The sequence below is a fragment of the Pseudoalteromonas sp. DSM 26666 genome, from assembly GCF_900116475.1.
GTDB classification, from domain to species: Bacteria; Pseudomonadota; Gammaproteobacteria; order Enterobacterales; family Alteromonadaceae; genus Pseudoalteromonas; species Pseudoalteromonas tetraodonis.
In genome coordinates, this window is sequence record NZ_FPAR01000008.1 from 1 (window position 1) to 115,343 (window position 115,343).

A 115,343-nucleotide genomic window follows, 5' to 3' on the forward strand; every position below is an offset into this window, starting at 1 on the left:
CGTCACGCTAATATATTTATTAATTACTTTTTTAACAAATAACTTAACTCATTGCCAGCTAAAATTTTTTCTTGCTACTAAATATAATAAGAAAGAAGAAAGTGCGCTCAGCGCTCATTTTCTTGAATATATGAGCGACAGTAGTTTGAACACTTAGCTAGATACAGCGATAAATCTATTTCTTTCAATATTCTTTAGTATATTTCATGTGCACTTTGTAACCATTAAATGCTACGTTAGATGTAACTATATTGAAGGAATAAATTATGAAACTTGAGTCTTTAGCGTTGCACCATGGTTATGAATCTGAAGCCACCACTAAGTCGGCGGCGGTGCCGATTTATAACACCTCTTCGTACACTTTTGATAATACTCAGCATGGTGCTGATTTATTTGATTTAAAAGTGCCGGGCAATATTTATACCCGCATTATGAACCCGACCAATGCGGTACTTGAGCAGCGTATTGCCGCGATGGAAGGCGGCATTGGTGCGCTGGCTGTGGCCTCGGGTATGGCAGCAATTACTTATGCAATTCAATGTTTATGTGAGGTGGGCACTAATATTGTAAGCACCAGCCAAGTGTATGGCGGTACTTATAACTTATTTGCTCACAGCTTGCCGCGCCAAGGTATTGAAGCACGGATGATTAAAGCCGATGATTTCGACGGCTTTGAAAACGCGATTGATGAAAACACCCGTGCGGTTTTTTGCGAGTCAATTGGTAACCCTGCTGGGAATATTGTTGATATTGCTCGCCTTGCGAAAATTGCCCACAGTAAAGGGGTGCCTTTAATTGTAGATAACACCGTGGCTACGCCGTATCTGTGTCGTCCATTTGAGTTAGGTGCCGACATTGTGGTGCACTCACTCACTAAATACATTAACGGCCATGGAACCGCTATTGGCGGCATGATTGTTGATTCGGGCAAGTTTGACTGGAAAGCCAATGCCACCCGTTTTGCGATGATGAATGAGCCTGATCCGTCGTACCATAATGTAGTGTATACCGATGCGTTTGCTGAGGCGGCGTTTATAGGTCGTTGTCGCGTTGTACCACTTAGAAATACCGGTGCGGCGCTTGCGCCTAAAAACGCCTCTGATATTTTAATTGGCCTTGAAACGTTAGGGCTAAGAATGGATCGCCACTGCGAAAACGCGCAAAAAATTGCTGAATACCTAGAGAGCCACCCTAAGGTGCTGTGGGTTAATTACGCGGGATTAAAATCAAGCCCATATAACGAAATGAGCCAAAAAATTACCAATGGTAAAGCGTCAGGTATTTTAAGTTTTGGCATTGCCGGTGGCCTTGAAGCCGGTACGCGCTTTATTGATGCCCTCAATATGATTTTACGTTTGGTTAATATTGGCGATGCTAAATCGCTGGCGTGTCATCCAGCATCTACTACGCACCGCCAATTAAATGATGAAGAACTGGCCAATGCGGGCGTTAGCCGCGATTTAATTCGTTTATCGGTGGGTATTGAAAACATTGACGATATTATTGCCGATGTAAGCCAAGCGCTTGATAAGGCCTAAATCGTACGGTAAATACCTCAAACTTTTTTGAGGTATTTATTTTTGTAATCAAAAAGGAGTGCAGATACATGAAATTTTTAATTTTTCTCGGTTCGGTTAGAAAAAGTAGCCCACCTAAGCCTGCGCGTTTAGGGGAGAGAGTAGCAAAAGCATGTGAGCGTTGTTTGCTTGAGCACTACTCTGAACACGAAATAGAGCTTATTGATCCGCTCGATTATGATTTAGACCCTGTGTTTAAACCGCACTTTGCCTATACGCAGGCTGAGGTACCTAAACAACTTGATGATTTAGCAGCAAAAATTAAAGCCAGCGATGGCTTTGTTATGGTGAGCCCTGAATATAATCATTCGATGAGTCCGGCACTCGCTAATTTGCTAAACCACTTTGGTAGTTCTTTATTTGGCTATAAACCCAGCGCAATTGTTACCTATTCTGCAGGGCAGTGGGGCGGCGTGCGCGCTGCTGTTGGTATGCGCAGCTTTTTAAGTGAACTGGGCTGTTTGCCGGTATCAGCAATGATCCATGTACCAAAAGCGCAAGACGTGTTTATTGAAAGTGGTGACGCAAATAATGCGGCAGAGCAAACATCATGGGATAGCTATTTTTCGCGCACCTTTAATCAATTAATTTGGTGGGCAGAAGGTGCTAGCAAACAACGTGAAGCGTTAGACCCTAAGCAATTAATTAAAGATTTTAAACGCGACCCATCACAACGTAATGCGCCTTAATGGTTATAAATTTAAGCTAGTCTTTTTTGGCATCTTCACGAGGGGAGGCCAATATAGCTTGCTTTTGCTCATCGGTTAAAATAATCCAGTCGAATATTTCGTCACTTGTGCGCCCGCACCCAGTACAGTAGCCATTCATTCTATAACATTCACCGATACAGTCTGTTTTTAAATGAGTGGATTGTTTACTGGGTGTTTGGCGCATACATTCTCTCGTTATTATTTAGTGGCGACAGGCTTTCCTACTTCTAACGAGGTCGACCAGGTTTTAATTTTTGATAAGGTTTTGCTGGTATAAACAGAAATAACCGGTGATTTATCATCAAGTACAAAGGTGGTGCGCAGAGAGGTTTCCGACTCTTTTTGTGTTTCTAACCAGTTGCTATTTTTTGTTAAACATTGGCGAGTGAGCTCAACGGCTTGTTTATGCATGGCAACGGCTTGTTGTTGGTCTTTGTAGTTTTCTTGACAGCGATAGGTCACGGTTTGATTGTTAAAGCTGGTTACTTGGCAGTTATTGCCAAATACGTTGTACTTTGCGCTCCACACATCTAAATAAGGTGTTTTTACTTTGGTGTCTTTTAACGCTGCAAAGCGATTGTCATAGGCGGCAATCAGCCCATCCATTTTTTCGCAGGGGGTTAGGTTATCTAGTTTAGCTTTTTGCTCAGTGGTTAAACTGCTACAGCCAGATAAAATTAGGCCAGTTAATACCAGCGATATATAGGTTTTCATAATGCGCTATCCTTTTGTAATAGCTATTCCTTGAACATTAGGGTCTATTGACCTTTCAAGGTTGAATTTGCAGCAGTCTGTTTGGTATTTAGGCAAGGCAGAGCCTATGTAGTGTGGTTATTCCCCATAAATAGGTGATAACGCAGCATCAATGCCAAACAGGCGCTGCCCTTCGGGTTCTGCCTAGGGGCGATTTACTCTTTGTTGCTCGGTTTTGACTTAGCCCACTAGGTTGCAAACCTCGCGCCGCGATTAAACCGCCCCTAGTTTGAACAAATTTTAATCCGCAAAGGTCAACAGACCCTAGTTAAAGAATACCTAAGGGAGGGAGTAAATGCTATTCGCAAGGTGTAATTTAAAGTGAATTTATGGTTTTAACATACTGTGTGCGCCACAAAATGGCGCACACAGTAACAGGCTGTTTTACTTATGACGCCCTTGTAGGCAAGCAACTACATCGGTGAGCTCTAAGCCTTGACGCTGTAGTAACACAGTTAAGTGATACAACAAGTCAGCCGATTCGTTAGTAAGCTCATTGTTGTCGTGTTTCATTGCCGCAAGCGCCACTTCAACGCCTTCTTCACCTACTTTTTGGCAGCTGCGGCTTAAGTCTTCAGCAAATAAAGACGCGGTGTAGCTTTTAGCTGGATCGTCGTTTTTACGTGCAACAATCACATCTTCAAGTTGCGCTAAAAAGCTTAAGCTTGGTTTTGCAGCATCGCCAAAACAGCTTTGCGTGCCTAAATGGCACGTTGGCCCTTCTGGGTTTGCCAATACTAAAATTGAATCGTAGTCGCAATCTGTATGCACAGAGACCACGTTTAAGTAGTTTTCTGATGACTCGCCTTTGGTCCATAAACGCGATTTAGAACGCGAATAAAAAGTCACCTTATTACTTTCAAGCGTAACAGCAAGCGCTTCGCTATTCATAAAACCTTGCATTAAAATAACGCCAGAGCGTGCATCTTGAACAATGGCAGGGATCATCTCGCTTTTAGCGAAATCAACTTGAGTTAGGTTTTCTTGCGTTACTAGCATAATCTGGCTGCCACTTGGTTATCTATTAAAAATTGTTTTAGTTCGCCAATGTTAATCACGTTTTTATGAAAAACGCTGGCTGCGAGTGCACCATCTACTTTGCTTTGTTTAAATACATCAACAAAATCTTGCATTGTGCCTGCGCCCCCTGAGGCGATTAAAGGAATGTCGCATAGCTCGCGTATTTTGCTTAGTTGCTCGTTGTCGTAACCATTACGAACGCCATCTTGGTTCATACAGTTTAAAACAATTTCGCCAGCGCCTAAGTCTTGTACCCGCTGAACCCACTCTTGGGTTTTATAACGAGTACGGCTTGAGGCATTAGGATCGCCTGTAAGCTGATACACTAAGTATTCACCGGTTGTTTCATCGTAAAAGCTATCAATACCGACAACCACACACTGCTTGCCAAACTCATCGTGTAACTCTTTTATAAGCTCAGGACGAGCAATGGCAGGGCTATTAATGCTGATTTTGTCAGCGCCGCGTTCAAGTACGCGCGCTGCATCGGCTACCGATTTAATGCCACCCGCTACACAAAATGGAATATCGATATGGCGGGCAATATTTTCTACCCAATTTACATCGAGTAATCGTTTTTCAACGCTTGCACTGATCTCGTAAAATACCAGTTCGTCGGCACCGGCTTCACTGTAGGCTTTAGCAAGTGTTAAAACATCGCCGACTACCTCATGGCCCTTAAATTTAACGCCTTTAACGACTTGGCCGTCTTTTACGTCTAAACAAGGAATTATGCGTTTTGATAACATGCGCTTACCTCGTTTTTAAAATTCTGAATTGTAATATGGTTATTATTACGTTTGTTATTGGTATAACTCATTAGAAGACACATAGACTGCACTTGATATGTTATATTTTTAATAAAAATGAATAGTTAATTTAATGAATGAATCTAAATGCATTACTATGCAATGAATTCTTGGCTCCACTATATAATAAAACTTGCGCTATGTTAATGGTAAAAGCTAGAACTAAAAGTGATAATTCATTCCGGAAAAACGCGCAATCTTGAAACCGTAGACTAAATACATAAAATACTAAAAATTAGCGTGTTTCTTTAGAAAACCGATAGCAGTTTCGACCAGAATTTTTAGCCTCGTAAAGTGCTTGGTCTGCGTGTGTTTTTACTTCTAAGCTAGTATGAGCTTGTCCGTTTGTGATGGTAATTCCTATACTTATTCCGAGCGTGCGTTTTTGGTCAAATAAAATAAATGGTTTGCTAATATTTGTAATGATTCTTTGTGCTATCTCAGAGATCACGTCTTTATCATTTAACTGTGGCAAAATTGCTGCAAATTCATCTCCACCTATTCGAGCAATAATATCGTGCTTACGTAAACAGCTTTTTATGCGCGTTGCAACTTCTTTAAGTGCTTCATCGCCTGCACCATGGCCTAACTCATCATTTATTGGCTTGAAGTAATCTAAATCTAAATACATGAGGACTAATGGTGACTCATTGAACTGGGCTTTATTTAGTTCTTTATCAAGCTTATCTAAAAATATCCTACGGTTATAAAGTCCTGTTAAGCTATCTACAAACGCATAACTTTCTACTTTGGCCTCGTATTCTCGTCTGGCGATAGTGTGATTAGCAAAGGTGTAAATAACAAATATCATTAATAACATTACACCTAGATAGAGCAAAACAATCAATTTTTTTAAACTACTAAATTCGTTTTCAATCAGTGATAGAGGGACCTTATTTACTAACTTCCATTTGGGCCATTTCCCGTTGCTATTTCTCTGATTATCAAGTGTTGGTACTTGATCTAGTAAGGTCATGTGTTCAAAAATATAAATGTTGTTATCCTTTTCAATGATCCCATTTGTTTTAGTTTCCATCGCTTGCCATATATCTGGATGGATATCTTGAAAACGTTGCTGGGGTTTATTGGCAAACATAAAAGCCCATTGTTTTTGTACATCACCAAATAACCAGTAACTTTCTTCATTAAAGAGCATAATGTCACCTAGTGAGCTTTTAGAAATATTTTCTAATTGACTAAGTAAATGCACACCTCCGAGATTTATTATAAGTAAGCCAATCTTTTCATTGTTTTTGTCAACTAGCACTGAGCCTAAACGGATCATTGGTTTTAATGGCCTTTCAATTTGACCATTTTCAATATTTAAATCTAATGGAGATATAAAAATATCATCAGGGCTGAGCTTTATCCCGCGTTTATAGTAGTATCGATCGCTTTTATCTTGAAGCTTGTCTGGAGGTACGATAACGGTACTGTTATTTTCTCTTTGCACCCTTATTAACTCTTGGCCTTTTAAGCTAAGAATTCTTATTTGGGTGTAATAATTTTTTATGGTGATAAAATTAAAATAGTCATGTTCTAATAGTGTTTTGTTTTCATTACTAAAAAAACGCTGTTCCTTAAAGTGGTGATTATTTTTAAGAATTAACAGATCACGAGATGCATGATTAAGTTGTTGTAAAAACGAATATTTAGCTTGTTTTAACTCATTTTTCTCTTTTTGAATAACAGAACCTATACGCGTTTGTATTTGGTTTTCGTAAAACATATACAAGGCAATATATAAAATAATTGCAGAGCAAAAATAGGTCAGTAGGCTAGTAAATATGGTTGTGTTTAGCTTTTGCGAATTTTGCTCTTGTAAGGGCAAGAAGGCAGGTTTAATAATGGAAAAGTAAATTATAGGCACACTCAGACTACTGAGTATTAAGCTATCAATTGCTATGACTTGCCATTGCTGTAAAACAAATTCGTCAAAATTAAAGGCAAACATAACTAAAGCCTCAATCGTAAAAACGATCATAGCTATTTTAAATGTTAGGAATTCGGTTCTCGATTGTTGGTTTTTTACAAAGTCACTATCATTAAATAAGTAGTGAATAGTAATAATAGCAATGAATGAGATAAGGCTGGCATCTAATATTACAGAAAACCAGATGCCTGTATATTTCGTAACAAATGATGCCAATAACATCATAATAGTGGCTTCACTTAACGCCAGTGATATAAAAAGAATAAGTAAGCGTTGTAATGGCATATAAAGTTTCCGAGCCAATTATTATTGAATAACAAAAGCGACTAAATTTAATATGGGGCGGACAGTAGAATTGTTATCGTTAATTTAAAAATACTGCTGTTTGATATTAATATAATAATTAGAAAGTGCGTTTATTGCCATTATGGTTGTGCGTTTATTCTGTAATTTTTGACTAAAGTAGGGTGAATCTTGATCAAAGTGTTCATAACATTTGACCAAGATTCAGTGTGATCAACAATTAACTATGTATATGTTCATCTGTTTTTACGTTCATAAATATCGCGTAGAGTACGGGGATCACAATTAAAGTCAGTAGGGTGGCAAACAGTAACCCAAACACCAGTACCACTGACATCGATTGGAAAAACGCATCAAAATACAGTGGAATAACCCCTAGTACAGTGGTGAGTGTGCCCATCATTACTGGTCTTACCCGACTATTTGCCGAATCGATAATGGCATTATAAGCAGGTTTTCCTTGGCGAATTTCCATATCCATCTGATCCACTAATACAATGGCATTTTTAATCAATAAACCAGAGAGCGACAGTAATCCTAATATACCCATAAACTCTAATGGGATTTGTGTAGTAACCAGCCCAAAAACAACACCAATTAAGGCTAATGGCACCACAAGCCAAATAATAATAGGTTGTTTTAATGCGTTAAATAACACAATAACAATGAGTACCATGGCTAAAAAACCCAGTGGAATAGTTGAGGCCAGCATTTCGTTAGACTCTTTCGATTGACCATATTCGCCATCCCATTCTAGGCGGTAGCCTTGTGGTAGTTCAATGGCGTCTATTTTAGGTTTTACTCTATTAAATAACTCAGAAGCAAGCTCACCTGGCAGTGGATCGGCTTGGGCTTTTATGGTCCATTCACGGTCTTCACGTTTTAATATGCCGTCGCGCCATACGGTTTTAAAGCCATTGGTGACTTGAGCAAGAGGCAGTGTTTCACCGGTGATATTGCTTTGCACTTGAATGTTACCAATGTCGTTTATGTCTACGCGTTCTTTTTGTGGCGCTCTGACGATAATAGGAATGAGCTCTTCGCCTTCACGATACTGCCCAACCACTTGCCCTGAAAAGTTTTGTTGCAGTGCTTCAGCAACAGCTTTGCGCGTTACACCCGCGCGCTGTGCATTAATGGCTGAGTACTGTGGCTCAATAACACTAATGCGTTGTCGCCAGGTGTCTTTAATTGATAACGCACCGCCATCATCAATTAATATGGCTTTTGCTTTTGCTGCCAGCTCTCTTAATACACTCGGATCGGGGCCTTTAAATGTGGCTTCTATTTTAGAGCCACCACCTGGGCCCATTACAAAGCGCCATACTTTGCCTTGCGCATCCACAAAGTTATTATCGATGTAGTTTTGTACCCTAGGTAAGAGTTGATCTAGTTTTTTATAGTCATCGACTTTAGCTAAAATTTGCCCGTAAGAACTGTTGGGTGATTCGCTGCCATAAATAAGCATGTAACGTAATCCGCCACCGCCAATAAGAGTTTGTATGCCTTCAACGCCGTTTTGTTGTTTTACAAACGCTTCAAGTTTGAGCATGTCTTTTTTGGTTTTTTCAATATCGGTGCCTTGTGGTAACCAAAAATCAACCACCATTTGCGGCGTGGTGGAAGCTGGGAAAAACCCTGATTTTACAAATTGAAAACCCCACATAGACACACTAAACATGGCAACCACAACAGTAACCGTTAACCAGCGATGATGAAGTGCCGACACCACAACCGATTGATACAACGCCATGAGCTTATTAGGTTTTGCTGAACCGGAGGTATCGCCATCTTGTTCTTTAAACAAGCAATAACAAAACAGGGGAGTTAGGGTAATGGCAAATAACCAGCTGTATAACAAAGAGATTAAAATAACCCAAAATAAATGGCCGGTAAATTCAGCTGTATCGCCCGGTGCGAGGCCAATAGGTGCAAAGGCAACAATGCCGACTAATGTACCGCCAAGTAGTGGCCATTTAGTTTGTTTTACAACTTCACTGGCAATGTCTAACTTTTTACGCCCTTGTTGTGTACCTACTAAAATTCCTTCTGTCACCACAATCGCATTATCAACCATCATACCGAGGGCAATAATAAGCGCACCTAAGGAAATACGGTGCATGGGTATACCGCTAAAGTCCATGGTAGCAAGGGTTGCAAAAATAGTTAGCAGTAACACGGCACCAATAATAACCCCAGAGCGTAACCCCATAAATAGCAGTAGCGTGACCATGACAATCACCAGCGCCACTAATACATTAACCACAAAGTTATCGACTGAGTCTTGTACCACTTTTCCTTGGTGGTAAAACTCATGCACGCTGATGCCAAGCGGTCTGAGGTTTTCAGTTTGCTTTACTTTATCATCAACGCGGTCAAACACTTTTACCACATTAGCGCCTAATACACTGGCAACCCCCAGTGATATGGCAGGCTTAGAGTTGTAGCGCACTAACTTGGTTGCTGGGCTTTGAAAACCGCGGTATACATTGGCAATATCTTTTAGGTAAATTGTTTTACCTTTAGCGCTGGCACTTACCAGTAGGTTTTTAATGGTATCAACGGAGTTTAATTCGCCGGTGGGATCAATAAAAATACGTTGATCGCCAATTTGGGTATTACCTGCACTCAATACGGCGTTTTGTTCATCCAAAATACCGTAAATGTTATTGATAGATACACCTAAAGAGGCTAACTCTTCTCGAGCAATTTCTACAAATATCCCCTCTTGTTGTACGCCCGTCATGGCAACTTTCGCTACACCGTCTACTTGTAAAATGTCACTTTGTAGCGTTTTAGCATAGGCATGCAGTTCATCGGGGGAGTAACCTTCGGCAGTAATTAAATAACTTAAGCCATATACATCGCCATAATCATCAAACACTTTGGGGGTCCCTGTACCAGGAGGAAGTGTTGGGCGAGTATCGTTAATTTTGTTTCTGAGTTTAGTCCAAATAACTTGTAGCTCAGATTTGGTTGGCGAAAATTCTGATTTAATTTCTACTTTAATTTCAGATAACCCTGTAGATGAGGTCGACGATATAGTATCGACTTCTTGTAACTCTTGAATGGCACGCTCAAGCGGCTCGGTTACTTCTTTAGCAACCTCAAGCGGGCTCGCGCCTGAATAAGAAACAAATACTTGCGCGGTGCGAATTATAAATTCGGGGTCTTCAAACCGAGCCATGTTTTTGTATGACGAAAAACCAAAGCCAAGCGTTAAAATGATGAGTATAGTGCTAATTAATTTATTATTTATTGTCCACTTTGCTAAATCCATGATTGCGCTCCTATGCTTTAGTCCAAGGACGTACTTTCATACCCTCAGTCACATAGTTTGCACCTGCACCTACAATCACATCACCTGCTTTTAAGCCCTCAGTAATAATCAGTTGTTCGCCAATACCTTGCTCAATAGCAACGAGTGTTTTTGATACTTGCATTGTTTGTTGGTCAACAGTCCATACGAAATGCTGGCCGTTTTCTTCAAAAATAGCAAAGGTAGGGACAGCCAGTCGTGTTGCGTTTGAACTTGTTTGACGTTCTATTTTTAGGCTGGCATTCATGCCAGGTAATATATTAAGGTTATTGGGTACAGCAAACGAAAAGCGTACTTCATAGGTTTGACTGGCTGAGTCGGCTTCTAAATTCGCACGTCTAAATGTGGCAGGGATAGGCGCAGCCGATACATCTTGTAAAATAACAGTCGCTACATTGTTTTGTTTAGAATCTACCGTGGCCACAATAGACGCGGGAATATTTACAACCGCTTCCATTTCACCTTTACCAAATAGGGTAACTACATGTTGCCCAGCACTGATGTTTTCAAGCTGCTTTACCGGAACTTCTGCAACAATGGCATCGTAAGGCGCTATGATTTTACTGTCAGATAATGCCTTTTGCGCTGAGTCATACTGTGATTCGGCCACTTCTTTTTTAGATTTTAGTTGCTCTATATCTCGCTGTGAAATAACACCGTCTTTTGCAAGCTTTAAACCACGTTGATAATCATTGTTGGCCGTTTCAAACTGTATTTTGCTCGACTTAACCTCATTAACAAAGTTTCGTTGCTCTAATGCGGCTATTACGTCTCCTTTTTTTACATTTTGCGCAGCAATTACGTTGAGCTTTTCAAGTTTACCACTGACCTGAAAGGCCAGTTTTGAGCTGTTTATTGTATCTATAGTGGCAGGATAGGTGAGTGTTTTTGATTGAGAGCCATCATCAATGGTTATTAACTTAACAGGGCGTGGCTTGTTTTGCTTTTGAGTGCTGACTTCGCTATCTGAACAACCGGCTAACAACAACAGTAGCGCAATACTAATAAAATTAAATTTAGTAAAACATGGTTTATTGATCATCTTGCTTACCTTAAATAAAAAGTGCGGTGTTAATCGTTGGCATTTTTGTGTGGTTCAAAATTATAAAATGCGTAAATGTGTTTATTTTCGAATTTACCTGTAATGCTGTTTATTAAGCTATAACTACTTACTACTTGAAAAAAGCAGTAGATAACGAGTGAGTAATAAATAATATTTTAATTTCAACAGTTTATTATTGCTGTACGGTTTTGTTTTAATTTGTGTGATTTTGTAGAACGTAATAAATCAGCACCCCAATGCTTGCTTTGTATCAACATTAGTATAATTAACAATCGGCTTTTTTAAAGCGCAGCTCATAAAGATTATATTTTTGGAATTTAAAATACTTAAAGTGCGGTTTTTATTAATTGAATTGAAATATTAATTGCTTGGGGTCGGTCTTGTGAGTGTCGTGTCGGTATAACTAAATAAAAGCTATCCGATCTAAAGTATATCTCAGTAATGGTTAGCCATTAATTTAAAGACGTAATTAAAACTATGAAAAATTCCAAACATAATCATCATGAAAATATTCATACGAGGTCTAATCCTACCATGAGTAAAAAAATCACCTTAATTGCAATAATCACTTTATTTGCACTGACGATTTTATATTTTACCGGCGCTTTTAACAGCGATGCGGTTACTGCGCAGCGTTTTGTTAATTTACAACAAGGTGAGCAAGCCCATGCGGGGTTTCGTCGTGCTCACGCTAAAGGTATTTGTTTAGCAGGGTCGTTTGAGTCTACCGGTGAGCTTGCTAAATATTCGCAAGCCAAGGTATTTGATTTAGGCGCCACTCCTTTTATTGGCCGTTTTTCTATTGCGGGCAATAATCCAACCGCACCTGATTTAAAAGCACCGGTGCGTAGTTTAGCGTTTTCTATAACTACCGATGATAACCAAGAATGGCGCGTAGCAATGAACACGCCTCCAGTTATGGCTGTAGCGACGCCAGATGCGTTCTTTAAACAGTTACAAGCGCTATCCCCTGATCCGGTAACTAAAAAACGCAGTCCTGAAAAAATTAAAGCCTTTTTTGCCGCACACCCTGAAAGTGCCGCATTTAATAACTGGAAAGCAAGTTATAAACCAACTAGCAGTTTTGCCACTGAGCAATACCATAGTATTAATGCCTTTTATTTGGTTGATGAAAATAATGAAAAGCACGCCGTACGTTGGATAGCTAAACCACAATTAAGCGATGAAAACATTCAACCACTTAATAATGATTCAGCCGATGCATTGCAGCTACAACTTAAAGATCAAGTTGCTCAAGCCCCTGTTAAATTCGACATGCTGTTTAGCTTTGCAACCGCTGAAGATGATGAAAACAACCCAACTATTTTATGGCCTCAATCACGTAAAACCATAAATGCCGGTACGTTTGTTATCTCAAGCCTTCAGGCGCAAGAAGGAGGCGTGTGTGCTGATATGAACTTTGATCCCTTGGTACTTCCTACAGGGATAGAGCCAAGCGCCGATCCTATATTACGTGCCCGTGGCGCGGCTTATGCTGAGTCATTTCGTCGTCGTGCTAAAGAAGTACTTTTAAATAATTAATAACAGGAAATATCGAATGAAAACAATTAATAAATACTCAGCGTCGAGTATGCTTATTCACTGGGCGATGGCGTTAATCATACTTTCTATGTTATTTCTTGGTTTGTCGATGGTAGAAAGTTTAGCGGTTTGGCAAATAGAGGCCATTGCGCTGCATAAGTCATTTGGTATTTTAGCGTTGGTGTTAGTTGCTATTAGATTAATCAATAAAGTAGTCACCACCAGTCCTGCATTACCACCGAGTGTGCCTAAGGCTCAAGCATTAGCCGCGCATTTAACCCAAGTGGGTTTATATGCATCTATGATTTTAATGCCGATTTCTGGTTGGTTAATGCAAAGCGCTGATGGCCGTCATGTGAGCTTTTTTGGTTTACTTACTTTGCCTAGCCTAGTAAGTAAAGATATTGAAACGTATGCTTTTTTCCGTGAAGCACATGGTTTAATTGCTTATGCATTTTTATTGTTTATCTTTATGCATGTAAGCGCTGCGCTTTATCATGGTTTAATAAAGCAAGATGGCGTATTAGGCTCTATGTTACCTGGTAAGCATAAATAAACTAATAGTTTTATACAAAAAAGGCACAGATGCGCTCGCACCTGTGCCTTTTTTAGAGCTATATTTTTAGCTTAATTTAAGCGCGTCTTCTACGCTAAAAGCACCATCTAATAAAGACTTGCCTAAAATTACGCCGCCAACACCAAGTTCATTTAGCTTTTTAATATCATCCAACGAACTTACCCCACCCGACGCTTGTACTTTAATATCTGCATTATGATTAATTAAATCTTCATAAAGCGCAAAAGAGGGGCCGGTCATGGTGCCGTCCTTACTGATGTCCGTGCATAAAAAATCAATAATGCCCAGCTCTACATAAAAATCAATAAGTTCAAATAGCCCAAACTCAGATTCATTTAACCAACCATGGGTTGCTGGTGCCCAGCCGGACTCTGTTTTATTAACATCAAGGGCAATCACAAAGTGCTCAGCGCCAAATTGTTCAATCCAAGCTTTAACCTGTTCACGCTTTTCAACTGCCATTGAACCAATAACCACTTGGTTTGCACCGGCTTTTAACCAATCGCTAACATCTTGCTCTGAACGAATACCGCCACCCACTTGGTAGGGCACATCCAGTGCTTTTGTGGCTGCTTGAATATGTTGCCACTGCTTTTTACTTGGATCGCGTGCGCCTTCTAAATCAACTAGGTGCAGTTTACCCGCGCCGCTGTCAGCGTATTCTTTTAGGCGAGCGCCAAGTTCAAAGGGGTAAAACTGTGCGGTATCATATTTACCTTGATACAAACGTACAATTTGATTTTGTAATACGTCTAATGCTGGAATAATCACTGTGTATCTCTTTTATTATTTATTAACAGTCGCTTATAACTGCCAATCTAGAAAGTTTTGTAATAAACGGGTGCCTACTTTAGCACTTCGCTCTGGGTGAAATTGCATACCGGCATAATTATCTTTAGCGACAATGGCTGAAAAAGTTTGCCCGTATTCACTACTGACTAAAGTGGCATCGTTAACGGTGTGCGCAAAGCTGTGCACATAATAAACCTGATCGTCTTTATGCAGCCCTTTAGTTAGTGGGTGTGCTTGTTGGATAGATAAGTTATTCCACCCCATATGCGGTGACGTTAAACTACCTACATCCAGTGCTTTTACTTGGCCTGGTATTTTACCTAAGCATTGCACGTTACCTTCTTCGGTGCTTTCACACAGCAGTTGCATCCCCAAGCAAATTCCCATTAGCGGGCGCTGATATTCGTTAATCGCTTGCTGCCAACCATTATCGACTAGGCGCTTCATAGCCACAGATGCATGGCCAACACCAGGTAAAATAGCGCGCTCATAGCCCGCTAATTGTTCTGGCGAGGTAATAACGGTAGGGGTTTTACCTAAACGCTCAAATGCAAAGCGTACCGAGTTAATATTGGCACAACCGGTATTAATTATCGCTATCATAAACACCCCTTAGAGCTGGCTGTTTGTTGACTTGTATCTTGTGCAATTGCCATACGCAGTGCCCGTGAAAACGCTTTAAATAAGCCCTCTACTTGGTGATGACAGTTACCGTCACTTACCGACAAAATAAGGCTAATTGCAGCGTTATCACTTAAGCTTTTGAAAAAATGCTCTACCATTTGTACGTCTAAATCACCGGCTTTTTCGCGGCTAAAGTTTGCGTTTAACACAAACGAAGCACGTCCAGATAAGTCAATTTGCGCTTCGGCTTTACATTCATCCATAGGCAATGCAAAACCATAACGCGCTATTTGTGATTTTGTGCCCAGCGCTTGTTTAAGAGCAACCCCTAAGGCAATACCAATGTCTTCAACAAGGTGATGCTCGTCTATGTGTAAATCGCCTTTGGCTTTAATGTTTAAGCCAATGTTTGCGTGGGTGCGTATTTGATCCAGCATGTGATCAAAAAAGCCTAGGCCGGTGTCTATGCTACCGTTTTTAGTTTGATCAAGATTAACCGCTACATCAATTTGTGTTTCTTTAGTGTTGCGTGTAACACGGCCTTCACGGTTGGCTGTGGTCAGCTTAGTAACAATAGCAGGCCAGCTACCATCATATAAAATACCTTCACAACATAAGTTTTGCGCAAGGCCAATATCTGTTTGGCGGTCGCCAATTACAAAAGAGCGCGCTAAATCTACGTTGCCAGAGCGCATAAGCTCGGTCAGTAAGCCTGTTTTTGGCTTACGGCAATCGCAGTTTTGTTCATCAAAGTGTGGGCAAATGAGTACATCTTCAAAGTTAATCCCTTGGCTGTTGAGTATGTCCATCATTTTGTCTTGGGCTATGTCAAAATCCGCAGTAGGGAAACTGTCAGTGCCTAAACCATCTTGATTAGATACCATAACTAGGCGATAACCAGCGGCTTGTAGTTGTAATAATGCCGGAATAACACCAGGTAAAAAAGCCAACTTTTCAAGGCTATCTACCTGTTTGTCGGTGATTGGCTCTTCAATAATGGTGCCGTCACGGTCTATAAATAAATAGGGATTACTCATGATACTTCCTGTTGTGATAGGGCTGTTGGGGTGGTTAAACCATCGAGCCAAATTTTTACTTGTTCTAATTCTTGTTCGCTACCAATTGAAATGCGTAGCCAGTCGTCTTCACCGTATAAGGTAAATGCTCGCATGACTAAGCCTTGTTCAAGGGCAACTTTAAAGCTGTTTTTATCGGCCAATTTTAAGGTAACAAAGTTGCCTTCACCAGTGAGAATTTTTAATATAGCAGGGGAGGCGTTTAACCACTCTATTAGCTTTAATTTTAAGCTGTTTAAAATGCTCACCTGGCGACGCATAGAGGTAATGGCATCAGGGGCAATGGCTTGCGCTGCAATACTCGCTACCACGCTCGATACCGGATACGGTGCAATGACTTTACGAATGGGCGCAAGTACACTGGCTTGAGCGAGGGTAAACCCGGTTCGCAGGCCTGCCAACGCAAACGCTTTTGACAGTGTACGTAGCACTACAATATTACTAAACTCGTTTATAAGTTGTGTTGCACTTTGCTCTGGGCAAAACTCAATATAGGCTTCATCAACAATCACCAATGCTTTACCTGCAAGCGCAGTGGCAATGGCTTTTACTTTATCTAGCGGCGTTAAACTACCTGTTGGGTTATTTGGATTACAAATAAACACCAGTTTTGAGCTACCGACCGCAGTGACAATATCATCAACATTGGCTGTTAATAATAACTCTTGAGTAAGCGCGTTAATAGCCACATTGTGCGTATCAGCAGTGACTTTATACATACCGTAGCTAGGCAAAAACAGCGCAATACTATCTTTAGCTGGCTGGCAATACGTGCGTACTAAAAGCTCAATGCCTTCATCTGCACCTCGCGTCATAAGGACATTGTCGCTTTTAAGCTCGGTATAAGCTGCATAGCGATCAATAACCAATTGTGGCTGAGGGTCGGGGTAGCGATTTAAATCTTCAATACTCAGCTCAAGGTTTTTAGCATATGGGCTTTCGTTGGCATTGAGCCACGTTGTGCCTGTTAACTTTTCACTTTTAGCCGAGCTGTAAGCAGCAAGCGCTTTAATATTATCGGGTAATAAGCTGGTTGCTTGGGCGCTCTCATTGCTCATTGTTTATTGCCTCTAAACGAATTGAAACCGCATTAGCGTGGGCATCAAGGCCTTCTGCGTCTGCCAGTGGTAAAATAGCTTTTGAAAGCTCTGTTAAGCCACTTTTGCTAATAGTTTGTACTGTGTATGTGCGGAAAAAATCAAGCAAGTTTAAGCTTGAGTATGTCGCGCTATAACCGTAAGTAGGTAATACGTGGTTAGTACCCGATGCATAATCGCCAGCTGATTCTGGTGTGTAGTCGCCAACAAATACTGAACCTGCATTTTTAACCGCATCAAGGTACGGGGTTGCATCTGCCAGCTGTAAAATTAAGTGCTCTGGCCCATATTGCGCTGATACATCAAATGCTTGCGCTATTGAATCAACTAAAATAAGTGACGAATTAGCCAATGCTTGTTCAGCGGTGTCTTTTCGGCTTAAGTTAGCTAATTGACGAGTAAGCGCGTCTTGCGTTTGTTTAATAATAGTTTCGCTGTTACACAATAAAATAACTTGCGAGTCGGCGCCATGCTCTGCTTGTGAGAGTAAATCGGCCGCGATAAACTCTGGATTTGCTCGTTCATCTGCTATCACTAATACTTCAGATGGACCTGCTGGCATATCAATCGCCATTCCTGGAATTGTTTGTGCAACTAACTGCTTTGCCATAGTCACAAAGCTATTACCTGGGCCAAAAATTTTATTCACTTTAGGTACTGATTCTGTGCCGTAGGCCATTGCAGCAATCGCGCCTGCACCACCGCTTTCAATAATAGTGGTGATACCACATAATTTAGCAGCATATAAAATAGCAGGATTTATTGCTTTATCGCCTTGTACGGGGGTAGTTAGTACCACGGTTTTTGCACCGCTTAACTGCGCCAATACACCTTGCATTATAACTGACGATGGCAATGGCGCACTGCCACCGGGTACATAAATACCGACCGCTTCGATGGCTTGATATTTCAGTTCACATTCAACGCCCGGTTGAGTCGATAACTTAATATCTTTAGGCAGTTGCGCTTGGTGAAAACATTTTACATTTGCATAAGCGGTGTCAATTGCATACTTAAGCTCAGGGCTTAGCATTTTCTCAGCGGCATTAATTTCATCAAGTGGAACACGTAAACGCGGCTCAGCTCGGTTATCAAACTCTTTTGCTAACGCCAGTAATGCAGCATCGCCTTGTGCATTTACTTTTGCCAAAATAGTTTGGCAAATACTTTCTACTTTTTCACTCGCTGATACAGCAGGGCGCATCAGCGCCGCTGCTTGAACCTGTGATGATTCTTCATTCCAACGAAGCATGGCTGTTACTCCATCATTTTTTCAATTGGCATAACTAAAATAGAATTCGCGCCGAGTGCTTTAAGTTGCTCCATGGTTTCCCAAAATAACGTTTCGCTACTTACCATGTGCAATGCTACATATTCGTCAGATCCTGCTAGTGCAAGTAATGTAGGTTGACCAGAACCAGGCAGGATTTCACAAATTTCATCCAGCTTGTCTTTTGGTGCGTGTAGCATGATGTATTTGCTTTCTTTGGCTTGCTTAACACCACGCAAACGCGGCATCAATTTATTGATAAGCGCGAGTTTGTCAGCATCTTGCAATTGAGTGTTTTGAATCAAACAGGCGTTTGACTCTAAAATCGTATCACCCTGCATTAAGCCATTGGCTTCAAGGGTTGCACCTGTTGAGACCAAATCACAAATGGCATCAGCAAGACCAGCACGCGGCGCCACTTCAACAGAGCCTGTGAGCATAACAGTGCTGGCGTTGATGCCTTCACGTTTTAAATATTGGCTTAAAATTTCAGGGTAGGTGGTTGCAATACGTTTGCCTTCAAACCAGCTTTTGTCTTGCTTACCTAGTTCTTGTGGCCATGCAAGTGCAAGACGACAGTAACCAAAATCTAATTTTGATAATTTAGTTACTTCGCTTGGAACGCCTTGGCGCTCTCTTTCTGCTTGTACTTCAACTAAAACGTTTTCGCCAACAATACCTAAGTCACATACACCGTCCATAACTAAACCTGGGATATCGTCATCGCGTACACGTAAAACGTCAATTGGCATGTTGGTTGAGTGTGCTATAAGGCGCTGCTCGCGAAGGTTGAGTTTTACACCCAGTTGCTTAAGCAGATCTTGACAATCTTTAGATAGGCGGCCGCCTTTTTGGATGGCGATACGAAGACGATTACTATTATTCATTACTCATTTTCCTTTAATTTAAAAACTAAAAACCCCGAGGGAAACCTCAGGGCGAAAATGAATCTTGGTATGTTGATTCGCCAGAGGTTTCCTTTTAGGAACAACCTCTCAGCGAAAGACCTGACAGGTTATTCCGATGAATGATGGTGGTGATGTACTGCTGTCAGAGTGTTGCGCATTTTTTATCCTGTTTAGCTATTCGTTATTATGTTAACGCTTAGCTGCTGTTTGTTTAATAAATTTCGCATTTATAAAAACACATAAACCAATAGCATGGCAAGAAAAATTTTCTTAAATTAAAGAATACCTTATAACTGTCGATAATAACTAAAGGTTTGCTTTATTTATCAACAGTTTTATAGTGATTAAATTACATTCAATTCAATGGAGGCACGCATGGATATAATGATCCCTTATTTAGGGCCTATTACGCGTTTAACGCTTGAATCTAAAGGGGCTTTTCATATTGCTGGGGTTCAACAAAGTGCCAGTGCCAAAAAAGTCGAGTTAGAAGAGCGTAAAAAAAGAGAAGTAGAAAAACAACATAAGCTGGCGTTTGACGAAAATAAATCGCGCAATAAAACCGCTGAAGAAGATGACGACAAACCCCATTTAGATACATGGGCTTAGTACAAGTGATTGGCGATACCGTTATTGCCTCAAGTTAAAATCGCCCTCAATAAAAGCAAATTTGTTTAAACATAGCAAATAGTGGTGCATGGCTATGAACTGCGTGTTTTTAAAACTACTCCCTACCCATTTAAAATAGATTACCCCTCTTTTAAAGCTCAACAGGTAAAGTATTTTCCTTTGCAACTACATGCTCATTGAGCAGTCGATTAGTGATTAACAATAAAGCGTGTGATTTTAAAATCTAATGCTTTTTGCTGGCTGTTTTATGTAAATATATGTATACGAAATGTTGTTTCTGCACTTCATTAGTTAAAACAGTAGTTTTTAAATCATTGTAAAATAATAGATTAATTTTCGAGCTAATACTTTAATTGTAAATTAAATGTTTAATTTTCGTTATTTAAGTTTGTGACCTACTCTGATCCCTAATCGGGTACAAGGTGTGCCGATTAATACAAATATATTAAAAACTTAAACTTTAACGGAGCGTAAACGTGAATTTATCTAAAATCACAATAGCAACTTTTGCTGCTTTAACTTTGGTTCAAGCAACAAATGCAGTAGCTGCGAATAAGAAATACCTAAATCAACAACCGACAATTAATAATATGGTGCAATCAAACTCTGCTTCCTTGTTATCAGTAAGTCCAAATCAGTTGATTGGGTTGAGTGTAGGGAACGAATTAGTTGTATTAAAAGAATTTACTAGCAATAACGGAGAAGTAACCCGCCGCTATCAACAAACGTATCAGGGCATTCCTGTCATTGGTGATACGGTCAGCTTAACATTTAATAATGGGATGCTTAAAAAAGCCCATGGTGCAGCTGTTTATAATATTGATGAAGATTTATCTGATGTATCGGCTAAATTGACAAAAAAAGATGCGATTTTAAAAGGGTCTAAAACGGGTATAGCTGCAAAATCAGTAGGCTTAAAAAAACATAATGAGCAATCCAGACTTGCTATCTGGGTTGACGATCAAAATAAGGCGCATTTAGTTTATGAAGTGTCTTATGTTACTTATGGCAAGTCACCATCAAGGCCATACCTGATCATTGATGCTAATACCGGTGAGGTCTTGCTTAGTTACGATAACCTGCAACATGCCAATGCAACAGGTCCTGGCGGTAATCTAAAAACAGGCAAGTATTTATATGGAACTGATTTTGACAGCCTAGATGTTAGCCAATCAGGTAATACTTGTAGCATGAATAACGCAAATGTTCGCACTATTAATTTAAATGGCGGAACAAGTGGCTCTTCTGCGTATTCATTTACATGTCCTGAAAATACATTCAAAGAAATAAACGGTGCTTATTCACCGCTAAACGATGCTCATTTTTTTGGTAACGTTATTTTTAATATGTATAACGATTGGTTAGGGACTGCGCCTTTGAGTTTTCAGTTACAAATGCGGGTTCATTACTCAAGTAACTATGAAAATGCGTTTTGGGATGGCAGCGCAATGACCTTTGGTGATGGGCAAAATACATTCTACCCGTTGGTCAGTTTAGATGTTTCTGCGCATGAAGTCAGCCATGGCTTTACTGAGCAAAATTCAGGCTTGATTTACAATGGTAAACCAGGCGGATTAAACGAAGCATTTTCGGATATGGCTGGTGAAGCCGCTGAATTTTATATGAAAGGTAGCAACGATTGGCTAGTCGGAAAGGATATTTTTAAAGGTAATGGTGCACTGCGTTACATGAATAACCCTACCCAAGATGGCCGCTCCATAGATAACCAAAGTAACTATTATTCAGGTATGGACGTGCATTATAGTTCAGGTGTTTATAACAAGGCATTTTATAATTTAGCAACCACGCCGGGTTGGGATACGCAAAAAGCCTTTATCGTAATGGCACGTGCTAACCAACTATATTGGAGTGCGGGTGTAGGCTGGGATTTAGCCGGTAACGGTGTGATGGATGCTGCGTGTGATTTAAATTATGACCCTAATGATGTAAAAGCCGCTTTGGCTGCGGTAGGTGTTAATTCAAATCTTAGTTCAGGTAGTGATTGTGCTACACCACCACCACCGACTGACGATGAAGTGTTAACCAATGGGGTAACCCGTACGGGTATTAGCGGCGCAGAAAAAGAGCAACTATTCTTTACTTTGGAAGTCCCTGACGGTGCAACAAATCTTCAATTTAATACAATGGGTGGCTCAGGTGATGCAGACCTATATGTTAAATTTGCTAGTAGACCAAGCTTAAATAACTATGATTGCAATAGCACAACATCTACCAGTACAGAAAGCTGCAACATAAGTAATGCACAAGCAGGAACTTACTATGTAATGGTTGAAGCATGGAGTGCGATATCTGGTGTATCGCTAACGGGAAGCTACTCTGATGGGAATGGTGGTGTGACGCCAATTAATAGAACTGAGTCTAATATTAATGTGACTACTAATAACTGGAGCCGCTTTACTCAAGATTTATCAGCAGGGTATAGCACTTTAAATATTAGCATTGCCGGTGGTAATGGTGATGCTGATCTTTATGTAAACTTTGGCTCGCCTTCAAGTACGTCTTCATACTTATGTAGACCCTACAAAAATGGTAATAATGAAGAATGTACATTTGATAACCCACAAGCAGGTACTTGGTACATTGATTTAAGAGGTTACAGCTTAGCAAGCGGCGTAACACTCAACGTAACGGCTAATTAGGCATACATATCAAAAGGGGCTTTGCCCCTTTTTTAATGCTTAAAATAAAAGTGACAAGATAAGGAATATTTATGAACTACTTTAAACAGTTAGCAGTTATTACTACTTTAACCTTAAGTTTTAACTGCTTAGCAAATGAAAATCCAGACAATATTTGGGTCACCATTGACTCAACTGCAGCCCAGCATTATCAACATGAACAAGGTACATTTTTGCAAAAAATGCCATTTTCGCATAGAAAATCAAGTATTTTACCTGACGTTGATTTACTCAGTGTACCGCGTGACGCAGTAAACAATTTAAGTAAGTTTATGCACCAGAACTATAACCGTTGTGGTGGGTTTGTTGCGCATAGTTCGTTCGAAGAAGCGAATGATTACGCAAAACAATTAGCTGTTGTTCAAAATAGCCAAGCTACATCAGCCTTTAATTATTCAATTGATAATGCGCAAACAGTACAAAGTTTAATTAGTGCACAAAGCCCAATTAATTTACAAAGCACTGTAAATTCACTCACCAGTTTTAATAATCGTTATTATACTTCGCAAACCGGCGTTGATGCTTCACAGTGGCTGCAAAGTTATTGGCAACAAATTGCCAGCGTTCGAAGTGATATAACCATTGAGAGTTATCAGCATAGCTGGGCGCAATCATCAGTGATTGTAACCATTGCAGGTGCTGAAAATGCAGATGAAATTGTTATTATTGGGGGGCATTTAGACTCAATTAATCAAGCAAATCCAGCACAAGGGCGCTCTCCTGGCGCGGATGATAATGCATCGGGTATTGCAGTGTTAACGGAAGCGTTAAGAGCAATTGTTGATACAAATTATAAACCGCAAAAAACTATTCAAATAATGGCGTTTGCAGCAGAGGAGGTGGGGTTAAAAGGGTCTAAAGCTATAGCCAGTAGCTATCGTTCGCTGGGTAAGAATGTAGTGGGCATGGTGCAATTTGATATGACTGGTAATAACGGCAGTATCGAAGATATTATTATGATGACGGATTACACCACCAATGCTCAAAACCAGTTTTTAGCCCAGCTGACAGACACCTACTTACCACAAATTAGTTATGGCTTTGATCAATGTGGGTATGGTTGCTCCGATCATGCTTCGTGGTATCAACAAGGGTTTGCGGCCTCTATGCCTTTCGAATCAAAAATGAATGACATTAACCCACTGATACATACACAAAACGACAGTAATTTTGACGCTGATCATGCAATTAAATTTGCTAACTTAGCCGTTAGCTTTGTTGCTGAATTGGCAAAAAATGCCGGTGATGTTACTCCGCCAAATAATAATGAGTTAGTCAATGGTGAACCAATTTCTGGTATCAATGCCACTGCTAAAGAGCAGCTTATCTATACATTGAATGTACCAAAAGGAGCGCAAAACTTAACGTTTGAAACCTCAGGTGATAATGGCGATGCCGATTTATACGTTAAATATAATCAGGCGCCCACGTTAACTGATTACGACTGTAAAAGTACCTCTGCCACAAGTAATGAGCGTTGCGACATTCCAACCAGCAATGAAGGCAATTACTATGTCATGGTTGAGGCATACAGCGCAATTAATAATGTTTCTTTGACAGGCAGTTTTGAGCCAGCAGGCGCTTTAGAGCCCATTAATCGCGTAGAAGATAACATTACCGTAAATACAGGTGATTGGCAGCGTTTTGAACAACGTTTAGCCGCGGGTTATGTCTCCCTGAACGTTGCTATTTCAGGCGGAAGCGGCGATGCTGATTTGTATTTAAATTTCGGTGCGCCATCTTCAAATACACAATTTGTGTGTAGGCCATATAAAAACGGCAACACAGAAAGTTGCACTATTTCTGCACCCCAGGCAGGCGTATGGCACATAGATGTTAAAGGCTATCGTAATGCAAGTGGTATTACGCTAACTATAAATGCACAATAATTAACAGGGGCATAAGCCCCTTTAAAGGCCAAATTCTCACGCTATTTGGCTTGCCCTTCATCAATAGCTTACGTAGAATCCCGCTATTATTTTTTATAAAGTGATTGGTATTATCAAACAGCTGTTTAGTGCAACCGGGCCTTTGGCTTTATCAATAGATGGATACTCACCACGCCAACCTCAAATTGATATGGCCGTGGCTGTTGAGGATGCATTAAAAACAAGCTCCCAGCTTGTTGTTGAGGCCGGTACTGGCACAGGTAAAACCTTTGCTTATTTAGCACCAGCCCTTAAATCTAAAGGCAAAACAATAATTTCAACCGGTTCTAAAGCACTGCAAGAACAGCTGTATCATCGTGATTTACCGGTGTTAGTAAAAGCCTTAGGCGCGGCTAAAAAAACGGCATTGTTAAAAGGGCGTGCCAATTATTTATGCACTTATCGGCTTACCCAACATGTTGCACACGTACCCACAGACGACCCTGATGTAATGCATCAGCTCGCTATGGTTGCTAAATTTGCCAGTGAAACGCATACGGGCGATTTAGCCGACTGTATTGGTATTGAAGAAGATGCCAAAGTGTTGCCGTATGTCAGCTCGACTGCAGATAACTGTTTAGGTAAAGAGTGCCCTGACTTTCAAGAGTGCTACATTCGTAAAGCGCGTTTAAAAGCAGGGGATGCCGACGTTGTCGTAATTAACCATCATCTATTTTTTGCCGATATGGCGGTTAAAGAGTCTGGCTTTGCAGAGCTAATGCCCAACGCAGATGCTTATATTTTTGATGAAGCCCACCAGTTAAGTGAAATTGCCAGCGACTATTTTGGCGAAACCATGAGTACTAAAAAGCTGGTGGATTTAATTAATGATTTACGCGCTATTTACCGCGCTGAAATTCCTGACATGCTGCAATTAGGAAAAAGTTTGAATAAATTGGAAACCAGTGTCGCCGATTTAAGATTGCAGTTTGGTGTGGACGGTAGCCGCGGGGATTGGCGTGAAAAGCTCAGTAATAAGCTTATTTGCTCTGCATTACATCGTGTTATTAGTGATTTAGAATTTGTGTATCAGGTTTTAAAACATTGCTTAGAACGAAGTGATAAAATTGAACACCCATTTGAGCGGGTGCTGGCATTTAAAGGTCAGTTAGAGCGTGTGTTCGACACCGCCCAAACAGGCTTTAGTTATTGGTACGAAACCACGCGTCGCTATTTAACCATAAATATAACGCCACTGAATGTATCGGCTAAATTTGCTTTGATGATGAAAGAGTCTGGTGCAGGGTTTGTGTTTACCTCAGCCACGTTATCGGTCGACAACGAACTCACTCACTTTAATGCCAGCCTTGGGTTAAAACCAAAGCAAAGTATGATGGTAGATAGCCCGTTTGATTATGAAAATCAGGCGCTATTGTGCTTACCGCGCTATTTACCTGAAACCCACGCAGATAATATGCCGCATGCGATTGTAAAGTTAACTCTCGAACTCATAAAATCAGCAAAAGGGCGTTGTTTTGTGCTATTTACTAGTTACCGAATGATGCATTTGGTGGCTGAGGGCTTAACCACACAAATGGACTATCCGGTTTACATGCAAGGGCAAATGTCTAAACGCATTATATTAGAAAAATTTACCCGTCATGGTAATGCCGTGTTGCTCGGTACAGCCTCCTTTTGGGAAGGGGTTGATGTAAGAGGCAGTACTTTAAGCTGTGTTATTATCGACAAACTGCCGTTTGCAGCGCCCGATGATCCGCTTTTGCAGGCTAGAATGCAAGATTGCCAAATGCAAGGAAAAGACCCGTTTGCGCATATTCAGTTACCACAAGCGGTTATTGCCTTAAAGCAGGGCGTAGGTCGCTTAATTCGTGATAACAAAGATAAAGGTGTGTTAGTAATTTGCGATAATCGTTTAGTTACACGCCAATATGGACAAGTATTTTTAAAGAGTTTACCGCCAATGCGCCGTACACGTAGCTTAGAAGATGCAAATACATTTTTAAAACATATTAATTGAGTACAAAAATGATCAAAAGTAACATTCTCGCCCTAGACGCTTCTACAGAGGCTTTATCGCTTGTTTTGCATTATCAGGGTAAAACATTTCATCATTTTGAAGAGTGTCCGCAGCAGCATAGCCAAAAAATTCTGCCACTTATTGATGAGCTGCTTAATAAAGCCAATTGTAAATTAAAAGATTTAGATGTTATTGGCTTTGGCCAAGGTCCAGGCAGCTTTACGGGTGTGCGTATTAGTGTGGCCATAGCACAAGGGCTTGGGTATTCAACGAATTTACCGCTAGTGGGGGTTTCTACCTTAGCGGTTATGGCGCAACAAGCGTTTGAACAATTTGGCGATGAAGTGGTTTATTCAAGCATTGATGCGCGTATGGGGGAAATATACTTTGCTCAATACCAAGTTAATAATAATTTGATGACACTTCAAGGTGAAGAACGTGTTTTTAAGCCTGAACTGCTTGATGCTTCATTGATAGACACAAACAAAACAGCAACCGGCGTGGGGACTGGATTTAAAAGTTATCCCGATGCATTAACTACATTTACAAATGTGAGTGTACACCCTGAAATTACGCTACCCGATGCACAATACATGTTAGCGTTAGTGGATGCACAGTACCTTGCAGGTAATGGCGTAAAAGCCAGTGATGCTCAGCCTAAGTATGTGCGTGACACAGTGACATGGAAAAAATTACCAGGCCGCGAGTAACGCTAAGTTGTATTGTTTGCATATTGAGCTATTTTAAATCATAATTTAAGCATGTTGTTGGTTGGAGAAGCGTAATGTCGCTGCCTATAAGCTCTGGTTTTTTTACTGGTGATATCCCTGCTAAGGTGCGTTCTACTGCTGTTGTTACGGCAAAGCCTGAACGACTATCAGAGCAGCCAATACCACAGAAAACCAATACAGATTATGTTAAGAGCAGTCCTGAAGGGCTTGAACTCGCAAAAGAGTTTGTAAAAGCGAACACCAAAGAGGCCCAATATAGCCAAACTATTTACGATCAACCGAGTGCGCAAGTCAGTAAGGCAATTTCTACTTACACTGAGTTTGCTAATTTAGAGCGAAGAGCTGAAGTTCAAAGCTTAATTGGTGTTGATATATACGCTTAATTATAAAATTAATAGCCAAATAAAAAGCCCGAATAAATTATTCGGGCTTTTTATTTTCATAACAGCGATTACTGTTCTATGTAACTAATCAGTTTTTTAGCTATGTCAGTATTGTTTTGTGAACCAATAAAGTCATCGCTATTTTTACCATAGGCAAATACTTGCACATCAGAAGCGGTATGTCCGCCCGTTGTCCAACCAGTGAAACTTAAATCATTGATAATGCTTTTAACCGCTAAATTAAGGGTTTTTTCACCCATGGCTTTAGCTTGCTTAAGTTTAATTTCGTTTTCAGTTGTAAACTCAATACGGGTATTGGCCTGCCATACCGTTTTAAGGTTATCTGATCCCATTAATAATTTGGTTAATGTACCCGCAGTGGCTTTAACACCTTTGATGATGTCGGTTTCCCATTTGTATTGGCCATGCGCGCCAATGGTTAAACCGCCTGTAGAGTGATCAGCCGTGATCACTAAAATAGTGTCTGGGTTTTTATCTACATAGGCTTTTGCCGTTTCGATTGATTTTGCAAAGTCGTCCATTTCAGCCATTGCGCAAGCAATGTCATTTGCGTGACCACACCAGTCAATTTGGCTGCCTTCAATCATCACAAAAAAGCCTCTATCGTTTTTCCCATCAAGCAAATCAAACGCTTTAGAGGTTAACTGTTTTAATCTCGTAGGGTTTTCATCTAGCGCAAAAGGTAATCCCTTAGGTGCGTATAGACCAATGGCAGGGATTTGTGTGATTTGACCTAAGTTTTTAATATCGTCGCCGTATTGATAACCTGCTTTTTTAAATTCGTCGACTAAGTTTCTGTCATCACGAATAAAATATTGAGTACCACCGCCTAACATTAAATCAACCGGTAATTTACCAGCAATTTTATTGTCAATGTAGTCGTTTGCGATATCATCATAATTTCTTCTTGATTCATTATGTGCGGCAAAGCTTGCAGGTGTTGCATGATTAATTTGTGAGGTAGCCACTAACGCTGTTGTCATTCCTTGCTCTTTTGCAATTTCTAGCATGGTTTTAACCGGTTTTTTGGCCGTATCGACAGCGATTGCGCCATTATAACTTTTATGGCCGCTGCTAAGTGCGGTTGCACCTGCGGCACTGTCTGTTACATAAGTATGGTCATCAGGATAAGTGTGCGCCATGCCTTTCAACATAGTGTCGAAAACGGTTGTTTCTATTTCTTTTGTTTTAGGGTCATCTTTGTAATATCGATAAGCGGTAGTGAAAGCGGGACCCATGCCATCACCAATCATATAAATAACATTTTTAGGCGCTGTTTGAGCGAATGCTCCTGTTGTACATAAAAGCGCTAATAAGCCGAACTGTTTTTTCATTGTGTGTACCCTTTAAGTGTACTTATTTTAATAGCGACTATTATTGTATACCGATAGCAAGATAAATAAATGAATATGTTATGAAATCTCGAAATTTAAGTGTGTGTTCTATTAGTTCAGTTCTATTATTTGTGTATTAACTCTTGTATGTTATGGCCATAACCAAATAAAAAAGTTGAGGTTTGCGTTGCAACCATTTTCGGTAAAAGCTAATGACCTAGATATACACGGTATTAAATTTGGAGACGGTGAAGACGTCGTTATCGCTTTGCATGGCTGGCTAGATAATAGTGCTAGCTTTGTGCCTATGCTGAGTCGAGCTGCAACTTCGCAAACATGGTATTGCATTGATTTTCCAGGGCATGGACTGTCATCTTGGCGAAGCCCTCAGGCACATTACTACTTTATTGATTATGTGGATGATGTGTATGCATTAATCACAGCGCTTAAGTTAAAGAAGGTACACTTAGTTGGTCATTCTATGGGGGCTATGGTTGCAGGACTATTTGCTAGTTGTTTTAGTGAGTATGTAAAATCTGTTTCTTTTATTGAAGGTTTAGGTTGTGTTACTACCGATAGCGATGAAGTGTGTTCTCAGCTAAGAAATGCCATACTAAACCGAGCAAGGCTTAGTACAAAAAAATCACGGGTATACACTTCAAAACAACAAATTTATCAAGCACGTGCAAAAACAACTGATTTAAATAATGAACAAATTGCATTGCTGATGGACAGAAACATAAAACAAATGCACAGTGGTTTTGAGCTAACTTGCGATCCTAAGCTTAAAAATCACTCAGGTTTTCGATTTGATGAAGCGCAATGTATTGGTGCAATAAAAGAATTAATTGCACCATGCCAATTAATATTAGGTGATAAAGGTTATCCATTTGTAAAACAAAATCTAGACAAGTATAGTAAATATTACAATAACTTGAGTGTAATAGATGTGCCTGGTGGGCATCATTGCCATATGCAAAGTAGTGGACTATGTTTTGAACACATTCACGCATTTATGGTGCAAAGTAGTGCATGTTAATTGTATATTACCGATAAATGTGGGATTATCTCTAGATTAGAGTATTTGCTCAATTGTGAAAGTGCCTTACTTAGATTAAGGTTAATAAAAATATAATTATAAACAGGGGCTAAGAGTGGAAAAAATCTGGCTTAAGCGCTACCCAGAAGGTATGCCTGAAACAATCGATCCTGAGCACTACAACTCGTTACTCGAAGTGTTTGAAAAAAGTTTTAATGATTACAAAGATTTACCTGCATTTACTAATATGGGTAAAACATTGTCATATAACGAAATTGACGCGGCAACAAAACGTGTTGCGGCTTATATTCAAAACGATTTAGGATTAAAAAAGGGCGATAAAGTCGCTGTTATGATGCCTAACTTGTTGCAAACCCCAATTGCTATATTAGGTATTTTACGCGCAGGGTGTGTGGTGGTTAACGTTAATCCGCTATATACCGTTCGTGAGCTAGAGCACCAATTAAAAGATTCTGAAACATCAGCAATATTTATTCTTGCTAACTTCGCTGTCACGCTTGAAAAAGCACTGCCTAATACTGACGTTAAACACATTGTGGTTACGCAGGTTGGTGACATGATGGGTGGTCTTAAAAAGCATTTAGTCAATTTTGTTGTTAAGCATTTCAAAAAAATGGTACCAAGCTATACGTTGCCTAACACGATTAACTTTTGTGATTTATTAAAAGCTGATCTGAATGGCTATAAGCGCCCAGAGGTTAACTTAAGCGATTTAGCATTTTTACAATACACCGGTGGTACAACCGGTGTGTCTAAAGGGGCAATGTTGAGCCACGGTAATTTGGTGGGTAACCTTGAGCAAGTATCTGGTTGTTTAGATAACGTGCTTGAGCGTGGTAGAGAAGTGGTTATTACCGCGCTACCGCTCTATCATATATTTGCATTAACAGCGAACTGTTTAGCATTTATGAAATACGGCGGCTTAAACGTTTTAATTACAAATCCACGTGATATGCCTGGATTTGTAAAAGAGCTTAGTCAGCATAAATTTACTGCTATTACAGGGGTGAACACTTTATTTAATGGCTTATTAAATACCCCTGGTTTCTCTGAGCTTGATTTTAGTCACCTTAAAATGTCATTAGGCGGCGGCATGGCAGTACAACGCCCTGTTGCAGAAAAATGGCAAAAGGTCACTAACAGCAAACTAATGGAAGGCTATGGCCTGACAGAATGTTCTCCTTTAGTCACAATTAGCCCGTATGATTTAGAAGCTTATAATGGCTCTATCGGTCTACCTGCGCCAAGTACTGACATTAAATTAATGCTCGATAACGGTGAAGAAGCTGCTAAAGGTGAGCCGGGTGAACTGTGGGTAAAAGGTCCGCAAGTGATGCTTGGTTATTATAATCGCCCTGATGCAACGGCTGAATGTTTAAAAGATGGCTGGTTTGCAACTGGTGATATTGCCACTTACGATGACGAAGGTTTTTTCTACATTGTTGATCGTAAAAAAGACATGATTATTGTTTCAGGCTTTAATGTTTTCCCAAATGAAATAGAAGAAGTGGTTGCCATGCACGAAGGCGTCCTTGAAGTGGCCGCGGTTGGTATCCCTCATGACATTAGTGGTGAACAAGTTAAAGTTTTTGTTGTGAAAAAAGACCCTTCTTTAACTGAAAAAGATATAATAAAACATTGTCGTGATAATTTAACTAATTACAAGGTTCCTAAACTCGTTGAGTTTAAGGATGAGTTACCCAAAACTAACGTGGGTAAAATTCTCAGAAGAGCCTTAAAAGATTAGCAACTATAAAAAAGCCGACATCAGTCGGCTTTTTTATTGTAGGAGACTCAGTGCACTACCAATTGATCCAAACCCAAAATGAGCTTAATACGTTTGTAGAACAAATTAAAAACAAACCCATTCTTGCTATTGATACCGAGTTTATGCGCCGCCGTACTTTGTATCCAGAAGTTGCACTTATTCAAGTTTATGATGGCGAACATTTAGCGCTTATTGACCCGCTTGCCGAGCTTTCCTTGTTCGATTTTTGGCAAATACTTAAAGATCCTAAAGTGCTAAAAGTACTCCATTCACCCTCAGAAGATATTGAAGTTTTTCAAAAGTACGCAGGATTTGTTCCTTATCCTTTATTCGATACCCAGTTTGCACTTCAGCTATTAGGTGAGGGAAACTGTATGGGCTTTGCCTTAATGGTGAAAACATTATTGAATATTGAGATTGATAAAAGCGAATCGCGCACTAATTGGTTACAACGCCCCCTTACCCAAAAGCAACTTGAATACGCTGCTGCTGATACGTATCACCTGCTGCCTTGTTTTGAGTTAATTATAGATAGCATTAAAGCCGCTGATTTATTTGATATTGTGATCAATGAAAGTGAATTAGTTGCCAATAAACGTGCTTTTCAAATTCCGGATGAGCTACTTTACAAAGAAATTAAAAATGCATGGCAACTTAAACCGCATGAACTAGCGGTACTTAAAGAGTTAGCAGTATGGCGTCGAAATAAAGCTATTCGTAAAAATCTAGCGCTTAATTTTGTGCTTAAAGAGCACAATATGACCGAAATTGCCAAACGAGGCCCTTCAAGTTTAAATGCTCTGAGACAAATTCCTGGGGTAGAACCCATTGAAGTGAATCGTTCTGGGGTTGAAATTTTAAAGTGTATTGAGCAGGCCAAAGCCATTCCAGCTGAGCAACACCCGCAAGTATTAAAGCGGTTAATTGATTTTCCTACCTATAAAAAAGTAGCGAAGGAGATCAAACAAAAAATTACTAAAGTTGCTAAAGAGCATAACATTCCAGAAGACGTTATGGCCTCTAAAAAGCAAATAAATCAGCTAATTAGTTGGAACTGGAAGTTAACTGCTCAGCAAAAAGAAAAACACATAAAACCAGATTTACTCAGCTCATGGCGATATGATTTTGTTAAAGATGCGCTAAAAGAGTGGGATAATTAGAGCATTAAATAGCTTGATGTAAAAAATAAAAAAGGCGCTTAGCGCCCTTTTTTATTATTTCTTTTCTTCGTCAGGTAATGTGACATTGAGCTCGAGTACCGCTAAATCGTCTTCATTTTGATCAAACTGAACTTGAACCGCATCGGCGCCTACATTAACGTACTTACGAATGACATCAAGAATATCTTGCTTTAATTGTGGCAAGTAATCTGGTGTTCCACGCTGAGAACGCTCGTGCGCGACAATGATCTGCAATCGCTCTTTTGCTAATGACGCACTGTTTTTCTTTTCTGAGCGGAAGTAGTCAAGTAAAGACACATTAACCTCCAAATATCCGTTTGAATAAACCCTTTTTCTCTACATCTAAAAATCTAAATTCAACCGTTTCGCCTAATAAACGACTGATCGCATCAGCATAAGCTTGACCTGCGTCTGATTCGCTATCAAGAATTACCGGCTGTCCAGAGTTTGATGCACTAAGCACTGCTTGAGATTCAGGAATGACACCTAGTAAGTCGATGGCTAGGATGTCCTGGATATCTTCAACAGATAGCATTTCACCTTTTGATACACGATCTGGATTATAGCGTGTTATTAGCAAATGCTCTTTAATGTTTTCTAATCCTTCTTCGGCACGTTTCGATTTACTATGTAAAATGCCTAGAATACGATCCGAATCTCGTACTGACGAGACTTCAGGGTTGGTTGTAACTATCGCTTCATCAGCGAAGTACATCGCCATCATAGCTCCGGCTTCAATACCTGCAGGAGAATCACAAACAATATAGTCAAAGTCTTCTTTTAACTCGTTCAATACGCGTTCAACACCATCACGGGTGAGTGCGTCTTTATCGCGAGTTTGTGAAGCAGGAAGTAAAAATAACTTTTCTACACGTTTGTCTTTTATGAGTGCTTGATTAAGGTTAGCTTCGCCATTGATCACATTAACAAAGTCATACACTACGCGACGTTCACAACCCATGATGAGGTCTAAATTACGTAAGCCGATATCAAAATCGATGATAACAGTTTTGTAGCCTTTTAATGCTAAGCCTGTACCAATTGCTGCGCTTGATGTTGTTTTACCAACACCCCCTTTACCCGAGGTAACGACAATTATTTTTGCCATGAGATTTATCCTTTAACCAAAGCTGAAATTTCTAAAGATTCATTTTTTTGTTGTATTTGAACTGCGTTACCCCAGTGTTCACCTTGCAGTGAGTCACTGATCCAGTAATTACCATTGATTGAAACGAGTTCTGCTTCTAATTTATTACAAAATATGTATGCGTTTTCTAGCCCTTTTGCGCCGGCAATTGCACGCCCTCGTAGGGTTCCGTAAATATGTACATTGCCATCGGCAATCACTTCTGCGCCATGGCTTACCGCGCCTAACACCACCAAGTCGCGGTCTTTGGCGTAAACTTGTTGGCCTGAGCGCACCGCACCATTAATAATTTGCGCTGGTAAATACACGGTTTTTTCTACAACCGAAGTATTTGGCTCTACTCTTGCGGGTTCACTCTTAACATCTTGTGAATAGTTTAAAACAGATAACCCTGCGGCTTTTGCCTGTTTATGCTGTTCATCCGAACCATTACATACACCTACAGCATTAAAGCTCATGCGTTCAATAAGCGATTTTAAGTGAACAAAGTCGATTGCGCTGTTTTTTACTTCAATTAAATTGACGACAATGGGGGCACCCTCAAAGAACTTTGGGGCTTGGGCAATTTTTACATACAGTTGTTCTGCTAAAAGGTTAATATCAGTACTATAAAGATGTAAAACTGATAACGTAAAAAGGTTGCCTTTTAGCTCAAAAATTTGGTCCGACATAGATGCTCAACTGGATTGTCTAGTTAGCATGTAACTTTATATAAACCTAGGCTGAACAAGGCTTTTATTACAGTTTCCACACTAATTTTTATAACTTATTATTATTGCCATGTTATAGTGTGTAGCACTGTTAAGCAAGATTTTATAGGGCCATAATGCTAACTGCGGTATATAAAAGTAAGAAAAAAGCAGATACTTTCTTATTTATTGAAAAAAGAGACGATTTTAGTAAAGTTCCGGAACCTTTAATGGCCATGTTTGGTCAACCTCAATACGTGATGATCATTAACTTAGCGAAGCGGACTCAATTAGGCGTAGCGGATTTAGACACTTTAAAACAGTCGCTTAGCGACCAAGGCTATTATTTACAAATTCCGCCACCAGAGGAAAACTTGCTAAGTCAATTAAGAAAACAAAATGGAGCAGATAGTGATTAAAAAATTAGCGGTTGTATTGTGTGGTGTGTGTTTAAGCTCATCGGTGATGGCAAAAACACAAGCTGAGTTTCAACAATATCTTACTAATTTAAAGCAAGAGGCAATAGCAAAAGGCTACGATACTCAGTTAATTGAGCAAGCATTTGCCACTGCATCTTATAAAGAAAAAGTCATTTCAGCAGACAAAAACCAGCCAGAAGTAAAAGAAACGCTGGAAACGTATTTACCAAAACGAGTACCGCAATGGAAAATAGATCGTGCGCGTAAATTGTATAAAGAAAACCAAGAAGTCTTAGAAAAAGTAGCAAAAGACTTTGGTGTTCAAGCGCGTTTTATTGTGGCTATTTGGGGTTTAGAAAGTAATTTTGGCGCTATTCAAGGCGGCCACAATGTTATTTCATCCTTAGTAACTTTAGCATTTGATGGACGTCGTGAAGCGTTATACAAACGCCAATTGTGGGCAGCACTGGATATATTAAAGTCGGGACATATCACGCTTGATAAATTTAAAGGCTCGTGGGCGGGTGCAATGGGGCAAACCCAGTTTATGCCAACCTCATTTAATGCTTACGCCGTTGATTACAATAACGATGGCCGCAAAGATATTTGGACAACCAAAGAAGACGCGTTTGCTTCAATTGCAAATTACTTAAAGCAAGAGGGTTGGAATGATAATTTAACCTGGGGTCGCCAGGTACAATTGCCCGCTGATTTTGATAAGCAGTATATATTAAAGCGCGGTACTAAAACCCGAAAGCAATGGCTAGAGTACTGGGATAAATCAGAGCGCTCTTTAGCAGATTGGCAAGCATTAGGTGTTCGTCGTGTTGATGGCAGTGATTTACCTACGGTTGCTGTAGATGCAGCATTAGTCATGCCGGATGATATAAATGGACGCATGTATTTAGCATACGATAACTACAAAGTATTTATGCACTGGAATCGTTCATACTACTTTGCAACCAGCGTAGGTTATTTGTCAGATAGAATTGCTTACCCAAAAATTTAAGCTAAGGCGAATAACTAAAAAGCCGCTCATTGCGGCTTTTTTTAATGGTTTATTGCTCTTTTTTGAATATTTTATCTTTAAGGTCAATGACTTTGCCAATGCCTGAACCTAGCTTCATTAGTTTGTTGAGCTGCTCTGGGGTTAAGCGCTGTAACTCTGACGACCATTTAGTCACCGTTTCAAGTAAGTTATGAATTTCGCCCATTTGTTTTTGTGCATAAATTTCATCGTCGTTACTTGCTTCATCTAATAAGTTATCTCTGAGTAAGCTAAGCGTAGGTTCTACTTCACGCTTTTTACGTTCTTCAAACACGCGATTAGCCATATCCCAAATATCGCCTGCAGGTGCATAGTATTCTTTTCTATCTCCTGGGATATGCATTACCTTGATCAGCTGCCAAGATTGTAATTCTTTAATTCCCATACTTACGTTACCGCGTGAAATACTCAGTGCATCTGCGATTTGGTTTGCCGTCATTGGATCTTTGGTGATAATAAGTAATCCGCACATTTGGCCGATTGTACGATTAAATCCCCAGCGGCTGCCCATCTCGCCACAATGCATTACAAAGGCAAAGTTTTTTTCTGATAATGTCATTGTTACAAGTTTCAAAAATAAATGAAATCTATGCTAGCACGCTGGTTAAGTATGGCAAGCGTTTAGCTTGGATAAAAAACCACGTTTTACGACTAATGATTGATATAGATTAATATTTAAGCATTTATAGTGGGTTATGTTGCGGGTATGCAACATGACATTGTTGTTTAACGCCTTTGTTAAATAGCATAAATTTTTTATAAACGATGGAATGACTATGAAAGCAGCAATAAATACAGAATATAAAGGCAAGTTAGCGATCACCGATTTACCAATCCCAGAGGTAGGTCCTAACGATGTGCTGGTTAAAATAGCCGCTTGTGGTGTATGTCACACCGATTTACATGCGTGTCATGGTGATTGGCCGGTAAAACCAAAAATGCCATTGGTACCAGGTCACGAAGGTGTGGGTGTAATAGAAAAACTAGGCAGTAACATTAAACATTTAGAAGTGGGCGACCGAGTGGGTGTGCCTTGGTTGTATAGCGCCTGTGGCCATTGTGAATTTTGTTTAGATGGACGTGAAACCCTGTGTTTATCGCAACATAATACCGGTTACTCAATTGATGGTGGTTATGCAGAATATTGTTTAGCACATGGTGATTACATCATCAAAATACCGGAAGGATTAGGCTTTGCTGAAGCTGCACCGTTATTCTGTGCCGGCGTAACAACGTATAAAGCATTAAAAGTATCAGATGCAAAACCGGGTCAATGGGTTGCTATTGTTGGTGTGGGCGGTTTAGGTCACTTAGCGGTGCAATATGCAAAAGCAATGGGCTTTAATGTTATTGCTGTAGATACAGGCAAAGAAAAAATGGCCCTAGCTAAAGAGTTAGGCGCTGATATTACGCTTGATTTTAAAGAAGTGGTGCCAAGTGAGGCTATTTTTGAGCAAGTAGGTGGGGCGCACGCTGTTGTTTGTACCGCAGTATCAAAACCTGGGTTTGAACAAGCGTATAAAAGTGTTCGCCGTGGGGGCAAATGCGTATTAGTTGGCTTACCACCAGAAGATATGCCATTGCCAATTTTTGATACTGTGCTAAATGGTGTTTCAGTAGTAGGTTCTATTGTAGGTACACGTAAAGACCTTCAAGAATGCCTTGAATTTGCCGCACAAGGTAAAGTAAAAGCTATCATTGAAGAGAAAAAACTCGAAGATATTAATGAAATTTTCGATGACATGCTCAAAGGCGAAATTAACGGCCGTATAGTTGTTACAATCTAACTATACCAAAATATAGTGCGCACAAACCAAACTGGCTTGTGCGCATTGTATGCTATAGCGTATAACTAAAGCTTAACTTTGCATTTCTTTCCTCACCTGGCATACCGCCTAAAAACATGGCTTTAGAATAGTATTTTTTATTAAACAGGTTTTTAATGTTTAATTGCATTTGCCAGTTGTCTGCTTTATAGCTAACTGCAGCATCATACACGGTATAAGCAGGGACGTAGCCGTTATCAATACCGAACGAGCTTGAGTTAGTACTGCGCTTATCAACAAACGTTAAGCCTGCGCTTAAATCTACTGCGTGAGGTAATTCAAATAACGCAGCAGAGTAAGTTACCCATGAGCTAGCAGTTACATAAGGCACGCCTTTTTGGCGAGTATCAAAGCTTGTGCTGTTTGGGTTAGTTTTATCTCTAGCATCTTGATAAACACCGTTGATGTTAACTTTCCATTGATCGTTCAAATACGCATTTAAGTCAATTTCTACGCCTTTGGTTTGTTCTTCACCATCAAAGAAACTTTCCACTACGTTTGGTGCAGACACGCCTGCTTCATAAAGTGGGTTGGCATATTCTAAATTAGTACGTGCACTTTCAAATACTACAATTGAAGCCAGTAATTGGTCATCAAACGCTTTAAAACGAAATCCTAAATCGTTACTAACAGATTCTGAGTCTTCTCTATCGGCTTCATTACCAGCAACAGAGCCAAGTACACTGTAGGCAGTACGACCTTTTGAGTGATTTAAAAATAAAGCCATGTCAGCGCTTAATTGATAAGTAGCCCCTAAATTGTACGTTAAACCGCTATCTGAGGTGTTTGCCTCTGGCGTTGGGTTTGCGCGGCTTTGACTATAACGTGGGTCAACACCAAAATGCTCGTAACTTTGTTTTATACGATTATGAGCAATCCCAATACGGGTGGTGATTTTATCGTTAATGTAGGCAACATGCTGAAGGCCTAAACCCCATGCCTGTACTTTTTTATTATAATCGCTGGTTTTAAGCGGATCGTAATCATTAAATTCACCCGTAGGCCAATTTGGCTGACGCATATCAAAAATATACGGTAGTGCGCCTTGGTAAATAACTTCACCGGCTTTGTTTTTAATGACTTTATCAGCATCGTAAATAGAATATTGTTTAAAACGAATATCACGATCTTCATAGTTGGCGTTAACCAGTAATTCGTTTTCTATGTTACCGAGCATAAAGTCATAACGTAAATCTAAAAAGTATTGCCATGATTTTTCATCGGCTTCTACTTGGCGGTACTCTTGGCGTCTGGCTGCAAAAGGGTATAACACGTCATCAACAACTAGCGGTGCGCGTGGGTCTTGATTGATCACGCCGTTACGTTTCCAGTAAACGTAGTTGTAAGCACCTGTTTGGCGGGCAAAACTTGAGGTGTAATTACGGTACTGTAGTTGTTGATTAACAAATAAATCATCACTAATGTAATAATTATGGGCTAATTTATAACGCAGCTCTTCACCTTCGTTATCCTTTGCCATCGGTGATATTATGCCATTGGTGCCAAAGTTAAAGGGTGTTAAACCATCATTGCTTGCCAAAGAGTTAGCTAGTTCATTTCGTTGTGCTTCACTCAATTGTAAGCCACTTGCTGTAGGGTCATTAACTAAATCGGCGCCTGATACTTCACCTGCAGTTAAACCGTTGACCGATTCACTGTTAAAAATACGAATAGGGTGGCCGATAGAATCCACAGCAATGGCGTCCTTGATATAGGCTCCCGATAACACAAACGCATGTTGATCATTTAGTACATATTTTAAAGACGAATAAATTTCATCACGTTGTTCTTTTAAATCACGAAAGCCATCGCTAGAGGCGGTTTTTGCCATGACTCGATAAGCTAAGTCGTCTGTTATTGCATTGGTGCTATCGAGTGCCAGTGAATAACTATCCCACTGACCAATATCCATTTCTAAGGTATGTTGTTCGTTAAACTGTGGCTTTTTTTCAATCAGGTTAATCACACCACCAGCACTGCCCATGCCGTATAAACCAGTTGCTGGGCCTTTTAATACTTCAATTGATTCAACATTGGTTAAAGACCGAGTAGGGTTAAAGGTATTGCCTAATCCTGCACCACCGTACATGCCATCATAGGTATAATTAGCACCTAAACCACGAATTACTAAATTATCACCAATGCCATAGTTGTTACCGGCTTGCGTTAAACCACTTACATTACGGATCACATCTTGTAAACTATCAATACCTTGCGATGCAATTAGCGCTTTATCAACAATGACCACGGGTGCAGGGGTTTCCATTAGTGACATATCAGATTTAGTGGCCAAACCTGAGCTCATTACCACTCGGTTTTGTTGCTCGTAAACACTAATACGTTCAATATCGGAATTAACTTGTGACCCGTTTGCCAATGCCAAGTGCGCGTTTAAGCACGCGAGTGTGAGTAGTGAGTAGTGAAACCTTTTCATAGAGTGATAACCATTCTCATTTGTTAATTTGCGTGAATGATAATGGTTATCATTTTAAAATAAAATAAAAAGTTCAAACTTTTTTACTTTAATGGGTGTGTTTGCTTGATAGTTATACAATATGATTTAAAAACAATCACATTTAAAAATATTAACGGGGTATTGCAGTCGCTAGTTGGCTTTACCAAGAGAGAATTTAAATAAAGTATTGATGATTAAGTGGGCAGTTTAGCTACATTAGCTAAAAAATTGTTAAGGTTGAGCTAAGCTCAACCTTATAAAGATGTTTTGGGTTTACTGCTTGTAAACGACACCGGCTTTCATTACAAAAGGAATACGCTCTAGTGTAGAAATATTTTTAAGTGGGTTAGCACTCACCGCTATAATATCAGCAGCAAAACCGGTTTTAATTTGCCCCAGTTGTGAATCTGCCTTTAATAATTTAGCACTATTAATGGTCGCGGCTTGAATAGCTTGTAATTCACTCATACCAAATTCAACCATTCGCGAGAACTGTTTCGCATTATCACCATGCGGATAAATAGCCGCATCTGTACCAAATACCATGTTAACCCCAGCTTTAACGGCGCGTTTAAAGCTGTCTCTTTGCTTTTTAGAAACAAGGCGTTCTTTATTTAGGTTCTCTTCATCTACCCCATTTTGCTCACCAAAGCTCAGTGTATACTCGGTATTATAAATATCCATAGAGAGCCAAGTACCGTGCTTTATAGCAAGCTCAATCGCTTCATCGTCTAAAAAGCTAGCATGCTCTACGCTGTCTACACCCGCTTTAATGGCTGTTTTAATGCCGTTAGTGCCGTGTGCGTGAGCTGCAACAGGTAATTCTCGCATGTGCGCTTCATCCACAATGGCTTTCATTTCTTCAAATGCGTATTGTTGTATGCCCACCTTTGTGCCTTTAGAAAATACCCCACCAGTTGCACATAATTTAATTGCATTAGCGCCATATTTAATATTTTCACGTACTTTAATGCGAACAGCCCATGGGCCATCAGCAACCCCCGAGGCGGTATACTTCATTTCTGGAGGCAAACGATTATTGTCACAGTGTCCGCCAGTAATCCCCAAAGAAGGGCCTGCAGCCCAGATGCGAGGACCAATAATATCACCTGCATTAATGCCGTCGCGAACCGCAATAACACTAAAGCCCTCTGCACCTAGGTTACGCACTGTGGTAAAGCCGGCTTCTAATGTTTTTTTAGCAAAGTAACTGGCTTTAATAGCCATACGCGGTACTGATTGGCCTATACGTTCACTGCGCGAAACGGTTGGATCGCTGGTTAAATGCACATGCATATCCATCAACCCCGGCATTAAGGTGAGTTCAGGTAGGTTAATCAGTTCATCATTACTGGTAAGCGTAGGCTTTTTATTAAATTGAATTTGGCTTATTACACCGTCGTCAATCGCGATTAACGGATTAGCTTTTAGCTCTCCAGTTTTTACATCAAGCAAAGTTTTGGCCGATATATAGGTGGTTGCCAGTGTACTTGCGCTGGTTAAGCTCAGTAATGCGATTGATGTAGTTAGTAAATGTTTTTTTATTTTGATCATTTTTATTATTTAATTATTTAAATTTACCTGAATGTAGCAATCATTAGCTATTGAGTAAATTATTTAGCGACGAATCCCACTCACCGTAATTGCTTTATTTAAGGCATTTAAAACCGCATAATTGGCGGGTAAAAACTAACAAGGATCTTTATGAAAGTTATTAAAATAGCACTGGTTGCCAGTAGCGTTATGTTTGCCTTAAGTGGTTGTATGAGCACCAGCTCACAATTAAACACAAATCAGCCGGTCGCGCCTGTAATAAGCGAGTTATCAGCCGAGCAACAGTTGGATGTGCTCGTTGCACAGTACTACGATGAGTCATTAACCTTTAATCCCTTAAGCGCCACTTATAACGGTCGCCATGAATTCGATGATCAATTCTTGCCGGTGATATCGCAGGCTAATCGTGATAAAAAAACTGCTTTTTATAAAAAATATCAACAACGTTTAACGCTAATCGATGAATCACAATTAACAGGGCAGGCGCTACTTAACTTTGAAGTATTATCGCGAGATTTAGCCCTGAGGCTTGAGGGCATGCAATATAAAGATTATTTGTTACCGATTAACCAAATGTCGGGAGCACATAATACCTTTGCCGGATTTGGTTCAGGGCAAAGTGCACAGCCCTTTAATACTGTTGCCGACTATGAGCAATTTATTAAACGTGCTGATGGTTTTGTGAAATGGTTAGCCAGTGTTGAACAATCAATGGCGCAAGGTGTTAAACAAGGCGTGGTATTGCCTATGCCATTGGCTAAAAAATTATTGCCTCAGTTTAAAGTGCACGTAGTAACTAACGCAGAAGATTCATTATTTTATTCACCAATAAAGGCCATGCCCGACTCATTTTCTAATGCACAAAAACAGCAACTCACTGAGCAGTATAAAACGCTTATTTTAGATAAATTAGTGCCCGCTTATCAGCGTATGAGTGAGTTTTTACTCAACGACTATATTCCTCATGCTCGCGATTCTGTTGGTTATGCTGATTTACCTAATGGTAAAGCGTGGTACGAATATCAAATCAAGAAAAACACCACGTTGAGTTTATCAGCAGATGAAATTCATGACATTGGCTTAAGTGAAGTGTCTCGAATTTTAAGTGAAATGAAAACGGTTAAAAATACCGTGGGATTTAAAGGTGATTTAGCATCGTTTTTTGATCATTTACGTGACTCAGATGAGTTTTATTATAAAACAGCCGATGAGTTAATTGCTGCCTATGAAGATATTAAACTAAAAATAGATGCGCGTTTACCGCGCTTGTTTAATATTGAGCCTAAAGCCCCTTACATTGTTAAAGCAGTAGAAGCGTATCGTGCGCAATCGGCAGCAGGGGCATCTTATGCTGGGCCTGCACCAGATGGTTCTCGTCCGGGTATTTTTTATATTAATGCTTACAACTTAAAAGCGCAGCCTAAGTTTTTACTTGAAACGCTGTCTATTCATGAGGCAGCACCAGGTCATCACTTTCAAATTGCACTGCAACAAGAAGTGGAAAGCCTGCCTGATTTTCGTAAATTTGGCGGCTACACGGTGTTTGCTGAGGGCTGGGCATTATACGCAGAGAGTCTTGGCAAAGAGCTTGGCTTATTTACCGACCCGTATATGTGGTATGGGCGTCTTAACGATGAGCAGCTAAGAGCTATGCGTTTAGTGCTTGATACAGGCTTTCATGCCAAAGGGTGGACACGTCAACAAGGCATTGACTACATGTTAGCAAACTCTTCAATGGCAAAAAGCGATGTTATTGCTGAGGTTGAGCGTTATATTGCATGGCCTGGGCAAGCATTATCGTACAAATTGGGTGAGTTTAAAATTAAAGAGCTCAGAGATTACGCCCACCAGCAGTTAGGTGAGCAATTTGATATTAAAGACTTTCATACGCAAATATTAATAGATGGCGCATTGCCTATGCCTATCTTAGAGCAAAAAATTAAACGTTGGGTTAAATCTCAGCAGTAACATAATCGCGCAAAGTCATTATTTGAACAGGGATTGGCTTTGCGCGTTTTGCTGCAATACGTTAGAATGCGCGCTCTTAAAAGGCGCGAGAACACCATGTTTGATCAACAATTAGCAAAAACCCAATTTTGGCTTAGCAAAAGTCTCAATGAAATGAACCAGCAAGAATGGGAAGCCATTTGTGACGGATGCGGAAAGTGTTGTTTAAACACCTTTATTGACAGCGAAGACGAAGATGACTTTACCGCCACTGATCAGCTAAGAGAAGGTGAGCAACTTATATTTACCAATATTGTTTGCCAATACCTTGATAACGCAACCTGTGGTTGTAGTGAATACGAAAACCGCCAAACCTTAGTGCCTTCTTGCGTTAAGCTTACCAAAGAAAACCTCAAAGACATTTTCTTTATGCCGCAAAGCTGCAGCTATCGCCGACTTCACGAAGGACGTGGATTAGCAACGTGGCATCCGTTACTTAATAACGGCGATAAAACTAAAATGCACGAGCTAAACATTTCTGTTAAAGATAAAACCGTAAAAGACTGTGAGGTAAAGCTAGAAGATTTTGATTTGTATATAGCTGAGTGGCCAACCAAGGATTGCAACTAATGAGTAAATTACAAGCAAGTATTGGTTTAATTAATCCTAAAAGCCCGACCAACGTGGGGGGCGTATTACGCGCCGCAGGCTGTTATGACGCACAGCAGGTTTTTTTTACTGGCAACCGTTATTTAAACGCACAGAAATTTCATACCGATACTAAAAATGTAGTGCAACGTATTCCATTAACCGCAACCGACGATTTAGCATCAAGTAAACCTGAAGGTGCTAAAGTGGTGGTGATAGAGCTAATAGAAGGGGCGACTCCCTTGCCTGAGTTTACCCACCCTGAGAACGCATTTTATGTTTTCGGCCCAGAGGATGGTTCAGTGCCAAAAGACGTTTTAAAGTGGTGTGATGAAGTTGTTTATATTCCAACCATAGGCTGTATGAATTTAGCAGCAACCTGTAATGTTGTTCTTTATGACCGGCTCGCCAAGCTTGGCGGTATTCAAAGTAGTGATGAAACCATTATCACTTCACGCGATACCAATAATAAAATGAAATGGCAAAAACAACCTTAAACATATTTGCTGTTTAAGGTTTATCCCTTGCTAAATGTAAAATAAAGTAACTAGTTAACTTAAAAAATAAGCAATTCGTCTTTTTTAAACACGATAAATGTAAAACTATGTAATTATATTAAAAAATTATAATTATAAGAGCTTATTATTTATGTTGTTCTTGCACCATGTTATTAGGTGTTACTTGGTTGTTACATTGATATATATACTCAGTGCCTGCACCAGCAAACCTGCAAAATTAGATCCCCTCGTTGCTAATACTGGTCAACCATTATCTAGCGTGGCTCAATCAACCGATGTTATTTTCTATGATCTTAAGTTAGCCGTTTTTCCAGAAGAAAAGCAGATAGCCGGCACAGGGAAAACAGTATTTCGGGTCGTTAAAGAAACTCAGCAAATTGAACTAAAACTCGATAGTCGCTTTAGTATAAACACAGTAACAGTGGCTGACAAGAAAGCCGACTTTATCCATTCTCGTGGTGTGATCACGATTAACTTATATGAAAAAAAATACCCGGGAGAAGTGGTTGAAGTTGCCATTAACTATTCAGGCAAGCCACATATTGCGCTTAACCCTCCATGGAGTGGTGGTTTTGTATTTAGTGAAACAAACGATGGTAAACCTTGGATAGCAACAGCGGTGCAAGGTGAGGGCTGTGATTTATTTTGGCCTTGTAAAGATCACTTTAGTGACAAAGCCGATAGTATGCGTATACGGGTAACGGTACCCACTGGATTGTATGTTGCCAGTAACGGGGTACTAAAAAATGTAACTGTATTACAAAACAAGACTACCGAGTTTGATTGGTTTTTATCTGAGCCTGCGAGTGATTACAACATTGCGCTGAATATTGGCCCATTTGAGCGCATTCAACAGCAATATACCAGTATAAATGGTACTGACATTCCTGTGGAATTTTGGGTGTTACCTGAAAATAGGCAAAAAGCCAGTAATTTGCTCACCAACGATGTTTATCAACAAATGGCATTTTTTGAATCTGTGTTAGGTCCATATCCATGGGGGCAACAAAAACTTGGCTTTGTAGAAACGCCTCATTTAGGCATGGAACATCAAACGATAAATGCTTATGGCAAAGGGTACACTCGCGACCCTAGTGGTTATGATTGGCTTATTCAGCATGAATTAGCGCATGAGTGGTTTGGTAATTTAATGACGCATGAGCAATTGAATGATGCGTGGTTACATGAAGGTTTTGGCTTTTACATGCAACCGACTTACAGTTTATATACCTTTGGTGAGGCCGCTTATAACCACGCAATGTATAAAGCCTATTTAGGGATAAAAAACTGCCAACCTATTGTTAAAGAAGGGGAGTTAAGCTCAAAAGAAGCTTTTAACTCAGATATTTATGGTAAAGGAGGCTGGACATTACACACTTTGCGTTGGTTAATTGGTGATGAGTTATTTTGGCAAGCAACACGCGAGTTAATCTACGGGAGTAGCGACACGCAAAGTCTCAGTTACCCAATTCAATCGCGATATCGCAACACACAGCAGTTCATTGATATTGTTAATCGCATTACAAAAAAAGACTATAACTGGCTATTTGATGTGTATTTAAAACAAGCTGCATTGCCAACACTAACCATGGAACGTCAAAATAATGTGGCCAATTTATATTGGAGCAAAAGTGAAAAAGATGCGACACCTTTTAAAATGCCAGTACCCATTTCAATCAATGGCCAGCTTCAAGTTTACACACCGATTGAAGGAGTCATTACTATCAAAGCTAAACCTGTTGATCATATTATTGTAGATCCACAGATGAAAGTGCTTCGGCAATTACCGATCACAAGCCAGTGCCAACAAGATGAATAATTTAGATAAAGCGTTACTATGGTGATAAAATTTATCCCCATAGTGCTTTTAAACACTTATTTATCTAGGCTCTGGCTAGTCTAAAAATTAAATGCGCTGTGGCAAAGTCATCCTTGAAAGAACTAGTTATTTATTATTATTTTTGTTCTTTAATTTCATTGAAGTCATATTTGCTAAGACATTCAGTTAAAAATTTGTTAAAAAGACACTGATAATAATGATTAATACTTAAGGTACTTATGTTTAGCTCGCTTAAATTCACCTCCAAAATCACCATTGCTGCATCATTAGTGTTAGTTTTAGTGTTAGGTGTTTTCACCATAAATAATTATTTTTCAATGCGGCATCAAACTCAAGAGCAGTTATCGCTGGTACTAGAGCAAAACTCTGAGTCTGTCTCTAAAAATATTGCAAGCTGGCTAAATAATAAATTAGCGATTGTGATCTCTATCGCAAAAACATACCAAGATGACGATGCCAAGTCTTTAACGCTTTCGCAATTAAATACCGCTGAGCTTGCGGGGGATTTTAAAAATACCTACATAGGTAAATCATCGGGTACATTTATTTTAAATGATCAAAGTGTTGTACTCCCCAGCGATTTTGATGCGACAAGTCGCCCTTGGTATAAATTAGTAGAAAATAAAACAACAACGGCTTTTACAACGCCTTATATCGATGTAACGACCAACGAACTGACAATTTCTGCGGTTGCCCCTATTAATAGTAATGGTCAATTTAAAGGGGTAGCGGGGGCAGATATTGATATGCAAACCATCGCTGAAATTATTGGAGATATTGATTTTTTAGGACTCGGTTATGGTTTTTTGCTTGATAATAAAGGGCAAATATTAAGTCACCCTGATAGTAAATTAAATTCAAAAACAGTCGCTGACTTAATTGGTAAAAATGCACCGTTAGCAAGAGAATTCACCGAGTATCAAGTAGCAGGTGAAACCTCGCTGGTATCCTTTACTAAAATTCGTGGTATTGAAAACGTTGATTGGTATTTAGGTGTAGTAGTCAATAAAGATAAAGCGTATTCAAGTGTTTCTTCGTTTGGGCAAAAGGCAATTGTATTTTTAATTATTGGTATTTTAGTGATTGTTGCGTCACTGGAATTTTTACTGCGTTATTTGATGCGCCCTATGTATCGTCTCAATGATGCCATTAGAGATATAGCGCAGGGTGAGGGCGATTTAACCTGTCGGTTAAGCGTAGAAAACGATGACGAATTTGGTCAATTGAGCAATTCGTTTAATATTTTTATAGAAAAAATCCAAAATTCAATAATTCAGGTTAAATCTTCAACGCAGTTACTGGAAACGGCAGTTGCTAAATTGGTTACGCAGACAGACTCAACATTAACTATGTATGATGACCAAAGTGAGCGCACCAACAGTGTGGCGTCGGCAATTAATCAGTTTTCAGCTACCTCAACAGAAATTTCAACCAGCGCCAGTAATGCCTCGACGCTTGCCAAAGATGCAGATCAATACTGTGCTAAAAATCAACAGACCCTCACAAACAACGTTTCAAGTATTCATCAACTGTCACAAAATATAGAGCAAGCGCAAGAAACCATAAATAGTTTAGACTCGCATACCGCTAATATAGGAAATGTATTAGCAGTAATAAAAGGGGTGAGTGAGCAAACCAATTTGCTGGCTTTAAATGCGGCGATAGAAGCGGCTCGTGCTGGCGAAGCAGGAAGAGGATTTGCGGTTGTTGCCGATGAAGTAAGGCAACTAGCACAGCGTACTCAGCAATCAACCCAAGAAATAGAAAACACCGTCATTGAATTACAAAAAGGTTCAAGATCTGCCGTTGAACTTATGAAAACCAGTTTAGAAGAAAGTGAAAAAAGTGTTCAGCAAGCGGATGCGGTTGGCGATGTAATGAAACAAATAATCAGCGCGATAAAGCAAATAACCGACGCCAATCATAGTGTCGCTAATGCTACGGATGAGCAAAACCAAGTGGTTAAGTCATTACATAGTGATATTCACGTTATCAGCGACTTATCGATTCAAGGCCAATTAAACCTAAATCTTACTTTGGAAGAGTGTACCAAACTTAAGCATCAATTTAGTGACTTAGAGCGCATGGTTAAAAAATTCAAAGTATGATCAGTAAAACAAAAATAAATAAGCCAAGCTGGCTCAATTTAATCAATATTGATAGCGTTTATAGCTTTGATAAACAACGCCAAGTATTTTCGTTATTTACCATGATAGCGATTGCCTTGGTGTTAATTACCTATTTAGTAATTGCCAATCATCACGTGTATGCACCAATCCTTACTATTGCGTTAATTGTGGTTAACGTAACGATTGTAGGGTGTATTATTTATTTTATGAAAACAAAGCAGATTGATGCAATCGCCCTCATCACTTTAGTGATTGTATTTGTGATGTGCTTAGCTTTGGTATACACCGGCGGTAAAGAAAACACTGCTTTATATTGGCTAATGTTTTATCCCGTTGCTGTATTTGCCATACTGGGTGTGAAGTTTGGCGCCTGGTTAAGCAGTGCCATGTTATTGAGCTGTATTGTTATGTTGTATGGCCCTGATATGGGGCAAGTTATTTATGGCGCGGTAGAAAAGACCCGTTTTGTTGCTGCATTTTCGCTGGTGTTGGTCTTTTCTTTTATCGGTGAGTATTTTCGTCACCGAAGCCACCTTGCCATTGCTGATATCACCTTAGAGCAAAAACAGCATGCTCATACCGATCAGCTTACCGGAGCGCCTAATCGTCGCTTTATTACCTCACATTTTTTAAAGCTCGCTGCTTCAAGGCCAGAACATTATTTGCCGCTGTCTATTTTACTCATTGATTTAGATAAGTTTAAACAATTAAACGACAGCTACGGACATGATTTTGGTGATACGGTTTTAATTGAATTTACTAAGTTATTAGAGTCTCAGTTTCCTGCAACAGCGCTTAAAGCACGTTATGGCGGCGAAGAGTTTGTGGTTATTTTACCGCAACAAACAACCCTTGAGGCCAGCATTTTGGCCAACCGTTTTAGAGAATGTGTGCAAAACCATGTGATGCTAACCGACAAACATCAGCGAGTATCATTAACGTGTAGTATGGGTATTGCTCAGGCTAACAGTGTAGATGATTATAATAATGCGTTAAAGCAAGCGGATCAGTATTTATACAGCGCTAAGGCGCAAGGTAGAAATAAGGTGGTATCTGTACATGATCAACACGCCTCAGAGTAAATTAATATATGTACACGACCCTATGTGTAGCTGGTGCTGGGGTTATAAACCTACATGGCAAAAGCTTGAGGCTGCCTTGGTAAACAAACTTCCCATTGAATACAGAGTGGGTGGCTTAGCTGTAGATACTGACTTGCCAATGAGTCAGGATATGCAGTTGCAACTACAAGCCATATGGCAAAAAATTAGCAGCCAGTTAGGCACAGAGTTTAATTTTGATTTTTGGCGAGACTGCCAACCTCGCCGTTCTACCTATCCCTCTTGCAGGGCCGCTTTAATTGCTCGCAGCTTCAACAAAGAACCACAGATGATAGCGGCAATACAGCAGGCATATTATTTACAGGCACAAAACCCATCGGATGAAGCGGTTTTAATTAAACTGAGCGAAATAATTGGTTTAGACGCCCGTTTATTTGCACAGTTACTTCACTCTAATGAGCTTAAGCGTCGCTTTGATGATGAGCTTAATTATGTTCGCAGTTTACCTATTCAAGGTTTTCCGTCGTTAGTATTAATACATAACAATCGCGCTTACCCTATTGCTATTAACTACACAGATTGGCGACAAACCCTGATTGAAATACAATCCTACCTGTAAACTTAATCCCACTATTTTCATCCCTGAATTGTAAAATAGGCCAATAAGGCTAATTTATTACCGTTGTCATAAAAGCGACTTTTTTACGCAACACGCTTGTCATTTTTAATCTATACACTTTCGCTCATTGAAACTATCTCGCTTTAAATTGTTTTTTATAAACGAGCTAAAGCGATTAATAAACACTAGCAAATCCGCTAATTAACGAGCAAAGGTGTATACGATGAAAGGCGTTAAACCATTAATTTTAGCTGGTATTGTAGCCGCAAGTGCAGCAGTCCACGCCAATGATTTAAACACGGTAATTGATAAAAGCAGCGAAATTAATAATTTAGCTGCGCAATCACAAACAAAAATAGACAAGATTGCAGATTCAATGCAAGGGCGTTTACAGCAATTTAAAACCCTAAATAAAGAAATAGATGGCCTAGCCGTTTATAACGCACAGCTTACCAAACAGTTAAATAATCAAATAGAAGAGATGGAGTCGATTAATTTATCGATGGATCAAGTATCGATAATTGAACGCCAAATAACCCCTTTAATGCTTCGTATGATCACCGGACTTGAACAGTTTGTTGCCTTAGATGTGCCGTTTTTAAAGCAAGAGCGTAAGCAGCGCCTTGAATCATTAAATGCAATGATGGCGCGTGCTGATATTTCATCAAGTGAAAAATTTCGTCGTGTTTTAGAAGCTTACCAAGTTGAGGTTGACTACGGACGCACTATTGAGGCGTATACCGCATTGCTTGATGTGGATAATAAAGAACGCGAAGTCGACTTTCTACGCATTGGTCGTTTAGAGCTTATTTACCTCACCCGCGATGGTAAACAAGCAGGTAGTTGGGATCAGCAGTCACAGTCGTTTGTTGCGCTACCAGATTCAACCATAAGCCAAATTAATAAAGGGCTTCGCATTGCTCGCAAACAACTTGCCCCCGATATGTTAACACTGCCAATTCACGCTGCAGAATAAGAGGTTTACCATGAAATTATTAACGAAAATGACAAAAATGGCCGTGTTTGCAGCCAGCTTAAGCTTTGTGGGCACCAGCATTGCTGCTGAGCCGATGAATTTAGATGCCTTATTAAAAACCTTAGAGCAGGGTAAATCAGCGCAATCAGAGCAAAATAAACAACGTGAACAAGAATTTGCAGCACGCCAAAATGAACAAGTGCAAATGCTTAAAAACACCCAAGCTAAACGTAACCAAATGCTTAGCGAGTCAGAGCGTTTAGAGACGCAATTTGAAGAAAACGAAATTAAATTGGCTAATCTAACTGATACCTTATCAAAGCGTATGGGTTCATTAAAAGAGCTATTTGGTGTGCTACAACAAGTCGCTGGCGATTCAAGTAACAAGTTTGCTACCTCTGTGGTATCGGCACAGTTACCTGGGCGTAGTACTTTTATGGACGAATTGGCGCAAAAAATGGGTTCAACTTCAAAGCTTGCGTCTATTGAAGATATAGAAAAGGTTTGGTTTGAGCTACAACGCGAAATGACCGAACAAGGAAAAGTAAGCCGCTTCATTACTGATGTAATTGTTGACGGTGGCAATAAAGTACAAAAAGAAGTGGTACGTGTGGGTGCATTTAACCTTATTAGTGACGGTCAGTACTTAGAGTATACACCGGCCACCAATACCATTAGCCAGCTTACTCGCCAACCAAGTAGCCGCTTTACTGCGACTGCGGCTAATTTGCAGCAAGCAAACACGGGTGTTGTACCGTTTGCGCTTGACCCAACAGGCGGCTCAATTTTAGGTTTGTTAGTACAAGCCCCTGATACCAGCGAGCAAGTTCATCAAGGTGGTGCGGTCGGTTACGTTATTTTAGGCGTTGGTTTATTAGCGTTATTAATTGCGCTAGAGCGTTTTGTATCGCTCATGCTGATGGGTGGAAAAATCCGTCGTCAATTAAAAGACGATACAGCCCGTGATGACAACCCGTTAGGGCGCGTCATGAAAGTGAAAGACCAATACCCAAATGTGGCGTACGACACGCTTGAACTTAAGTTAAGCGAAGCCATTTTACGCGAAATGCCAAAAATCACCCGTAATTTAACGCTTATTAAAATTATCTCTGTGGTAGCGCCATTGCTGGGCTTACTCGGTACGGTAACTGGGATGATTAATACCTTCCAAGCAATTACTTTATTTGGTACTGGCGACCCTAAACTAATGGCGGGCGGTATTTCGCAAGCCCTAGTTACTACGGTATTAGGTCTTGTTGTTGCCATTCCAACGGTGTTTTTATACACCTTATTGAATACTCGCTCAAAAGGTTTACTGCTTATTTTACAAGAACAAAGTGCAGGTATTATTGCCGAGCGAAGCGAGAAAGGAGCCTAAACCATGGTGCTATTGATTGATTCAATCAATGCTATCCGTGATTTTCTCGACACGGGTGGCCAAGTGCTCTTGGTCATTGCCGTGTTAATTTTCGCGATGTGGTTATTGATACTCGAGCGATTTATGTACTTTTTTAATGGCTATCGGCACTACAAAAAAGACGTTAAAAATACGTGGAAAACGCGCAGTGAACGCAACAGCTGGAACGCAGAGCAAATACGTCAAGCCATGGTGTCACGCGCTAGTATGCGATTAAACGCAAATTTACCGCTGATTAATGTAATGGTGGCGCTGTGTCCACTATTAGGATTGCTTGGCACAGTTACAGGGATGATAGAAGTCTTTGATGTAATGGCCATTACAGGTACAGGCAGCGCACGCTCTATGGCATCAGGTGTGTCAAAAGCAACCATACCGACAATGGCAGGAATGGTCGGTGCGTTATCTGGGGTGTTTGCCTCAACCTATTTACAACGAAAAGCAAAGCGTGAAGTTGAATTGTTGCAAGACACTATGGTGTTAGACCACTAAATAATTATTGAAAAGCGGTGAACATAATCACTGCTTATTCTAGGAGAAATAACATGAGAGCCCCATTAGGTAATTTATTCCAAGAAGACGAAGCAGAAGAAATAAACATGACCCCTATGCTGGATGTTGTATTTATTATGCTTATTTTCTTTATCGTGACAGCCTCGTTTGTTAAAGAAGCGGGTATTGATGTAAACCGTCCAGAAGCGGCAACCGCAGTTAAAAAAGAGCGGGCTAACATATTAGTGGCCATTTCAGATCAAGGCGAAATTTGGATCAATAAACGTCAAATTGATGTACGCGCTGTACAAGCCAACATTGAGCGCTTAAAAGCTGAAAATCCACAAGGCAGTGTAGTTATTCAGGCCGATAAAAAAGCCACCACAGAAACCTTGATAAAAGTCATGGATGCCTCGCGTGCAGCGGGTGTATTTGATGTTTCAATAGCGGCTCAAGAAGGGTAACGAGTGATGCGTTATGTACTTGCGTTAATTATAGCGGGTGTGGTGACCTTTATGCTGTTTTTAGGTATGCAGGCATTGATCACCGGTGGTAAAGGCGCCATGACGGAGCCTGCCAAAGGGAATGTGTTAGATTTTGTCCGTTTGAAAAAAGAAGAAACGGTACAAAAAAAGGAGCGTAAACCACAAAAGCCACCAACACCTAAAGAGCCACCACCGCCAATGGAATCGCCACAAATGCAAAGTAGCGATAACAACGCAGCCAGCAACAACTTTGATTTTGCTGCCAATGTCGATGCGGATGTAAATCTAGCGGGTGGATTAGCGTTAGAAACCAGTGATGGTGAGTATTTACCCATAGTAAAAGTAGCACCGGTATACCCAAGGCGTGCGTTATCGCGTGGTATTGAAGGGTATGTCATTGTTGAATTTACAGTGACAAAGCAAGGCACGGTTAAAGAGCCGCAAGTTATTAAAGCCGAGCCAGAGTCATTATTTGACAGAGCAGCGATGGATGCGGCCCTTAAATTTAAATATAAACCGCGCGTGGTTAATGGTGAAGCCGTTGAAGTAGCCGGTGTGCAAAATAAAATTTCTTTCCAAATTAATGGTTAATTCTGTTAAGTAAGCAAAGAGTGAACGTGAGGCAATTATGAAATTAAAACTAACAACCAAGCTATTAAAGCTGAGTATGCTGTGCACTGTTGCAATCAGTGCCAGTATTGTTACACCAAGTGCATTGAGTGTATTTCCGGGTGTAAATTTGGCGACAGTACAGGCCGCTGAACAGCAAAAAACAACACGAGTACCCGCACTGCGTGAAAAAGTATACAGCCAATTGGCTCGCGCCCAAAAACTAGCGGATGATGGCGACAGTAAAGCGGGCTTGGCTGCGCTTGACAGCATACAAGCGCGCTCATCAAGTATGAACTCTTATGAAATTGCGATGATGCATAACTTTTATGGGTTTATTTATTACAATGAGAACGACCTTGTAAAAGCGATTGCTTCATTTGAAAAAGTGATTGCCGAAGATGGCATTCCAGAAACACTACGCCTGAGCACAACATTCAGCCTTGCGCAGCTTGCTATGGCTAACAGTGACTATAAAAAGGTGATTGCATTTTTAGACAAATGGGACGCCATAAACACTAAGCCTAAAACCGACGCCTATTATTTATTAAGGGCGCAAACCTACTATCAATTAAAAGACTATGAGCAAGGCCTAAGTTACATTACCCAAGCCATTAACTTAAGTGATAGCGAAGGCAAAGTACCCAAAGAAAACTGGCTGGTACTGCAACGCGCTATGTATTACTCACTTAACCAAACCGATAAAGTAGTGAGCGTACTTGAGCGTATGGTAAAGCTTTACAATAAACCTGAGTATTGGGTCCAATTAGCCGGTATGTATGGTGAAACTGGGCAAGAAAAACAGCAGCTTAGTGTTTTAGAGGCTGCTTACCAGCAAGGATTTTTAACCTCTAAATCTGACCTAAGGCAGCTTGCGCAGGTGTATTTATACAATCAGCTTGCTTATAAAGCAGCCAGTGTAATGAGTAAAGCAATAGAGCAGGGCATTGCTGAACCAACAGCTAAAAATTATGCCTTTGTAGCCGAGGCCATGGTACAAGCTAAAGAAGATGCTAAGTCGATTAGTTACTTTACCAAAGCTGCAGAGCGTTCAGAGCATGGTAAATACGATCAGCGCTTGGCTGAAGTGTATGTAAACACAGAGCAGTATGACGAAGCTGCCGATGCAGCGCGAATGGCACTGGATAAAGGCGGCCTTGATTTTGAATCAAATGCGTTTGTTGCTTTAGGGATGGCGCAATACAATTTACAAAATTTTGATGCGTCTATCCTTGCGTTTGAACAAGCCGAAAAGCACAAAAAGTCGCAACGTTTAGCCCAGCAATGGATCAAATATGTAAAACGAGAAAAAGTGCATGCGCAAACATTAAAAACAGCACTGCTTTAATTTTTATAGTGCGATTATTAGTTCTTAATTGACGCACTAAAAACCATTTCATAATTGCACTACTCAAACCACACTAACATTCGGTTAGTGTGGTTTTTTTGCTTGCATTTTTAAAATAACTAATTGATTTTTAATTAATTAACATTGTCATTTTATGTTTATTAAAGTGTAACTTCATTGTCATATCACTCCCGTATTGTACTTCGTATTCGATAACTCAAGTGACCTTAATGCATGAGTATCGTGCCTTAAAGTGACTTAAGTTATTACTTAATGCGCTAACACAATAATTAAATACTTTTACGGAGTGAACAATGAAATTATCTGGCTTATTCAAAATCAGCTTAGTGGCTACAGCAATGACACTTGCTGGTTGTGGTGGTGATATAGAAATTACACCAACCGTTAATGATAACAGCACCAGTACAGACAACAGTGTTAATAATTCTAATAACAACACCGGTTCAACAACTGATGATGAGGCTGTATGTGCAAGCTATGAATCAGATGCAGGCACTGTAACAGGTGTGGTCAGTGGTATAGATTGCTTATACAACGATTCATTTTCAAGTAAAACTATTTCAATTACTAACAACATTACATTTAAAGAGTTACCTGGCGGTGGTGTACATGTATTTGCTGATGCCCTGCAAATTGGTGAAGATGGCAACACAGTTGATGGCTTTTCTATTCCAACTAATGGCCCAACTATGACTGTAGAGCCTGGCGCAACGCTTGCGTTTCAATCAGGTGAAGCGATTTTACGTATTGCACGTGGTGCAAAAATTCAAGCCGTGGGTACAGCAGAAAAGCCAGTAGTATTTACCTCAGCTAATGCCTTTGACCGTTTTGATACAGCTGGTGAAGGTGCACGTTATGCTGACTGGGGTGGCATTATCATTAATGGTCAAGGTATTACTGACCAATGTACAGATGCAGAGCGTGATGGCGGTACATGTAACGTAGCCTCTGAAGGTATAACAAGCTACTTTGGTGGTAACGATAATAGCGATTCAAGCGGTAATATTAAATGGGCTAAAGTATGGTATGCAGGCTCTGGCCCTCGCGTAGGTGGTGAAGGCGATGATTTAAATTCATTAACACTTAATGCTGTTGGTTCAGGCTCTGAGTTTGATTACATTCATATTCACCAAGGCTTTGATGACGGTATTGAAATCTTTGGTGGTGCAACCACGCTTAAGCATATTGCAGTAACAGATACTCAAGATGATTCGTTTGACTTTGATGCCGGTTGGCAAGGTAAGGCGCAGTACTTATTTGTTCAACACGGTACGGTAACGCTTAACGATGGTTCTGTGGTTAATATGGGTAATAATGGTTTTGAGTCTGACGGCGTTAAAGGTTCATCTTCTGCTCAAGTGTCACCTTCAAACCCGATGGTTGCTAATGTGACTGTGATTACTACTGATGGCAATTCAGTTCGTGATGATGACCCTTCACAAGCCTACAAGTTTGATGATCAATTTAATTCAAGCATTTATAACGCGTTAATTGTTAAGAAAAACGCAGTTAATACACAATGTATCGAATTCTCGGGTGATGGTGAAAAGCAAGCCGATAACATTTCTTTTACTAGCTCAGTAATGGCATGTTCAAATAATTTCGCTAATACCGATACCTTTGCTGGTGGCCCGCTTGCAGGACAAACTAAAACAGCATGGTTTGAAAATGGCGGTGCGAGTGAAATTTTAACAGATGATGTCTCTGTACTTGCAGCTAATGGTTTTGCTACTAATACGGCTTCTACAGATGTGAGCGTTACAGCCACTGATTTAAGTACAACAGATTCGTTCTTTGAATCGGTAAATTACATCGGTGCCGTATCGGACCAGGATACAACGTCAAATTGGTATAAATGGGTTGAAGCAGCAGTAGCCGCGGCTAACGCAGACTAATTTAACACTATTTATAAACTTTTGAAGGCGCCTTGGAGCTTGCATAATAAGCGTTTGGCGCCTCTTTTGTATAATCTGATCAGGATGTATCTTATGTCTAAAAAGCATAGACTTAATCAAATTACATGGGCGATTGGTTTAGGGCTGTGTGCCCAATCTGTAAGCCTATTTGCTGCGCAAAATGATGTTGATGTAGCCCAAGAAATAGAAGAAGTAGTGGCAGTAGGTACGCGCTTACAAGGCAGTGCTGCTGCTGTGGTTGAAGAGCGAAAAAATCAAGCCTTTGTAGCCGATATTTTAGGCTCAGAGCAATTAGCACGTACTGGCGATAGTGATGCTGCCTCTGCCCTTAGGCGTGTAACCGGTTTGACCCTCGTTGATGGCAAGTTCATTTATGTGCGTGGTTTAGGTGAACGTTATTCGAGCGCACGTTTAAATGGCGCGTACATACCCAGCCCCGATCTAACTCGCAATGTGATCCCGCTTGATATTTTTCCCGCTAGTATAATTTCAAGCATGGCAGTACAAAAAGCTTACTCACCAAATATGCCCGCCGCGTTTGGTGGCGGTAATATTGACATTAGAACCAAAACTGCACCGAGCGAGTTTACAGCGGGTGTAGAGGTGGGTGTTGGTTATAACACTGCTGCAAGTGACGGCTTTACTTACAACCGTAAAGAAAGCGGACTACCTGATGCGTTATCATCTGCAATAACACAATACCGAGGTGATTTTGGTATTGGCAACATAGTAGAACGCGATGGCTTAGTCGATGGTGACACAACGCGTGCAGAGCAAGCGACTGCGATTAATAACGAATTGCTTAAGTCGTTACCGCGTGGTTATGAGTTAAAAGAAGACTCTCTCGATCCACAATACAATATTAAAGCCCATTACGGTGATAGCTTTAGCGAATCTTACTTTGGCGGCAAGTTAGGCTTTATGCTTTCTGGCGCTTATAAAAATGAGTGGGATTTTGAAGACAGATTTAGCTCAGTGATAAGCCAAGATTTAAAAAATGAAGACGGTAAAATTGACTGTAAGACAGCGCTAAATACTGCAGATGATGTCGCAAATTCATGTTTTAATACTGTAAAAAATTCCCAAGTGACCACAGAAAACGAGCGTTATAATGCGTCATTTAGTTTAGGCTATACCTTAGGTACTCACAGTATATCAGCGCAGCAGCTATACATTATTGATAATGAAGATGAGTCTGAAATTGCTATTTCGCAAAGTCCAGCGGGTAGTTCAACATTTAGTATTGCAGGGGATGGCGTTGCGAATCGTAACCATACTTTTAACTACGAAGAGCGACAACTCAATATTACCCAGTTTATTGGTCAGCACACCTTTTTAGATTACATGGGGATTGGCGCTGATTGGCAGTATACCGAAGCGAAGGCAACAACGGATATTCCGACGAATGCTGATTTTGAATTTCGCGATGAGTACAACACCGACGGGTCGTATGTAGGTTCTCAAATCACGGGTGATGATAATCGTGTGATTATGTCATACACCAACATGGAAGAACGAGTTAAGTCTTACAGTGGTAATTTAAACTTACCGCTTAGCTTTGACAGCATGGATGTTGAATTTAAAGTAGGGTATGACTTTTCAGATAGAGCGCGTATTTTTAATACCTCAAGTTTTGCTATTAATAACAGTGGTGGTGCTGGTATCACTATAAATGATGGCAGTGATAATGCGCTAAATAATAGCGGGTATCTAAGCGATGAATTTATTAATAATAACGCGATACTGGTTGATTTTAACGAACCAACAGCTCCTGATGCGGATGATTACCTAGCAGGACAAAAAGTAGATGCGGGTTATGCCTCGTTTGATATGTTTTATGATCAATGGCTACGCATTAGCGGTGGTGTACGCTATGAACAATTTAAACAAACGTCTATTGGTACATCTAGCCTAATATTTGATCAAGATGACTTAAATACTTTCTACGACCCTGAAAAAATTCAAGCAGGCTCTATTGTTTCCGACGATTGGTACCCTGCGCTTTCTGTCACCTATGTAGGCGCTGATAACTACCAAATACGTGCAGGCTATGGTGAAACGGTAGTTCGTCCGGATTTTCGTGAAGTGGTACCGGTTACTTACTTTGACCCACTTACCGATATTAGAACATTTGGCCGTACAGGGCTTAAAAGTAGCCCAATTAAAAACTATGACCTACGTTATGAATATTACGGTGAAGCCGGTAATTCGTTTAGTGTGGCTGCCTTTTACAAAGATATTACTTCACCCATTGAAACGGTTCTAAATATTGGAGATGAAGACTATTCAGCCTCATTTATCAATGGTGAAACCGCTGAGGTCTACGGTATAGAAGCTGAATGGTTGCAAGATCTTACGTTTTTATCTGAAGGGTTATTTACCAGTGGTAATATAACTTTGAGTGATTCAGAAGCGTCTATCGATCCTGCGCTTGCGGGCACCTTAACTAACCCTAAAAAACGTATGACGGGTCACTCAGAGTACGTAGTTAATTTACAACTTAACTACGATTCACTCGACGGAATGCACAGTAGTTCTTTGGTTTATAACGTATTTGGTGAACGTATTTTAGCAGCAGGTGTTGCGAGTCGAGATGATGCTTATGAGCAGCCATTTCATTCACTTGATTTAGTTTATACCTTTTACCCTGACTTTAACTCTAAGGTGAAGTTTAAAGTTAAAAACCTACTTAATGAAGATCAGGAAGTATCGCAATCAGATATTATTGTTCGCTCTAAAGAAGTCGGTATGAACTTTGATATTAGTTATAGTTACGAGTTTTAAGTAAAAGCCCAAGGATAGGATTTATAACAACGCCTAACTACTCATTAGCCCTGTATTTTATACAGGGCTTTTTTATGTGTATGAAAAATATTTAAGTTACAGTTTATTGACTAGTTTTAGCGTGCTGGTGGTGTTAGCTTAGGACTGTAAAAATTAAATCTCACGCAATGAATTTTTAATTTTTAATGTATAGGCTCCTTTTATGAATCAAACAGTGGAACAAACAATGAAAAAAGTAGGATTAGTCGGATGGCGCGGCATGGTAGGCTCAGTGTTACTAGAGCGAATGGAACAACAACATGATTTTGCACATATCGACACCACCTTTTTCACCACCTCACAAGCAGGTCAGCTTGGCCCTGAGTTAGCGGGTGCAGCTAAACCGCTTTTAGATGCCAGCGATATTTCTGAGCTTGCAAAAATGGACATTATTGTTACCTGTCAGGGTGGCGATTATACCAATGCGGTGTATCCAAAATTACGTGAATCAGGTTGGGATGGCTATTGGATAGATGCAGCCTCTGCACTGCGTATGAGTGACGACAGTATTATCGTACTTGACCCTGTTAACAAAGATGTCATTGAACAAGGGCTAGAGCAAGGCGTTAAAACCTTTGTAGGTGGTAACTGCACGGTTTCACTTATGCTACTAGCGCTGGGTGGTTTATTTGAGCAAGACCTAATCGAATGGGTAAGCCCAATGACCTACCAAGCAGCATCGGGCGCCGGTGCACGCAATATGAAAGAACTCATAGCTCAAATGGGGGCTATTCATGCAAGTGTTGCACAGCAACTAGATAACCCAAGTTCAGCTATTTTAGAAATTGATAAAATAGTCAGCGAAAAAATGGCATCAAGCGATTTGCCACAAGACCAGTTTGGTGTGCCACTGGCGGGTAGCTTAATCCCATGGATTGATGTGCCTATGCCAAGCGGTCAATCAAAAGAAGAGTGGAAAGCGCAAGTAGAAGCCAACAAAATCTTAGGCTCATCTAAACAACCTGTGCCTATTGATGGTTTATGTGTACGCATTGGTGCAATGCGTTGTCATAGCCAAGCGATGACCATTAAATTACGTGAAGACCTTAGCGTAGAAAAAATAGAAGAAATTTTAGCCTCGCACAATGAGTGGGTTAAAGTAATTCCTAATGAGCGTGACATTACCAGTACCGACTTAACCCCAGTTAAAGTAACCGGTACGTTAAGTATACCTGTTGGCCGTATTCGCAAACTCGCCATGGGGCCAAAATATATCAGTGCCTTTACCGTAGGCGATCAGCTTTTATGGGGCGCAGCAGAGCCACTGCGTCGTATGTTACGTATTATTGTTGATAATAAATAATATTTACTTTGAGGGTTAGCATTGGCTAGCCCTTTTTATTTAATAATTAAATCGCTAATATCTTCATAGCCTTTACCAACGTTTATATTATTGCTTCCGGTCATTTTTATTAATTCAAGTGATGAGTTCAGACTTATTGGAGAATATTATGCACAGTAAATTTCATGTTCACGCATTTCTTGATGACGATAGCGAAACCTTTAGTTATGTTGTTTCTGATAGTAATTCTCAGCAAGCAATCTTGATTGATCCCGTTTTAAATTTTGATTATAAATCAGGTCGCAGCTGTGAATCAGGCGCCAAAAAAATCGGCGAGTACCTTCAAAGCCATTCTCTTTCATTAGAGTGGGTTCTCGAAACACATGCTCATGCCGATCATATCTCTGCAGCTCCTTATTTTAAAAAACACTTTGGTGCTAAAATCGCCATAGGTGAACATATCAAAACGGTACAACAAAGCTTTAAGGCGCTATTTAATCTTGAAAAAGAATTTTTACCCAATGGGGCTGATTTTGACCGACTATTAAAAGATGGAGATAGTTTTAATGTTGGCCAGTTATCAATACGAGTAATGCACACACCGGGGCATACACCCGCCGACTTAGTTTACATTATAAATGAAGAGGCCATTTTTGTTGGTGATACGATTTTTATGCCTGACGTAGGCACAGCAAGGTGTGACTTTCCAGGTGGTAGCTCTGAAACATTATACGATTCAATCCAGAAACTACTCTTGATGCCCGATGAGGCAACAATTTATGTATGCCATGATTATCCGACTGAAAAACGAAATCACCGTTTTGCGGTCACAGTAAAAGAACAAAAAGAAACAAATATTCATGTAAAGACTAAAATAAGCAAAGAGCAGTTTGTTGAAATGCGCGATAGCCGTGACGAAGAATTACCTATGCCTCGCTTAATTTTACCTGCTATTCAAATGAATATTAGAGCTGGCAACCCACCTCCCGCTGAAGATAACGGCATAAGCTACCTTAAAATTCCCTTAAACCAATTATAGTTCAATATCATAATGATTATTCGGATAGAGTAATAAGCACAAGTAAATTTATTGTATTTAGATGAGCGCTTAACCATCTCTCATACCTGAATATAGCATGGTTATTTTTATAAAATAGGCGTGATAATTTTACGTTGCAACATCGTATAACTACCTAATAATTATGATAAGTTGCTTAAATCCGTTTTAATGCCTACTATCAATGCTCAACTAAACACTCGTTTGACTCTGTATAATAATTTCATCGCAAAATGCTATTTAAATGTTGCATTTATTCGCCAGTTTTACGCATAAACCTGACTACAGGTTTTTTATGATATTTATATTCTTGGGAAGCATAAATGAATAGCATTGAGCAACTTCAGTCTGAATTAGCTATCGCACATTCTCGAATATCTGAGCTAGAAACAAGCTCAGCCCAAAGCCATATCTTTTTAAATATTTTTAATTCCTCGCCTTTGCCTTTTGCATTAAATGACGTATATGGAAATATTATTAATGTAAACCCCATGTTTACAAGGCTTTATGGTTATAAACTTAGCGATATTCCCACACTAAATGATTGGTGGCCCAAAGCCTACCCAAACCCTAAATACCGTGAATGGGTGATTAGTTCATGGGAAAAAAACACTGAGCGAGCAAAAAAAACAAATACCGACTTTGAACCTATAAAGTTAGATGTACATTGCAAAAATGGTGCACAACGAACCGTGCTTGCCAGCTGTGCGCCCTTAACCGATTTTGAGCAAATGTATTTGGTGATTTTTTACGATATTACTGATTTAACGCAGGCAAATAGTAAAATAAATATATTATCTGACTCATTGACGCAAATGACTCTTTCATTAGAGCAGCAACATAAAGAACTTATTCTCGAAAAAGAAAAAGCGCTAGCCAATGAAGAGCGTTTGAGTTTAGCTATGCAAGGCGCAAATGATGGCTTATGGGATTGGGATATAGCCAACGATAAAATGTATTACTCACCCCGCTGGAAATCAATGTTAGGTTATGCAGAGGACGAGCTGGTTGATCATTTCTCAACCTGGGAAGGCTTATTACACCCTGACGACCTAGAACAAACGCTTGCGCAGATCCAATCTTTTATAGATGCGAAAATAAAAAAATATGAAGTCGAATTTAGAATGCGCCATAAAGACGGCCATTATATCAATATTTTATCTCGTTCTTTCATGGTTGAAAGTGAAGAAGGGGAGATCACCCGTTTAGTCGGTACTCATATTGATATTACAGCACGAAAAAAATCAGAGGAAAAACTCAGTTATCAGTCTACTCATGACTCATTAACGGGGTTGCTAAATCGCAGAGAGTTTAAACGTCGAACAGAGCTACTACTTGCTGTTCCTGCTCATAATAGGCCTGTTCATGCTTTATGTTATATGGATCTCGATCAATTTAAAGTTGTAAACGATACTTGCGGTCACTCAGCGGGTGATGAATTACTTCGCCAACTTAGTTTTATTCTGGAAAAAGCTGTTCGGCAATCAGACATAGTGGCGCGCCTTGGCGGAGATGAATTTGCTATTTTAATGGAGGATTGCTCGTTTAGTGATGCGCACCGCATAACACTCTCTATTCAAAGCGCTATTGAGGACTTTCAATTTATATGGGAAGGGCGAAGTTTTCGTATTGGTGCCAGTATAGGGCTAATGCAAATTACAGAAAAAGCACTCGACTTTATCGAAGTGTTAAAAGTAGCCGATGTTGCCTGCTACATTGCAAAGGATAAAGGGCGAAATCGTATTCACGTACATTATGAAAACGATAAAGAATTGGTACAAAGGCAAAGTGAAATGCTGTGGGTAAACCGTATTCAATACGCGATTGATGAAGACAGCTTTCGCCTGTATGCGCAAGCAATTGAACCGCTGACCAGTGATTCAAATAAACATTACGAACTGTTACTAAGAATGATTGATGAGCATGATAATGTTATATCGCCTGGTGCATTTTTACCCGCAGCCGAGCGTTATCATTTAATTGTAAAAGTGGACAGATGGGTTGTTAAAAACGCCTTTAGTTTAATTGTTAGTAACGCTGCTTTTCTTAAAAATATTAATTTTGTTTCTATTAATCTTTCAGGGCAATCGCTGACTGATGAGAGTTTTCTTGATTTTATTATTGAGCAACTACAAACGCTAGGGGTAAACAGTCATAAAATTTGTTTTGAAATTACAGAGACGGCAGCTATTTCAAATTTAGAGCTTGCAGGAAAGTTTATTAATAAGCTGAAAAAGTTTGGATGTCGTTTCGCACTTGATGATTTTGGTAGTGGGTTATCATCGTTTGGGTACCTTAAAAATCTTAAAGTTGATTACCTAAAAATTGATGGCATTTTCGTTAAAGATATCGCAAGTGACCCAATAGATCATGCTATGGTTAAAGCTATTAATGAAATAGGTCAAATTATGGGGATGAAGACAATTGCTGAATTTGTTGAAACCGAGCAAATTAAGTCTATTTTAAAACAAATGGGAGTCGATTACGTTCAAGGTTATGCTATCCATAAACCACAGTCCTTGAGTGAACTATTTGAAAAGTAACCTCCCATCTTTATTAATTAAATGATATTCATGATTTATGGTGACCATACAAACAGTAAACAGGCGCTTAGCTGACATTGGTTGAAGACTAAATGAGTGATGTTTAAATAATTGCTAATTTCTTGCTCAATACATATTCCAAGGCTATATTTTATCTAGCTTCTTGGGATGTAACTACATGAATATATCAAAAAAATTAAAGCTGTCTTTTGCATCAGCTATCGCACTGCCTTTGTTTGTAATTGCTGCTATTGTTATATCGCAAACGAGGGAGCAAGCACTCGATAATTTTTCTCAATTGAGTGAGCGAGAAGCGCGCCAAGTAGACAACGCTATTACGATGTTTTTTGCCGAAATTGCCAAAAATGTTGATTATTTAGCATCCCACACCACCATTAAAAACGCACGCACCAATGTTAAAACCCATATGGATGCTCCCAACTCAGTGATGCTTAACCATCCTAATCAAAGCCCAATAGAGCAAGCTGCATATAGCTTGTTTGACCATTTTGGCCAAACACACCCAGGACTTGCTTATATTTACATGGGGAACGAACAAGGAGGGTATATTCAATGGCCCATGGGGAAAGTAAATGCCAATTATGATCCGCGCGAGCGCCCCTGGTATATGGCAGCAAAAGCGGCTAATGGTAAAACAACGCGAACTAATGCCTATTATTGGGCCGCTGATGATTTAGTTATTGTATCTACGGTTAAAGCGATTATTGATAACGGGCAATTAATTGGCGCCCAAGGAATGGATGTATCATTAGGCGGGCTTACCGATATTATTGCCGATATTAAATTAGGCGAAACCGGTTATTTAATGTTGATTGAAGATAGTGGCAGTGTGCTGGTGGATGTTAAACACCCAGATTACCGATTTAAAAACTTAGCAGATCTTGAGGGGGGAAAATACGCCGACTTAGCTAAAAATACCCAAGGGCTGTTTGATGTAGAGATAGATGGTAAACAATATATGGCTAATATTCATACCTCTGCTACCTTAGGTTGGAAGTTTATTGGGGTAGTAGAGAAAGCCGAAGTGATGAGCACGGCGAATACCATGGCTTATACCATATTGGTTATTAGTGCGATATTAATTGCCGTATTTGTTGCTATAGCGAGTTATATTTCTAAATTAATATCAGCCCCTATTGTTGAAGTGAGTGATGGCTTAACTGAAATATCGCAAGGTGGCGGTGATTTAACCCAACGCTTAACAATAAAAACCAAAGATGAAACCGCTAAACTGGCTAATAGCTTTAATTTATTTTTAAACTTGATCAGCGAGCTGGTAACTCAAATTAATGAGTGCGCGCAAAATGTAAGTAAAACCTCATCACAAACCTCATCGCAAGCGGCACAATTAACAAGCTCCACCAGCCAACAGCAACAAGCTTTAGAGATGGCAGCTACGGCTATTAATGAAATGGCTGCCACCGCAAACGAAGTGTCTAGCAGTTGTGCAAATGCAGCGGATTTGGCTGTTCAAACACAGCAAGCATCAGACTTGGGGCAATCGGTTATTACACAAACTGTGGAAAGTGTGGTTCAGCTATGTGAGGTAATAAACAATGCCTCAGCAGATATTACTCAGCTAGATACTGAAAGCGAAAACATTATGTCGATACTCAGTGTTATTCGCGGTATTTCAGAACAAACTAACTTATTGGCCTTAAATGCTGCAATAGAAGCTGCACGTGCCGGTGAGCACGGACGCGGCTTTGCTGTGGTGGCCGACGAAGTGCGCGCGTTATCGCAACGAACCGCTGAGTCTACCGAAGAAGTGGCTTCACAGCTTGATAAATTGCGCACTATGTCATCTAAGGTTTCTAAAGATATGCAACGCAGTATAGAAACCACTAATAAAACTGTCGAGCTTGCGCATTCGGCGCAGCAACAATTTAGTGAGATCACGTCATCTATCGTTCATATTAGTGATTTGAATACCCAAATAGCCACCGCTGCTGAAGAGCAACAACATGTAGCTGAAGATATAAACCGCAATGTTACTGAAATTAAAAATGCGGCTGATGAGGTGAGTGATATTGCGGTTAGCACCAGTGAAAACGGCAATGAAATGAATCGCCTTTCGTCAATTTTAACGGGGTTGGTGGGTAAATTTAAAGTGTAAGGGCAAGCAAATGCATGCCCTTTTTATCCCTGCTACTTATTTTTAAGTAGTTCTTTTAATTCTGCTAGTTGTGCTTTTAATTCGTTTACTTGGCCTTGGGTGGCAGGGAGTGAGTCTATATCGGCTTGCTCTTCTCGTGCATTGCGATGCTCTTCACTCATCACTTCTAAAATAGCGCCAACCATCATATTTAAAAACACAAATGCAGTTAAAAAGATAAAGGTTAGGTAAAAAATCCAACTTAATTTGTACACGGCCATGGTTTCGTACATGACGTCAGTCCAATCTTCAAAGGTGGCTATTCTAAACAGGGTTAGCATAGAAATAGACACATCGCCCCAAAGTACCGGATTTATATCAGCAAACAACATACTGCCAGTGGCGGCATAAATATAAAATATAACGAACATGAGTAGCGCAATGTAGCCCATTTGCGGTATTGCTTTAATTAGCGAATTTACTAATAAGCGCAGTTCTGGGATCATTGAGACTAATCGTAACACGCGGAAAATACGCAGCAGTCGAGCAATAAAAATAGTAGAGCCTGCCGCGGGGTATAAACTTCCGATCACGATAATGAAGTCAAAAATGTTCCAACCTTTGGAGAAAAAGTCCTTGATACCTTTGCTGGCAATATAGCGAATAATCAGTTCAATTAAGAAAAACACCGTTATGCCTATATCCATCCAATGTAGAACGAGTTCGGCGGTTGGGTGCAATGAATAGGTATGTGCGCCCACGGTCAATGCAGAAACAACAATAACTGCAATAACAAATGATTGAAATAGTTTACTTTTATCGATACGCTGGAACAGCTCTTGTAACTGCGACAACATCATAACGTGCCCTTAACGGTTATAAATACAAAACCAGTGCAATATACAGCAAAAATAACGAAAATCAGTAGTTTTCCCGTTAAAATAGTAGGAATTTTGAATGTTAAATAATAAGTTAAAATATCTATTTTCGTTATCCGCATTATTGGTGTTAGCGGGATGTAGCAGCGATAGCCGCTACCATGAAATTCAATCAGCGCGGTTGGGTGAATGCAGCTACATGGCAGATAAGGAATACCATGAGTGTGTTAAACAACAGCAAGACAGTTACAAAGAATTTAAAGAACAACAAGCTCGCGAGCAGCAATAAACGATGACCAAAACCCAAAAGCAGCTAGATAAACGTATTCGTCAGCAGTTAACGCTCGCTTGTGAGCAAATAAAAGATACTGTGGAGGACTTTAGCTTTCTTACCCATTCAGCAGACTTAAACAATTTACCTTCTAAGTTTAAAGTAAGTTGTTATTTTATTGATGATATTGCACTAGAGCAGGCTAAACAAAAAAATCAGTTTGATTACATTGAACAGCTTATTTGCAATGCGTTAGCCAGCTTGAACATACATATTAAAGCCAATGCCATTTCATTTTCTAAGCAGCCATAATGTGTACGATGGGTTTTGTTTATTCTTCACATTAGCTTGAATTAGGCATTTATAGGGCCTTTAAAAGCTTTAATATGGAGTGATTTTATTAAGCAGGCTATAATCCCCAAAAATAGCAAAAGAGATTATATATGGCTGTTCCAACACGTTCACAAATAACACCCGGCACTGAGGTTAATATTGTGCTTAAACAAGATCAACGCAGTGGTACTTTAACCAATGGTATTGTGTCGCGTTTATTAACCAAGTCACCTAATCATCCGCACGGTATTAAAGTACAGTTAGAAGATGGTCAAGTAGGTCGGGTAAAAGAGATCATTGCATGAGCGATTTAACCTTAACTGATTTTTGGCGATTGGTAACTGTAAACGACAGAACCGCAGAGCCTGAGTCTGTATGCCAATCCCTTAAGGCTGCATTGAGTGATTTATCCGACGAGCAGCTTATTGAATTTGATAAACAGTTTAGTATTTGTATGCGCCAAAGTTATACTTGGGATTTATTTGGTGCGGCGTTTGTAATGGCTGGTTGTAATGATGAATATGGTTTTTCTGAATTTCGTTGTTGGCTAATTTCTCGGGGTGAAGCGGTATTTAAAGCAGCGTTAGAAAACCCCGATAGCCTTGCACAGTGCACACCACTTTATTTTTTAAACGAGCAACCTTACCCGTATTTAGATGAGTATGACCTAATTGCAGGTTTGTTATATGAAGAACGTAATGACGATGAGTTACCCTTTATCCCCTCAGGGCTTGAACAACCTAAAGGTAAGCGCTTTAAAGACAAACCTAAGTTTTTAAAACAAAATTACCCGCAATTATTTGCAAAATATTGGCAGTAAGACGTTAATATTGCATAATTCTTAACAACTTTTTGAAACATAAAACTGCGTGGATATTTAATTTTTCTATGCAGTTTCTTTGTTCTTTTATCATTTATTTTTTGCATCCTTAAAATTCAAATCACGGTTTCAATTAATTATTTAGTTACCTCTTACATTAGTTAACAATTGTAACTGTTTATTTAGTTTTTTGAATGACTCTCCATTATCAAATATGTTACATTTAAACGTTTTTAAATGAATAAACACTGAATAATTATAATATACGACATAGGAATGTTATGTATAAAACACTTTCATCAGGATTGATAGCATTTTGCTTTTTGAACACGCTAAGTTCCCAAGCTGCTGTTTCACAGCGAATAAACAAATCATCCACCCAAGAAGTTAAGCAACTTTTAAATCAAAACCCTTCTATTGCTAATACATCTTCTGCAAGTTCTTATTTTGTAGAATTAGAGCAACCTCAATTGAGCCTTTCACAACGAGTTAATGCATCTTCTAAAAAGATGCAGCAATACTTTTCTGGGGTTCCAGTGTGGGGTCAGCAAATTAGAGTTCAGTCTAACTCTGAACATATTAGTGGTTTTTTTGCTAAAAACATTAACTTCGCATCTTTGAATAAAACAGCGACCGCTACTTTTGATGAGTTAAAAGCGGTTAAATCGTTGCTGACTAAGTCTAAATTAGATGATTCACTAGAGAGTGAAATAATAAATAATAAGCGCTACATTTATATTCATGATGGAAAAGCGTACTACGTTCGCTTAATTGAACTCAAAGTAACTGAGAATGGCATTGAAAAAATGCCAATAGGTTTAATAAGTGAATCGACTTATCAGATTTTTGAACTGTGGGATAATATTCAAAGTGTTGACGGTAAAGGACCTGGTGGTAATCAAAAGATTGGCCAATATGAATACGGTACAGATAAAGACGCATTTAATGTTACCCAAGTTGGCGATACTTGTTTTTTAGAAAATGACAAAGTAAAAACAGTCACTATGGAATCGGGCTCTGAGCCAAGTGAAGCCTTTTCATTCACATGTAATCGTAATACGCATAAGGAAATAAATGGTGCTTTTTCCCCATTAAATGACGCTCATGCATTTGGAACTGCAGTTTTTGATATGTATCAACAATGGTACAACACTGCACCGCTTACATTTCAATTGTTAATGCGAGTTCACAGTGGTGATAACTGGGAAAATGCCACTTGGAATGGCCAAGCAATGACCTTTGGTGATGGCGCTGATAGGTTTTATCCGCTGGTTTCTCTTGATATTGTATCTCATGAGGTTAGCCATGGCTTTACTAGTCAAAACTCCAATCTTATTTACTCTAATCAATCAGGCGGAATTAACGAGTCTTTCTCTGATATGGCAGGTGAAACTGCAGAGTATTTTTTACGTGGTGAAACCGACTGGTTATCAGGGGCGGATATTTCAAAAGTAGAGCCAGCTCTTCGTTACTTTGAAACGCCTTCATTAGATGGTGTTTCTATTGATAAAGCCAGCGATTTTTATCCGGGCATGGATGTTCACTTTAGTAGTGGTGTTTTTAACCGTGCTTTTTTCCTGCTTTCAAATACTGATGGTTGGGATCCTCAAAAAGCGTTTGAAATAATGCTAAAAGCAAATCAAAACTACTGGGTTAGCTCGAGTGGTTTTATCGATGGTGCATGTGGTGCAATCAACTCTGCAATTGACCTACGTTATAATGCATCTGATGTAATTTCAGCATTTAATGAAGTAGAAGTTATTTGCGATAATATTAAGTTTGTCGATACTGATTCAGATTTAATGGATGATAACTGGGAACTGTTATACGGACTAGACCCTTCAGATGCCGATGATGCCAACTTAGATTTGGACCAAGATGGTCTTTCTAACTTGGAAGAATACTTAGCAAATACTCTTCCAAACTCAGTTGATACTGATGCTGATAGTTTATCTGATTACGATGAATTAAACGTCTACATGACGTTGCCTAACAACGTGGATTCAGATTCCGATCGTATGCCAGATGGCTGGGAAGTCACTTTTTCATTTAATCCACTCGATGCAGCTGATGCAGAACTTGATTTTGATTCCGATAGCTGGGCTAACTTAATTGAGTACTATGGCAACAGCGACCCAACTGATCCAAACTCTGAACCTTCTATTTTTCCTGAAACTACTTATAATTTTGATGACGCAGTTGTCCCTGAATTTTTAGTTTCTTCAACCCCTCAAACGCCTTGGTTTATTACTGATTATGACGGCCACGATGGCTTAGTGTTAACTAACAGTGATATTACTGATTCGCAACAAACGAGTGTTGAATTTCAATTTATAAGTGACGAACAACGTTTTGTTAACTTTAACTACTTATTGGAAACTGAAGCAAATTATGACTTCTTTAAAGTTTATATTAACGACACACTAGTTCTTGATGAGTCAGGCCTAACTGATTGGAAGGTGGCTTCTTTTCCATTACCTACTGGGTTTAATACAGTTAAGTTTGTATACACTAAAGACGTTATAGTGTCTGAAGGTTTAGATGCTGTATTTATCGATAATTTATACATTGGGCCTAGTTTCCCTGACTCTGATGGTGATGGTATGTCAGATATGTGGGAATTATCGTATGGTTTGGATATAAATACTGACGACTCAGCGCTTGATTTAGATAACGATGGTTTATCTAACCTTCTTGAGTTTTTAAATAACGGTTTACCTAACAACTCAGATACTGATGGCGATTTAATGCCTGATGGGTGGGAGTATAACAACAGTCTAAATCTTACAGATGCCGCTGATGCGTCACAAGATGCTGACAATGATGGATTTACTAACTTCACAGAGTATCAAGCAAATACAGATCCTCAGTCAGATACTTCTTACCCTGTTGTTTTAAATATCACAACGTCATTCGAAGGCGATACACTTCCAACATGGATGACTGAGTCAGTAGACTCAAGTGCGCCGTTTTTTATCACAAACGACTTTGCCACACAGGGCTCACAAAGTATTCGCTCGGGAGACATCACTGATTCTCAGTTTAGCGGGTTTACCGTCACGGGTTTATTTGAAGAAGGGGTTTTAGCGTTCGATTATAAGATTGATTCTGAAGCGTGTTGTGACTTTTTTATCGTGACTATAGATGGTCAAGAAGTTATTGGTAATGCTGAACGTGGAAATTTGGACGCACCTGAACCAACTTCATTTTTAGTTAATATTAGTGAAGGGGTGCATAAGATTGAGTTCAAATATACCAAAGACGGATCAGTATCAACTGATGCTGATGCAGTATGGCTTGATAATTTTGCTATGCTTCCAGTCGGTGATCAAACCGATACTGATAACGATCAAATGCCAGACTATTGGGAACTACTAAATGGTTTAAATCGTTTTGATGCAAGTGATGCACTATCTGACAAAGACGCTGACAGCCTTTCAGCCCTTGATGAGTATAACCTAGGAACAAATCCAAATTCATCTGACACAGATTCTGATGAGTTAAGTGATGGCTATGAAGTTATTAATGGCTTGCTACCACTTGACCCTTCAGATGCGAGTTTAGATTCTGATGCTGATGGTTATACTAATATCCAAGAGTTCTATGGGCAAAGCCTTGCTAATGACGCAACATCAACTGTGCAGTCTTTTTCTCAGCTAAATGAAAGCTTTGAAGAAGGGCTTTTGCCAGCTATGTTTACTGAGCTTGCAGAGCACTCTACTCAATGGCAGCTTAATACCAACTGGTCTACGGATGGTACATCAAGCTTAAGCCTAAATGCTTCTCCAGCAGGTAGTATAAGCGGCTTTGCAATTGCAGGGTTATTTGAGGCGGGGTTCATTAATTTAGATTACTTTTCAAACAGTAACTCGTCATTTCAAATTAGTGTTAACGGTACTCAGTACAATATTAAGCATTATCGCTCTCGTTTGTTAATTCCTGTAAATGATGGTTTTAATATTGTGAAGGTAAAATACGAAAGCCCTTACTTAGCAGATATGCCTTTTTCAGTTGATAATATCTCATGGACTGCTGAGCTGGATGTAGTTAGTGACTTTGATGGCGACGGTATTCCAGACTATTGGGAAGCACAGAATGGACTAAATGCACTTGACTCTTATGATGCATCAAATGATCCAGACTACGACGGTTTATCTAACTTAAACGAGTATCAGATGTCGAGTAATCCGCTTTCTACAGATACAGATGGCGACGGTGTGCAAGATAGTGAAGATAGCCACCCAACTGATTCTAGTTTGGGTGAAAATATAGCCCCTGTTTTTGTATCAAGTTTAGAGCCTATTACTCTTGAAGCAACTTCTCAAAATACTAACCTTACAAATATTTTTGTTCCTGAGGCAACTGATAACGGACATTTAGAACCTTATGTTTATGCTGCTTCTGGGTCTTACTTGCCCCTTGGTGAACATCAAATTACATGGGTTGCTCGTGATTATGTTGGTAACGAAACTACGGCTATTCAAACGGTAACCTTGGTTGACACAACGCCACCTGTTATACAAAACTATTACTCAGTTAATGTTTATGGCAGCTCAATTGATGACATAAAAGCGGCATTATTTAACTCTAATGCTATCTACGATAGTGTATCGGATGTGGCCACTATCGATATTGATAGTAACTTTGTGTTCAGAACGGGGGATACTTTAATTCCTGTTTCTGCCGCTGATGGAGCGGGTAATACTTCTACAGGTGAAATAAATGCTCGTGTTTTTCCTAAGGTTAGTATCCAGCCTACTACCTATGTTTACCAAGATGGTAATGCGGTTATTGATGTATTCATAAGTGGTAAAAGCCCTTACGGTTCAGTAAGCTTTGATCTGATTGGAAATAATACTAGTAAATATATATCTACAAATCAGCATGGTCTTGTCAAGGTAGTGCTAGAACGTGAGTTCTTTGAAAATGCGTCGAATATTCGCATTAATACGAGAAGCAGCTCATTTACTGATAGAAATGATACTAGCCAGTTAGTATTTCTAAATGAAACTGCAAAACCTGAATTCATTACTAATTTATATCAGAATGGAAAAGTAATAAGCAAGATAGTTCAACGCGATTCGTCAGACTTTATTGTTGATGTTCATGCAGTTAATTTACCTAGTGCAGCAAGTGATAACTCAATAGAGCTCCAGCTATCTTCACAAGGTGATTACTTTGTAAATAAAATTGGTCCCTCAAAGTGGAATATTACATTTACGCCTCAATTACTTACAGATTCTGACAATCTAGACATTGCATTCACTATAAAACAAAATAGCGAAGCTGTTGCAACGGATCAAATTAGTTTACGTGTGATTGACGCAGTTACTTTCAATGATCCTGAGTTAGATACTGATGGTGATGGTATTTCTGATGCTGAAGAAGGTGTGAGTGATGGCGATAAAGACGGCATTGTTGATTACTTAGATAGCTCTTCTATTACGCACTCAGCTGTTTTAGATTCAGGCGATATGGTTCGTAGCATCGATGAGTTTAATCATTTGTCAGTAGGTGATATTAAACAGGCTACTGTAACGCAAATGATTGCTGATATGTCTATTTCAGAGCAAGACTTAAGTACTTACTTTGATAGCTTAGACATTGCAGAACCTCACTTTCAAGCTAAAAGTGATATTGTAAATATTCACATTACTCTTTCAAACTCATCGGGTACGTCTGAAATTGCGATACCAGAGTACGTTAACTCTATTTTAAGTTCAGAAATGCAAATTCGTTTGTTATCTAATACAGGCTGGCAGTCGGTTTCAATGCTAACTGGTAACGTCTACGAGCAAATTTGTTCAGGTTGCTTTACTTTTGCAGTAACAGACGGCAGTGAATTTGACTTAGACGGTCAAGTTAATGGTGAGATTGAATTAGTTGCTAAGTTAGCTGAAGAAAGCTTAAACCAAGCGCCAGTTTTAGATGTAACAATTCCAGCAACAATTGAAGAGCTTACAACTATTGAGCTTGATGCGTCAGGAACAACAGACCCTGATGGTGACCTACTAAGTTTTGAGTGGAGTATTGATCATCCTCAATTATCACTGACGCCTTCAGAGACAGACAGTAAAGCGACACTGACTGTAGGTGAAATAGAGCAAACGTTCACTACAGATATCACTTTATTAATCTCAGATGGTTACGAGCAATTTACAGAGATATATACAGTGACCTTTATGCACGTTAATCAATTACCAGCAGTTGAGTTGAGCTCATCTTCTTTATCGGTTGATGAGGGTAAAGAAGTTAGCGTTACAGCAACTGCGACAGACAAAGAGTCATCTGAACTTACTTACAGATGGGTTCAAACACAAGGTATAGAAGTCGCAATTGAAAATGTTAATTCAAGTACATTGTCGTTTATGGCGCCAAATGTATCTGTAACAAGTGAACTTGGCTTTAAACTTAGTGTTTCTGATGGTGAAGGGGAGACAGAGCAAAGTGTTATCGTTACTATTAATAATGTACCTGAAGCACTTGCAACACCTAAAGAAGGTGATAAAAGTGGAGGAGGTTCTTTCAGTTTCTTCTTATTACTTTTAGCCGCTTTGTTTGTTTATAGAAGAGTACAGTTGTTACACAAATAACAACAGTCTGCTTTATAACTATTAAATCCCTTGATTGTTATCAAGGGATTTTTTTTGCATAAATTTTAAAATAAGTAAGTAGGCTTAATGTGTTAAGCTAATTATATTGTGACTCGTTAGGTTTTTTTAATGAAGAATTATAAAGTTCTATTGTGTATTGGTTGTTTGTTTTTTGCTAATCAGTCTTTTGCTAAAACGATTTTACCTAGTAACAAAACTAAGTTTGTTAGCTTGTTTAATAGTAAAGTTGGCGATTATGAATTAATTTCAGGCGATGCTCGCTATTGTGATTCAGGTTCATTAATGTGGCTCGATAGAAATAATACCGATTTGGGTTTTAGACTTGGTAGTTTAATTTCTTTTATTGATTTACATAATGGAACACAAACTAATAAAGTCCCTGATTTTTGCCTAGTGACTACTAAGTTTAAATATACGAATATTGGTTTAACAATGGATTTGCGCCAAGACAGGTGTGACAATAATAGCGATACATTAGATGTTAGCCGCACGCTAAATTTTGTTTCTGACACACAGTTAGAATATTCGATTAAAAATGCTAATGTTCAATGTAAGTTTGAATTAAAGCGTCTATAAATCGCATTTTATTTTTGGAATATCACGCCAACGAGTCGTGTATTGCGGCGATAAAAAAGCCCTGTTCATATGCCAATGATCATTTAATTGGCTGCTCGCCACGCTAAGCATTCCTTTACCGTATCTATGATTTATCGCATCTAAGCAGCCCATTAACTGCGGGTTATCGGTTTGCTTATCAAATAAATGATGTTGTTGAAACTGCTGCGGGCTGAGCTCTAATGCGCCCACACCACATTTATAAAATCGAATTCCCGGTTGATATATTTGCTCAAAACTCTTTGATACCGCATTGGCCATAACGCGAGTATCGTTAGTAGGCGGATCAAATTGATGCATAACCGACTTTTTATAAAAGGCGTGTTCATGTGATGAGCTGGCAGCAAAAATATAAATACGATGAGTTAGCGACTGTTGCGCTCTTAATTTTTGTGCAACTACACTAGCATGATTTATTAGGGCGGTTTTAACTGCATCGGGGTCGCAAAGTCGCTGACCAAAACTACGAGTTGAAAAAATAGCTTGTTTATCTTGGCGTACATCATCCCAGTTTAAACAGGTAATGCCGTTGAGCTCGTTAATTGTGCGCTCAAGCACCACACTAAATTGGCGGCGAATTGTTTTTGGGCTTTGCTCAGCCAGTTGCCACGCGGTATGAATGTCCATGAGAGCCAGCTTTTTAGCTAAACGTTTGCCCACCCCCCAAACATCTTGGCAGTGCATTCGTTGCAAAATAGTGCGGCGACTTACTTCATCGTCAATCACTGCAACACCATTAAAGCTAGTTAGTTTTTTAGCTGCATGGTTAGCGGCTTTGGCTAAGGTCGGTGTTGGCCCAAAGCCAACCCCAACAGGGAGTTTGGTTTCGCGCCATACAGTACGCCTAATTAGTTGCCCATATGCTTGCCAATCGTTAATTAAAGGTTGATAACCATTAAAGTGTAAAAACGATTCATCGATACTGTAAACATGCTGGGTGTCACAAAAGCGGCCAATTACACTCATCATCCGGTCGCTTAAATTAGCGTATAGTTCATAGTTACTAGAGCGTACAACCACATTGTTTTGTTCTAGTAACTGCTTAACTTTAAAGTAAGGGCCAAATTTAGGAATATTAAGCTTACGCGCAATTGGGCAGACCGCACACACACAACCGTCGTTATTGGTAAGCACCACCACAGGTTTTGAGCGAATAGCCGGATCAAATACTTTTTCTGCACTGGCATAAAAAGCAACGGCATCAACTAAGGCATACATGAAAGTAACTCAGGGCTTTGGCGATGCAGCCTAATAGAGCGAGTTACCACACCTTCAAGCTGAAACTCATCTGACTCAGTCAATTGCACCGGCTTATAAGCAGAAGAGGCTGATAGCAAGCGTGCATTGGTCTTATCAAGCAGCTTACATACAAATAAACCATTTAAGTTAGCCACAATAACATCGCCATCTTTTGGTATTTCAGCGCGGTCAACCAACAGTAAGTCGCCCTCAAAAATACCAATTTCTTGCATAGAGCACCCAGACGCTATCCCAATAAACGTGGCATCAGGGTGCTTTATTAATAACTCATCAAGTGAAACGCCAAGCTCTGTATATTGTGCTGCAGGTGACTCAAATCCGCATACACCGGCCTCTATATAAATGGGAATAACAAACATAACACAACCTAAAACGCATATACTGTATAAGTGTACAGTATATGCGTTTTATATAAGTTATGCCAAGTAATGGATCTGCGATCAATCCATATTTTTGATCATTTGCTGAGCTGTATCTAAGAAGTCATTGATTTGCTGTGGGTTTAAGTTTTTACACATTTGCGCATTTACATGCTGCTCAGCGTTTAATAATTTGTCGTAAAGCGTGCACCCTTGTGCGGTAAACGACAGAATAAAACAACGCTTGTCATGCTCACTGGCATTTTTATGAATTAAGTTTAGCGCGAGCAGTTCTTTCACTAATCGTGCTATTTGGGCTTTGTCGCGTTGGGTTTGATTCACAATATCGTTAGCAGTGCACTGAGGTGTCGCTGCAATAATATGCAGACAACGCACATGCATCGCGTTTAATCCAAGCTCACCTGCATTAATGGCTTCGCGTATGGTAACGCGATAATTTTGCATTAAAGCAAATAATGTATTGGCCAATGAAGAGTTCATAATAAATCCATAATGGTTGACAAAGTCAATTAAATTGCTATAGTTGATTTTATCAACCAATGGGGCGTTGTGCAATTCATCATTTTAGTGAGGTAAATTTATATGGGTAAAAAAGTACGCAAAGCAACCGTATTAAGCACAAAGCAAATAACCCCACATTTACAACGCATTATTGTCGGCTCAGATGAGTTTAACGACCTGAGTGCCCAATACATTGGTAACTACGTTAAGGTGCTTATTCCACAAAATGGCCGCGTTGACTTTAATATTAAAACTACGTGTATGCGTTCATACACTATAAGACATGTTGATGAGCACACTGGTGCACTTACCCTCGACTTTGTGATAAATATGCACCAAGGCCCAGCCACTAATTGGGCTAAAGAAGCAAAAGTAGGCGAGGAAGTGGGTATAGCAGGGCCAGGCCCTAAAAAGTTGGATAACTATGATCATTCATATTATCTATTACTTGGCGATTTAACTTCGGTTAATGCAATTAAAGGCTACGTGCAACAATTGCCTATAAACGCAAAAATTGACGCGATTATTCATGCACCAACAAAAGATGATGTGATTAGCTTAGACTCCTCGCGTGATGTAACTTGGTTAATAACAAATAACCCCGATACAGATATGATAAACGCATTAAAATCGCTACCACTTAGTGAGCAACAACCTATTGTATTTATGGCACTTGAGGCTGGCTTAGTCCGTAAAGCAAAAACTATATTAACTGATGAATTAGCTATACCGCGCAGTCAAATTGTTGCATCGGGCTATTGGAAAAAAGGGCTTGATTCAGAAGCTTATAAACTAAAGCGTCAACACGCTGCGGCTAAAAATAGTTAACTTAATTGTTGTTCAATCACATCGCTATTTAGCTTTTAAAAGGCAAGGCGCCTTGAATTGACTGTCATACACACCCATCTCTTAGCGTAGACTCATTATTTATGGCTAGCGCTATAAATCGCTATTTAATTTGGAGGTGCTACTTTGTTATCAACCATTCCTTTTTCGTTATTAGAACTGGCGCCTATGCCTAAAGGTGCCACTGTGAGTGACACCTTAAATAAAAGTACAGCCTACGCACAAAAAGCCGAGGAACTCGGTTTTAACCGTTTTTGGTTAGCCGAGCATCATAATATGCCTGGGATTGTTTGTGCGGCTACTTCAATTTTGGTGGGGCATATAGCCGGAAACACTAAAAAAATACGCGTAGGATCGGGTGGAATTATGTTGCCTAATCATGCTCCTTTAGTTGTTGCTGAGCAATTTGGCACCTTAGAAAGTTTATACCCAGGTCGAATTGATTTAGGGTTAGGGCGCGCCCCAGGTAGCGATCCTGTGACAAGTCGTGCATTAAATAACGATATCAGTCGTGCTGAAAACTTTCCTAATGAAGTGAGCGAGTTACAAACATTATTGGGCCCTTATGAGGGAACTAAGCGCGTGCGAGCAATACCTGGTGAAAACACCAATGTTCCCATTTGGCTTTTAGGTTCAAGTTTATTTAGTGCGCAGTTAGCTGCACAAAAAGGATTACCCTATGTATTTGCGGGGCACTTTGCACCGCGTTTTGTACATGATGCAATAGCCTTGTATAAACGAGAATTTAAACCATCAAATGCATTAGCTAAGCCTTATGTCATGTTGGCATTACCTTTAGTGGCTGCCGATACAGATGAAGAAGCACAATATCTATCAACCACTTCAAAACAGCGGGTACTGTCGTTAATTAGAGGCGACGAGTTGTGGTTAAAACCCCCAGTAGAAACAATGGAAGGTTTGTGGAGCGAACAAGAGCGCGCTCATGTTGAGAGCTTTTTAGGGTTAAGTGTTACCGGTGGGCCAGCCAGTATTAAACACAAGTTAGAGATGATCGTAAATCAATTAGGGGTTGATGAGCTTATATTCACCAACGACTTATTTAATAATGAAAAACGCCATAAAGCGCTTGAAATTTTAATGCAAATAAAACATGGATAAGCAATTGGTTAAGCAAGCGTACACTCTACGCTTGTTATGGTATTAAACAGATTAAAGTTAATTGAGTCGTGGCCATTTTGTATTATTTTAAAAAGTGGCAATGAAAAAGCTTGTTCTATTTTTTCAATAGAACTGATTTAAACAATCAATTTTAATTATGGATATTGAACGATTATTATAAGGGTATGCAACACAATTCAGCTAAATAAATAGGAAGGTAAAGCGTGAAATCTCAAAATAGTACGACACCCCATTCATGCAATAACTCAGTGCAACCAAAAGTAGCGCTGATAGCAGAAGGTGGCGGACAACGAGGGATATTTACCGCGGGTGTACTCGATGCCTGGTTAGAGCAAGAGTATGATCCGTTTGACTTATTTATTGGCACATCTGCAGGCTCTCAAAACTTAACGAGCTATTTGGCGCGTCAAAAGGGCTATGCTAAACGCCTGATCAGAGGCCTTTCGCGTCATAAACGTTTTTTTCAATTAGGTCGCGGCTTAATGGGTAAACATATTGTTGACCTAGATTGGTACTTTGATAAAACTACCGAAGTGAACAGAGCGCTTGATTTTAAAACCGCAAAAGCCAGTTTAGGTGACCGTGAGCTATTAATTACGGCAACCAATGCCCGTGATCGCAAACCTTATTTTTTATCCCCAACAGGGGAAGGCCAACAATGGCGAGAGCTATTAAAAGCGTCAAGTGCACTGCCATTTTTATATAAGCAAGGTGTAAGACTTACGCCGTGGTTAAACGCATTAGCCGCAAATGAATTAGGTAAGACCGAGATACAGTCAGAGTCTGATTTTTACTTAGACGGTGGCCTTGCCGCACCGCTTCCTGTACGCGAAGCCTATAATCGTGGCGCACGCAAAATTGTGGTTATACGCACCGTTGATGAAGCCTTTCAGGCTCAATCAGCATGGATAAGTAAATTAAAATCATTTGTTGAAGTATCTGGCTATTGCCCAAAAACAATAGACTACTTATTACAGCATGAGCAAGCCTACGAAGATGAGTTAGCATTTATTGCTAACCCACCAAAAGATGTAGAAATAATTCAAATTTTTGCAAATCAAAAGCTTTATAGTAAGTTATTAGGCAGCTCAAATGATGACTTACGATTTGACTATAAACTTGGTTTAGCAGCAGGCCATAACTACTTAAAAAACCATCACCCAGATCAGGATGATTATAAACACAGCTACATAGCGTAGCTGTTTGTTTATCAGCAGCAAGATAATAAATCAGCATTTACTGTGTTCTCATGGCAGTCATTTAGCCGTGATAAATATTCGGTTTTTTACCTCGAAAATAATGCGCTAACGGTTATTAAAGCACGCGACAAATTCCTTTCTAAAACATTCTTTTTACATCAGCAATTACACTGTAATATAAGTTAGTTTGCTGAGTGAATTTATATTCACCAATAAAGAAAAATAATTCACATCTAATTGACTTTATTATAAAGTGGCTAAGTCTCTACTAAACTTAAACACTCACGTCGCTAAATTAATACCGTGGCAAATAATAATAAATAGGAAGCCTGATGTTCGACACGCTGATCAAAAGTGTAAATAGCCTTTTATGGGGCGAAGGCCAAGTACTCATTTACATTTTACTTTTTGCTGGCATATGGTTTTCTGTCCGCTTAAAAGCTATTCAACTCGTTAAATTTACACATATGTTTAGCTTGCTAAAAGGCAGCAGTAAGTGTGATAAAAATAACATTAGCTCCTTTCAGGCGTTATGTACGGGGCTTTGTGCGCGTGTAGGTACTGGTAATTTAGCGGGAGTGGCTGTTGCTATATCACTTGGTGGAAGTGGCGCCATATTTTGGATGTGGGTGATTGCCATACTGGGTATGGCGACCGGTTTTGCAGAAAGTATTCTTGGGCAAATTTATAAAATTCGTGATAGTAATGGCGATTTTAGAGGTGGCCCTGCGTATTATATTCAACAAGGCTTAGGCAGCCGTGCGTTTGCTATTGTGTTTGCCGCCTGTTTATTTTTAGGTTACGGCTTTACCTTTAGCGCCATGCAAACCAACACCATTACTGATGCACTAAATTACGCATTTGAAATACCCACTTTTTACTCAGGTGTTGTGATCACACTTTTAGCAGGCTCTATTATTTTAGGTGGCTTTAAAGCCATTGCCCGATTCGCCGAGCGAGTAGTGCCTGTTATGGGCATCGTGTTTGTGCTTGTTGCTGTAGTAATTACACTGATTAACTTCACCCAAGTACCTGCCATGCTTAAAGATATATTTTTATCAGCGTTTGGCTTACAAGAAGCTGGTGCAGGCGCCATGGGTGCAGCCATTAAAAATGGTATACAACGCGGTTTATATTCTAATGAGGCTGGCGCGGGAAGTGTGCCGCATGCATCGGCTAGTGCCAGTCCAATGCCAAACCACCCAGCGACACAAGGCTACATACAAATGTTAGGGGTGTTTTTCGATACCATCGTATTGTGCAGTTGTACCGCGGTTATTATTTTATTGGCCGATGTAGATATAAGCGGTGAAATGGAAGGCATACGCTTAACACAAAGCGCTATGACCTCACACTTAGCGCAAGGCGGCGTGTATTTTGTAGCCGCTGCCATTACTTTATTTGCTTTTACCTCGGTGGTTGCTAACTACGCCTACGCCGAAAGTAACCTCCACTTATTTAAGCTCGATAACAAAGTAGGGCGCGGTATTTATACTTTGCTTTATTTATCAATGATGTTGTGGGGTGCATCTGCCACATTAAAACAAGTATGGGATTTAGCCGATATTGCCCTAGGGTTAATGACAGTGGTGAACGTAATCGCTATTATACTGTTAACGCCAACTATTTTGTCTGTTACTAACGACTACCACGCACAAAGAGACAAAGGCATAGAGCCTGAATTTAAGGTAAAAAACGTAAAAGTGCAGGGCAAATGTGAAGACGGAATTTGGGATTAAGATTAAAGTTTAAAAGTTTTATATTGCATAAGTATTCATTTTTAAGTTTGGCTTTAACAACATTAAACTGCGACTCTACAGGTAGTATTTTTAGATGATCGACATTTTTGCAGGTAAAACTGCAGCAAAAATAATAAACGAACAAGGGTTTAAACCCGAGCTTTTTACCTCGTTTTTAGGGGCAAGTGGTGGCCCTAAATGGTTTACCTTATTTGGCTTAGACAAATATATATTTGGCGAATTTTTTAAACATCGCACCCAACCGCTTAATTTAATTGGCTCATCGGCAGGGGCTTTTCGTTCTGCGTGTTTTGCACAAAACGATCCAGTTAAAGCCATTGAACGTTTAGCAAAATCGTATTCGCAAACCCGATATTCTAGTAATAAACCCACCCCAACTGAAATTACCACTAAAGCCCGCGGATTACTTGAAGATGTGTTTGGTGATAACGGTGTCACTGAAATTATAAATAATCCGGTATTTAAAGCGCATTTTATTGTCGCAAAATCTAACGGGTTTATTGCCAGTGAGCATAAATTAATACAGCTTTTAGGTTTATCAAAAAGTTATATGCTTAACCGCATTAATCGAAAATTATTAGGCTCGCAATATGAGCGTTTTATTTTTGGCGCGCCCAATAGTAATTTAAGTATTACCGACAGTTACAATTTTAAAACGCAAAACATAGTCCTTAGCCAAACTAATTTAAAAGATGCCTTACTTGCATCGGGCTCTATACCACTAGTGATGCAAGGCATAAAAAATATTGCTGGTTCGCCACCAGGAATTTACCGCGATGGCGGCATTATTGATTACCACTTTGATTTAAAAATTAATAACCCAGGCTTAATTTTGTATCCGCATTTTAATTCAGATCCAAAAGCAGGGTGGTTTGATAAAAATTTAAAACGAAAAGTCGCACCACAAAATTATGATAACGTTGTGATGATCACCCCATCAAAAGAATTTGTCGCGGGTTTACCTTACGGAAAAATCCCAGATAGAAACGACTTTACCAATCTTGATACAGACACCCGGATTAAATATTGGAATACCGTGTTTAGTGAAACGGAGAAATTAGCTGAAGCGTTTGATAATAAATTAAACAACACTAGGTATGATATATTATCATATTAGTTATTAAATTTACGGTACATAAGAATTGGAAAAAGGGCGATAAGCACTTTTTATCAACGAGTTGAGCCCTTGTAAGGGTTAATTATTTATAATCCTGTAGAGATTCTCTTATTTTATTAAAATAATAAGATAAGACAGCAATTGAAATCGTATTATCGATTCCTTTAAAATGATTTAATAAAGTTTTATTTATCATTTCCAAAATAAGAACAGTACAATCTATTGGTGTTTCAAGTCCTATATGATTATTACCAATATTGAGAAATTGATCATTTCCCTTTGCTGATAAACTATAGAACATACTTTGTGAACTAGAGTGTAAATTTTGATTAGCTAATTTTGCATATGGCTGTAATTGGTCAATACCTACAGACTTTTCAATTGCTCTGAACCCAGGTGGCCGGCCTTTATAATCAATAAACCCAACTACCCAACCATAATCGGTAACAAAGTCTTTACTATATTTAAGTTTTAATTCGTCAACTCTTATCTCTAGTTCTTTAAAGTTATCCATGTCTATAGTGGTATTAGCCAATCTATTTGGATACTTATTTTTCATTTCTAAAAGGATTTTGCTAGAGTTAAATTTATCAACTATATTGTGGTCATAAAATTGAATTGCGCATTTTTCACCATTATCTTTTATAAACATTAATGTAGTAGATACTTCGTATAAAGTTCTCCACCTAGAAATCGCTGCGTCAGCAAAGCCATTATTTAATAGGGCTAAGATTTCTTTTGAAACTAAACATGCTCTTGCGTGAAGATTAAGTAAGACTGTAGTTAGAACAATTTCTTTTTCATAGTTTTTTTCTGGATTAAATGATGAAGCATTAACTTCACTCAACCAACAGGTAAATGATACATACCTTTCAAGCAAAGCAATTTGTAATTGCCAAATATCTTTATGTTTTTTATTGAAGTTAGAGAGCTGAGAAGAATTAAAGTTAACTAGAGAATCACCAACAAAAAAGAAATTAATTGCTTTTAACAAGTTTTGACTAGCTTGGGATGAAAAGTCATTTAATTCTGATTTTGTAAAAGAACTATCAGAGCCATTTTTTAATAGCTCTTTATATAAATCTTCAACAGCAGTTTCGACAATATCTTTTGAATGCATAGAGTTCCTAAAATTAAAATTTCAGAAGTAATTAAAAATTTAAGTAATTAGTTAGATCGACTTATAATTGAAAATTCAGTAATCAGTCTTATTGTAACACGTAATAATTAAATTATAATTGCAAAGCTTAACCACCCATAAATTACGTTATGTTAAATTGCGTAATTTAAATTAAAGTGGGCGTAATCATACAAACTAGCCCACTTATGAGAGGGTTTTGATAGCTTAGTTTAGCTCAGAATCTACCCAAAATTTAGTGCCTTTTAAAACAGCTTGCAGTGCAAGGCCACTTTCGGTTAAAGAGTAAACAGTAACTTGGTCAGCAATAGCTTCGGCAACTAAAGCACCACCTTTATCTTGGTATTTTGCAGCAGCATCGGCATTACCACCGAACGCCCAACCATGTTTAATAAATCTATTTAACGCAGCTTGATCGTGAAAAACCATCACAATATTGAAATCTTTAACACCTAAACCTAAGCCTAAACCAGCTTCGCCCATATTCATATAGGTAGATTTTCCGGTTAGGTTATTTTTTACTACACCGTACCCACCACCAAAACTGGCTAAAATAACGTTCACGTTGGCATTATCAAATACAGCATAACCGGCAGAGTTTGCAATTTGAGTTTTAACATCTGGTTTTTTTTCGTATAGAGCAGTTAATGTATTCGATTTCATACTTTGTACTAAAGCACGTTTTTCTCCAGGAGAAGCACTGCCTGTAGTAGCGCAACCGGTTAATAAAACGCTAATAACTAACATGCTCAACAGAAGTAATTTTTTCATGATTTTTCCTTTAATAAGGTATATGGTTAATAAATCTGCATTTAGCATAAATATCAAAATTTCGTTATGTCCAATACTAGACAGTATCGGACTTTAAGGTTAATCTATAAGTCTATTATTTTCTTATATATTTTACTATTATGCTTGTTGCTCTGGTCGATACATTAAAACAATTACGTTATCAAATAGCTCACCTTGAAGATAATACACTCCAATCAGAATATCCAGAACTAGCCTCTTTTATACAGCAAGTCAGCTTGACTGTAACTGAATCAAAGGCCGATCTTAACTTTTTATACCAGTTTTTATATGTTTATGGCCGAAAATCAGAAGCAACTTATAGTCGTTTTCGCAATGAATTAGAACGATTTTATTTGTGGTCATGGCTTATAGCTGAAAAATCAGTATTCGATTTAAAGCGTGAAGATATTGAGGCGTATGTTGATTTTATGGTCGAGCCGGATAAAAAGTGGGCATCAACTTCGGTGCAGTGGCGCTATAAAGATGAGCAAGGAGTACGTAGGTTAAACCAAAATTGGCGCCCTTTTATGCAAAAAGAATCTATTGCGAGTCAGCAAACATTATCCGCAATGTTTACTGCACTTAATGTATTTTATAAATTCGCTATTTTAGAAGAAAAAACCTTTGCTAATTTTGTACCTGTTGTTAAAAAAAATAGTCCCTACTTGGTTGTGCAATCGCAAATACAAATCCCTGATACATTAAGTGATATTCAATGGGAATATGTATTTGGCGTTACCCGAGATATATGCGAAAAAAAACCAGAGTATGAAAGAAACTTATTTACCCTCGCCTGTTTAAAAGGACTCTACCTTCGAATTTCAGAATTATCAGAGCGACCACAATGGTCACCTGTTATGTCTCATTTTTGGCAAGATAATGATGGCTTTTGGTTTTTACGAATAATGGGCAAAGGAAATAAATTACGCGATGTAACATTAAGTGATGATTTTCTTGAGTATTTAAAACGTTATCGCTTGTATCGAGGCTTGCCTGCTCTGCCCCGCGTTGATGAGTCAGACCCGCTAGTTCATAAAATTCGTGGTCAGGGTGGAATGACCGTAAGACAAATTCGCAGATTGGTACAACAAAGTTTCGATATTGCGCAACAATCTTTACTTGATGATGGATTTAAAGATGACGCGGAACAATTAGAAGCGGCCACTGCGCATTGGCTACGCCATACGGGGGCAACGCATGACGCGCAAACTCGCCCTTTAAAACATTTATCTGAAGATTTAGGCCATGCAAAAATTGCTACAACCGATCAAATTTATATTCAAACAAATATAAAAGAGCGGGCTAAATCTGGAATTAAAAGGAAAATTTAATGGAATACTTAGTGATCTCATTTATTGGCGTTTTATTTTTAGTTTATTCCTTAACATTTCGCCAACTAGAAAAAACCGAAGTAACGGGGCCAATGTTTTTTGTAATTGGTGGGATATTGCTTGCCACACTTTTACCTAACGAAAGTAGCAGAATAAAAACCGGCATAGATTTTTTACTGCCCTTTATAGAATTGACACTCAGTATTTTTTTATTTTCTGATGCGGCTAAGTCAAAATTAAGTGTTTTAAGACATAGCTTTCAGTATCCAAGTTTACTGTTATTTATCGCCCTCCCCTTAACGTTATTACTTGGGATTGCCGTTGGGTTATTTTTGTTTGCCGATTTATCTGTTATTCAAGCGGCGTTACTTGCAATAATATTAACGCCTACCGATGCGGCGTTGAGTAAAGGGTTATTGGCAAGTACGCAGGTACCTGAAAAAATTCGTGAAGGAATAAATACCGAAAGTGGTTTGAATGATGGTTTATGTGTTCCTATTTTTTTAATATTTATATTACTGGCAAAAAATCCTGAATCTGCAATCACAGCAACGCAAACATTAAGTGTGTTTGGCAGAGAACTTGGTTTAGCCTTATTAATTGCCTTTACAAGTACCGCTATTTTTATTCCGTGTTTAAATTTTGCAATGAAGCGCCATTACTTTGCGCAAAACACGAGTCCTTTTTTATTATTAGGTTTTGCTATGGCGGTGTTTTCGATTACGCAATATTTTCATGGCAGTGGATTTATTGCGGTGTTTGTTGCGGGTTTATTATTTGATAAATACGCCACTACTAAAATAAGCAAAGAGTTGATAGAAGACTCAGAGCATATTGCTGACTTTACTTCTTTAATGATCTGGTGTTTGTTTGGATTTGTATGTGCTTATTTAGTTTTACCTAAATTAAATTTAGCGATAATAACGTATGCATTATTAAGTACGACTTTAATTAGAATAATACCGGTTATGCTGTCATTGCAATTTACAGCACTAACAATTAAAGAGCGTTTTACATTTGCTTGGTTTGGGCCAAGAGGATTGGCCTCAATTGTTTTTACCTTAATGGTAATAGACACACAAATAGAAAACAAATTTCAAATTGCGACCATTGCCATGACAACAATTTTATTTAGTGTGTTTGTTCACGGTATTAGTACAAAACCTATAGCAGATAGTTTTGCTAAAAAAACTAAATAAATATACGCAAAATAAAAAGGCGTACTTAATAATAAGTTACGCCTTTTTATTTTCAGCTTACTTAATTAAATTATTAACTAAGTACATTTGCCAGTAACTCTATTGGATGCTTGGGTTTAAACTTTTCAAAACGTTTAACTTGGCTACGACATGAGAATCCCGTTGATAAAAGTTGCTCAGGTTTATATTTATCAACAATAGGTTTCCAACTCATATCGTAAAGCGATCGAGAGTTATCTTGGTTTTGTGCTTCGTGGCCATACGTACCTGCCATTCCACAACAACCCGTATTTGTAGTGTTTAATGTTAAACCAAGTTCATCAAAAATAGTTTTCCAAACACTTGCCGCTTTTGGTAAAGCGGTTGTTTCAGTGCAGTGGCTCAATAATGTAAATTCAGTATTTAAATTTTGTTTAGCCGTTAACTGTTTAAACGATTGTGTTTCTAGCCATTCATGGGCAAGTAGCACATGAAAATCACCACGGTTATTTTCTAAAATTGTATTATATTCATCGCGATAACACATCACTAAAGACGCATCTAAACCTACTAATGGCGCATTGATTTCGTTAAGTTGATTTAGAAATTCTGCAGCATTTTTAGCTGTCACTTTAAACTCATGTAAAAAACCTTTCACATGTTGAGGCTTACCATTGGGTTTAAATGGTAACAACATGGGTTTTTTTCCAAGCTGCGTGATCAGTGTAATAAAGCTCTCAACCAATTCTGCTTCGTAAAAGCTGGTAAATGGGTCTTGAACAATGAGTACATAATCATTTTGTTCATCGGCACTTAACTTTTTAAGTAAATCTAAATCGAATTTTTGCGCTTTGTTTAGACGTTTACCGAGTGCCGGAATACTTAGCTGCGGGGTATCAACATAACCGACCGTTTTTTTAATAATGCTACTAACCAATGATGTTTTTACAATTGGGTTAATAATCCTAGCAAACTTTGCCATTAACGGTGCGCTATTTTCGATATTACCCACTAAATAATCTTTCAGTGGGCGCGCATAATAACTATGGTAATAATTTAAAAAACGAGCACGAAAAGTTGGCACATCTACTTTAATTGGGCAAGCGGTAGTACAGGCTTTACACGCTAAACATTCGTCCATTGAGGCTTTAACTTCGTGAGAAAAATCGTAAACGCCTTTATTTTTTTCACGGCTATGAACAAAGCGTTCCCACCAGGTGATCACTTCACCTTTGTTTAGCTCTTTTTCTACTTCAAGCAAGTTAACATCTTTTGACTCTTGAAGACGTAACCATTCACGCATTAAACCCGCGCGACCTTTAGGTGAGTTACGACGATCGCCGGTCACTTTATAAGATGGGCACATTGGCGAGTTTTCATCATAATTAAAACACAAGCCATTACCATTACAGGTCATTGCATTGTTAAAACTGGTTTTAACATCAATAGAAATTTGCTTATCGAAGTAAGAACGTTTCTGCCCATCAACACTAACTAGTGAGTCTTTACTTTCAATAGGCGTACATATTTTACCGGGGTTTATTTTATTATTAGGGTCAAAAGCTGACTTTATTTTTCGTAATTGAGTAAATAAATGCTCACCAAAAAATTCAGGGCCGTATTCACTTCGGTATCCTTTGCCATGCTCGCCCCACATTAATCCACCGTATTTTGCGGTGAGTTTTACTACCTCATCTGAAATTGTACGTAGTAATTTTTCTTGTTCTGGGTCGCACATATCAAGCGCCGGTCTAACATGTAATACACCGGCATCAACATGGCCAAACATACCATATTGTAAATTATAGCTGTCGAGTAATGCTCTAAATTCGACAATATAATCGGCTAAATTTTCAGGCGGTACGGCGGTATCTTCGGCAAACGCGAGGGGCTTTTGGCTTCCTTTTACATTACCTAATAAACCCACTGACTTTTTACGCATTGCATAAATTTTTAGTATATCGCTTTTATCGCTGGTTAACTGATAGCCAATAACCCCATTAGTTTGATTTTCAACGCACTCATCTAATAATTTACATAACGTGTCTACTTTGTCTTTTATGTCTTGTGGTGATACAGCATTAAACTCAACCATGTTGAGTCCTTGCATATCTTTATTTGGTACATCGGTTATTAAGTCCGATACTGAATGCCAAATAATATCTTCACGCGCGAGATTTAATACTTTGCTGTCAACGGTTTCAACCGAGGTAGCACGGGCATCAACCAAAAATGGTGAATGGCGAAGTGCAGAATCAAAACTGTCATATTTTATATTTATGAGGGTTTTAAATTCTGCGATAGGTGTTAGGTTTAATTTTGCTTCAGTAACTATGCCTAAAGAGCCTTCTGATCCGGTTATTAAGCGGCTCATATCAAAAGTTTGTAAGTCTTCACTTAGCACATGCTCTAGGTCATAACCGGTTAAAAATCTATTTAACCGTGGAAATTTGGCTAATATAGCGTCGCGTTCATTAAGTGATATGTCTAATACTGTTTTGTAGAGTTTGCCAATTAAGGATTCCTGATCGGCAATTATTTTTGCTTTTTCAATGTCTATTGGACTGGTAGACATTGCAGTGCCATCAACTAAATAGGTGGTTAGCCCTAAAACATGGTCGCTGGTTTTGCCATAAACTAAGGAGCCTTGCCCCGATGCATCAGTACTGATCATGCCGCCAATAGTGGCGCGGTTACTAGTAGATAAATCGGGTGAAAAGAAAAATCCATACGGTTTTAAAAAGTCGTTAAGTTGATCTTTTATCACACCGGTTTGAACTCGTACCCAACCTTCTTCAACATTTATCTCGAGGATTTCACGCATATAACGTGATAAATCAACCACAATACCAGGCGTTAAAGATTGACCATTTGTTCCTGTGCCGCCACCGCGAGGACCAAAAGTTAACGATAAAAAAGGGTCTTGCGATGCTATTTGCAGAGCAACTTGAATGTCTTTTTCGCTTTTAGGAAAAATAACACCTTGCGGAAGCTGCTGGTAAATACTGTTATCAGTTGATGCTGTAAGTCTGGTTGCATAACTTGCGTCTGTATCTCCAGTAAACCCTTGATTTTTTATAGTATTTAAATAATTTGCGACAAGCTCGGTCGCGGCATCTTGTTGTGTAATAGTTGCTATCATGGCGGCGCTTATTAATGCATTTGTGTAATTATATCATGGCGATGGCTAATAGAAATTGAAGATTTTACAGTTTGTAACACTCTTTTTATCGATATATGAGCAGCTGCAATTATAATCAAGTTAGACGCCTACTATGAGGTTTATATGAAAAAACTACTAATGCAGATCAGCGGAACACTGTTTATTTTACTCGGATTATTGTTTGCTGTAGTGCCAGGGCCATCGTTAATATTTTTTATTGCAGGCTTATTCTGCTTTTCTATGTATTACCCTAAAGCAAGAGGGTATTTAACTTGGTGTCAAAAAGCACTGACTCGTTCATGTGCCTATTTAGATAAAAAATTAGCAAAAAATTAATTTTTAGTCATAAAAAATGCCAGCAGTTGCTGGCATTTTTTAACGAGGTAACTTACTTAGCAAGTTTGTCTGCTAAGTATAACCATGTTTCTAGTACTGTATCTGGGTTTAGCGAAACAGAGTCAATGCCCTGCTCTACTAACCATGCTGCAAAGTCTTCATGATCTGAAGGACCTTGACCACAAATACCTACATATTTACCTTTTTCTTTGGCTGTTTTAATAGCCATAGAAAGTAGCTTTTTGATTGCAGGATCACGCTCATCAAATAGGTGAGCAATTAAACCTGAGTCGCGATCAAGACCAAGCGTTAACTGTGTTAAATCGTTAGAACCGATAGAGAAACCATCGAAGTATTCTAAGAATTCTTCTGCCATTAATGCATTTGACGGAAGCTCACACATCATGATTACTTTAAGACCATTTTCGCCACGTTTAAGGCCATGTTCTTCAAGTAATTCAATAACGCGTTTACCTTCTTCAAGGGTACGTACGAATGGGATCATGATTTCGATGTTGGTCATATCCATGCTGTTTCTTACGCGTTTTATAGCTTCACACTCAAGTGCAAAACAATCACGGAAGTCTTCAGAGATATAACGTGCAGCGCCACGGAAACCAATCATTGGGTTTTCTTCTTCTGGCTCGTATTGCTGGCCGCCCACTAAGTTAGCATATTCGTTTGATTTAAAATCAGACATACGAACAATTACACGCTCTGGTGCAAACGCACAACCTAAGGTAGAAATACCTTCAACTAGTTTACCGATGTAGAATTCAACAGGTGATTCGTAACCGGCAATCATGTCTGTGATTTCTGCTTTTAATGCATCTGTTTGTGCATCAAAATTTAATAACGCTTTAGGGTGAACGCCAATCATACGGTTGATGATAAACTCAACGCGCGCAAGGCCAACACCTGAATGTGGTAAACGTGCAAAATCGAATGCGCGATCTGGGTTACCTACGTTCATCATCACTTTCATTGGAAGTTCAGGCATTTCGTCAACACGTGAAGTAAGTACTTCAAAGTCTAAAATACCTTCGTAGATGAAACCTGTATCGCCTTCGGCACATGATACAGTAACTTCTTGACCTGCTTTAATTAAGTCTGTTGCATTACCACAACCAACAACGGCTGGAATACCTAACTCACGTGCAATGATTGCAGCATGACATGTACGACCACCACGATTTGTAACAATCGCAGCCGCGCGTTTCATAATAGGTTCCCAGTCTGGGTCTGTCATGTCGGTAACTAAAATGTCACCTACTTGTACTTGGTCCATCTCTTTGATTGAATCAAGTACACGTACAACACCACTACCAATTTTATGACCAATTGCACGGCCTTCAACAACAACATTGCTGCTGCCATTTAGTTGGAAGCGTTCCATTACGTTTGTGTCTTCGTTTGAGCGAACAGTTTCTGGACGCGCTTGAACTATATATAGTTTGCCATCGTTACCATCTTTTGCCCATTCGATGTCCATTGGACGACCGTAATGCTTTTCAATGATTACAGCTTGTTTGGCAAGATCTTGCACTTCTTCATCTGTAATCGAAAATTTGTTTGAAAGTGCAGAGTCTACGTCAACAATTTCTACTTGTTTGCCATGAGCTTTGTCTTGAGAGTAAATCATTTGAATGGCTTTAGAGCCAATGTTACGACGTACTACAGCTGGCTTATTTTTAAGTAGCGTTGGTTTATGAACATAAAATTCATCAGGGTTTACTGCGCCCTGTACAACCATTTCACCCAAACCATAGCTTGATGTAATAAATACAACATCTTCAAAACCAGATTCAGTATCAATACTGAACATAACGCCTGATGATGATTTATCTGAGCGAACCATGCGTTGAATACCCGCTGATAACGCAACACCACGGTGATCGTAGCCTTGGTGAACACGATAAGAAATCGCACGGTCGTTAAATAACGAAGCAAATACGTGTTTGATGGCTGTCATTACAGAATCAATACCAACAACGTTTAAAAACGTTTCTTGTTGGCCTGCAAAAGAGGCATCTGGCATATCTTCAGCGGTTGCTGATGAACGAACAGCGAATGAAACATCTGCAGTTGTGTCGCCATGTAGCTGGCTGTATGCGTCGCGGATTGCTTTATCTAGACTAGGTTGGAATGGGGTGTCGATAATCCACTGGCGGATATCGGCGCCGACTTTGGCGAGTGTGTTTACATCATCAACATCGAGTGTATCTAAAATGTCATGAATTTTTGCGTTGAGTCCTGATTGTTCTAAAAACTCGTTAAAAGCGTCTGAGGTAGTAGCAAAACCACCTGGGACTTGCACACCTGCGTTAGCTAAGTTTGAAATCATTTCACCAAGTGAGGCATTTTTACCGCCAACTCGAGGAACATCTTGCATACCAAGCTCTTGATACCAGAGAACGTATTCTTGCACGGATCTTTCTCCAAAAAACAAATTGTAGTAGTAACTGTGAGAGTTAAGAAAGAAAACCTTTTATAAAGGTCGCCACCATTCTACACTGGCAAACGTCCCCACGTAAACCGTGATACACTGATTTTAAAATTAAATGTAATAAAAAAGAGGCTTTATGAGAACTGCATTTTATATTTCAGATGGCACAGCAATCACATCTGAAGTGTTTGGTCATGCGACTTTATCTTTATTTCCTGTCGAATTTAATCATAAAACAATCCCTTTTGTAGAAACTGAAGAAAAAGCGCATGAAATAAAAGCGCTTATTAACGCCACGTCATCTAAGCAAGGTGAAAAGCCTTTGGTGTTTTTTACTTTTGTGAACCATAAGTTGTCTGAGATTATTCGCTCAGCGGATGCAGTTTCATACGACTTTTTAAGTACCTATAGTGAAAAAATTGAAAAAGAATTAAATGTAGCGCCAGTACCAAAAGTACACAGAACACACTCTATTCATGAAAAAAGTTATGATTTTAGAATTGATGCTGTTAATTATGCGTTGATGAATGATGATGGTGGCAACATTAAAAACTTTGCGGAGGCTGACATTATTTTGGTTGGCGTTAGTCGAAGTGGTAAAACACCCACTAGTCTTTATTTAGCGTTGCAGTATGGCATTAAAGCAGCCAACTACCCGATAACCGAAGACGACTTAGAAAGCGAAGGTTTACCAAAATGCTTAGTGCCTTATAAGCATAAACTGTTTGGCTTAACCATTGATCCAGAGCGATTGGCTGCAATAAGAGACAGACGCATGGCTAACTCAAAATACGCATCAATTAGGCAGTGTCGTATTGAAGTAAGAGAAGTAGAAATGCTGTATAAAAAACATAAAATTGCACATTTAAATTCTACTCATCATTCTGTTGAAGAAATTTCAGCAAAAATCATTTCTGATACAGGGCTTGAGCGTCGTAAGTACTAACAAACTTACGCTTTATTTAAAGCTAATACATAAAAAAGCCGCTAAATTAAAGCGGCTTTTGTTATTTATGAGCGGGTATTATTTACGCGCATCTTTTAGCAAATCGGCTACTAAAAAGCCAAGCTCTAATACTTGATCAGCATTTAAGCGTGGGTCACATTGTGTTTTGTAGCGCTGAGCAAGGTCATCGTCAGATAAACCGTATGCACCGCCGGTACATTCTGTTACATGTTGGCCGGTCATTTCTAAATGAACACCGCCTGCGTAAGAACCTTCTGCTTTATGAACAGCAAAGAATTGGCTAATTTCGCGCATAATATTATCAAAGCTACGCGTTTTGTAACCTGAGCTGGCTTTTTCAGTATTGCCATGCATTGGATCTGAGCTCCAAATAACTTTGCGACCTTCTTGCTGTACTTTACGCACTAGCGCAGGCAGCTTCTCTGGTAATACATCCGCACCCATTCGCGTGATAAGTGTTAATCGGCCTGGGATATTATCCGGGTTAAGCGCATCGATTAAACGGATAAGTTCGTCTGGGTCCATACCCGGGCCAACTTTAACGCCAATTGGGTTTTTAATACCTTTAAAAAATTCAATATGGGCATGGTCTAACTGGCGAGTACGTTCACCAATCCAAACAAAGTGTGCAGAACAATCGTACCAGTCACCTGATAAATGGTCTCTACGTGTTAATGCTTCTTCGTAGCCTAGTAATAACGCTTCGTGTGACGTGTATAAATCCGTTTCTTTTAAGCTTGGCGCTATAGTTGAATTAATACCACACACTTCCATAAATTCTAGCGCGTCTTGAATTTTGTCTGCAAGTTGTTGGTATTTTGCTTTTTGCGGATTAGCAGCAACAAAGCCCATGTTCCAACGGTTAACTTGATGTAAGTCGGCAAGTCCACCTTGTGCAAAAGCACGAAGCAAATTTAGCGTTGCCGCACTGTGATGATATGCAGTCATTAAACGTTGAGGGTCTGGAATACGCGCTTCTTCAGTAAACTCAAAGTTATTTACTATATCACCACGATAAGATGGCAACGAAACGCCGTCTATTGTTTCTAAGTCGGCCGAACGTGGCTTAGCGTATTGACCTGCCATACGTGCAATTTTAACAACCGGGCACTTTCCACCATAGGTAAGTACTACAGCCATTTGTAAGATGGTTTTAAATGTATCGCGAATATTAGCGGCATTAAAGTCGCTAAACGATTCTGCGCAATCTCCACCTTGGAGTAAAAAGGCACGGCCTTCGCATACGTCTTCAAGTTGTTTAAATAAACTTCTTGTTTCTTCGGCAAATACTAAAGGCGGTGCACTTTTGAGTTGGCTTTCTACCGACTTTAATACGTCTTGATCTGGGTACTGTGGTTGCTGCAGTATTGGCAGTTCTCTCCAGCTATTTGGGTTCCACGATTGCATGTTCATTCCTCATTCCTATTACCTGATGTAATGAAATTAACGTATGCAGTGTGCTTTGTTCAAGGACTAAATACACTATTTACCAATTATTTAGTTATTAGTTAAATTTTAATAAGATTTAAGAGGCTATTTTGAGTTACTTTTGATGAGCAAGTTTATAAAGTAAAAACAAATAAACATTTAAAAACAATAATCTAAGTAGGTAGAGTGTGCATTATAATGGCTTGAGTAGAAGCTTAACAGCTAAGCGATGGTGATACACATAGCATTCAGAACACATCATACTTAATTTGCCCTAATGTAATCTTAACTTTACGGATGATTTTAAACAATAATGCTACTCAATTATGCGCTTTTAAATATATATGCTAGCGCTGCACACAAAGCTGTGTGATCTAACTTACCCCCTTCTATTACTTCCTTTAAAGTTCGTGATGGGAAGTACTTAAAGAACACATCATACTTAATTGAATCCTAAAAATAACTTAGCAAATGAGTATTATTTTAATAAAGGACTGTCAAAGGAAAAGGTTATTTGCGAAAATACTGGGTATGTATGATGTGTTCTAGTTGAATAGCTAATGGTTACAAAAGTACAAATAAGAAGTCAGTTTGATTTACTCAATGAATTAACACTTAGCTTAATTGATGAGCTTAAAGAGGTTGGCTTTGCTAAAGCAGAGTATTTTCAATTACCTGAGATTAGTAGTACTGAAGAAAATATAATCCCTGAGTCTATAAACGTTTCAAAAATAACAGGGGAATTGGCGCATAAGGCAATTTTAAATGCTTTCTCAGATATGTATAAAAAGCCAGGGCTAAGCAGCAGAGTATTAAAGCGACACCCTGGTTTGCTAGTAATACAAGAAGCGAATAAACAAGCCATTGTTGATCGCATAGCACAGGTAAATAGTGCAAAAGCAGCTTTTAAAAATTGTATTTTAGCGATAGATAATAACGACGCGCGATTTGAAGCGGTGCATAATGCAATGCCAAATTTAATAACGCTTGCGGCGTATCGTAAAATTCATAGTGAAATTGAATCCCCTTTTTCTGTTCGCTTTACTTGGATGCATAAACACGCAACCAAAACACTTACAAAAAAGATGGCGCTAGAAATGTTAGAAAAATCGGCAGGCTATAAAAACCCGCGGATGATTGATCAACAAAAATGGCAGTCACTGGTTGCACAAGAACAGGTTCGAGTAGCCAGTTTGGGTGAAAAAGAAAAATTGCGAATTAGGCGCCCTACTCGAGTTAGTCCTCAAGTTAATGTGAGGTACACTGCACAAAATCGCTATCATGTTAGTGCTGCTTTACCTTTTATACTAATTAACCCACAGCCCGATGTAAAATTTGGCGAACTACCAAGTTACCAAAAACCCTTATCGCATCCACGAAAACGCGAATATGATTTTCTAGTAGACCGATTATATTTAGAACAAGTAGCTAAATAAATTATGTTAAAAAGGCCACATAATGCGGCCTTTAATATACTTTGTTGGTAAAAATGAATAGAATTACTTTTCTACAATTTCTTCCAGCTTATCTTCATCAATCAAAACCGCATTTTCAACAATGCGTTTGCCGCCTTGTATTTCAATACGCTTATTGTGTTTATTTAATGCCAATATCTCATCACAAAATTGATCAGACGGATGCATTTCATAAGTGTAATCGACTATGTTGCCGGTTTTATCATCTTTAACATTGGTAATGCTGTATTCAGATATTGCTCCTTTTTCAATTAAATCTTTCATCGTGGTTGTCATATCACGACGCAGTGCTTTTAATTTATTTTCGGTAATATCATCCGTTGAGTAAATAGAGCCATATTTTTCCATAATAGAAAGTAATCTAAAATGGTAGGTTTTTCCTGGTGCTGCATAACGCCATAAATGATATAAACGTAGCATCATCCAACGCGATAATCCGCGTTTTAATTCTTGTGCACTATTAAAGTAATAACCTTTGTATTCAAGGTTATCAATCATGTTATGTACAAATGCATTTAAACACGCAACACATTTTACGTTTCCGCCTTGGCCTTTCTTACCACTAAAGTGCAAAGACGATAAAAAATTCATGTTCGACTCGTAAAACGAATCATCAATATCAGAATTTTTAGTATCCGTTGCAGAATATTTAAAAGAAAGTTTAGAACCTTGCAATGCTTCAAGCGACTCTTTAATTTGCGGATATGGCATAGATTGGCCAACCGCTTTAAGCTCTTGTGCTAATTCGTTCATAGAAAACACAACGGCATATTGAATACCGGACTTAAAATTAATTTTTACAATTTTACCTTTCGAAGCTAGGCGAATTAGTGCGCGCTCTACTTTTTCTTCTCTATCTGATGGCCACACCAAATATTCTACATCTTCGCCATCTTTACGAGTACTGACCACAGCCGGTGTTATTTTTATTTCGCCGTCATATAAAATACCATCTACTTTTTCAGATATCTTACGAGTAATGATGGTTTTTTTAGGGGCTTCTTCAAGTGGCAGTTTTTTGTGACCTGAGCGAACAAAACGTCCCCACAGATCATAATGGTTAAATGTGTTAGAGTAAGCACGTAACCCATGGGCTGCATTTTCTATCGAAATTCGCACATCTTTATTATCTGTAAATAGTGCTAGGCTTTCGTTATCGATTGCACTTTCCACCCCGTGAATTTGGCCCCTAAGTGTATCGGGCAAGTTATCTACCGAGATGTTGACCTTTCGGCTCATGGTTTTTATTTCCGTTTTTATTGTGACAGCTAATAACAACACATAAAGCCACAAAAGTTAAATGTTTAAGTTAGTATAAAAGTGATCTGACTTCAAATAAAATGCTCAGATCAGTATTTTACTAAGGAAAACTTAAAACAGCGGTTTTCAGATCACATTTTTACTAACTGAGTGTTGATAAGCCAAATTTTTACTAACTAAATAATAATTTTGTCCATTACAAAGTGTTTTTTTTTATATTTTACACGACAAATTAGATAAAAATTTTAAACCCCTGTGGATAAGCTTAGTTCGAGTTAGCATAGATCTGATCTGTACTTACTACAGATCAGATCTATACTAATTAAACCCTTCATTATCGCTAATGGCTAGTGCATAACTTTATAATTTACTTAGTAAAAATATGATCTGCAGGGGTGTATTTGTGAGTAACTCAGTGCTTAACCTGTGCGTAACTCAGGTTGTAAATTCTCGCTTAGTAAAAAGCTGATCTGCAAGTAGATAAGGATCTGATCTTAACCACGTACAATGCTGATCCACTATTTTTAATATTATTTATATAAATCATAATGTTATATATGTATTTTACCCCCTTAGCCTTTAATACCTTATATATTTAACCATACTTAAACTTCTTTATTTATACTAAGCAATATTAAAGGTGTAAAAATTATTTTATATGTCATGTATTTAAAAGACATGTCGCCTTAAATAGTTGTTTACAGCTAATTGAATGGACATTATACTAAACGCCTAACTTTGAGGAATAAAGTATGTCTATCAATAAAAACGCGCTAGATACTTATCGACTTTTAAAAGCAACCGCAGAAGTTGCTGAAAAATCACTAGAAGGACGTATCCAACATTACCGCGCCCATCTTAAATCTGAAGAAAAAGAATTAAGAACTTACACCCAAAAAGCAGCAGCTGATTTACTTGGCTGTAATAATCGTACCTTAAAAAGACGCCATGACAATGGTGACTTTGACGATTTAAATATAAAACGCGGTGCAAACGGCCACTATGCCTACACCTTAGTTAATATTTTTGCTATGGCTGATATTATGGACATACAGCCTGATCACCGCGCATCAACAGACAAACTTCAAGTTATTGTTATCAATTCATTAAAAGGGGGTTGTGGTAAAACAACTAGCATGGTCAACATTGCTGCTGCGCTCGCTACAACCAACATTAAACGTTACCGTATCGGTATTATTGATTTAGACCCTCAAGGGTCATCATCAAGTTTTTTCCCATCTTCAGAGCCCGATCCGATTACTGTTGGTGATTTAATGCGTGATTGCATTGACCTTGATGAAGGTGAAACATGGCCAGAATTTGTGTCTAATTCTTTTTTACCTACACATATTCCTAATATTCGTGTTTTACCATCAGGTATGGATGACTTTTACTTTGAACACGAAACAGCAACATTACTCAAAGACACCTCTAATTATGAGCAAACACGCCATTACCACAAGCTATTAGAACGCGTGATAGAGCCGGTAAAAGATGAGTTTGATATCCTATTAATTGATACAGCTCCAACGCTTAACTTTATGTTTTACAATGCATTAATGGCTTCAACTGCAATGCTTATACCGGTTCATCCGGAAGCGGTAGACTTTGATGCAAATAATAAATATTTAAAACGCTTAGGTGAGATTTATCATACTGTTGCCGCTCTTGGCCATGACGGTTGGGATTTCATGCAATTTTTAGTTACTAATTATGTGAAAGGCAATCACTCACAACGTGACATAGTTAAAGATGTTCGTAGTGCTTTTGGTCGCCAAGTAATGAGCTATCCTATTAATCATAGTTCAGCAATTACTGCGAGTTCATCGTCGTTCAATACCATTTTTGATCAAAAAGCATCTGACAGCTTAGCAAGTAGAGAGTCATTAATGCGCGCACAAGAAAATATCAAAGATGTAGTTGATGAACTCGAAATGCTAATTCGTTCTAATTGGCAATCCACTCAATCTAAATTAAATACGCCTAAGTAAGGATGTTGACTAAAAATGGCTAAAAAACGTAAAAATGACACCCGCTTAGATCCCTTTGCAACCGCTGTTGGCAGTAGTAGCTTAGATGCCCTTTTAGAGCAAGCCAATGCAGGCGATGTTATTCGTATGCCTGCTCCTAGTGATCCTAATCGGGAAATAACGCTTGTTTGTAAAGTGATTGCTCACAACGAGATTGAAAAATCGACCCAAGTTTATGGTAAAAATCGTCGCGTACAAGCGCTTTTAAACGAAAAGTCGGTATCCGATATACTTCCTGCTATTAAAGAAGATGGCCGTAATCAGCACCCTGCCCTATTGTGGGAGCAAGGTGATATGAGCCTTGTATTAGCTGGCTCTAGACGTCGTAAAGCCTGTATTTTAGGTGGCGCAGACTACCTCGTATTGAGTTCTAGTGACTTTAGCGAGCAAGATGCCAAAGTACTTGCGGTTTCATCAGATCAATACATTGCCCCTAGTCTTTGGGAGTTGGGTCAAGCGTATCAGCAAACTAGAAACGATCTTATTCAACAAGGCAAAAAAGGCTCCTACCGTGAAATTGCTGTTATTGAAGGGGTATCGCATACAGCGATTGCTGATGCGATAAAAGCGTATGAGCAAATATCTGCAGATGTTATAGCCCTTTACCCAACAGCTAATCATGTTGGTAGAGAAGTTGCTAAAAAGCTGATTAACGCAAAGGAGCGCGATGAGGAAGCATTTAACGAGTTAGTTGTTGCACTTGCCAGCAATGATGAAATTAACGCCTTAGAAGCCGACGACAAGCGCGCTATGCTAATTACTAAATATCTAACTGCAGAGCCTAAAACAGCATCAAAACGTGAAGCGGTTTTAGAAAATGACTTTATTAGTGTGCAACGTAACCTTAAAAGTGGTGACGTTTCAATTAAAATAAATAATAAAGTGATGACAGACAAGCGCTTAGAGCAACTTACTAAGTTATTAAGTGCCTTTAATTAGTTAGTAATATCGTGATCTGTAAAAGGGGTTGGGTTAGTTAAAACATGATCTAAACCTCTTTTTTAGTTGGTAAAAATCTGATCTTTAGTGGCATAAAAAGGCTAAAAACATGGCTTAAACCATCAAGGATCATATTTTTACTAACTAAACACCTCCTTTTAATGCCATTTTTCACCTTGTTAGTAAAAACCTGATCTAAGCCTAACTAAATCTCCTTTTAAAGTTAATTAATTGTTTTTCTTTTGTAATTTAAACGTGCTTTTTTAGTGAGCAAAATTAAACAATGATCGCCAATTCGCTATAAACCAATTTTTTACTAACCAATCAGATCCAACCAGTTTATTTTAAAAATAATATTGCTTTAGCTCAGCGCTGATAAGGCATATACTGGAAAAATTGTTTTTAAATTTTAATACTTTGAGTGACATGTCTGCTAACTTATCAAAAAATGATTTAATGGCTATTTTTGAAGAAATTAAAAATGAGCAGGCTACCCAGTTTCCTCTTTCTGAGCGATTCATAAAAAAATTATTTAAACCCGCGGTGTTAGCCAAAGGAAAATCGTACTATAAAAACGGCCAAATCAGTTGGTTAGAACATAATGCAGATTTTTCTGTGGTTGACTCTACGGTGCAAGGTGATAAAGGAATCGCGTTCAACCAACGTATTGAGATCAGTAAATTACCAACTGGTTATTCGGTCGATACCCACTGTACCTGTAATGTTAAAACTAAATGCCGCCATTTGGCCGCTATTTTGTTAAAGCTTAAAATTGAGCATTCTGGTGAGTACGGTGAAGATTATTTTATTAATGATTGGTTTAGTGAACTAAGCGCACTTAAAAACACCGACCAAGCTCAACCCTCGCAAGTATTACTGTTTGTATTAGACATAGAAAACAACAAAGTATTTTTAACCCCTAAAATTGCCAACTACGATAAAAATAATAATTATGCACTTGGGCGAAATTTAACTGAGCAACAGCTTAATAGTTTTGTAACCCCTAGCGATTTGCTCGAAAGTGATTTTAGATTATATAGCTGGATCCGATCGCAAAATGCGGTCGGTAATATTGAGCTTAAAGGTCAATGGGGTTTTAATGCGCTGCAGCAATTACTAGCCACAGACAGATTATTTTTACAACGCTCTCGAGTATCTATTAAAGCGCAACCTGGTTTACCTCTTAACTTTGTTTGGGAAAAACAAAAAGAGGTAACCCAGTTAAAAATTCACTTGGATCAAATTCCTAATTGGGCGTTAATTAAAACAACGCCGCCCATCTACTTAGATTTAGATAAATATAAATTAGGCCGTATTCGCACGCCCCTCAGTGCTGATGAAATTGCGCACTTACAAACTATACCGGCGCTGCACGATACAAACTTTGACCGAATTTATAAGCAGCTTGCTGATAACTTTGGAGTAGGTGTTATTCCCCACCCTACTAATACACCAAGCACGCCTGTTAAGTCGTTGAGTAATGCCATACTTAAAGTCAGCATGTCGGGCTCAGTAATGGCTATTTCGTTATCGTTTAAGTATAAAAATAAAAACTATTTAGCGGGCACCGCGCCTGCAAAGTTAATTAATAGCGCCTTTGAAAACACCGTTACCAATGAGTTAGTCAACTTAGGCTTCGATTTTTGTAAAGGGGGTTTACACAGCGAGTTTATTTTTAGTCAGGAATCGGCTATTCACTTACATTGGCTAGTGCACGAGGTACTGCCCAGCTTTAAACAACGCGGTTGGCAAGTATCAATGAGCAAAGTTAATGTTGCTGACACTAAAAGCCAAATCTCATTGCATGTAAACAGAGCTGCAGGTCATCAAATGCATAGCAAAGTAATGCTAAACGATACCAAAGTAGCCACCCTATTAAATGTAAATAATAAACTGTATGAATCGTTAAACCGCCAAAGTGAATTATTTTATTATTACCCTGTTGGCCGTCAATTTGGGGTTATTGATAAAGCAGCGTTTAATTTATTAATTGAATTTAAAATGCGATTTGAATTTATTAAAACCCGTGACGAATTTAACATTCCGCTTTCATACTTACCTGAATTAGTTCAGCACACAGCTATTAATGTAGAGCTACATGACCCGTCACTAGAGCGTTACCTTGATGAACTAAATAACGATGCACTGCTATCACCTAACACTGCCATTCATGGCTTACACGATTCTGTAGTATTAAGAGAGTATCAGCAAGAAGGCGTGGCTTGGCTTAACTTTTTAAAGCGTAATCAGTTAGGTGGGATTTTAGCGGATGATATGGGCTTGGGTAAAACGTTACAAGTGATTGCCTACTTAGCAAGCTCATACAATACACCGCAAGCAGGGCCTACGCTTATTGTGTGCCCTACAAGTTTAGTGAGTAATTGGCAAAACGAAATTACCAAGTTCGCAAAAAGCTTAAAAGTGACCACTATTTTTGGTGCGCACCGTAATGACTCGTTGCAGCATTTGGCACAAGCGCAGTGTATTTTAACCACGTATCCGCTATTAAAACGTGACATTGCTTATTACTCACCGCTGTATTTTGAAAACATTATTCTTGACGAAGCCCAGTATATTAAAAACGATACCGCACAAGTTTCGCGGTTGGTAAAACGTTTAAATGCCGACTTTAAGCTTTGTTTAAGTGGCACCCCAATTGAAAACAATTTATTTGAATTAAAGTCATTGCTCGACTTTGCAATGCCCTCGCTATTAGGTTCACAGGCGCACTTTAAGCAGCATTTTCAAGGCCCTATTGAACGCGAAAGCAACATTGAACGTGCAGAGCAACTAAAAGCGTTAATTATGCCGTTTATTTTGCGCCGTACTAAAGCCCAAGTGGCTCAAGAGCTGCCGCAAAAAACCGAACTTATAAAAGAGTTTGAGTTTGAACCTAAACAAAAAGATATGTACCAAGGTATAACCCGTGCGCTTGAAGAAAAACTCATTGATTTATTTGCCGAGCAAGGCGTACAAAAAAGTAAACTCGCTTTTTTAGAAGCTTTATTAAAGTTACGCCAAATTTGTTGTCATCCTAAACTCATTGAACCTGAAACTGAGGCAGCCAGTGCTAAATTAGAATGGTTATCGAGCCACTTACCTTTAATGCTTAGCCTTGGCCGTAAAGTGATTATATTTAGCCAGTTTACCTCTGCCCTTGATTTAATTGCCGAGCGTTTGAATACACTTAACATTAAATTTAGCATGTTAACTGGGCAAACGCGCCATCGCGATAAAGTGATAGACGAATTCACCAGTGGCACTACTTCGGTATTTTTAATTAGCTTAAAAGCTGGCGGTACTGGGCTTAATTTAACCCAAGCCGACACCGTTATTCATTTTGATCCATGGTGGAACCCAGCCGTTGAAAAACAAGCCACCGATCGTGCTTATCGAATTGGGCAAACAAACCCAGTGTTTGTTTATAAACTAATTATGGCTAACTCTATTGAACAAAAAGTATTTCAAATGCAGCAAGATAAGCAAGCGCTTGTAGATGCATTATTTACCGAAAAATCAATGAGTTTTACCCAGTTTGACGAACAACAAATGCTGTCTTTAATTAAAAGCTAAAATAATTTTAAAAAATCATGACGAGTTTTTGAACTTATTTAAATTGTAGGCGTCTATTAATATGCTTGGTTAAATTGCAGTTTCTCCAAGCTTTCATGTTGATATCCCATATAGTAGTTACTAGACATAGTAATGATTAAGCCAGCCAGTAATGCGCTGGCTTTTTTTTGCTTTTAAAAATATTTATTTTTTTATTTAATTTATTTTGAACTAATCACAAATGGCTGGGTCTATTATTATGCTTGTAGTTGATGTGTTGTTATACAAGTTTCATGTTGATTTCCCTGTTTGATTACTAATTTAGTAATATTGAGCCAGCTTTATTAGCTGGCTTTTTTTATGCCTCAAATTCAACTTTTTTAAAATTATTTTGAACTAATTTAATCAGAGCGCGTCTACTATTATGCTTGTAGTTGATATGTTGTTTTACAAGTTTCATGTTGATTTCCCTGTTTGATTACTAATTTAGTAATATTGAGCCAGCTTTACTAGCTGGCTTTTTTTATGCGCTTAATTTAGTGTTTTACCCTACTGCTAAAGAGCGTAATTCGTTATGATGGCATGTCACTAAATTTTAAAAGTTTATTCTATGTTTACTTCGTTTTTATCCCATTTAGATTGGTTAAGTGTTGGTACTGGCGCTATAGCCGGTATGGCTATTTTCAGCGTTGTATCAGTCCAGTTAAGCAAAAAAATAAAGCGCCAAGTGAGTGAGCAGCAACAACAGTTATTGTTATTACAAAGCCAGTATGAGCATACGCAAAATCAATATGCCTCTTTAGTGGAAGAGCACGACTTGTTAGGGCTTACTCATCAAGAGCAACGTGATCAGGCGCAACATTTTAAAACGCGATTAACTGAGCAAGAAAAACAAAGTCAACTTTATAATCAATATTGGCGTAAAGCCGAAGCCGAGCTAACCGCCCTGCGCGAGCAATACAATCTGCGCGATGTAGAGCTTAATAATATACGCACTACCCTTGAGCAAAAGCAGCAACATTTTAGCGAGCAACTCGCCCATATAGAGCAAAGTAAAGAAACGCTTAAAAAAGAATTCGAAAATTTAGCCAATCAAATCTTAGAAGAAAAATCGCAAAAATTTAAAACCCTCAATCAAGAAAGCATAGAGCAGTTACTCAAGCCGGTTCAAGGTGAGCTAAAAGGCTTTAGAGATAAAATGGAATCTATTCACGTTGAAGATTTAAAACAACGTGCAGCACTTAAAACCGAGCTATTACATTTACAAGCCAAAAGCCAAGCCATTACCGAGCAGGCTGACAAGCTAAGCAATGCCTTACAAGGGCAAAAGAAAACCCAAGGTAATTGGGGCGAGTTAATGCTTGAAAACGTGCTTGATAGCGCAGGACTTCGAGCTGGCACCGATTACAAGCGAGAAGTGTCTTTTAATACCGAAGACGGTCGTTTGCGCCCTGATGTTGTGGTGTATTTACCTCAAGGACGCCACTTAGTGATTGATGCAAAAACATCGTTAAATGCCTATACCCGCTACGTAAATGCCGAAACAGAGCTGGAATCTCAACAAGCGATTAAAGAGCATGTAAATGCCGTAACTTCCCGTATAAATGAGTTGGCCAGTAAATCGTATGACCGTTTACCAGGGATAAACTCGCCTGAGGTTGTTATTATGTTTGTACCGATTGAATCTGCGTTTGTAGAAGCACTTAAATACCAAAGCGACATTTACCAGCAAGCAATCGAAAAAAACATTTTGGTTGCTACTCCTACTACCCTGTTAACCAGTTTAAATATTGTTAAGCAGTTATGGCGCTTTGAAGAGCAAACTAAATATTCAAAAGAGCTGGCTAATCGTGCTGAGCGTTTTTACAGTAAGCTCAACGGCTTTTTAACCAGTATGGAAGGGGTGGGTAAACAGCTCGATAAAGCCAAAGAAACCTACGATAAAGCATTTTCTCAGTTATACCGTGGTAAAGGTAACTTAATTAAACAAGCCTCAGAATTTAAAGAGCTGGGTGTATCGGTGCAAAAAGAGTTACCTCAAGAAAGCGTTGAACGCGCTCACTTAGAGCTTGATGAATAAACACCACATATAATATTTGCGCACTAAGGTTGTGCGTTTATGTGGCTAGTTATTTACTAACTGCGCAGGCACTATAATGATACCTGTCCTTTAGGATTAACCACATGCAACGCCCAACCGTTTTTTTCATTTCACATGGTGGCGGCCCAATGCCATTACTAGGTGATGCCAACCATGCAGAAATGCGAGCCTGCTTAGAACAAGTTGCCGCTAAAATCCTAAAGCCTTCTGCTATTTTAATGGTCAGCGCGCATTGGGAAGCTCAACCAATTAGTATAACGGCGCACTCTTCACCGCCGCTTATTTATGATTACTATGGTTTTCCTGAGCAGGCGTACCAATTAACTTACCCTTGTACTGGCCAGCCGCAACTTGCTAATTTAGTACAACAAGCGCTCGCAACACATAATATTGACTCAAAACTCGATCCACAGCGTGGTTTTGATCACGGTATGTTTGTACCGTTAAAAATTATGTATCCAGAGGCCGATATTCCCTGTGTGCAAATATCCTTGCACCCAAGCCTTGATCCGCTGTTGCATGTTGAAATTGGTAAAGCGTTGCAACGTATTGATTACGATAACTTATTAATTATAGGCTCAGGCTTTACCTTCCATAATATGCGCGCTTTTGGTGTTACTCAATCAAACGATGTTAACCAGCAAAATCAGGCATTTGAAAATTGGTTGGTAAGCACAATCGCAGATCAAACATTAACCGAGCAACAGCGTGAACAGCAATTATTAGCATGGCAGCAAGCTCCAGCTGCACGCTTTAATCACCCTAGAGAAGAGCACTTGTTACCGCTACATGTATGCTATGGCGCTGCTATGTGTGCAAGCACTGAGGTATTTGAATTAAATATTGCCAATAAACGAGCCAGTATGTATTTGTGGCAATAATAAAAAACACGCCAGACTTTGCTAGGCGTGTTTTTTGGTTCTACTGTATTTATTACAGTGGTTAAGCGTAAGCAATTACCATTTCATTTCGCCTTTATGAACTTTAGCGCCAATGCTAAGAGCCATAGGTAATACAGCCTCTGGGTATGAGTTGGTCATTTTATCTATCAGCAGCTTACTGCTATCACTACTTTGCTTAGCGTGTGCAAAATCCTTTAAATACTGAATTGAAAAATCAATATTTGCAGCATCTAATTGAGTGCCTGCTTTCATATGCCCAGGGATCACCACGTCAGGGTTGAGTGCTTTCATTTCATTAAGTTGCTTTGCCCATGCATTTTGCTCTGCCTGAGTTTGTGCATCGGCCATCCATAAATGAACATTAGCGTATACAGCCACATTCCCTAAAATAGCTTTATTATCAGGTATCCATAAATATGGGCGATGATTATGCTCACCCTCTGTGCCACGAATTTCAATGGTATGGCCTTCTATTTTTAAGCTATTACCATTAAATACCTTAGGTACGACGGGGTTTTTTGGTGCGTTTTCCCCCATTATTGGGGTCCAGAAAGCAAGTTTACCTTTAAGCTTTGCTGCTATTTTTTGGTGCACTGCCGGTGTGGTAATAACCTCTGCCTCAGGAAAAAACTGTTGTAACACTTCAGCGCCAAAGTAGTAATCAGGATCGGCTTGGCTAATAAAAATAGTTTTTAGTTGTTTACCAGAGTCAATTACTTTGGCGGCAATGCGCAGTGCATCAGCTTTGGTAAATCCGGTATCAATTAAAATTGCATCGGTACGGCCATAAACCAGCGTGGCATTAACATGAAAGCTATTGCTGTCAGCGTTATACACATCAAGGGTTAATGGGGTTTCGTCTGCAATAGCGATATTGCTGGTTAATAGTGTGCTTAATAAAAGCGTGCGTAGGTTCATGGTATTCTCATCATTGGTTGCTAATGCGAGCATAATAAAGGTTTGATATGTTCAGAAAAACAACCAATAATTAGCATCATTGTTTCATAAATCGTGCAAATACTATGGATAAACTCACCGCAGCGCAGGTTTTTGTTGATGTTGCCTACTCAGGCAGTTTTACTGCCACTGCCGCTCGGCTTGAAATGTCACGCCCTATGGTTACTCGTCATATTGAGTCGGCAGAAGCATGGCTCAATACTCGTTTGCTACACCGAACTACCCGCAAAGTTACACTTACCACCGCTGGCGAGGCCTGTTTACCCGAAATAGAGCAATGGTTAGCACAGGCTAACCGTTTAGTTGAACAAACTAAAAGCCAGCAACAGTTGTCAGGTAAAATTCGAGTAGCGACCAGTATGTCGTTAAGCTTTGCACAATTAGCCCCTATATTTACACGCTTTATGAAACGTCACCCTAACGTGCAAATAGACATAGATCTTGAAGACTCAACCACAGATCTAATAGAGCAGCGTGTTGATTTGGCAATACGTATTGCAGCCAATCCTGATCCTTCGTTAATAGGTAAACCTATTGCCGAGTGTGAATCTATATTAGTGGCCTCAGCCGACTACCTTGCTGATTATCCGCCAATAACGACACCACAACAGTTAAGCGCTCATCAGTGTTTAGGCTATAAAAACTTCGACCGATATATTTGGCATTTACACAACGGGGATGAGTTTCAATCTGTTGATGTTAAATGCAATTTAAGTGCAAACGAGGCCACCACATTACTTCATGCAGCCATAGCCGGTGGTGGTATTTCAGTACAGCCTACGTATTTGGCAAATCAATATATACTTGATGGTCGCTTGCAGCGTGTATTAGCGCCATGGACATTAAACCCAATGAAAATATATGTGCTTTACCCTTCTCGTCAGCATTTATCGGCAACAGTAAGAGCACTAATCGACACGCTCAGTGAAGAATTTAAAAATCCAGCATGGTATAATTATAAAAGTTTGGGTTTAAACCATAGCTTTGTGCGTTAAGCATGCTGATATTGTGTAGGTTATTTTGTTACAGTAAATGTAATAAGCGCCTTAATCCATAAAGGTCAGCAGACCCAAGGAACAATAACAATGAATCTGATCAAAATATCGGGCTTGGCACTCGCCATTGTTGCGGGCTTAGGCTTGCAAGCATGTTCAAGTACCAGCATAACAACCAACAATAATGCAGCGATGAGTACCGTGAATAATCCATTAAGCCTAGCGCAAATTTATAAAGATAAAGAGTTTAAAACCCAGCGAAGCACTTACTTTAAGTGGCTAGACGATGGTACCGGCTACACTGTGCTTGAAGAGCGCGAAAGCGAAAAAGAAAAAGCAGACGATAACAACACCGATGACGACAAAGAGCACGGTGTAAAAGGCAACGACATTGTATTTTACAATGCTGACGGCACAGGCCGTAAAGTATTGGTTGAGTTTGAAAAACTGTTGCCAGAGGGCGCAGACGAGCCATTTGCAATCGAAAGCTATCAGTGGTCAAAAGACGGTAAATGGCTGATGGTATTTACCAACAGTGAGCAAGTTTGGCGTTCGCGCAGCAGAGGGGATTTTTGGTTACTTAACCTTGAGACTAACCAATTACAGCAACTTGGTGGTAAAGACGTTGAGCCAACTAAGTTAATGTTTGCTAAGTTCTCGCCAGATAGCTCAAAAGTGGCTTACGTACGCGACAACAATATTTATATGCAAGCGGTTGGTAGTAACGATGTAACCGCGCTCACAACCGATGGCAGTGCCACCATTGTTAACGGTAATTTTGATTGGGTATACGAAGAAGAGTTTACTATTGCCGATGGTTTTCGTTGGAGCCCCGACAACAAATCAATTGCCTATTGGCAGCTTGATACCAGTGACGTTAAATTTTTCACTATGATCAACAACACTGACGAACTGTACCCTACCCTTAAAGAGTTCCCTTATCCTAAAGCGGGTGAAACCAATTCTGCCGTGCGTGTTGGTGTGGTAAGCCTTGCTGATAAACAAACCCGTTGGGCTGAGCTTGAAGGCGATAACCGCGACCGTTATATTCCGCGTATTAGCTGGGCAGGCAGCGGTAATGAATTAATGATTCAAGACTTAAACCGCCCACAAAGCCACAATAAGGTCTGGTTGTTTGATTGGCAAAAGCAGCAACTGACTAAAATTTTAGAAGACAAAGACGATGCGTTTATCGAATGGTTTTATAAAGCCAACTGGTCAAAAGACGGTGAGTTTTTTATTTGGCATAGCGAACGCGACGGTTGGCGTCATCTTTACCGTGTATCGCGCGATGGCAAAACTATTATCGACCTAACCCCAGGCAATTACGACATTATTGATATGCTGAGCATCAATGAAGATAAAAACGTAATGTATTTTATTGCCTCGCCAAACGATCCTGGTCAGCGTTATTTATACAGCACACCGCTTGATGGCAGCAGCAAACCGGTACGGGTCACACCTGCTGAGTTTGAAGGCTCAAACAGCTACTACATGTCAAAAGATGCCTCATGGGCTATGCACACTTACTCAAAATTTGGTAAGCCACCGACTAAAGAGATTATTAAAGTGGCAGATCATAGTAATGTAAAAACCTTAGTTGAAAATACAAAGCTTAAACAAAAACTGGCTGAACAAAGCTTACCAAAGCATGAGTTTTTTAAAGTAAACGCGCAAGATGGCACCGAGCTTGACGGCTACATTATGTTCCCAGAGAACATGGATAAAAGTAAAAAATACCCAATTGTGTTTTACGTATACGGCGAACCATGGGGTTCAACCGTGCAAGACCGCTGGGAAGGTAACAGTTACTTATATAAATCGTTACTAACGCAAAAAGGCTTTATTGTGGCATCGGTTGATAATCGTGGTACACGTGCACCAAAAGGCCGCGATTGGCGTAAATCAATTTATAAAAAAATTGGCTCAATTACCGTGCAAGATCAAGTTGATGCGCTAGATGCGATGGCCAAACGTTGGGATGTAATCGACACCGACCGTGTTGGCGTGTGGGGCCATTCAGGTGGCGGTAGTTCAACCCTTAACTTACTGTTCCGCCACGGTGATAAATTTAAAGTGGGCATTGCCTCAGCACCGGTGCCAGATATACGTTTGTACGACACCATTTACCAAGAGCGTTATGCGGGCAACCCAAACACCGATCCTGAGAGTTACGATAACACCTCGCCTATTACCTTTGCTAAAAACCTAACCGGTAAGCTATTGCTTATTCACGGCACAGGCGATGATAACGTGCATTATCAAGGCTCTGAGCGCTTAATTGACGAGCTTGTAAAGCATAACAAGCAGTTTGAGTTTTTCTCATACCCTAACCGCTCACATAGCCTACGTGAAGGTAAAGGCACCACCTTGCATTACCATACAATGATGGCTGACTTTTTTGAAAAGCACTTACTAACCAAGTAATCGCTTTAAAAGTAAAATACTAAAGCCGCACACTAATTATTAGTATGCGGCTTTTTTAATCAAAATGTAATGGGGGTTTACAGCAGGGTGTAAAGGTTAACCTTGAGAAAGGAAGTCTCAT

Annotated in this window: 89 protein-coding genes; 58 read left to right on the forward strand and 31 right to left on the reverse strand. The window is 39.3% G+C overall.

The window, feature by feature from the left end:
- Positions 1–266: 266 nt before the first annotated feature.
- Together BM380_RS14225 and BM380_RS14230 are read left to right on the forward strand one after the other, a co-directional pair.
- Positions 267–1,538, forward strand: coding sequence for an O-acetylhomoserine aminocarboxypropyltransferase/cysteine synthase family protein (locus tag BM380_RS14225; RefSeq protein WP_008112587.1), 1,272 nt, complete (start codon positions 267–269; stop codon positions 1,536–1,538).
- A 68-nt stretch (positions 1,539–1,606) separates the two neighbouring features.
- Positions 1,607–2,266 (forward strand): NADPH-dependent FMN reductase, encoded by a 660-nt coding sequence (locus BM380_RS14230; RefSeq protein ID WP_090494909.1) that lies wholly within the window; start codon positions 1,607–1,609, stop codon positions 2,264–2,266.
- A gap of 16 nt (positions 2,267–2,282) precedes the next feature.
- Here the strand turns inward: BM380_RS14230 and BM380_RS14235 are convergent, their stop codons facing one another.
- The 7 genes from BM380_RS14235 to BM380_RS14265 form a co-directional block, all read right to left on the reverse strand.
- Positions 2,283–2,471, reverse strand: a complete 189-nt coding sequence (locus BM380_RS14235) for a DUF1289 domain-containing protein (RefSeq protein WP_075170194.1) — start codon at positions 2,469–2,471, stop codon at positions 2,283–2,285.
- A gap of 14 nt (positions 2,472–2,485) precedes the next feature.
- The gene (locus BM380_RS14240; protein WP_090494910.1) at positions 2,486–3,001 is read right to left on the reverse strand and encodes a hypothetical protein; all 516 of its coding nucleotides are present in this window, start codon (positions 2,999–3,001) and stop codon (positions 2,486–2,488) included.
- Positions 3,002–3,424: 423 nt separating this feature from the next.
- Entirely contained in the window at positions 3,425–4,039 is a 615-nt protein-coding gene (gene hisIE, locus BM380_RS14245) for a bifunctional phosphoribosyl-AMP cyclohydrolase/phosphoribosyl-ATP diphosphatase HisIE (RefSeq protein WP_090494913.1), read from the reverse strand.
- Complete coding sequence (hisF, locus tag BM380_RS14250) at positions 4,033–4,809, reverse strand: imidazole glycerol phosphate synthase subunit HisF (protein ID WP_033103129.1); 777 nt, start codon at positions 4,807–4,809, stop codon at positions 4,033–4,035. The genes hisIE and hisF overlap by 7 nt, the downstream gene beginning before the upstream one ends.
- A 295-nt stretch (positions 4,810–5,104) precedes the next feature.
- Positions 5,105–7,027 carry a GGDEF domain-containing protein gene (locus BM380_RS14255; protein ID WP_254772074.1) on the reverse strand — a complete coding sequence of 641 codons (1,923 nt, stop codon included), beginning with the start codon at positions 7,025–7,027 and terminating at the stop codon, positions 5,105–5,107.
- 298 nt (positions 7,028–7,325) lie between these two features.
- Positions 7,326–10,385, reverse strand: a complete 3,060-nt coding sequence (locus BM380_RS14260) for an efflux RND transporter permease subunit (RefSeq protein ID WP_090494916.1) — start codon at positions 10,383–10,385, stop codon at positions 7,326–7,328.
- 10 nt (positions 10,386–10,395) lie between these two features.
- On the reverse strand, positions 10,396–11,466 hold the full coding sequence (locus BM380_RS14265; RefSeq protein ID WP_028834567.1) for an efflux RND transporter periplasmic adaptor subunit: 1,071 nt from the start codon (positions 11,464–11,466) through the stop codon (positions 10,396–10,398).
- A 555-nt stretch (positions 11,467–12,021) separates the two neighbouring features.
- Between BM380_RS14265 and BM380_RS14270 the strand changes: the two genes are divergently transcribed.
- Together BM380_RS14270 and BM380_RS14275 are read left to right on the forward strand one after the other, a co-directional pair.
- Complete coding sequence (locus tag BM380_RS14270; RefSeq protein ID WP_090494917.1) at positions 12,022–13,029, forward strand: catalase family peroxidase; 1,008 nt, start codon at positions 12,022–12,024, stop codon at positions 13,027–13,029.
- Between the two features lie 16 nt (positions 13,030–13,045).
- Positions 13,046–13,585: a cytochrome b gene (locus tag BM380_RS14275; RefSeq protein ID WP_090494919.1), complete on the forward strand. Its 540-nt coding sequence runs from the start codon at positions 13,046–13,048 to the stop codon at positions 13,583–13,585.
- A 66-nt stretch (positions 13,586–13,651) separates the two neighbouring features.
- On the opposite strand, the gene BM380_RS14280 is transcribed toward BM380_RS14275, so the two are convergent.
- From BM380_RS14280 to hisG, 6 genes are read right to left on the reverse strand one after another with little or no spacing between them, the layout of a single operon-like run.
- Positions 13,652–14,377, reverse strand: coding sequence for a 1-(5-phosphoribosyl)-5-[(5-phosphoribosylamino)methylideneamino] imidazole-4-carboxamide isomerase (locus BM380_RS14280; protein WP_028834570.1), 726 nt, complete (start codon positions 14,375–14,377; stop codon positions 13,652–13,654).
- Between the two features lie 33 nt (positions 14,378–14,410).
- Complete coding sequence (gene hisH / locus BM380_RS14285) at positions 14,411–15,001, reverse strand: imidazole glycerol phosphate synthase subunit HisH (RefSeq protein WP_013463293.1); 591 nt, start codon at positions 14,999–15,001, stop codon at positions 14,411–14,413.
- Positions 14,998–16,059, reverse strand: coding sequence for a bifunctional histidinol-phosphatase/imidazoleglycerol-phosphate dehydratase HisB (gene hisB, locus BM380_RS14290; protein ID WP_013463294.1), 1,062 nt, complete (start codon positions 16,057–16,059; stop codon positions 14,998–15,000). The genes hisH and hisB overlap by 4 nt, the downstream gene beginning before the upstream one ends.
- Positions 16,056–17,156 carry a histidinol-phosphate transaminase gene (hisC, locus tag BM380_RS14295; RefSeq protein ID WP_090494920.1) on the reverse strand — a complete coding sequence of 367 codons (1,101 nt, stop codon included), beginning with the start codon at positions 17,154–17,156 and terminating at the stop codon, positions 16,056–16,058. Before hisC ends, hisB begins: the two co-directional genes overlap by 4 nt.
- Positions 17,146–18,447 (reverse strand): histidinol dehydrogenase, encoded by a 1,302-nt coding sequence (hisD, locus tag BM380_RS14300; RefSeq protein WP_090494922.1) that lies wholly within the window; start codon positions 18,445–18,447, stop codon positions 17,146–17,148. The genes hisC and hisD overlap by 11 nt, the downstream gene beginning before the upstream one ends.
- 5 nt (positions 18,448–18,452) lie before the next feature.
- On the reverse strand, positions 18,453–19,352 hold the full coding sequence (hisG, locus tag BM380_RS14305) for an ATP phosphoribosyltransferase (protein ID WP_013463297.1): 900 nt from the start codon (positions 19,350–19,352) through the stop codon (positions 18,453–18,455).
- A gap of 396 nt (positions 19,353–19,748) precedes the next feature.
- Here hisG and BM380_RS14310 point away from each other — a divergent pair, with 396 nt between their 5' ends.
- The 6 genes from BM380_RS14310 (at position 19,749) to BM380_RS14335 (ending at position 27,722) form a co-directional block, all read left to right on the forward strand.
- The gene (locus BM380_RS14310) at positions 19,749–19,982 is read left to right on the forward strand and encodes a hypothetical protein (protein ID WP_013463298.1); all 234 of its coding nucleotides are present in this window, start codon (positions 19,749–19,751) and stop codon (positions 19,980–19,982) included.
- Between the two features lie 497 nt (positions 19,983–20,479).
- A complete protein-coding gene (locus BM380_RS14315) occupies positions 20,480–22,663 on the forward strand; it encodes a M4 family metallopeptidase (protein WP_090494924.1) in 2,184 nt (727 codons plus the stop codon).
- Between the two features lie 71 nt (positions 22,664–22,734).
- Entirely contained in the window at positions 22,735–24,591 is a 1,857-nt protein-coding gene (locus BM380_RS14320) for a M28 family metallopeptidase (protein WP_090494925.1), read from the forward strand.
- 100 nt (positions 24,592–24,691) lie between these two features.
- Entirely contained in the window at positions 24,692–26,608 is a 1,917-nt protein-coding gene (locus BM380_RS14325; protein WP_013463302.1) for a DNA repair helicase YoaA, read from the forward strand.
- Between the two features lie 8 nt (positions 26,609–26,616).
- Entirely contained in the window at positions 26,617–27,318 is a 702-nt protein-coding gene (gene tsaB / locus BM380_RS14330; RefSeq protein WP_016900163.1) for a tRNA (adenosine(37)-N6)-threonylcarbamoyltransferase complex dimerization subunit type 1 TsaB, read from the forward strand.
- 74 nt (positions 27,319–27,392) lie between these two features.
- The gene (locus BM380_RS14335; RefSeq protein WP_013463304.1) at positions 27,393–27,722 is read left to right on the forward strand and encodes a hypothetical protein; all 330 of its coding nucleotides are present in this window, start codon (positions 27,393–27,395) and stop codon (positions 27,720–27,722) included.
- A gap of 68 nt (positions 27,723–27,790) precedes the next feature.
- Here BM380_RS14335 and BM380_RS14340 read toward each other — a convergent pair whose 3' ends face one another.
- Positions 27,791–29,077, reverse strand: coding sequence for an alkaline phosphatase (locus BM380_RS14340; protein WP_090494927.1), 1,287 nt, complete (start codon positions 29,075–29,077; stop codon positions 27,791–27,793).
- A 187-nt stretch (positions 29,078–29,264) separates the two neighbouring features.
- Here BM380_RS14340 and BM380_RS14345 point away from each other — a divergent pair, with 187 nt between their 5' ends.
- From BM380_RS14345 to rnd, 3 genes are all read left to right on the forward strand, one after another.
- The gene (locus BM380_RS14345; protein WP_090494928.1) at positions 29,265–30,116 is read left to right on the forward strand and encodes an alpha/beta fold hydrolase; all 852 of its coding nucleotides are present in this window, start codon (positions 29,265–29,267) and stop codon (positions 30,114–30,116) included.
- A 115-nt stretch (positions 30,117–30,231) separates the two neighbouring features.
- The gene (gene fadD / locus BM380_RS14350; RefSeq protein ID WP_016900167.1) at positions 30,232–31,884 is read left to right on the forward strand and encodes a long-chain-fatty-acid--CoA ligase FadD; all 1,653 of its coding nucleotides are present in this window, start codon (positions 30,232–30,234) and stop codon (positions 31,882–31,884) included.
- 50 nt (positions 31,885–31,934) lie between these two features.
- Positions 31,935–33,065, forward strand: a complete 1,131-nt coding sequence (rnd, locus tag BM380_RS14355; RefSeq protein WP_013463308.1) for a ribonuclease D — start codon at positions 31,935–31,937, stop codon at positions 33,063–33,065.
- A gap of 54 nt (positions 33,066–33,119) precedes the next feature.
- Here the strand turns inward: rnd and minE are convergent, their stop codons facing one another.
- From minE to minC, 3 genes are read right to left on the reverse strand one after another with little or no spacing between them, the layout of a single operon-like run.
- Complete coding sequence (gene minE, locus BM380_RS14360; protein WP_008111532.1) at positions 33,120–33,383, reverse strand: cell division topological specificity factor MinE; 264 nt, start codon at positions 33,381–33,383, stop codon at positions 33,120–33,122.
- A gap of 1 nt (position 33,384) precedes the next feature.
- Positions 33,385–34,194, reverse strand: coding sequence for a septum site-determining protein MinD (gene minD, locus BM380_RS14365; RefSeq protein WP_013463309.1), 810 nt, complete (start codon positions 34,192–34,194; stop codon positions 33,385–33,387).
- A 5-nt stretch (positions 34,195–34,199) separates the two neighbouring features.
- The gene (gene minC, locus BM380_RS14370; RefSeq protein ID WP_076923225.1) at positions 34,200–34,904 is read right to left on the reverse strand and encodes a septum site-determining protein MinC; all 705 of its coding nucleotides are present in this window, start codon (positions 34,902–34,904) and stop codon (positions 34,200–34,202) included.
- Positions 34,905–35,059: 155 nt separating this feature from the next.
- On the opposite strand from minC, the gene BM380_RS14375 reads away from it, so the two are divergent.
- Entirely contained in the window at positions 35,060–35,341 is a 282-nt protein-coding gene (locus BM380_RS14375; RefSeq protein ID WP_013463311.1) for a YcgL domain-containing protein, read from the forward strand.
- Positions 35,334–36,350 carry a lytic murein transglycosylase gene (locus BM380_RS14380; RefSeq protein WP_016900168.1) on the forward strand — a complete coding sequence of 339 codons (1,017 nt, stop codon included), beginning with the start codon at positions 35,334–35,336 and terminating at the stop codon, positions 36,348–36,350. The genes BM380_RS14375 and BM380_RS14380 overlap by 8 nt, the downstream gene beginning before the upstream one ends.
- 49 nt (positions 36,351–36,399) lie before the next feature.
- Here BM380_RS14380 and BM380_RS14385 read toward each other — a convergent pair whose 3' ends face one another.
- Entirely contained in the window at positions 36,400–36,948 is a 549-nt protein-coding gene (locus BM380_RS14385; RefSeq protein ID WP_013463314.1) for a GbsR/MarR family transcriptional regulator, read from the reverse strand.
- A gap of 217 nt (positions 36,949–37,165) precedes the next feature.
- Here BM380_RS14385 and adhP point away from each other — a divergent pair, with 217 nt between their 5' ends.
- Positions 37,166–38,176 carry an alcohol dehydrogenase AdhP gene (gene adhP, locus BM380_RS14390; protein ID WP_090494930.1) on the forward strand — a complete coding sequence of 337 codons (1,011 nt, stop codon included), beginning with the start codon at positions 37,166–37,168 and terminating at the stop codon, positions 38,174–38,176.
- Between the two features lie 52 nt (positions 38,177–38,228).
- Here adhP and BM380_RS14395 read toward each other — a convergent pair whose 3' ends face one another.
- Together BM380_RS14395 and BM380_RS14400 are read right to left on the reverse strand one after the other, a co-directional pair.
- Positions 38,229–40,649, reverse strand: coding sequence for a TonB-dependent receptor (locus BM380_RS14395; protein WP_090494932.1), 2,421 nt, complete (start codon positions 40,647–40,649; stop codon positions 38,229–38,231).
- 294 nt (positions 40,650–40,943) lie between these two features.
- The gene (locus BM380_RS14400; RefSeq protein ID WP_175527470.1) at positions 40,944–42,215 is read right to left on the reverse strand and encodes a Xaa-Pro dipeptidase; all 1,272 of its coding nucleotides are present in this window, start codon (positions 42,213–42,215) and stop codon (positions 40,944–40,946) included.
- A 159-nt stretch (positions 42,216–42,374) separates the two neighbouring features.
- On the opposite strand from BM380_RS14400, the gene BM380_RS14405 reads away from it, so the two are divergent.
- The 19 genes from BM380_RS14405 to BM380_RS14495 all read left to right on the forward strand — a co-directional run bounded on the left by BM380_RS14405 (position 42,375) and on the right by BM380_RS14495 (position 68,092).
- Entirely contained in the window at positions 42,375–44,192 is a 1,818-nt protein-coding gene (locus tag BM380_RS14405) for a DUF885 domain-containing protein (protein ID WP_090494936.1), read from the forward strand.
- A 96-nt stretch (positions 44,193–44,288) separates the two neighbouring features.
- Positions 44,289–44,801: a YcgN family cysteine cluster protein gene (locus BM380_RS14410; protein ID WP_090494938.1), complete on the forward strand. Its 513-nt coding sequence runs from the start codon at positions 44,289–44,291 to the stop codon at positions 44,799–44,801.
- A complete protein-coding gene (locus tag BM380_RS14415) occupies positions 44,801–45,316 on the forward strand; it encodes an RNA methyltransferase (RefSeq protein ID WP_090494939.1) in 516 nt (171 codons plus the stop codon). The genes BM380_RS14410 and BM380_RS14415 overlap by 1 nt, the downstream gene beginning before the upstream one ends.
- Before the next feature lie 196 nt (positions 45,317–45,512).
- Positions 45,513–47,156 carry a M1 family metallopeptidase gene (locus BM380_RS14420; protein ID WP_254772075.1) on the forward strand — a complete coding sequence of 548 codons (1,644 nt, stop codon included), beginning with the start codon at positions 45,513–45,515 and terminating at the stop codon, positions 47,154–47,156.
- A gap of 239 nt (positions 47,157–47,395) precedes the next feature.
- On the forward strand, positions 47,396–49,285 hold the full coding sequence (locus BM380_RS14425) for a methyl-accepting chemotaxis protein (RefSeq protein WP_090494942.1): 1,890 nt from the start codon (positions 47,396–47,398) through the stop codon (positions 49,283–49,285).
- Positions 49,282–50,388 carry a GGDEF domain-containing protein gene (locus tag BM380_RS14430; RefSeq protein WP_090494943.1) on the forward strand — a complete coding sequence of 369 codons (1,107 nt, stop codon included), beginning with the start codon at positions 49,282–49,284 and terminating at the stop codon, positions 50,386–50,388. Before BM380_RS14425 ends, BM380_RS14430 begins: the two co-directional genes overlap by 4 nt.
- Positions 50,366–50,986, forward strand: coding sequence for a DsbA family protein (locus tag BM380_RS14435; RefSeq protein ID WP_090494945.1), 621 nt, complete (start codon positions 50,366–50,368; stop codon positions 50,984–50,986). Before BM380_RS14430 ends, BM380_RS14435 begins: the two co-directional genes overlap by 23 nt.
- A 223-nt stretch (positions 50,987–51,209) precedes the next feature.
- Positions 51,210–51,962 (forward strand): DUF3450 domain-containing protein, encoded by a 753-nt coding sequence (locus BM380_RS14440; protein ID WP_016900178.1) that lies wholly within the window; start codon positions 51,210–51,212, stop codon positions 51,960–51,962.
- A gap of 10 nt (positions 51,963–51,972) precedes the next feature.
- The gene (locus BM380_RS14445) at positions 51,973–53,340 is read left to right on the forward strand and encodes a MotA/TolQ/ExbB proton channel family protein (protein WP_090494946.1); all 1,368 of its coding nucleotides are present in this window, start codon (positions 51,973–51,975) and stop codon (positions 53,338–53,340) included.
- Positions 53,341–53,343: 3 nt separating this feature from the next.
- On the forward strand, positions 53,344–53,871 hold the full coding sequence (locus BM380_RS14450; RefSeq protein WP_008111501.1) for a MotA/TolQ/ExbB proton channel family protein: 528 nt from the start codon (positions 53,344–53,346) through the stop codon (positions 53,869–53,871).
- A 53-nt stretch (positions 53,872–53,924) separates the two neighbouring features.
- Positions 53,925–54,335: an ExbD/TolR family protein gene (locus tag BM380_RS14455; RefSeq protein ID WP_008111500.1), complete on the forward strand. Its 411-nt coding sequence runs from the start codon at positions 53,925–53,927 to the stop codon at positions 54,333–54,335.
- Between the two features lie 6 nt (positions 54,336–54,341).
- A complete protein-coding gene (locus BM380_RS14460; RefSeq protein ID WP_090494948.1) occupies positions 54,342–54,947 on the forward strand; it encodes an energy transducer TonB in 606 nt (201 codons plus the stop codon).
- A 37-nt stretch (positions 54,948–54,984) separates the two neighbouring features.
- Entirely contained in the window at positions 54,985–56,313 is a 1,329-nt protein-coding gene (locus BM380_RS14465; RefSeq protein WP_090494949.1) for a tetratricopeptide repeat protein, read from the forward strand.
- A gap of 314 nt (positions 56,314–56,627) precedes the next feature.
- Positions 56,628–58,229 carry a hypothetical protein gene (locus BM380_RS14470; protein ID WP_028834590.1) on the forward strand — a complete coding sequence of 534 codons (1,602 nt, stop codon included), beginning with the start codon at positions 56,628–56,630 and terminating at the stop codon, positions 58,227–58,229.
- Positions 58,230–58,322: 93 nt separating this feature from the next.
- A complete protein-coding gene (locus tag BM380_RS14475; protein ID WP_090494951.1) occupies positions 58,323–61,034 on the forward strand; it encodes a TonB-dependent receptor domain-containing protein in 2,712 nt (903 codons plus the stop codon).
- Between the two features lie 202 nt (positions 61,035–61,236).
- Positions 61,237–62,376 (forward strand): aspartate-semialdehyde dehydrogenase, encoded by a 1,140-nt coding sequence (asd, locus tag BM380_RS14480; RefSeq protein ID WP_090494952.1) that lies wholly within the window; start codon positions 61,237–61,239, stop codon positions 62,374–62,376.
- A gap of 148 nt (positions 62,377–62,524) precedes the next feature.
- Complete coding sequence (locus BM380_RS14485; RefSeq protein ID WP_058156069.1) at positions 62,525–63,394, forward strand: MBL fold metallo-hydrolase; 870 nt, start codon at positions 62,525–62,527, stop codon at positions 63,392–63,394.
- A gap of 341 nt (positions 63,395–63,735) precedes the next feature.
- Complete coding sequence (locus BM380_RS14490; protein WP_028834594.1) at positions 63,736–65,955, forward strand: bifunctional diguanylate cyclase/phosphodiesterase; 2,220 nt, start codon at positions 63,736–63,738, stop codon at positions 65,953–65,955.
- Positions 65,956–66,133: 178 nt separating this feature from the next.
- The gene (locus BM380_RS14495; protein ID WP_090494954.1) at positions 66,134–68,092 is read left to right on the forward strand and encodes a methyl-accepting chemotaxis protein; all 1,959 of its coding nucleotides are present in this window, start codon (positions 66,134–66,136) and stop codon (positions 68,090–68,092) included.
- A 32-nt stretch (positions 68,093–68,124) separates the two neighbouring features.
- Here the strand turns inward: BM380_RS14495 and BM380_RS14500 are convergent, their stop codons facing one another.
- Positions 68,125–68,928, reverse strand: a complete 804-nt coding sequence (locus BM380_RS14500; protein ID WP_024601010.1) for an ion transporter — start codon at positions 68,926–68,928, stop codon at positions 68,125–68,127.
- 100 nt (positions 68,929–69,028) lie between these two features.
- Between BM380_RS14500 and BM380_RS14505 the strand changes: the two genes are divergently transcribed.
- The 6 genes from BM380_RS14505 to BM380_RS14530 all read left to right on the forward strand — a co-directional run bounded on the left by BM380_RS14505 (position 69,029) and on the right by BM380_RS14530 (position 77,563).
- Positions 69,029–69,238 (forward strand): hypothetical protein, encoded by a 210-nt coding sequence (locus BM380_RS14505; RefSeq protein WP_013463335.1) that lies wholly within the window; start codon positions 69,029–69,031, stop codon positions 69,236–69,238.
- Positions 69,239–69,241: 3 nt separating this feature from the next.
- On the forward strand, positions 69,242–69,532 hold the full coding sequence (locus tag BM380_RS14510; RefSeq protein ID WP_024601009.1) for a hypothetical protein: 291 nt from the start codon (positions 69,242–69,244) through the stop codon (positions 69,530–69,532).
- A gap of 131 nt (positions 69,533–69,663) precedes the next feature.
- Positions 69,664–69,858, forward strand: a complete 195-nt coding sequence (locus BM380_RS14515) for a YwbE family protein (RefSeq protein WP_008468098.1) — start codon at positions 69,664–69,666, stop codon at positions 69,856–69,858.
- Positions 69,855–70,373, forward strand: a complete 519-nt coding sequence (locus BM380_RS14520) for a DUF4240 domain-containing protein (protein ID WP_024601008.1) — start codon at positions 69,855–69,857, stop codon at positions 70,371–70,373. The genes BM380_RS14515 and BM380_RS14520 overlap by 4 nt, the downstream gene beginning before the upstream one ends.
- 281 nt (positions 70,374–70,654) lie before the next feature.
- Complete coding sequence (locus tag BM380_RS14525; protein WP_090494955.1) at positions 70,655–76,966, forward strand: M4 family metallopeptidase; 6,312 nt, start codon at positions 70,655–70,657, stop codon at positions 76,964–76,966.
- Positions 76,967–77,095: 129 nt separating this feature from the next.
- On the forward strand, positions 77,096–77,563 hold the full coding sequence (locus BM380_RS14530) for a hypothetical protein (RefSeq protein ID WP_058156080.1): 468 nt from the start codon (positions 77,096–77,098) through the stop codon (positions 77,561–77,563).
- Here the strand turns inward: BM380_RS14530 and BM380_RS14535 are convergent.
- The 3 genes from BM380_RS14535 to BM380_RS14545 form a co-directional block, all read right to left on the reverse strand.
- Positions 77,558–78,820 carry a Y-family DNA polymerase gene (locus tag BM380_RS14535; protein ID WP_090494957.1) on the reverse strand — a complete coding sequence of 421 codons (1,263 nt, stop codon included), beginning with the start codon at positions 78,818–78,820 and terminating at the stop codon, positions 77,558–77,560. The genes BM380_RS14530 and BM380_RS14535 overlap by 6 nt on opposite strands.
- The gene (locus tag BM380_RS14540; RefSeq protein WP_013463339.1) at positions 78,808–79,221 is read right to left on the reverse strand and encodes a LexA family protein; all 414 of its coding nucleotides are present in this window, start codon (positions 79,219–79,221) and stop codon (positions 78,808–78,810) included. The genes BM380_RS14535 and BM380_RS14540 overlap by 13 nt, the downstream gene beginning before the upstream one ends.
- Before the next feature lie 81 nt (positions 79,222–79,302).
- Entirely contained in the window at positions 79,303–79,722 is a 420-nt protein-coding gene (locus BM380_RS14545) for a MarR family winged helix-turn-helix transcriptional regulator (RefSeq protein ID WP_028834599.1), read from the reverse strand.
- A gap of 102 nt (positions 79,723–79,824) precedes the next feature.
- Between BM380_RS14545 and BM380_RS14550 the strand changes: the two genes are divergently transcribed.
- From BM380_RS14550 to BM380_RS14570, 5 genes are all read left to right on the forward strand, one after another.
- The gene (locus BM380_RS14550; RefSeq protein ID WP_090494958.1) at positions 79,825–80,571 is read left to right on the forward strand and encodes a siderophore-interacting protein; all 747 of its coding nucleotides are present in this window, start codon (positions 79,825–79,827) and stop codon (positions 80,569–80,571) included.
- A 144-nt stretch (positions 80,572–80,715) separates the two neighbouring features.
- Positions 80,716–81,708, forward strand: coding sequence for an LLM class flavin-dependent oxidoreductase (locus BM380_RS14555; RefSeq protein ID WP_090494960.1), 993 nt, complete (start codon positions 80,716–80,718; stop codon positions 81,706–81,708).
- A 224-nt stretch (positions 81,709–81,932) separates the two neighbouring features.
- Positions 81,933–82,928, forward strand: coding sequence for a patatin-like phospholipase family protein (locus BM380_RS14560; RefSeq protein ID WP_090494961.1), 996 nt, complete (start codon positions 81,933–81,935; stop codon positions 82,926–82,928).
- Positions 82,929–83,260: 332 nt separating this feature from the next.
- Positions 83,261–84,667: an alanine/glycine:cation symporter family protein gene (locus BM380_RS14565; RefSeq protein ID WP_090494963.1), complete on the forward strand. Its 1,407-nt coding sequence runs from the start codon at positions 83,261–83,263 to the stop codon at positions 84,665–84,667.
- Between the two features lie 94 nt (positions 84,668–84,761).
- Positions 84,762–85,805 (forward strand): patatin-like phospholipase family protein, encoded by a 1,044-nt coding sequence (locus BM380_RS14570; RefSeq protein ID WP_090494964.1) that lies wholly within the window; start codon positions 84,762–84,764, stop codon positions 85,803–85,805.
- Between the two features lie 82 nt (positions 85,806–85,887).
- Here the strand turns inward: BM380_RS14570 and BM380_RS14575 are convergent, their stop codons facing one another.
- Together BM380_RS14575 and BM380_RS14580 are read right to left on the reverse strand one after the other, a co-directional pair.
- Positions 85,888–86,925, reverse strand: a complete 1,038-nt coding sequence (locus BM380_RS14575) for a DUF5677 domain-containing protein (protein WP_090494966.1) — start codon at positions 86,923–86,925, stop codon at positions 85,888–85,890.
- Between the two features lie 225 nt (positions 86,926–87,150).
- Positions 87,151–87,714 carry a lipid-binding SYLF domain-containing protein gene (locus BM380_RS14580; RefSeq protein WP_008108715.1) on the reverse strand — a complete coding sequence of 188 codons (564 nt, stop codon included), beginning with the start codon at positions 87,712–87,714 and terminating at the stop codon, positions 87,151–87,153.
- 140 nt (positions 87,715–87,854) lie between these two features.
- On the opposite strand from BM380_RS14580, the gene BM380_RS14585 reads away from it, so the two are divergent.
- Positions 87,855–89,066, forward strand: a complete 1,212-nt coding sequence (locus tag BM380_RS14585; protein WP_090494968.1) for a tyrosine-type recombinase/integrase — start codon at positions 87,855–87,857, stop codon at positions 89,064–89,066.
- Positions 89,066–90,265, forward strand: coding sequence for a cation:proton antiporter (locus tag BM380_RS14590; protein WP_090494970.1), 1,200 nt, complete (start codon positions 89,066–89,068; stop codon positions 90,263–90,265). Before BM380_RS14585 ends, BM380_RS14590 begins: the two co-directional genes overlap by 1 nt.
- Before the next feature lie 73 nt (positions 90,266–90,338).
- On the opposite strand, the gene BM380_RS14595 is transcribed toward BM380_RS14590, so the two are convergent.
- A complete protein-coding gene (locus BM380_RS14595) occupies positions 90,339–93,386 on the reverse strand; it encodes a D-2-hydroxyglutarate dehydrogenase YdiJ (RefSeq protein WP_090494971.1) in 3,048 nt (1,015 codons plus the stop codon).
- A 144-nt stretch (positions 93,387–93,530) separates the two neighbouring features.
- Between BM380_RS14595 and BM380_RS14600 the strand changes: the two genes are divergently transcribed.
- Entirely contained in the window at positions 93,531–93,743 is a 213-nt protein-coding gene (locus BM380_RS14600) for a PGPGW domain-containing protein (protein ID WP_008108725.1), read from the forward strand.
- A 52-nt stretch (positions 93,744–93,795) separates the two neighbouring features.
- Here BM380_RS14600 and ppsA read toward each other — a convergent pair whose 3' ends face one another.
- Positions 93,796–96,171: a phosphoenolpyruvate synthase gene (gene ppsA / locus BM380_RS14605; RefSeq protein WP_090494972.1), complete on the reverse strand. Its 2,376-nt coding sequence runs from the start codon at positions 96,169–96,171 to the stop codon at positions 93,796–93,798.
- Between the two features lie 154 nt (positions 96,172–96,325).
- On the opposite strand from ppsA, the gene BM380_RS14610 reads away from it, so the two are divergent.
- Positions 96,326–97,135: a posphoenolpyruvate synthetase regulatory kinase/phosphorylase PpsR gene (locus BM380_RS14610; protein WP_008464475.1), complete on the forward strand. Its 810-nt coding sequence runs from the start codon at positions 96,326–96,328 to the stop codon at positions 97,133–97,135.
- A gap of 78 nt (positions 97,136–97,213) precedes the next feature.
- Here the strand turns inward: BM380_RS14610 and BM380_RS14615 are convergent, their stop codons facing one another.
- Positions 97,214–98,563 (reverse strand): class II 3-deoxy-7-phosphoheptulonate synthase, encoded by a 1,350-nt coding sequence (locus BM380_RS14615; protein WP_024602472.1) that lies wholly within the window; start codon positions 98,561–98,563, stop codon positions 97,214–97,216.
- Positions 98,564–99,144: 581 nt separating this feature from the next.
- Between BM380_RS14615 and BM380_RS14620 the strand changes: the two genes are divergently transcribed.
- Entirely contained in the window at positions 99,145–100,020 is an 876-nt protein-coding gene (locus BM380_RS14620) for a DNA replication terminus site-binding protein (RefSeq protein WP_090494974.1), read from the forward strand.
- Between the two features lie 63 nt (positions 100,021–100,083).
- Here the strand turns inward: BM380_RS14620 and BM380_RS14625 are convergent, their stop codons facing one another.
- Entirely contained in the window at positions 100,084–101,298 is a 1,215-nt protein-coding gene (locus BM380_RS14625; RefSeq protein WP_013463357.1) for a hypothetical protein, read from the reverse strand.
- Positions 101,299–102,071: 773 nt separating this feature from the next.
- On the opposite strand from BM380_RS14625, the gene BM380_RS14630 reads away from it, so the two are divergent.
- From BM380_RS14630 to BM380_RS14650, 5 genes are all read left to right on the forward strand, one after another.
- Positions 102,072–103,310: an AAA family ATPase gene (locus BM380_RS14630; RefSeq protein WP_033103177.1), complete on the forward strand. Its 1,239-nt coding sequence runs from the start codon at positions 102,072–102,074 to the stop codon at positions 103,308–103,310.
- Positions 103,311–103,325: 15 nt separating this feature from the next.
- Positions 103,326–104,288 (forward strand): transcriptional regulator, encoded by a 963-nt coding sequence (locus BM380_RS14635; RefSeq protein WP_090494976.1) that lies wholly within the window; start codon positions 103,326–103,328, stop codon positions 104,286–104,288.
- Positions 104,289–104,714: 426 nt separating this feature from the next.
- Positions 104,715–107,861 (forward strand): DEAD/DEAH box helicase, encoded by a 3,147-nt coding sequence (locus BM380_RS14640; protein WP_090495020.1) that lies wholly within the window; start codon positions 104,715–104,717, stop codon positions 107,859–107,861.
- 589 nt (positions 107,862–108,450) lie between these two features.
- Positions 108,451–109,920 (forward strand): DNA recombination protein RmuC, encoded by a 1,470-nt coding sequence (gene rmuC / locus BM380_RS14645; protein ID WP_090494977.1) that lies wholly within the window; start codon positions 108,451–108,453, stop codon positions 109,918–109,920.
- Positions 109,921–110,024: 104 nt separating this feature from the next.
- Positions 110,025–110,822, forward strand: a complete 798-nt coding sequence (locus BM380_RS14650; RefSeq protein ID WP_090494979.1) for a DODA-type extradiol aromatic ring-opening family dioxygenase — start codon at positions 110,025–110,027, stop codon at positions 110,820–110,822.
- Between the two features lie 75 nt (positions 110,823–110,897).
- Here BM380_RS14650 and BM380_RS14655 read toward each other — a convergent pair whose 3' ends face one another.
- Positions 110,898–111,794 (reverse strand): MBL fold metallo-hydrolase, encoded by an 897-nt coding sequence (locus BM380_RS14655; RefSeq protein ID WP_090494981.1) that lies wholly within the window; start codon positions 111,792–111,794, stop codon positions 110,898–110,900.
- Between the two features lie 71 nt (positions 111,795–111,865).
- Here BM380_RS14655 and BM380_RS14660 point away from each other — a divergent pair, with 71 nt between their 5' ends.
- Both BM380_RS14660 and BM380_RS14665 read left to right on the forward strand, forming a co-directional pair.
- Positions 111,866–112,795 (forward strand): LysR family transcriptional regulator, encoded by a 930-nt coding sequence (locus BM380_RS14660; protein ID WP_090494995.1) that lies wholly within the window; start codon positions 111,866–111,868, stop codon positions 112,793–112,795.
- Positions 112,796–112,885: 90 nt separating this feature from the next.
- Positions 112,886–115,222: a S9 family peptidase gene (locus BM380_RS14665; protein WP_090494997.1), complete on the forward strand. Its 2,337-nt coding sequence runs from the start codon at positions 112,886–112,888 to the stop codon at positions 115,220–115,222.
- Positions 115,223–115,343: the final 121 nt, after the last annotated feature.

What these genes read in the sequence shown, in the direction of transcription:
- BM380_RS14665 (WP_090494997.1), top strand. Translation starts at nt 112,886, where the DNA reads ATGAATCTGATCAAAATATCGGGCTTGGCACTCGCCATTGTTGCGGGC.
- BM380_RS14565 (WP_090494963.1), top strand. Translation starts at nt 83,261, where the DNA reads ATGTTCGACACGCTGATCAAAAGTGTAAATAGCCTTTTATGGGGCGAA.
- BM380_RS14495 (WP_090494954.1), top strand. Translation starts at nt 66,134, where the DNA reads ATGAATATATCAAAAAAATTAAAGCTGTCTTTTGCATCAGCTATCGCA.
- BM380_RS14625 (WP_013463357.1), bottom strand. Translation starts at nt 101,298, where the DNA reads ATGAGCCGAAAGGTCAACATCTCGGTAGATAACTTGCCCGATACACTT.
- hisD (WP_090494922.1), bottom strand. Translation starts at nt 18,447, where the DNA reads ATGCTTCGTTGGAATGAAGAATCATCACAGGTTCAAGCAGCGGCGCTG.
- hisG (WP_013463297.1), bottom strand. Translation starts at nt 19,352, where the DNA reads ATGAATAATAGTAATCGTCTTCGTATCGCCATCCAAAAAGGCGGCCGC.
- BM380_RS14230 (WP_090494909.1), top strand. Translation starts at nt 1,607, where the DNA reads ATGAAATTTTTAATTTTTCTCGGTTCGGTTAGAAAAAGTAGCCCACCT.
- BM380_RS14225 (WP_008112587.1), top strand. Translation starts at nt 267, where the DNA reads ATGAAACTTGAGTCTTTAGCGTTGCACCATGGTTATGAATCTGAAGCC.
- BM380_RS14630 (WP_033103177.1), top strand. Translation starts at nt 102,072, where the DNA reads ATGTCTATCAATAAAAACGCGCTAGATACTTATCGACTTTTAAAAGCA.
- BM380_RS14410 (WP_090494938.1), top strand. Translation starts at nt 44,289, where the DNA reads ATGTTTGATCAACAATTAGCAAAAACCCAATTTTGGCTTAGCAAAAGT.
- BM380_RS14650 (WP_090494979.1), top strand. Translation starts at nt 110,025, where the DNA reads ATGCAACGCCCAACCGTTTTTTTCATTTCACATGGTGGCGGCCCAATG.
- BM380_RS14445 (WP_090494946.1), top strand. Translation starts at nt 51,973, where the DNA reads ATGAAATTATTAACGAAAATGACAAAAATGGCCGTGTTTGCAGCCAGC.
- BM380_RS14590 (WP_090494970.1), top strand. Translation starts at nt 89,066, where the DNA reads ATGGAATACTTAGTGATCTCATTTATTGGCGTTTTATTTTTAGTTTAT.
- BM380_RS14240 (WP_090494910.1), bottom strand. Translation starts at nt 3,001, where the DNA reads ATGAAAACCTATATATCGCTGGTATTAACTGGCCTAATTTTATCTGGC.
- minD (WP_013463309.1), bottom strand. Translation starts at nt 34,194, where the DNA reads ATGGCAAAAATAATTGTCGTTACCTCGGGTAAAGGGGGTGTTGGTAAA.
- BM380_RS14490 (WP_028834594.1), top strand. Translation starts at nt 63,736, where the DNA reads ATGAATAGCATTGAGCAACTTCAGTCTGAATTAGCTATCGCACATTCT.
- tsaB (WP_016900163.1), top strand. Translation starts at nt 26,617, where the DNA reads ATGATCAAAAGTAACATTCTCGCCCTAGACGCTTCTACAGAGGCTTTA.
- BM380_RS14505 (WP_013463335.1), top strand. Translation starts at nt 69,029, where the DNA reads ATGTTAAATAATAAGTTAAAATATCTATTTTCGTTATCCGCATTATTG.
- BM380_RS14520 (WP_024601008.1), top strand. Translation starts at nt 69,855, where the DNA reads ATGAGCGATTTAACCTTAACTGATTTTTGGCGATTGGTAACTGTAAAC.
- BM380_RS14475 (WP_090494951.1), top strand. Translation starts at nt 58,323, where the DNA reads ATGTCTAAAAAGCATAGACTTAATCAAATTACATGGGCGATTGGTTTA.
- BM380_RS14340 (WP_090494927.1), bottom strand. Translation starts at nt 29,077, where the DNA reads ATGAAAAAACAGTTCGGCTTATTAGCGCTTTTATGTACAACAGGAGCA.
- BM380_RS14450 (WP_008111501.1), top strand. Translation starts at nt 53,344, where the DNA reads ATGGTGCTATTGATTGATTCAATCAATGCTATCCGTGATTTTCTCGAC.
- BM380_RS14570 (WP_090494964.1), top strand. Translation starts at nt 84,762, where the DNA reads ATGATCGACATTTTTGCAGGTAAAACTGCAGCAAAAATAATAAACGAA.
- BM380_RS14255 (WP_254772074.1), bottom strand. Translation starts at nt 7,027, where the DNA reads ATGATGTTATTGGCATCATTTGTTACGAAATATACAGGCATCTGGTTT.
- BM380_RS14615 (WP_024602472.1), bottom strand. Translation starts at nt 98,563, where the DNA reads ATGCAATCGTGGAACCCAAATAGCTGGAGAGAACTGCCAATACTGCAG.
- BM380_RS14395 (WP_090494932.1), bottom strand. Translation starts at nt 40,649, where the DNA reads ATGAAAAGGTTTCACTACTCACTACTCACACTCGCGTGCTTAAACGCG.
- BM380_RS14510 (WP_024601009.1), top strand. Translation starts at nt 69,242, where the DNA reads ATGACCAAAACCCAAAAGCAGCTAGATAAACGTATTCGTCAGCAGTTA.
- BM380_RS14440 (WP_016900178.1), top strand. Translation starts at nt 51,210, where the DNA reads ATGAAAGGCGTTAAACCATTAATTTTAGCTGGTATTGTAGCCGCAAGT.
- BM380_RS14265 (WP_028834567.1), bottom strand. Translation starts at nt 11,466, where the DNA reads ATGATCAATAAACCATGTTTTACTAAATTTAATTTTATTAGTATTGCG.
- BM380_RS14430 (WP_090494943.1), top strand. Translation starts at nt 49,282, where the DNA reads ATGATCAGTAAAACAAAAATAAATAAGCCAAGCTGGCTCAATTTAATC.
- BM380_RS14385 (WP_013463314.1), bottom strand. Translation starts at nt 36,948, where the DNA reads ATGACATTATCAGAAAAAAACTTTGCCTTTGTAATGCATTGTGGCGAG.
- BM380_RS14550 (WP_090494958.1), top strand. Translation starts at nt 79,825, where the DNA reads ATGGGTAAAAAAGTACGCAAAGCAACCGTATTAAGCACAAAGCAAATA.
- hisC (WP_090494920.1), bottom strand. Translation starts at nt 17,156, where the DNA reads ATGAGCAATGAGAGCGCCCAAGCAACCAGCTTATTACCCGATAATATT.
- BM380_RS14275 (WP_090494919.1), top strand. Translation starts at nt 13,046, where the DNA reads ATGAAAACAATTAATAAATACTCAGCGTCGAGTATGCTTATTCACTGG.
- BM380_RS14585 (WP_090494968.1), top strand. Translation starts at nt 87,855, where the DNA reads ATGCTTGTTGCTCTGGTCGATACATTAAAACAATTACGTTATCAAATA.
- BM380_RS14260 (WP_090494916.1), bottom strand. Translation starts at nt 10,385, where the DNA reads ATGGATTTAGCAAAGTGGACAATAAATAATAAATTAATTAGCACTATA.
- BM380_RS14595 (WP_090494971.1), bottom strand. Translation starts at nt 93,386, where the DNA reads ATGATAGCAACTATTACACAACAAGATGCCGCGACCGAGCTTGTCGCA.
- hisH (WP_013463293.1), bottom strand. Translation starts at nt 15,001, where the DNA reads ATGATAGCGATAATTAATACCGGTTGTGCCAATATTAACTCGGTACGC.
- BM380_RS14660 (WP_090494995.1), top strand. Translation starts at nt 111,866, where the DNA reads ATGGATAAACTCACCGCAGCGCAGGTTTTTGTTGATGTTGCCTACTCA.
- BM380_RS14515 (WP_008468098.1), top strand. Translation starts at nt 69,664, where the DNA reads ATGGCTGTTCCAACACGTTCACAAATAACACCCGGCACTGAGGTTAAT.
- BM380_RS14545 (WP_028834599.1), bottom strand. Translation starts at nt 79,722, where the DNA reads ATGAACTCTTCATTGGCCAATACATTATTTGCTTTAATGCAAAATTAT.
- BM380_RS14460 (WP_090494948.1), top strand. Translation starts at nt 54,342, where the DNA reads ATGCGTTATGTACTTGCGTTAATTATAGCGGGTGTGGTGACCTTTATG.
- BM380_RS14500 (WP_024601010.1), bottom strand. Translation starts at nt 68,928, where the DNA reads ATGTTGTCGCAGTTACAAGAGCTGTTCCAGCGTATCGATAAAAGTAAA.
- BM380_RS14640 (WP_090495020.1), top strand. Translation starts at nt 104,715, where the DNA reads ATGTCTGCTAACTTATCAAAAAATGATTTAATGGCTATTTTTGAAGAA.
- BM380_RS14535 (WP_090494957.1), bottom strand. Translation starts at nt 78,820, where the DNA reads ATGTATGCCTTAGTTGATGCCGTTGCTTTTTATGCCAGTGCAGAAAAA.
- BM380_RS14335 (WP_013463304.1), top strand. Translation starts at nt 27,393, where the DNA reads ATGTCGCTGCCTATAAGCTCTGGTTTTTTTACTGGTGATATCCCTGCT.
- BM380_RS14485 (WP_058156069.1), top strand. Translation starts at nt 62,525, where the DNA reads ATGCACAGTAAATTTCATGTTCACGCATTTCTTGATGACGATAGCGAA.
- BM380_RS14470 (WP_028834590.1), top strand. Translation starts at nt 56,628, where the DNA reads ATGAAATTATCTGGCTTATTCAAAATCAGCTTAGTGGCTACAGCAATG.
- BM380_RS14310 (WP_013463298.1), top strand. Translation starts at nt 19,749, where the DNA reads ATGGATATAATGATCCCTTATTTAGGGCCTATTACGCGTTTAACGCTT.
- asd (WP_090494952.1), top strand. Translation starts at nt 61,237, where the DNA reads ATGAATCAAACAGTGGAACAAACAATGAAAAAAGTAGGATTAGTCGGA.
- BM380_RS14575 (WP_090494966.1), bottom strand. Translation starts at nt 86,925, where the DNA reads ATGCATTCAAAAGATATTGTCGAAACTGCTGTTGAAGATTTATATAAA.
- BM380_RS14530 (WP_058156080.1), top strand. Translation starts at nt 77,096, where the DNA reads ATGAAGAATTATAAAGTTCTATTGTGTATTGGTTGTTTGTTTTTTGCT.
- BM380_RS14375 (WP_013463311.1), top strand. Translation starts at nt 35,060, where the DNA reads ATGCTAACTGCGGTATATAAAAGTAAGAAAAAAGCAGATACTTTCTTA.
- BM380_RS14270 (WP_090494917.1), top strand. Translation starts at nt 12,022, where the DNA reads ATGAGTAAAAAAATCACCTTAATTGCAATAATCACTTTATTTGCACTG.
- adhP (WP_090494930.1), top strand. Translation starts at nt 37,166, where the DNA reads ATGAAAGCAGCAATAAATACAGAATATAAAGGCAAGTTAGCGATCACC.
- BM380_RS14405 (WP_090494936.1), top strand. Translation starts at nt 42,375, where the DNA reads ATGAAAGTTATTAAAATAGCACTGGTTGCCAGTAGCGTTATGTTTGCC.
- minC (WP_076923225.1), bottom strand. Translation starts at nt 34,904, where the DNA reads ATGTCGGACCAAATTTTTGAGCTAAAAGGCAACCTTTTTACGTTATCA.
- BM380_RS14435 (WP_090494945.1), top strand. Translation starts at nt 50,366, where the DNA reads ATGATCAACACGCCTCAGAGTAAATTAATATATGTACACGACCCTATG.
- hisF (WP_033103129.1), bottom strand. Translation starts at nt 4,809, where the DNA reads ATGTTATCAAAACGCATAATTCCTTGTTTAGACGTAAAAGACGGCCAA.
- BM380_RS14425 (WP_090494942.1), top strand. Translation starts at nt 47,396, where the DNA reads ATGTTTAGCTCGCTTAAATTCACCTCCAAAATCACCATTGCTGCATCA.
- hisB (WP_013463294.1), bottom strand. Translation starts at nt 16,059, where the DNA reads ATGAGTAATCCCTATTTATTTATAGACCGTGACGGCACCATTATTGAA.
- BM380_RS14455 (WP_008111500.1), top strand. Translation starts at nt 53,925, where the DNA reads ATGAGAGCCCCATTAGGTAATTTATTCCAAGAAGACGAAGCAGAAGAA.
- BM380_RS14600 (WP_008108725.1), top strand. Translation starts at nt 93,531, where the DNA reads ATGAAAAAACTACTAATGCAGATCAGCGGAACACTGTTTATTTTACTC.
- BM380_RS14525 (WP_090494955.1), top strand. Translation starts at nt 70,655, where the DNA reads ATGTATAAAACACTTTCATCAGGATTGATAGCATTTTGCTTTTTGAAC.
- BM380_RS14465 (WP_090494949.1), top strand. Translation starts at nt 54,985, where the DNA reads ATGAAATTAAAACTAACAACCAAGCTATTAAAGCTGAGTATGCTGTGC.
- BM380_RS14580 (WP_008108715.1), bottom strand. Translation starts at nt 87,714, where the DNA reads ATGAAAAAATTACTTCTGTTGAGCATGTTAGTTATTAGCGTTTTATTA.
- BM380_RS14320 (WP_090494925.1), top strand. Translation starts at nt 22,735, where the DNA reads ATGAACTACTTTAAACAGTTAGCAGTTATTACTACTTTAACCTTAAGT.
- BM380_RS14415 (WP_090494939.1), top strand. Translation starts at nt 44,801, where the DNA reads ATGAGTAAATTACAAGCAAGTATTGGTTTAATTAATCCTAAAAGCCCG.
- BM380_RS14540 (WP_013463339.1), bottom strand. Translation starts at nt 79,221, where the DNA reads ATGTTTGTTATTCCCATTTATATAGAGGCCGGTGTATGCGGATTTGAG.
- rmuC (WP_090494977.1), top strand. Translation starts at nt 108,451, where the DNA reads ATGTTTACTTCGTTTTTATCCCATTTAGATTGGTTAAGTGTTGGTACT.
- BM380_RS14655 (WP_090494981.1), bottom strand. Translation starts at nt 111,794, where the DNA reads ATGCTCGCATTAGCAACCAATGATGAGAATACCATGAACCTACGCACG.
- BM380_RS14610 (WP_008464475.1), top strand. Translation starts at nt 96,326, where the DNA reads ATGAGAACTGCATTTTATATTTCAGATGGCACAGCAATCACATCTGAA.
- BM380_RS14235 (WP_075170194.1), bottom strand. Translation starts at nt 2,471, where the DNA reads ATGCGCCAAACACCCAGTAAACAATCCACTCATTTAAAAACAGACTGT.
- hisIE (WP_090494913.1), bottom strand. Translation starts at nt 4,039, where the DNA reads ATGCTAGTAACGCAAGAAAACCTAACTCAAGTTGATTTCGCTAAAAGC.
- BM380_RS14635 (WP_090494976.1), top strand. Translation starts at nt 103,326, where the DNA reads ATGGCTAAAAAACGTAAAAATGACACCCGCTTAGATCCCTTTGCAACC.
- BM380_RS14620 (WP_090494974.1), top strand. Translation starts at nt 99,145, where the DNA reads ATGGTTACAAAAGTACAAATAAGAAGTCAGTTTGATTTACTCAATGAA.